At 39.1% G+C, this 115,343-nt stretch carries 98 protein-coding genes and 9 pseudogenes (1 of these 107 running past the window's edge); 23 read left to right on the forward strand and 84 right to left on the reverse strand.

What is annotated here, in order from left to right; all coding sequences use genetic code 11:
* Positions 1-515: 515 nt before the first annotated feature.
* The 10 genes and pseudogenes from AC1DIV_RS14535 to AC1DIV_RS14580 form a co-directional block, all read right to left on the reverse strand.
* A complete protein-coding gene (locus AC1DIV_RS14535; RefSeq protein ID WP_477576692.1) occupies positions 516-1,130 on the reverse strand; it encodes a HutD/Ves family protein in 615 nt (204 codons plus the stop codon).
* Positions 1,131-1,516: 386 nt separating this feature from the next.
* Complete coding sequence (gene gltS, locus AC1DIV_RS14540; RefSeq protein WP_034312856.1) at positions 1,517-2,710, reverse strand: sodium/glutamate symporter; 1,194 nt, start codon at positions 2,708-2,710, stop codon at positions 1,517-1,519.
* 5 nt (positions 2,711-2,715) lie between these two features.
* The gene (hutG, locus tag AC1DIV_RS14545; protein WP_048687676.1) at positions 2,716-3,660 is read right to left on the reverse strand and encodes a formimidoylglutamase; all 945 of its coding nucleotides are present in this window, start codon (positions 3,658-3,660) and stop codon (positions 2,716-2,718) included.
* 363 nt (positions 3,661-4,023) lie between these two features.
* Positions 4,024-5,379: a sigma-54-dependent transcriptional regulator gene (locus tag AC1DIV_RS14550; RefSeq protein ID WP_477576694.1), complete on the reverse strand. Its 1,356-nt coding sequence runs from the start codon at positions 5,377-5,379 to the stop codon at positions 4,024-4,026.
* A 19-nt stretch (positions 5,380-5,398) separates the two neighbouring features.
* Positions 5,399-7,372, reverse strand: a complete 1,974-nt coding sequence (locus AC1DIV_RS14555) for a transporter substrate-binding domain-containing protein (RefSeq protein WP_477576696.1) — start codon at positions 7,370-7,372, stop codon at positions 5,399-5,401.
* A 238-nt stretch (positions 7,373-7,610) separates the two neighbouring features.
* Positions 7,611-8,747, reverse strand: coding sequence for an o-succinylbenzoate synthase (gene menC, locus AC1DIV_RS14560; RefSeq protein ID WP_477576697.1), 1,137 nt, complete (start codon positions 8,745-8,747; stop codon positions 7,611-7,613).
* 110 nt (positions 8,748-8,857) lie between these two features.
* Entirely contained in the window at positions 8,858-9,688 is an 831-nt protein-coding gene (locus AC1DIV_RS14565; RefSeq protein ID WP_340876020.1) for a GNAT family N-acetyltransferase, read from the reverse strand.
* Between the two features lie 150 nt (positions 9,689-9,838).
* Positions 9,839-11,322, reverse strand: a pseudogene (locus AC1DIV_RS14570) (amino acid permease).
* Between the two features lie 36 nt (positions 11,323-11,358).
* Positions 11,359-12,489: an amidohydrolase gene (locus AC1DIV_RS14575; protein WP_477576699.1), complete on the reverse strand. Its 1,131-nt coding sequence runs from the start codon at positions 12,487-12,489 to the stop codon at positions 11,359-11,361.
* 46 nt (positions 12,490-12,535) lie between these two features.
* Positions 12,536-13,393, reverse strand: coding sequence for a MurR/RpiR family transcriptional regulator (locus AC1DIV_RS14580; protein ID WP_251542149.1), 858 nt, complete (start codon positions 13,391-13,393; stop codon positions 12,536-12,538).
* Between the two features lie 1,062 nt (positions 13,394-14,455).
* Between AC1DIV_RS14580 and AC1DIV_RS14585 the strand changes: the two genes are divergently transcribed.
* Positions 14,456-14,872: a PaaI family thioesterase gene (locus AC1DIV_RS14585; protein WP_034312878.1), complete on the forward strand. Its 417-nt coding sequence runs from the start codon at positions 14,456-14,458 to the stop codon at positions 14,870-14,872.
* A gap of 154 nt (positions 14,873-15,026) precedes the next feature.
* Here AC1DIV_RS14585 and AC1DIV_RS14590 read toward each other — a convergent pair whose 3' ends face one another.
* On the reverse strand, positions 15,027-15,602 hold the full coding sequence (locus tag AC1DIV_RS14590; protein ID WP_477576700.1) for a hypothetical protein: 576 nt from the start codon (positions 15,600-15,602) through the stop codon (positions 15,027-15,029).
* Positions 15,603-15,920: 318 nt separating this feature from the next.
* Here AC1DIV_RS14590 and AC1DIV_RS14595 point away from each other — a divergent pair, with 318 nt between their 5' ends.
* A complete protein-coding gene (locus AC1DIV_RS14595) occupies positions 15,921-16,685 on the forward strand; it encodes a hypothetical protein (protein WP_477576702.1) in 765 nt (254 codons plus the stop codon).
* A 95-nt stretch (positions 16,686-16,780) separates the two neighbouring features.
* Here AC1DIV_RS14595 and AC1DIV_RS14600 read toward each other — a convergent pair whose 3' ends face one another.
* The 18 genes and pseudogenes from AC1DIV_RS14600 to AC1DIV_RS14685 form a co-directional block, all read right to left on the reverse strand.
* Positions 16,781-18,385, reverse strand: a complete 1,605-nt coding sequence (locus AC1DIV_RS14600) for a long-chain-fatty-acid--CoA ligase (RefSeq protein WP_477576704.1) — start codon at positions 18,383-18,385, stop codon at positions 16,781-16,783.
* 63 nt (positions 18,386-18,448) lie between these two features.
* On the reverse strand, positions 18,449-18,853 hold the full coding sequence (locus tag AC1DIV_RS14605; RefSeq protein ID WP_477576706.1) for a PaaI family thioesterase: 405 nt from the start codon (positions 18,851-18,853) through the stop codon (positions 18,449-18,451).
* Between the two features lie 84 nt (positions 18,854-18,937).
* Positions 18,938-20,122: a thiolase family protein gene (locus AC1DIV_RS14610; protein ID WP_477576708.1), complete on the reverse strand. Its 1,185-nt coding sequence runs from the start codon at positions 20,120-20,122 to the stop codon at positions 18,938-18,940.
* A gap of 70 nt (positions 20,123-20,192) precedes the next feature.
* Positions 20,193-21,341: an acyl-CoA dehydrogenase family protein gene (locus tag AC1DIV_RS14615; protein WP_072272816.1), complete on the reverse strand. Its 1,149-nt coding sequence runs from the start codon at positions 21,339-21,341 to the stop codon at positions 20,193-20,195.
* Between the two features lie 112 nt (positions 21,342-21,453).
* Positions 21,454-22,626, reverse strand: a complete 1,173-nt coding sequence (locus AC1DIV_RS14620; protein WP_477576710.1) for a thiolase family protein — start codon at positions 22,624-22,626, stop codon at positions 21,454-21,456.
* A 95-nt stretch (positions 22,627-22,721) separates the two neighbouring features.
* Positions 22,722-23,990: an MFS transporter gene (locus AC1DIV_RS14625; RefSeq protein ID WP_477576712.1), complete on the reverse strand. Its 1,269-nt coding sequence runs from the start codon at positions 23,988-23,990 to the stop codon at positions 22,722-22,724.
* Positions 23,991-24,080: 90 nt separating this feature from the next.
* Complete coding sequence (locus tag AC1DIV_RS14630; protein ID WP_340876006.1) at positions 24,081-25,679, reverse strand: long-chain-fatty-acid--CoA ligase; 1,599 nt, start codon at positions 25,677-25,679, stop codon at positions 24,081-24,083.
* A gap of 510 nt (positions 25,680-26,189) precedes the next feature.
* Positions 26,190-26,294: pseudogene (locus AC1DIV_RS14635) on the reverse strand (recombinase family protein); the annotation flags it as partial.
* A 941-nt stretch (positions 26,295-27,235) separates the two neighbouring features.
* Positions 27,236-28,180, reverse strand: a complete 945-nt coding sequence (locus tag AC1DIV_RS14640) for a sugar kinase (RefSeq protein ID WP_477576713.1) — start codon at positions 28,178-28,180, stop codon at positions 27,236-27,238.
* A 10-nt stretch (positions 28,181-28,190) separates the two neighbouring features.
* The gene (locus tag AC1DIV_RS14645) at positions 28,191-29,663 is read right to left on the reverse strand and encodes a tagaturonate reductase (RefSeq protein ID WP_477576715.1); all 1,473 of its coding nucleotides are present in this window, start codon (positions 29,661-29,663) and stop codon (positions 28,191-28,193) included.
* 32 nt (positions 29,664-29,695) lie between these two features.
* Positions 29,696-31,198, reverse strand: a complete 1,503-nt coding sequence (locus tag AC1DIV_RS14650; RefSeq protein WP_477576717.1) for a UxaA family hydrolase — start codon at positions 31,196-31,198, stop codon at positions 29,696-29,698.
* An 86-nt stretch (positions 31,199-31,284) separates the two neighbouring features.
* A complete protein-coding gene (gene iolB, locus AC1DIV_RS14655; RefSeq protein WP_191929932.1) occupies positions 31,285-32,088 on the reverse strand; it encodes a 5-deoxy-glucuronate isomerase in 804 nt (267 codons plus the stop codon).
* 85 nt (positions 32,089-32,173) lie between these two features.
* A complete protein-coding gene (locus AC1DIV_RS14660) occupies positions 32,174-33,388 on the reverse strand; it encodes an iron-containing alcohol dehydrogenase (RefSeq protein WP_477576719.1) in 1,215 nt (404 codons plus the stop codon).
* Between the two features lie 51 nt (positions 33,389-33,439).
* Positions 33,440-34,930: an aldehyde dehydrogenase family protein gene (locus tag AC1DIV_RS14665; RefSeq protein ID WP_477576721.1), complete on the reverse strand. Its 1,491-nt coding sequence runs from the start codon at positions 34,928-34,930 to the stop codon at positions 33,440-33,442.
* Positions 34,931-34,973: 43 nt separating this feature from the next.
* Positions 34,974-36,056: a substrate-binding domain-containing protein gene (locus AC1DIV_RS14670; RefSeq protein ID WP_477576723.1), complete on the reverse strand. Its 1,083-nt coding sequence runs from the start codon at positions 36,054-36,056 to the stop codon at positions 34,974-34,976.
* A gap of 103 nt (positions 36,057-36,159) precedes the next feature.
* On the reverse strand, positions 36,160-37,158 hold the full coding sequence (locus AC1DIV_RS14675) for an ABC transporter permease (protein ID WP_191929935.1): 999 nt from the start codon (positions 37,156-37,158) through the stop codon (positions 36,160-36,162).
* 11 nt (positions 37,159-37,169) lie between these two features.
* A complete protein-coding gene (locus AC1DIV_RS14680) occupies positions 37,170-38,654 on the reverse strand; it encodes a sugar ABC transporter ATP-binding protein (protein WP_477576725.1) in 1,485 nt (494 codons plus the stop codon).
* Positions 38,655-38,665: 11 nt separating this feature from the next.
* The gene (locus tag AC1DIV_RS14685) at positions 38,666-39,700 is read right to left on the reverse strand and encodes a LacI family DNA-binding transcriptional regulator (RefSeq protein WP_191929937.1); all 1,035 of its coding nucleotides are present in this window, start codon (positions 39,698-39,700) and stop codon (positions 38,666-38,668) included.
* Positions 39,701-39,970: 270 nt separating this feature from the next.
* On the opposite strand from AC1DIV_RS14685, the gene AC1DIV_RS14690 reads away from it, so the two are divergent.
* Positions 39,971-41,143, forward strand: a complete 1,173-nt coding sequence (locus AC1DIV_RS14690; RefSeq protein WP_477576726.1) for a M24 family metallopeptidase — start codon at positions 39,971-39,973, stop codon at positions 41,141-41,143.
* Positions 41,144-41,428: 285 nt separating this feature from the next.
* On the opposite strand, the pseudogene AC1DIV_RS14695 reads toward AC1DIV_RS14690, so the two are convergent.
* Positions 41,429-41,644, reverse strand: a pseudogene (locus AC1DIV_RS14695) (helix-turn-helix domain-containing protein); the annotation flags it as partial.
* Between the two features lie 32 nt (positions 41,645-41,676).
* Here AC1DIV_RS14695 and AC1DIV_RS14700 point away from each other — a divergent pair.
* Positions 41,677-41,964, forward strand: a pseudogene (locus AC1DIV_RS14700) (tyrosine-type recombinase/integrase); the annotation flags it as partial.
* 15 nt (positions 41,965-41,979) lie between these two features.
* Here AC1DIV_RS14700 and AC1DIV_RS14705 read toward each other — a convergent pair.
* Together AC1DIV_RS14705 and AC1DIV_RS14710 are read right to left on the reverse strand one after the other, a co-directional pair.
* Positions 41,980-42,429, reverse strand: a pseudogene (locus AC1DIV_RS14705) (Rossmann-fold NAD(P)-binding domain-containing protein); the annotation flags it as partial.
* A 529-nt stretch (positions 42,430-42,958) separates the two neighbouring features.
* Positions 42,959-43,348, reverse strand: coding sequence for a nucleotidyltransferase family protein (locus tag AC1DIV_RS14710; RefSeq protein WP_477576728.1), 390 nt, complete (start codon positions 43,346-43,348; stop codon positions 42,959-42,961).
* 360 nt (positions 43,349-43,708) lie between these two features.
* Between AC1DIV_RS14710 and AC1DIV_RS14715 the strand changes: the two genes are divergently transcribed.
* The gene (locus AC1DIV_RS14715) at positions 43,709-44,116 is read left to right on the forward strand and encodes an Hsp20/alpha crystallin family protein (protein WP_034312897.1); all 408 of its coding nucleotides are present in this window, start codon (positions 43,709-43,711) and stop codon (positions 44,114-44,116) included.
* 66 nt (positions 44,117-44,182) lie between these two features.
* Here AC1DIV_RS14715 and AC1DIV_RS14720 read toward each other — a convergent pair whose 3' ends face one another.
* On the reverse strand, positions 44,183-47,314 hold the full coding sequence (locus tag AC1DIV_RS14720) for an SbcC/MukB-like Walker B domain-containing protein (RefSeq protein WP_477576730.1): 3,132 nt from the start codon (positions 47,312-47,314) through the stop codon (positions 44,183-44,185).
* A complete protein-coding gene (locus AC1DIV_RS14725; protein WP_340876001.1) occupies positions 47,311-48,456 on the reverse strand; it encodes an exonuclease SbcCD subunit D in 1,146 nt (381 codons plus the stop codon). Before AC1DIV_RS14725 ends, AC1DIV_RS14720 begins: the two co-directional genes overlap by 4 nt.
* A 431-nt stretch (positions 48,457-48,887) precedes the next feature.
* Here AC1DIV_RS14725 and AC1DIV_RS14730 point away from each other — a divergent pair.
* Positions 48,888-49,121: pseudogene (locus AC1DIV_RS14730) on the forward strand (transposase); the annotation flags it as partial.
* Positions 49,118-49,279 (forward strand): annotated as a pseudogene (locus AC1DIV_RS14735) (transposase); the annotation flags it as partial. The pseudogenes AC1DIV_RS14730 and AC1DIV_RS14735, both read left to right, overlap by 4 nt.
* A gap of 144 nt (positions 49,280-49,423) precedes the next feature.
* Here the strand turns inward: AC1DIV_RS14735 and AC1DIV_RS14740 are convergent.
* The 6 genes from AC1DIV_RS14740 to AC1DIV_RS14765 all read right to left on the reverse strand — a co-directional run bounded on the left by AC1DIV_RS14740 (position 49,424) and on the right by AC1DIV_RS14765 (position 53,470).
* The gene (locus AC1DIV_RS14740) at positions 49,424-49,852 is read right to left on the reverse strand and encodes a DUF2621 domain-containing protein (RefSeq protein ID WP_034312903.1); all 429 of its coding nucleotides are present in this window, start codon (positions 49,850-49,852) and stop codon (positions 49,424-49,426) included.
* Positions 49,853-49,932: 80 nt separating this feature from the next.
* A complete protein-coding gene (locus AC1DIV_RS14745; protein ID WP_048685982.1) occupies positions 49,933-50,238 on the reverse strand; it encodes a DUF3219 family protein in 306 nt (101 codons plus the stop codon).
* Between the two features lie 128 nt (positions 50,239-50,366).
* Positions 50,367-50,594 (reverse strand): sulfurtransferase TusA family protein, encoded by a 228-nt coding sequence (locus tag AC1DIV_RS14750; RefSeq protein WP_048685981.1) that lies wholly within the window; start codon positions 50,592-50,594, stop codon positions 50,367-50,369.
* 42 nt (positions 50,595-50,636) lie between these two features.
* Complete coding sequence (locus tag AC1DIV_RS14755) at positions 50,637-51,692, reverse strand: YeeE/YedE thiosulfate transporter family protein (RefSeq protein ID WP_477576732.1); 1,056 nt, start codon at positions 51,690-51,692, stop codon at positions 50,637-50,639.
* Between the two features lie 167 nt (positions 51,693-51,859).
* Positions 51,860-52,336, reverse strand: a complete 477-nt coding sequence (locus AC1DIV_RS14760; protein WP_034312912.1) for a CcdC family protein — start codon at positions 52,334-52,336, stop codon at positions 51,860-51,862.
* A gap of 426 nt (positions 52,337-52,762) precedes the next feature.
* The gene (locus AC1DIV_RS14765; protein ID WP_034312916.1) at positions 52,763-53,470 is read right to left on the reverse strand and encodes a cytochrome c biogenesis protein CcdA; all 708 of its coding nucleotides are present in this window, start codon (positions 53,468-53,470) and stop codon (positions 52,763-52,765) included.
* A 246-nt stretch (positions 53,471-53,716) separates the two neighbouring features.
* On the opposite strand from AC1DIV_RS14765, the gene AC1DIV_RS14770 reads away from it, so the two are divergent.
* From AC1DIV_RS14770 to AC1DIV_RS14785, 4 genes are all read left to right on the forward strand, one after another.
* A complete protein-coding gene (locus AC1DIV_RS14770; RefSeq protein ID WP_072272814.1) occupies positions 53,717-53,890 on the forward strand; it encodes an aspartyl-phosphate phosphatase Spo0E family protein in 174 nt (57 codons plus the stop codon).
* A 943-nt stretch (positions 53,891-54,833) separates the two neighbouring features.
* Positions 54,834-55,232, forward strand: coding sequence for a DoxX family protein (locus AC1DIV_RS14775; protein WP_034312918.1), 399 nt, complete (start codon positions 54,834-54,836; stop codon positions 55,230-55,232).
* 560 nt (positions 55,233-55,792) lie between these two features.
* Positions 55,793-56,158: a hypothetical protein gene (locus tag AC1DIV_RS14780; RefSeq protein ID WP_477576734.1), complete on the forward strand. Its 366-nt coding sequence runs from the start codon at positions 55,793-55,795 to the stop codon at positions 56,156-56,158.
* Complete coding sequence (locus tag AC1DIV_RS14785; RefSeq protein WP_477576736.1) at positions 56,140-56,388, forward strand: hypothetical protein; 249 nt, start codon at positions 56,140-56,142, stop codon at positions 56,386-56,388. Before AC1DIV_RS14780 ends, AC1DIV_RS14785 begins: the two co-directional genes overlap by 19 nt.
* A gap of 591 nt (positions 56,389-56,979) precedes the next feature.
* Here the strand turns inward: AC1DIV_RS14785 and AC1DIV_RS14790 are convergent.
* The 10 genes from AC1DIV_RS14790 to yneA all read right to left on the reverse strand — a co-directional run bounded on the left by AC1DIV_RS14790 (position 56,980) and on the right by yneA (position 64,831).
* Positions 56,980-58,101 carry an NADH-dependent flavin oxidoreductase gene (locus AC1DIV_RS14790; RefSeq protein WP_340875998.1) on the reverse strand — a complete coding sequence of 374 codons (1,122 nt, stop codon included), beginning with the start codon at positions 58,099-58,101 and terminating at the stop codon, positions 56,980-56,982.
* Between the two features lie 84 nt (positions 58,102-58,185).
* Complete coding sequence (trxA, locus tag AC1DIV_RS14795; RefSeq protein WP_034312928.1) at positions 58,186-58,500, reverse strand: thioredoxin; 315 nt, start codon at positions 58,498-58,500, stop codon at positions 58,186-58,188.
* A gap of 50 nt (positions 58,501-58,550) precedes the next feature.
* Positions 58,551-58,934, reverse strand: coding sequence for an IDEAL domain-containing protein (locus AC1DIV_RS14800; protein WP_053534614.1), 384 nt, complete (start codon positions 58,932-58,934; stop codon positions 58,551-58,553).
* A 100-nt stretch (positions 58,935-59,034) separates the two neighbouring features.
* Positions 59,035-59,454 (reverse strand): RrF2 family transcriptional regulator, encoded by a 420-nt coding sequence (locus AC1DIV_RS14805; RefSeq protein WP_034312932.1) that lies wholly within the window; start codon positions 59,452-59,454, stop codon positions 59,035-59,037.
* An 817-nt stretch (positions 59,455-60,271) separates the two neighbouring features.
* Complete coding sequence (locus AC1DIV_RS14810; protein WP_034312934.1) at positions 60,272-60,487, reverse strand: YneF family protein; 216 nt, start codon at positions 60,485-60,487, stop codon at positions 60,272-60,274.
* A gap of 84 nt (positions 60,488-60,571) precedes the next feature.
* Positions 60,572-61,012, reverse strand: coding sequence for a sporulation inhibitor of replication protein SirA (gene sirA, locus AC1DIV_RS14815; protein ID WP_053534613.1), 441 nt, complete (start codon positions 61,010-61,012; stop codon positions 60,572-60,574).
* A 298-nt stretch (positions 61,013-61,310) separates the two neighbouring features.
* Positions 61,311-63,314 carry a transketolase gene (tkt, locus tag AC1DIV_RS14820; protein ID WP_318290806.1) on the reverse strand — a complete coding sequence of 668 codons (2,004 nt, stop codon included), beginning with the start codon at positions 63,312-63,314 and terminating at the stop codon, positions 61,311-61,313.
* 230 nt (positions 63,315-63,544) lie between these two features.
* The gene (locus tag AC1DIV_RS14825; RefSeq protein ID WP_214773833.1) at positions 63,545-63,778 is read right to left on the reverse strand and encodes a DUF896 domain-containing protein; all 234 of its coding nucleotides are present in this window, start codon (positions 63,776-63,778) and stop codon (positions 63,545-63,547) included.
* A gap of 65 nt (positions 63,779-63,843) precedes the next feature.
* Positions 63,844-64,500, reverse strand: a complete 657-nt coding sequence (locus AC1DIV_RS14830; protein ID WP_048685962.1) for a YneB family resolvase-like protein — start codon at positions 64,498-64,500, stop codon at positions 63,844-63,846.
* A 19-nt stretch (positions 64,501-64,519) separates the two neighbouring features.
* Positions 64,520-64,831, reverse strand: coding sequence for a cell division suppressor protein YneA (gene yneA / locus AC1DIV_RS14835; RefSeq protein ID WP_477576737.1), 312 nt, complete (start codon positions 64,829-64,831; stop codon positions 64,520-64,522).
* A 155-nt stretch (positions 64,832-64,986) separates the two neighbouring features.
* On the opposite strand from yneA, the gene lexA reads away from it, so the two are divergent.
* Entirely contained in the window at positions 64,987-65,610 is a 624-nt protein-coding gene (lexA, locus tag AC1DIV_RS14840) for a transcriptional repressor LexA (RefSeq protein WP_048685959.1), read from the forward strand.
* A gap of 564 nt (positions 65,611-66,174) precedes the next feature.
* Here lexA and AC1DIV_RS14845 read toward each other — a convergent pair.
* Together AC1DIV_RS14845 and AC1DIV_RS14850 are read right to left on the reverse strand one after the other, a co-directional pair.
* The gene (locus AC1DIV_RS14845; RefSeq protein WP_340878499.1) at positions 66,175-67,707 is read right to left on the reverse strand and encodes an esterase/lipase family protein; all 1,533 of its coding nucleotides are present in this window, start codon (positions 67,705-67,707) and stop codon (positions 66,175-66,177) included.
* Positions 67,708-68,451: 744 nt separating this feature from the next.
* A complete protein-coding gene (locus AC1DIV_RS14850) occupies positions 68,452-68,676 on the reverse strand; it encodes a helix-turn-helix transcriptional regulator (protein ID WP_034312951.1) in 225 nt (74 codons plus the stop codon).
* Positions 68,677-68,810: 134 nt separating this feature from the next.
* Between AC1DIV_RS14850 and AC1DIV_RS14855 the strand changes: the two genes are divergently transcribed.
* The gene (locus AC1DIV_RS14855) at positions 68,811-69,449 is read left to right on the forward strand and encodes a LexA family protein (RefSeq protein ID WP_340875992.1); all 639 of its coding nucleotides are present in this window, start codon (positions 68,811-68,813) and stop codon (positions 69,447-69,449) included.
* A gap of 242 nt (positions 69,450-69,691) precedes the next feature.
* Positions 69,692-69,985, forward strand: coding sequence for a DUF2642 domain-containing protein (locus tag AC1DIV_RS14860; RefSeq protein WP_340875991.1), 294 nt, complete (start codon positions 69,692-69,694; stop codon positions 69,983-69,985).
* Positions 69,986-70,590: 605 nt separating this feature from the next.
* On the opposite strand, the gene AC1DIV_RS14865 is transcribed toward AC1DIV_RS14860, so the two are convergent.
* Complete coding sequence (locus tag AC1DIV_RS14865; RefSeq protein ID WP_072272809.1) at positions 70,591-71,280, reverse strand: N-acetylmuramoyl-L-alanine amidase; 690 nt, start codon at positions 71,278-71,280, stop codon at positions 70,591-70,593.
* Between the two features lie 686 nt (positions 71,281-71,966).
* Here AC1DIV_RS14865 and AC1DIV_RS14870 point away from each other — a divergent pair.
* Both AC1DIV_RS14870 and AC1DIV_RS14875 read left to right on the forward strand, forming a co-directional pair.
* The gene (locus AC1DIV_RS14870) at positions 71,967-72,881 is read left to right on the forward strand and encodes an aminoglycoside phosphotransferase family protein (RefSeq protein ID WP_477576739.1); all 915 of its coding nucleotides are present in this window, start codon (positions 71,967-71,969) and stop codon (positions 72,879-72,881) included.
* Between the two features lie 213 nt (positions 72,882-73,094).
* A complete protein-coding gene (locus AC1DIV_RS14875; RefSeq protein ID WP_223255940.1) occupies positions 73,095-73,328 on the forward strand; it encodes a CotD family spore coat protein in 234 nt (77 codons plus the stop codon).
* 66 nt (positions 73,329-73,394) lie between these two features.
* Here AC1DIV_RS14875 and AC1DIV_RS14880 read toward each other — a convergent pair whose 3' ends face one another.
* Together AC1DIV_RS14880 and dnaN are read right to left on the reverse strand one after the other, a co-directional pair.
* Positions 73,395-73,856, reverse strand: a complete 462-nt coding sequence (locus AC1DIV_RS14880; protein WP_063592965.1) for a GNAT family N-acetyltransferase — start codon at positions 73,854-73,856, stop codon at positions 73,395-73,397.
* Between the two features lie 1,564 nt (positions 73,857-75,420).
* Positions 75,421-76,552 (reverse strand): annotated as a pseudogene (gene dnaN / locus AC1DIV_RS14885) (DNA polymerase III subunit beta).
* 267 nt (positions 76,553-76,819) lie between these two features.
* Between dnaN and AC1DIV_RS14890 the strand changes: the two are divergent.
* On the forward strand, positions 76,820-77,149 hold the full coding sequence (locus AC1DIV_RS14890; protein ID WP_054396540.1) for a DMT family transporter: 330 nt from the start codon (positions 76,820-76,822) through the stop codon (positions 77,147-77,149).
* A 25-nt stretch (positions 77,150-77,174) separates the two neighbouring features.
* On the forward strand, positions 77,175-77,522 hold the full coding sequence (locus tag AC1DIV_RS14895) for a DMT family transporter (RefSeq protein ID WP_048685943.1): 348 nt from the start codon (positions 77,175-77,177) through the stop codon (positions 77,520-77,522).
* A gap of 47 nt (positions 77,523-77,569) precedes the next feature.
* Here the strand turns inward: AC1DIV_RS14895 and treR are convergent, their stop codons facing one another.
* The 3 genes from treR to treP form a co-directional block, all read right to left on the reverse strand.
* Positions 77,570-78,283, reverse strand: coding sequence for a trehalose operon repressor (treR, locus tag AC1DIV_RS14900; protein WP_477576740.1), 714 nt, complete (start codon positions 78,281-78,283; stop codon positions 77,570-77,572).
* Positions 78,284-78,314: 31 nt separating this feature from the next.
* Entirely contained in the window at positions 78,315-79,985 is a 1,671-nt protein-coding gene (gene treC, locus AC1DIV_RS14905; protein ID WP_477576742.1) for an alpha,alpha-phosphotrehalase, read from the reverse strand.
* A gap of 81 nt (positions 79,986-80,066) precedes the next feature.
* The gene (gene treP, locus AC1DIV_RS14910) at positions 80,067-81,518 is read right to left on the reverse strand and encodes a PTS system trehalose-specific EIIBC component (protein ID WP_477576743.1); all 1,452 of its coding nucleotides are present in this window, start codon (positions 81,516-81,518) and stop codon (positions 80,067-80,069) included.
* 314 nt (positions 81,519-81,832) lie between these two features.
* Between treP and AC1DIV_RS14915 the strand changes: the two genes are divergently transcribed.
* Positions 81,833-82,417, forward strand: a complete 585-nt coding sequence (locus tag AC1DIV_RS14915) for a CGNR zinc finger domain-containing protein (RefSeq protein ID WP_477576745.1) — start codon at positions 81,833-81,835, stop codon at positions 82,415-82,417.
* Between the two features lie 364 nt (positions 82,418-82,781).
* On the forward strand, positions 82,782-83,336 hold the full coding sequence (locus tag AC1DIV_RS14920) for an HPP family protein (RefSeq protein WP_340875982.1): 555 nt from the start codon (positions 82,782-82,784) through the stop codon (positions 83,334-83,336).
* A gap of 125 nt (positions 83,337-83,461) precedes the next feature.
* Here the strand turns inward: AC1DIV_RS14920 and AC1DIV_RS14925 are convergent, their stop codons facing one another.
* The gene (locus tag AC1DIV_RS14925; RefSeq protein ID WP_340875981.1) at positions 83,462-84,571 is read right to left on the reverse strand and encodes a DNA alkylation repair protein; all 1,110 of its coding nucleotides are present in this window, start codon (positions 84,569-84,571) and stop codon (positions 83,462-83,464) included.
* 91 nt (positions 84,572-84,662) lie between these two features.
* Here AC1DIV_RS14925 and AC1DIV_RS14930 point away from each other — a divergent pair.
* A pseudogene (locus tag AC1DIV_RS14930) lies at positions 84,663-84,751 on the forward strand (IS6 family transposase); the annotation flags it as partial.
* A gap of 339 nt (positions 84,752-85,090) precedes the next feature.
* Here the strand turns inward: AC1DIV_RS14930 and AC1DIV_RS14935 are convergent.
* From AC1DIV_RS14935 to AC1DIV_RS15020, 18 genes are all read right to left on the reverse strand, one after another.
* The gene (locus AC1DIV_RS14935; RefSeq protein ID WP_063592958.1) at positions 85,091-85,885 is read right to left on the reverse strand and encodes an XdhC family protein; all 795 of its coding nucleotides are present in this window, start codon (positions 85,883-85,885) and stop codon (positions 85,091-85,093) included.
* A 26-nt stretch (positions 85,886-85,911) separates the two neighbouring features.
* Positions 85,912-86,778, reverse strand: coding sequence for an FAD binding domain-containing protein (locus AC1DIV_RS14940; RefSeq protein WP_477576747.1), 867 nt, complete (start codon positions 86,776-86,778; stop codon positions 85,912-85,914).
* Positions 86,775-87,239 (reverse strand): (2Fe-2S)-binding protein, encoded by a 465-nt coding sequence (locus AC1DIV_RS14945; protein WP_477576748.1) that lies wholly within the window; start codon positions 87,237-87,239, stop codon positions 86,775-86,777. The genes AC1DIV_RS14940 and AC1DIV_RS14945 overlap by 4 nt, the downstream gene beginning before the upstream one ends.
* Positions 87,236-89,395, reverse strand: coding sequence for a xanthine dehydrogenase family protein molybdopterin-binding subunit (locus AC1DIV_RS14950; RefSeq protein ID WP_477576749.1), 2,160 nt, complete (start codon positions 89,393-89,395; stop codon positions 87,236-87,238). Before AC1DIV_RS14950 ends, AC1DIV_RS14945 begins: the two co-directional genes overlap by 4 nt.
* 135 nt (positions 89,396-89,530) lie before the next feature.
* On the reverse strand, positions 89,531-90,130 hold the full coding sequence (locus tag AC1DIV_RS14955; RefSeq protein ID WP_340875975.1) for a nucleotidyltransferase family protein: 600 nt from the start codon (positions 90,128-90,130) through the stop codon (positions 89,531-89,533).
* Positions 90,131-91,613: 1,483 nt separating this feature from the next.
* Entirely contained in the window at positions 91,614-91,799 is a 186-nt protein-coding gene (locus AC1DIV_RS14960) for a hypothetical protein (RefSeq protein ID WP_445670115.1), read from the reverse strand.
* A 57-nt stretch (positions 91,800-91,856) separates the two neighbouring features.
* Positions 91,857-92,276, reverse strand: coding sequence for a HEAT repeat domain-containing protein (locus tag AC1DIV_RS14965; RefSeq protein ID WP_477576750.1), 420 nt, complete (start codon positions 92,274-92,276; stop codon positions 91,857-91,859).
* A gap of 436 nt (positions 92,277-92,712) precedes the next feature.
* Positions 92,713-92,976: a hypothetical protein gene (locus tag AC1DIV_RS14970; RefSeq protein WP_340875972.1), complete on the reverse strand. Its 264-nt coding sequence runs from the start codon at positions 92,974-92,976 to the stop codon at positions 92,713-92,715.
* Positions 92,977-92,992: 16 nt separating this feature from the next.
* A complete protein-coding gene (locus tag AC1DIV_RS14975; protein WP_340875971.1) occupies positions 92,993-94,408 on the reverse strand; it encodes an RHS repeat domain-containing protein in 1,416 nt (471 codons plus the stop codon).
* Entirely contained in the window at positions 94,405-96,414 is a 2,010-nt protein-coding gene (locus tag AC1DIV_RS14980; protein WP_340875970.1) for a hypothetical protein, read from the reverse strand. The genes AC1DIV_RS14975 and AC1DIV_RS14980 overlap by 4 nt, the downstream gene beginning before the upstream one ends.
* A complete protein-coding gene (locus tag AC1DIV_RS14985) occupies positions 96,380-96,922 on the reverse strand; it encodes an RHS repeat domain-containing protein (RefSeq protein ID WP_340875969.1) in 543 nt (180 codons plus the stop codon). The genes AC1DIV_RS14980 and AC1DIV_RS14985 overlap by 35 nt, the downstream gene beginning before the upstream one ends.
* A complete protein-coding gene (locus tag AC1DIV_RS14990; protein ID WP_340875968.1) occupies positions 96,915-97,856 on the reverse strand; it encodes a DNRLRE domain-containing protein in 942 nt (313 codons plus the stop codon). Before AC1DIV_RS14990 ends, AC1DIV_RS14985 begins: the two co-directional genes overlap by 8 nt.
* A gap of 11 nt (positions 97,857-97,867) precedes the next feature.
* Positions 97,868-98,542 carry a hypothetical protein gene (locus AC1DIV_RS14995; RefSeq protein WP_340875966.1) on the reverse strand — a complete coding sequence of 225 codons (675 nt, stop codon included), beginning with the start codon at positions 98,540-98,542 and terminating at the stop codon, positions 97,868-97,870.
* A 1,275-nt stretch (positions 98,543-99,817) separates the two neighbouring features.
* Positions 99,818-100,720, reverse strand: coding sequence for an aldo/keto reductase (locus AC1DIV_RS15000; protein WP_340875965.1), 903 nt, complete (start codon positions 100,718-100,720; stop codon positions 99,818-99,820).
* Between the two features lie 272 nt (positions 100,721-100,992).
* Positions 100,993-101,319 (reverse strand): PTS sugar transporter subunit IIA, encoded by a 327-nt coding sequence (locus tag AC1DIV_RS15005; protein WP_340875964.1) that lies wholly within the window; start codon positions 101,317-101,319, stop codon positions 100,993-100,995.
* Positions 101,320-101,715: 396 nt separating this feature from the next.
* Complete coding sequence (locus AC1DIV_RS15010) at positions 101,716-103,359, reverse strand: amidohydrolase (protein WP_340875963.1); 1,644 nt, start codon at positions 103,357-103,359, stop codon at positions 101,716-101,718.
* A gap of 95 nt (positions 103,360-103,454) precedes the next feature.
* Positions 103,455-104,669, reverse strand: coding sequence for a M20 family metallopeptidase (locus tag AC1DIV_RS15015; protein WP_340875962.1), 1,215 nt, complete (start codon positions 104,667-104,669; stop codon positions 103,455-103,457).
* A gap of 119 nt (positions 104,670-104,788) precedes the next feature.
* Entirely contained in the window at positions 104,789-106,021 is a 1,233-nt protein-coding gene (locus tag AC1DIV_RS15020) for an MFS transporter (protein ID WP_340878497.1), read from the reverse strand.
* A 414-nt stretch (positions 106,022-106,435) separates the two neighbouring features.
* On the opposite strand from AC1DIV_RS15020, the gene AC1DIV_RS15025 reads away from it, so the two are divergent.
* On the forward strand, positions 106,436-107,848 hold the full coding sequence (locus AC1DIV_RS15025; RefSeq protein ID WP_340875961.1) for a sigma-54 interaction domain-containing protein: 1,413 nt from the start codon (positions 106,436-106,438) through the stop codon (positions 107,846-107,848).
* 197 nt (positions 107,849-108,045) lie between these two features.
* Here AC1DIV_RS15025 and AC1DIV_RS15030 read toward each other — a convergent pair whose 3' ends face one another.
* The gene (locus tag AC1DIV_RS15030; RefSeq protein ID WP_340875960.1) at positions 108,046-108,468 is read right to left on the reverse strand and encodes a VOC family protein; all 423 of its coding nucleotides are present in this window, start codon (positions 108,466-108,468) and stop codon (positions 108,046-108,048) included.
* A gap of 203 nt (positions 108,469-108,671) precedes the next feature.
* Between AC1DIV_RS15030 and AC1DIV_RS15035 the strand changes: the two genes are divergently transcribed.
* Positions 108,672-109,082 (forward strand): potassium channel family protein, encoded by a 411-nt coding sequence (locus tag AC1DIV_RS15035; RefSeq protein ID WP_340875959.1) that lies wholly within the window; start codon positions 108,672-108,674, stop codon positions 109,080-109,082.
* Between the two features lie 193 nt (positions 109,083-109,275).
* Here the strand turns inward: AC1DIV_RS15035 and abc-f are convergent, their stop codons facing one another.
* The 6 genes from abc-f to AC1DIV_RS15065 form a co-directional block, all read right to left on the reverse strand.
* A complete protein-coding gene (abc-f, locus tag AC1DIV_RS15040; RefSeq protein WP_340875958.1) occupies positions 109,276-110,904 on the reverse strand; it encodes a ribosomal protection-like ABC-F family protein in 1,629 nt (542 codons plus the stop codon).
* A gap of 445 nt (positions 110,905-111,349) precedes the next feature.
* Complete coding sequence (locus AC1DIV_RS15045; protein ID WP_340875957.1) at positions 111,350-112,219, reverse strand: cation diffusion facilitator family transporter; 870 nt, start codon at positions 112,217-112,219, stop codon at positions 111,350-111,352.
* 191 nt (positions 112,220-112,410) lie between these two features.
* Complete coding sequence (locus tag AC1DIV_RS15050) at positions 112,411-113,424, reverse strand: sensor histidine kinase (RefSeq protein WP_340875956.1); 1,014 nt, start codon at positions 113,422-113,424, stop codon at positions 112,411-112,413.
* Positions 113,421-114,092, reverse strand: coding sequence for a response regulator transcription factor (locus tag AC1DIV_RS15055; protein WP_340875955.1), 672 nt, complete (start codon positions 114,090-114,092; stop codon positions 113,421-113,423). The genes AC1DIV_RS15050 and AC1DIV_RS15055 overlap by 4 nt, the downstream gene beginning before the upstream one ends.
* An 18-nt stretch (positions 114,093-114,110) precedes the next feature.
* Positions 114,111-115,076: an alpha/beta fold hydrolase gene (locus AC1DIV_RS15060; protein WP_340875954.1), complete on the reverse strand. Its 966-nt coding sequence runs from the start codon at positions 115,074-115,076 to the stop codon at positions 114,111-114,113.
* A 181-nt stretch (positions 115,077-115,257) separates the two neighbouring features.
* A protein-coding gene (locus AC1DIV_RS15065) for a dihydrofolate reductase family protein (protein WP_340875953.1) crosses the window boundary here: on the reverse strand, positions 115,258-115,343 show its end. It continues 466 nt past the right edge of the window; 86 of the gene's 552 nt are visible here — the last part of the coding sequence; its start codon lies beyond the right edge, outside the window; it ends in the stop codon at positions 115,258-115,260.

The following is a 115,343-nucleotide window of genomic DNA, read 5'->3' on the forward strand; positions in this document are numbered from 1 at the left end:
TTTTCGTCGAGCCAAGATTTTATTCCACGCTTCCTCCAGCCCTTACCTCACGATAAGTACCTTGCGCTTCCTTAGTGGTTGGTCGATGTGTACCCCCACAGTGGACTTTCACCACCTAGATAGATGCCATGCCTGGCACACAAGAAAAAGCCGTCTATAGACGGCTCAGACTGTAGACAAACTCTCGATGAAAATCGAGTTTGTCTACAGTTTTTTTTGGCTTGTACAAATTTGGACGTTGATTGGAACGTAGGGTACTCGCTTTCCGAGAGCGATCCGCCCGCGGCGCACTTGCGCCTGTGGGGTCTCCCTTGGACTCGCTATTCCCGCAGGAGTCTCGCACACCCGCTCCAATCAACTATGTTTAAAGCTTCAGACGGAACCCTTTTTGATACAAACTTAGCCGACAAAGGACATTCCTGTTAATTAATAAAAAATATCATTAAGTAAATTGCGGCGCAATGAACTCGGATTTATATAGGAGAAGGATGCTTTGGGGCCCCAGAATTTCTCTATCAATAAAAAATACTTACCTTAATAATTGTTGCAGTAGAGTCGTCATCGTGATTTGATAACTTTATATTTAAATTGTCGGAGGTATGATCTCTGTTTAAGGTTATTAAGTCACCTTGCTCTAAAACAATTGTCTCTTTTTCATCGATATTCATTCTACTCCTGCCTTTGAAACAATAGAAGGCGTCGGTTCTTTTCGAAGAATCCCGATTATGCAACACTTCCGCATGGGTTCCATCATTCATATGAATCGAGCTGATGGCACCTTCGCAGCCTTCCGCTAACATCAAATTAAAGTCAGTGACCTTCCCAATACTGCGGGTTGTCCAGCCTCCATCAAACCGATCCTGTTCAAATGGGCTTAAATGCATACAGTGCTTTCCCTGATGTTGCAGCGACATTTCACCATCAAGAATCATGATGATTCTCTGAATGCCTGGAAGGTGAGTAAATAAGGATTCGTCCACCTCGACTTCTGCTGTGCTTATCCGCCATTTGAAATCACGCTTCGAGTAATCAGCTTCTTCAGGATAAATGGCTAGTTGAGTTGTTTTACCACCTGACCAAAGACTGGTTATTTGTTCACTTTTCCTTATTAGTTTTAGTGAAAATGACAACGAATTTCCCCCCTTTAATACATTTTTTCAGTACAATCCAATTTAGGCCAGGATGGATATCATTAACAAAGATGCATAACAGAGCTTAATTCTACTGACCTCTTAACACCGCAGCAGCATTCTTACCTAAATCAGGCTCTGATACGATACACCTATGGTTGCTGAAGTCTACTTGAAATTGATAGGTTTCCGTGCATTACGTAATCATACAGAAAAACCATTGTGAATTACCTACTATATGGGCAATTTCGGAATAAAAAAAAATCAATACCGAATGTTTTGGGATTCCCAAAAACATTCGGTAACACTTTATTTCAATTCATTTTTTGACCAAGTCGGGATTTATGGTAAAGCCACTTTTTGATGCCTTAATTAATAACAAATCATCATTTAAATAGATTAATACTTATAATGATGATTGGCATGGCAAAAACATCAATAAGAAATGCACCGACTATTGGAACGATTAAATATGCTTTACTTGAAGGTCCATATTTCGCAGTGATTGTTGACATATTTGCCATAGCATTTGGTGTAGCCCCTATACCATGTCCAATGAAACCTCCAACCATAACTGCCGCATCGTAGTTTTTGCCAAGAAAACGAAACATGATGAATATACTTAAAAGGATAATGAAAATTACTTGTATAACCACAATTAAAATAATTGGTAAAGCAAGGTCAGCAACTTCCCATAATTTTATACTCATTAATGCCATAGATAAGAAAATACCTAAAGTGATATCTCCAATAAAATTAATACTAGGCATTTCGATAATTTTCCCGTTTATTTTATCTAAAATATTCCGAACTATTACAGCCACTATCATTGCTCCAACATAGTTCGGTAAAACATAACCTGTCTTTGCCGAAAATAACTCTCCTAGATATGAACCTAAAGCCATACAAAATGTCAGTATTAACACTTGTTTCATAAATGAAGCTACATTTAATTCTATTTTGTCTTCCATTTCTTTCTTTTCTTGAATTTCAATATCCTCTTTACTTGGTGTTAATTTGTGTTTATTAATTAAATACTTTACAGTGGGACCTCCAACTAATCCACCAAACACTAATCCTAATGTAGCTGCTGCTATTCCAATTGCTTGGGCTGATTGAATGCCCAGCGATTCAATCGTACCGCCAAATGCTGTAGCTGCACCTATGCCGCCTTCCATGGAAATTGCTCCTGCCATCATGCCAATCAATGGATCAATCCCAAAAACGGGTGCTAAAGAAATTCCGATTAAATTTTGAGCAAATGCAAGAAACCCACATAACAACCAATATATTAATAATAATTTACCGCCGACTTTTACTAATTGGAAACTGGCACCCAATCCAACGGACGTAAAAAATGTTAACATGAATAATCCCTGGAGTGTTGTATCCAATGAAATGGTTATGTTTAAAAAGGTTTTAAGACTTGTAGCGACGATTGCAAAAAGTAATCCCCCAACAACGGGTGCAGGGATACAAAAGTGTCTAAATAATTTGACATTCTTAACGATAATCCCGCCTAGTGCTAAAAGCAGTATCGCTAAAAAAATAGTGATCGTTTGATTAATCTCGATGTTCATATTGCTTATCTCCTCTCCACACACATGAATACTTCATTTATTAGGTTTGCAGCTAGTTTGACAGTGCGATTATCACAATCTAAAGATGGATTCACTTCACAGATATCAAATGAAATAGTTTTCGTATGTGAAGTAATCTTACGAATTAATTGTCTAACCATTTTTCCAGAAAGACCAAATGAGGAAGGGGCACTAACACCCGGTGCTTCAGAAGCGTTTATAACATCCATACAAAGTGTTAATATAATATAATCATGCTGATTTATAAAATTCAGAATTTTATTTTCGTTTTCTTCAGAATTTTCATCTACTAATTCTTCTTCCAATATCCAAGAGCAACCAAGTGTAGTTGCAGTGTCAAATAATTTTTTAGTATTTCCATAACGTTGAATGCCAATTGGCAAATAACTAGCTTGATGATCATTATCTAATATTTGTTTAAACATCGTTCCAGAAGAAGTTATATCTTCATAAGAGCGTAAGTCAAAATGAGCATCAATGTTAAGAATGCCTATTTTGGCATTGGGGCCAACACTCGACCTAATTCCTAGATAATGACCATAAAAGGTTTCATGTCCGCCCCCCAAAATAACAGGAAACAAATTTTTAGATAATATTTTCTCTACGTGGCTTCCCAATTCAGCCTGAGCTGCTTCTAACTTTTGATTTTCACAAATGATATTTCCGAAATCAACTAGGCTATCTGCTGATTGGCCGTGCCAAGATAGAGATGATAAGGATTTACGTATTTCATTGGGAGCTTCTTTGCTTCCAAGTCTTCCTTTATTCCTGCGTACGCCTTCTTCACAAGAGAACCCTATTATTCCACATGTATTATTTACTGATGTTGTTTGATTATCTTTAACTATTTGATGAATTCTAAATTCATCTTTATCTATTAGACTATCTGTTCTGCCTTTCCATAAATCCATATTTGGTAACGCATACATTTATTTTTCCTCCCCATAAATAAAAATACTTCATATTTGCAATCGCCAATAAATTTCGGGTTGTACTGTTATAAAAGATGTGGTGCGATGGCTTGTCCTTTTGTTTTCGGTAAATTTGGATAGGCCATTGAATTATCCTGCCTGATGCATTTTGCACATCCCAGCTTTCGCCGCACTGTAACTTCCAGTCCAGCTCTGTAGACCATTATGTTGTATATCTACGTTCCCTCCATTCTGCTTAATGGTTTTACTACAATTTTATTAAGCAAGTTTCATGCCAGGTCCATTTCCATAAAAACAGTGGAAAATTCAGATATATTCAAAATAAAAAGTAGGCGAAAATTGCCGCTCGGCAATTTCCGCCTACTTTTCTTCCCGATATTTCTTCAACTTGTCCCGCAATGTCCTCTCCCCGATGCCAATTGTTTGCGCTGTCTTCCTTTGATGACCGTTAAAAGCGGCAAGGTTATGAAGAATCACTCTTTTTTCGATTTCTTCAAGCGGTTCGCCGACATATACGGGGATTAGGGTATTGCCGAAAAATGGGCGCGGGCTTTTTTGGATGTCGGAAGGTAAATCGGCTTTCTGTATGTAAGAATCATTCGTAAGCGCTATTGCTCTTTCAATCACGTTCTGCAGTTCACGAATATTTCCTGGAAAGTCATATTGCTGTAAAAGCTGCAGTGCTTCATGGGAAATTCCTTCTACAGGTTTTCCCATTCGATCACCGATTTTTGCAATAAAAAATTCCAACAGCAAAGGAATATCCTCTTTTCGTTCACGTAAAGCCGGAAGGTGAATCGGAATCACATTTAATCTGTAATATAAATCTTCACGAAATCGATTCTCTTTTACTTCTTTAATCAAGTCTCTGTTTGTCGCTGCAATGATCCGGACATCGATGCTGACTTCTTCTATCCCGCCAACGGGCATTACCTTTCTCTCTTGTAGAACGCGCAAAATTTTCCCCTGCAGTGCCAAATCCATCTCACCGATTTCGTCAAGAAAAATCGTTCCTCCTTCCGCCAGCACAAAAAGTCCATATTTTCGCTGTGTCGCCCCTGTAAATGCGCCCTTTTCGTATCCAAATAATTCTGATTCCAACAGGTGAGTCGGAATGGCGGCACAATTAATAGCCTGAAACTTTTTGTTTCTGCGCTTGCTTTGATTATGGATGGTTCTGGCGACGACTTCTTTACCGGTTCCACTTTCCCCTTCTATGAGAATGTTGGAATCGATATCCTTCACTTTTTCGATGAGGGAGAATATTTTGCGCATAGCCAAGCTTTCACCGATGAGGCCGTTCACACCTGCCACCTTATTCAATTCTTCACTCAGCCATTTCACTTTGGACTGAAGGGTGTACACTTCTTCTGCCTTTTGCATCAGCACTTCCAATTCATCAATATGAAGCGGCTTTGTCGCATATGAAAACGCCCCCTTACGCATTGCTTCCACGGAAGAAGGAATGGTGCCGTAGGCCGTCATCATAATGACAACAGTCGAGGGGGAGAGGCGTTTGATTTCTTCTAACACTTCCATCCCATTATATCCCCCGATTTTTAAATCCAGCAAAACGATGGCGATTTCTGCCCTTTCGAAAAGCGGAAGCGCTTCACGTGGGTCTGTAAACGAATAAACGTGATACTGGTCTTCCAATGCAAACGTAAGTGACTGACATATGGTTGGCTCATCATCAATAATCATGATATCGTGCATCGTTTTCACCCTTTCAGTATTAATGCTGTAAACAAATGGTCACTACTGTTCCCTTTCCTACTTCACTTCTTGTCTCGATAATGCCATCGTTTTCTTTGACAAGCTGATACGTAATAGAAAGCCCTAGCCCGACCCCGTTGGGTTTCCTGGTGTAAAACGGTTCAAAGATCTTATCAATGTCTTCTTCCGAAATCCCAATTCCTTCATCCTCGATTTCAACGACAGTGAACACATCCCGATAGTATGCCCGAAAAATAAGTGTTCCCCCTGTATTGGACGCCTGTATGGCATTGAGAATGACGTTCACCAGTACTTGTTTGATCTGCTGTGTATCTGCAGTTGCCTGAATGTCTCCAGCGAACTCGCGAACAATGCTCAAGTTTTTTTCTTTGATTTTCGGCTTAAGCAATAGCTCAATCCCTGCCATGGCCTCATTCAGCGAAAATGTGACAGGCTCTGATTTTTTAGGGCGGGCATAATCGAGCAAATCGTTAATCAAAGTATTAAGTCGGGTAATTTCACTAGTGACCTGTTCGGAAAAGAACGTTCGGAAATCTGCGCTTGCAAATTTTTTCGGCAGCAATTGCGTATAGGTAAGGATGGATGTTAACGGGTTTCTTATTTCATGAGCAATACCCGCCACGAGTTGACCCAATGAACGCAATCGGTCATCCTGAGCCACTTTTCTCTCCAGTTGTTTTTGTTCCGTACTATCGAAAAAATTCAACACCGCACCTACACTTTCTCCCCCAATAGTCTGAATTGGATACATGCTGTAAGTTATATGTCTTTTTTTGCCCGCATAATGAGACCACACCGTTTCCTTTTGCAAGAAAACTCTCTTTTTTTCTAATGAAGCCTTAATCTCCTTTTCCGGGATGAAACGGGCAGTTGGCAGATCCTGAAAACGTTTTCCAACAACATTACCGTCCACCCCTAAATATTCCATGGCCCTAACATTAATCATTGATACAAGACCTTGCTGATTCAGTGTAATAAGCGAACTGTAGGCACTGTTTAATACTTGCTGCTGAAAGTTGATGTTTTCCTCAAGAAGCAACATCTTCTCTTCCAAGTCTTTATTCACGTGCTCAATTTGCTCGGTTCGCTTAGCCACTTCTCGTTTAAGGCTGAGATTCCACCATAAGATGAGAGAAATCACAATGAAAGTAAGAATAAGACCAATTTCCAAATACAACAGCGTTTTACGGAGCCGTTGAGTATTTGGCAGGATATATTCGCCGAACCACTTTTTCTCTATCTTTTCATACGTTCCATCTTTCTTGATTTGAGAAATGGCCTGATTGAATAGTGTCAGCAACTCTTTGTTTTTCGGCATAACGGCTACAGCATAATTTGTGGTGTCAAGTGGCTCACCGACAATCTTAATGAGTGATTGCTGCTCATTTTTCTGTAGAAAATATTGACCCGTAATCCGATTTCCAATGAAAGCATCCACTTTACCGTCGATAAGCGACTGAACGGCTTCTTGTTGATTATTAGTTTCCACCAATTGCAAACGATCGACTTTACTTAATAGACCGCTTGCAACATCTCCTTTTTGTACAGCTACTTTCCGGCCTTTAAGATCTTCGATTTTTCGGATATACATATTATCTTTCAACACAAAAATTCCTTGTGAACTTGTGAAATACGGAGCTGAAAAATCATAAAACTCTTCACGTTCTTGATTGTACTTCATGCCTTGAATCGCATCCACTTTTCCAGAGCGCATAGCTTGTACTGCCTCGTTCCATGGCATGGGATAGTATTCGAACCTAATGCCAGTCTCGATAGAAATGGCGTTCATTATGTCCACATTAAAACCGGTATAAACACCCGAATCGCTCAAGTATTCAAAAGGTGGAAAGTTATTATCCCCTGCAACCCGTATCACTTTTTGGGCTTCCGAATGGACTGCTGAAGGAAAGAAACAGCAAAAAAAGAAAAGGTAGACGGTTATTACGGCACAGATAGCATGTAAATTTCGCATCGCCTCACCCCTTTTTTCTATACATGCAGTTTTGTATCATAAATGTGTATATATACATTGTACAAAGACTCTATTATGATAACTTTTTAAAGGATATAAGAAAAGCTAATCTGCATTTCATAACACCATACATGGCAGATAGTCGAATTACAATATATTTTGAATGGAAAATGGATTATATATAAAAAAGGCATGCTCCCTTTTTCGGGAATCATGCCTTATGCAATGTTGTAGCAGCCTAGGCGTTTCTAGCAACATTCTCACTTAAATGATAGGTTTGACTGTGTATAGTATACTTTTTGATTTTTTCCATGCTTGGTTCATAGCCGATTCCAGGCAATTCTGGAACACTGATCATTCCGTTTTCCACTGTAACTTCGGGATCAGTGATATCTTCTGCCCAATAGAGGGAGGAAGCTGCGGTGTCACCGGGAAGAGTGAAGTTCGGCAGTGAAGTGATTGCAATATTATGAGCTCTTCCAATGCCTGATTCCAGCATACCTCCACACCATAGCGGAATGCCATGTTCTAGGCATAAATCATGGATTTTCTTAGATTCAGTCAAACCTCCGACACGGCCAATCTTAATATTAATAATTTTACAGCTGCCCAATTTAATAGCTTTCCTGGCATCCTCTAATGAGTGTATGCTTTCATCCAGGCAAATAGGTGTTTTTAACCTTGACTGTAAATCTGCATGGTCAATGATATCATTATAGGCAAGCGGCTGCTCAATCATCATTAAATTAAAATCATCCAAGGCGGATAACCGGTCTATATCTTTTAAGGTATAAGCTGAATTTGCATCGGCCATGAGCGGGATTTCAGGATATACTTTTCGTACCTTGTCTATTAATTCAACATCCCAGCCCGGTTTGATTTTTAGTTTAAAACGTTTATAGCCTTCACCGAGACGAGCTTCAATTATATCCAGGGTCGAATCGATCGAATCCTTTATTCCGATGCTTACCCCCACTTCAATTTTCTTTTTTGTTCCACCTAACACATTTGAAAGAGAAGCACCTTGCTTTTTAGCATACAAATCCCAAACGGCACCCTCTAAAGCGGCCTTTGCCATATAATTCCCGCGAATATGGGTGAAATATTTTTCGGAAATTTCATCAGGATGCTTGATTTCATTATTTAGGATTATTGGAATTAGATAGTCTTCCATTATATGCCAGTTTGTTTTTAAGGTCTCTTCATTATACAGGGGGTCGAGCATCGCAACCGATTCAGCCCAACCGGAAATGCCATCATCGCTTATGGCTTCCACAAGGATAAAATCCCTATCGTATTCCGTCCCAAAGCTAGTTGTAAAAGGTTCAAGCAAGTCTAGCTTAAGATGCCTTAGAATAACTTGTTTAATTTTCACTTAGAAATTCTCCTTCTGTGATAAAACTGTTAATGGACACAGTCTTACAAATTTTTTATTAATAGCTTACACAGCCTGAAATTACTAAACACTATATATATTCTTCTAGTTCATTTCCTTGATAGCACATAAAACTGAACGGGAATTTCCGTCATGGAATTCTTCATAAAACCTGTTACCTGCCATCCTTGCTGAAATAATCCGGTAAAAATGTCCCTGGTTTTCATCCGCCATTCTTTGGCCGCTTGAATATTTGTGACTCTTATTGTTCGGAAGTCCTTTGGAAGGGCCACAAAAGCTGTTTCACATTCTTGTTCAGGCAGCGGACGAGTGAAAGTTGGAACAGGTAATCCCTTTTCAATGGTATCCCATTGAATAAGCGAGTTTTCCATCACAAAGTCCAGCGGCATTCCCCCTCCGCTAGAATCCGTTGTCTCTTTTTTATCAATATGCCATTCGACAAGAAAGCGGTCAGAAGGAATTCCGCTGTTTAAAAGATCTTCCATTTCACCATAGCAGTTTGCTATATATGTGGAGCATACCCCACCGAGCTTGGCTATATTTAAATACCCATTAACACTTTCCAAAGGATCGTATGTCCAGGTAATAAGGGAATAGCCAAGCTTTAGCGCTTCCTCACGTTGTGCTAACTTTAACTTCTCGCCTATACCTTTGTTGCGAAATTGCTCATCTATGCCTAGTATATGTGAACAAAGATAGGCTGATTGCCCATTGAATCCCGGAAAGCTGTATTGAAATCCAATCAGCTTTCCTTCGCAATAAGCTCCTATAACCAAACCGCCGTTTTTCACGGCTGTTAAGGTTTGGTGTGTGGGGATTGAGTCGGTCTCTCCCCAAATGCTGGACTCTAGCTTTCTTACGTCCTCCAGCTCTTCAATTCCATGAATGGAACGAATTACAATTTCCTGTGATTTCGTCATGGTCAACCTCCTTGGTATAGCACAAGTGTCCTTATTGACAACATAAGATGACAAGGCAGTCCACAGCTGACGGCATGTCGTTACGGGGCACTGGGCTATCATGTAAATGGTCTTTCTTAATAATACTTTCCTGCTTTTTTACAAAAGAGGTTATTCCACTTTACTGAAATCGGCCTCTTGCAATGGAGTCATTTTTGTTCTCTTTACGATTTTATAACCTAGAAAAGCCAGGAAAAATAAAGGAAGCCCGATATAGGAAATTAAAATTCCATACCAATCAATCTCAGGACCGAAAAATGCAGAGTAATTTTGTCCCAGGATTGCCGTAACACATAAAAGTGTGGCTAATACCGGACCGAATGGATACCATTTTGATACATAAGGCAAATCTTTCAAATCTCTACCTTGTGCAATATATGCCTTCCGGAAACGATAATGTGTAATCGAAATTCCTAACCAGGATAAAAAACCGGATAATCCTGCAGCATTCAATAACCAAGTATAAATCGTGCCTTCACCGAAAAGAGAGGTCAGGAAAGCTGCCATCCCAACGATGGTAGAAAAGTACACAGCGTTCACTGGAATGCCGCCTGAATTCACTTTTTTTAGAAACGAAGGGGCTTTGCCTTCTTTAGCCAGCACCCAAAGCACGCGAGAAGCTCCGTACATGGCCGAATTGCCTGCAGAAAGAACGGAAGTAAGAATGACCACATTCATAACGGAGGCAGCGATGGCAAGCCCAGCGTTTTGAAAAACTAGAGTGAAGGGACTTACCGCAATATCTTCAATATCCGAGCTTAACAAACGCGGATCATTATAGCTTATTAAAAATCCAATCACAATTATCGCCAATACATAAAACAAGAGCAGTCTCCAGAAGATTTGCTTAATGGCTTTTGGTATATTTTTTCTTGGGTTTTCACTCTCGCCGGCCGCAATTCCTACTAACTCGGTACCTTGAAAGGCAAATCCTACCACCATAAAGACACTTATAATAGATAAAAAGCCTCCTTTAAACGGTGCCTCCCCTTTGGTGATATTTTCAAAACCTACGGCATCCCCTCCCATGATTCCAACAATCATTAATAAACCTACTGCAATAAAAATGATAATCGTCAAAACCTTTATAATGGCAAACCAGAATTCTGATTCTCCATATCCTTTTACCGATAAAATATTAAGGCCAAATATGAGTGCAAGAAATAATGCGCTCCAAATGATGCCTGGAACAGAAGGCAGCCAATATTTCATATCAGGGAGGAAGCTGCTAATTCCAGTGCGACTACGATTGCATTGTTATACCAATAGTTCCATCCGACCGCAAATCCTAATGCAGGATCGACAAACCTTGATGTATAGGTACTAAAAGAGCCTGTAATAGGAATAAGGGCAGCCATTTCGGCTAAGCTTGTCATCAAAAAGTAAACCATGATCCCGGCAATTATATAAGCAGCCACAGCTCCTCCAGGACCCGCAGTATGAATAATGGAACCGCTTGCTAAAAATAGCCCCGTTCCAATGGTGCCGCCGATTGCAATCATCGATAGATGCCTTGGTTTGAGTTTTCGCTCCAGTTGTTTTTCATCAGCAGCTGTTTGGTCCCCGGTTTGTGATGTTTGTGCCGTATTTTCCATAAAACACCCCTTCATTAATTTTTTAAGTGAAAAATTTTACTCTTCTGCCGCCATCATGACTGTGTTAATTAAAATTTTCGTTCCATAAATAAGTGCTTGTAAATTAAACTTCATATCCGGATGGTGCAGACCAGGCGTTAGATCGCAGCCTAACCCTATCATGGTTGCAGTTATATCAGGATTTTCGGCTGTATAAAAATGAAAATCCTCTCCTCCTTGAGAAACACAGACTGAAACGACATTTTCCATCCCAAGGATATCTGCAATTGCGGCCTCAGCCAGCTTTATCGCCTTTTCATGCAAGGTCGCAGCTGGGACAAATTCTTCCGCAGACCAGGAGATCGATGTTTCAGTTTGTTCCATTGTCTGTTCAAAAGCTACCTTTGTTAAGCGATTTAGTTCATTCATTACATCATTTGACTGCGCTCTGGCATCAATAGCAAAGACAGCTGTTTCCGGGATAACGTTTGATGCTTTATTGTTTGTTTCAAATTGAGTCATTTTGATGGAATAAGGAATTTCGGTTTCCAGATTAATCTGCTGTAATTTTTGGACAAGCAAAGCTGCTGCTTCAATTACATTTATTCCATCTTGCGGACGGGATGCATGAGCCTGAAGGCCTTTGATTGTACCCCTTATTGTTTCGGCTGAACCATGGACAATGACGGGGGAAGCCTTCATATAAGGAACCTCCGTACTGGGTCTTACATGTACCCCGAATAAATATGTAACATTCTCCAACGCGCCATCATTGATCATTTGAAGAGCGCCTTCCCCTTTTTCTTCTGCAGGCTGAAATATAAATCGGAGAGTGTGTTTAGGCCGGATTCCGCTGGAGGCAATGGCCAACGCTGTATATAAAACCATTGTGCTATGTGCGTCGTGTCCACATGAATGATTGGCCTTAACAACTCCATCTACTTCCTGAACAAGCGCATCCATATCAGCCCTTAATGCCACAACCTTTTTTGAAATGCCTGGAACCTCGGCAATAATTCCATAATGGCCCTGAAATGTTTTTACGGTGATGCCCGCTTCCCTAAGACATTTTAAAATATAGCAAGACGTTCTTTCTTCCTGCCAGCTTGGCTCTGCCAAAGAATGCAAATCATGGTAGGACTTCATCAATGTTTCTTGATGGTGATCAATATATTGAATCGGGTCCATAATGATGCCCCTCCTCCTTTACATGAATTTTAACTTTATTAAAAACTCATTCATTAAACACCTCATAACTTGAATATAGTCTTTCTAATTTTTGCTGATGGGTATATATCCGTTTTGCGTCTTTTTGATGGATGCCAGCAATGACTAAGTCCAACAAGCTAATAACGGAAGCGATTGAATTGGTTCCGGTTTCTGCGTTTTCTTCAGTTGTCAGTGAAATATCAGAGATGCGTCCGACTGGTGACAGAAGGCGGTCTGTAACTGAAATTAAACAAACTCCTTGTTCTTTGGCACACTCAGCAACTTTTAATGTTTCATTTGCATATCTTGGAAAGGAAAAAACAACTAATGCAGACTTATTTGTGAGATTACAAAACTTTTCATAGAAGTCTCCTGTAGGTGAACATAAACTTACATTTTCCCTTAATGAACTTAGCGTATAGGAGAACCAATAGGCGGCGGCATGGGAAATTCGATGCCCTGCAATCAATATTTGGTCAGCCTGGATCAGAACATCGACTGCTTTCCATATGTCCTGAACGTTCGTATGATCTAATAGATGTCTTAAAATATGAACTTCGTTTTCTATCACTTTTGTAAAGGGATCTTGCTTGTCATCAATGCGGAGAATGGAATCAGTATTGGATAAGTCTATTTGATTTTGGTGCAGCAGCTGTTTTTGAATCCTCGACTGCATTTTACTAAACCCTTCAAATCCCAATGAATAGGAAAACCGAATGACCGTTGTTTCACTAACCTCTGCTTCCCGACCAATTTGAAATGCCGTTTTAAAGGCGGCTTCATCCAAATTTTCAATCAGATAAGCGGCAACTTTTTTTTGACCTGCCGATAGATGATCAAATTTTTCTTTTACTAATAATTTAAATGGAAGATGTTCCACCATATCACTCCTTTCTGATGAATTAAATACTTCTTTTTGAAATTATGATGAAGGTAATACTTCTCTTTTTTTTATACACTATCACAATTTAATTAGAAAAAGAAGAAGTTTTTGATTTTTTTGATAATTATTAACTTCAAACTTCCCTATGTTTTTTATAAAATAACATGCCCGTTGATTACTAAATCCGCTCCCTTTCCGCCGACTGCCTGCCAAGACTCCTCGACGCTAGCGTCTGTGGGGTCTAGGCTAGCCAGTTTTTCGGCAGGAGTATCGCAAATTTCTTCAATCTATTATTTATTACAGTAAAAAAACTTGAAGGATCATCCAGTCTTAAAATAATTCGGGATGAGACTATCCATCATTTTTGTCTTAATGGTCGTTCCCGGTGATTTCTGAAATCCGCTCCCTTTCGCCGACTGCCTGCCAAGACTCCTTGACGCAAGCGCTTGTGGGATCTAGGCTAGCCAGTTTTTCGACAGGAGTGTCGTAAATTTCTTCCATCCAATGAGGATTACACCTGAAAAACTTAAAGTATAAACTAGACTAAAGCTTGGTTCCGAATAGAGCAGCCTACAGTTTTTTCTTTTAAAACACAAAGTTGATTGGAGCGGGTGTACGAGACTCCTGCGGGAAAAGCGTGGCATGGGAGACCCCGCAGGCGCGCCGAGGAGGCTCCCGCCCGCCCGCGGAAAGCGAGTGCCTGAAGTGAAAATCAACGTTCCCATTTATAAAAACACAAAAAAAGACTGTCGGCAAACAAAAATTTTCTAGTTTGTAGACAAAAGTATTCTATCTAAATAAAACAAAGTTGATTCGAACGGAAGGTGCGAGACTCCTGCGGGACAAACGTGTCTAGGGGAGACCCCGCAGGCGGAAGCCAAGGAGGCTCCCCAGACCGCCCGCGGAAAGCGAGTACCTGGAGTGGATATCAAATCCACCACCAAATTACATTTCTTGGTCCGGGTCTCTAATTACTTTATTTGTAAAATCAATAACTTCATTGACACCAAGATATATGTTAGAATATTCTGTAGTTTCAACTTATTCAAGGGGGGCATTTTAATGGGGGAACCATCTAAAGGAAACGAGCTTTTACAAGTTATTACAGAGGGGAAACAACCTCCGAATTGTGATCTAACGTTACAGATTGAAGCAAATTATGCCCAGGATGGAATTGCGAGAGGTGTATGGAAAGTAGATGAAAAGTTTATTAACGGAATTGGTGTAGCAATGGGTGGATTTGTCACTTCTGCAGCAGATATTATGATGGCTTATGCGATATCATCTAAATTAAGCATCGGACAATCCTTTGCATCCATTGATTTACATACTACCTTTCATCGGCCAGTAAGATTAGGAGACGTACAAGTTGAAGCAAAAGTAGACCGAATCGGAAAAAAAACAGCTTATGTACTTGCAGATTTATTTCAAAATGATAAAAAGGTGGCTAGCGTTGTGTCATCAGTTATGATCCTTTAAACCATAAAAAAAGCATGTTGCACAAAAAAGCCCTTTCGTAACATGCTTCTTTCATTTAGACCATTCGATAAAATCAAGATAGCACAAGATTCACCGCTTCGCCTAATCACCTCATTGTAAATCAATTTTATATTTTCTTTGGATAGACATCTCATCAAACAAGCCATCGCAGCACGGGGCTTTTGAGATCCATGGTGAATAGACCGTAATCAATGACGACCATTTCATCATTCTCGTTATATCCGACATTATCTAAACGCAAATCTATTGGGATAATACCGTGCCTCAGGAATTTTAATTCCAACTTGAACAGTTTCGTATATTCCTTGATTGCAAACGGCACTTTCGTGTCCACCTTCTTCATGATTATCCAGCCCGTCCCATACTCCTTAACTGGACATAAATACTTTTTGACTTCCTCATTACAGTTATTATATATATAGGCTTCATTTGCATTGCTTATTAGTCCTACTTGTGACAATGCAATTTTTAAAATATAGCCATTATTTAAATCATAGACGACCCGGTTAAAACCATGCCCGATTATTTTATACTTGAACTTGAGCGTTTTTCTGGCGGTGGATACTAATTGTCCAGCGGTTATATATATTTGGAATATCCCTATTTGAGATATCCAGGACTCAATGGCTTTCATCTCTTGCATGGACAGCATTGCACTTTTATTTGGCTGATGTAACCTTTCCTTACCATTGTTAATTGGCCACAACATATCCTAAACGTCTCCTTTTTTTTAAATTTGTTACTGCAGAGGTCTCCAGGGATAAGAAAACTATAAAAGAATAAAAGCATGTTCTCAGTTTTTCAAGATTTCCCCTTCGTTATAAATATGATATGAATCTTTTATAAAACGGCTTGTACTGTAGCTGAGAAATCATTATCATGGACAGGGAACTTCGAATCATTTGGATGAACATGTTCTAGGCACTCCCCTTTCCTTCTTTTGCAAAAAAATGGTATATTATTCTTTGACATCATGGTTTAAGACAAGGAGTGATGAAGTATTCGTAAAAGTTGGATCATTTCAGCAATGGTTGGATTATTGCTTATTTGTTTAAGTGTGATTGCCTTAAATTATTTCAAGAGCGATAAAACTGAAAAAGGGGAAAATGCGGAAGCCAAGGAATCCAAAATTCCTGAGGTTGAGGAATATGGCGGGATCCATCTTGAAAAAGTCGGGGATAAGGTTCGCCAAAAAAATTGGGGAACCTTCAGATTACTAGAAACGAAGTCTATTAATGAGGCTTTTGAATTGGCACCGATGGTCATCACAGTCAAGGATATCCGCAGGATTCAATTATCTTCACTCACAGATAAAGTAAAAGAGGAACTCAAGTCCTATACGGGATTGAGTTTTGAAGAGGCCTATTCGATATATTATAAAGAGAATTTATCCATGGAGGAAATCGATCAACAGGCGGCGTTGTCTAAAACGGATATCGTTGAAGAGGTTTCTTATCTAGAGATAACTTATTCTGTTGAAAATAAAGATTCGAAGGAACTTCAGTTCTTCAGCATGGAAAATGTTACTTTCAATGATGATCTTACATATGATGTGCCTTCTAAAAATTTCATCCATTCCGGGGATACTTTTATGGGGACAAAAAAAGTAAGTCGATCCGATTACCAACCAGGAGAATTGAGAAAAGGCACAATTGGTTTATTGGTTGATCCAGAGGCAAAATTAGATCGGCTCGATTCCTTTTCATTCACTACCGATGATATAGCGGATGGTGAGTCTCATGAATTATTGGTGGATGGGACTTCATTTGAAATTCCCCTAAAAGGAAAGTAGATTTTTAGTCTATAAACCCTAAACAAGGGGAACCTTGAATAAAGGTTCCCCTTGTTTAGGGTTTCATCTGAGCTCCCTTACGATAACTGATATGCTTATCTCCCTCCGGCAGTAGGGCTCTGTGCTTCCTCCATTAATATTCTGCGCAAGATTTTACCGACAGCTGATTTTGGCAATTGCTCCCTGAACTCAAAACTTCGCGGCACTTTATATCTGGCCAATCGCTGCATGCAAAACTCCCTTATTTCCTGCTCCGAGACTGACTTGCCTTTCTTTAAAACTATGGCCGCTTTTATCGTTTCCCCACGGTATGAATCCGGTACTCCATACACACAAGTCTCTTTTACGGCTGGATGCTGATAAATAATATCCTCGACTTCAATTGGATAAACATTATAACCGCTTGCAATGATCATATCTTTCTTTCTGCCTACGATATAAAAATATCCCTCTTCATCCATCGTCGCGATATCCCCAGTGTAAAGCCATCCATCCCGCAAAGCTGTTGCCGTTTCCTCTGGATTTTCCCAATATCCCTTCATTACTTGCGGACCTTTAATGATCAGTTCGCCTCTTTCTCCTGCTGGCAATTCATCAACGCCTGTTTTCAAATCGACGATTTTAGCATCGGTATTTGGGTATGGAATTCCGATACTTCCTTGTTTTTTCTGTCCTATGACTGGATTACGGTGTGTAGTGGGGGAAGTTTCCGACATCCCAAATCCTTCTAATATTGTAACCCGTAATTTTTTTTCGAACTGTTGAGTGATTTCTATCGGAAGCGGCGCAGAACCACAGCTGCAGTACTTAAAGCAGCATAAATCGTCCGCCGTCAAATCCGGGTGATTCAATAAAGCAATATACATGGTCGGGACACCAGGAAAAATGGTTGGCCGATGTGTTCGAATCAAATCTACCACCTTATCTATTTCAAATTTCTCTAATGTGATATAAGTTGATCCGGCATATATGGCACTATTCAATCGTCCATTACCAAAGACATGGAATAATGGGGTCAATCCAAGCATCCGTTCGCCATGACTTTGGAGTTGAAGGGCATTAGCCGTGAAAGCAAAATCTTGAAATACATTCGAGATCAAATTAAAATGCGTGAGCATGACCCCTTTTGATTTCCCTGTAGTTCCCCCTGTATATTGAAGAACAGCCACAGCTTCCTTTGGATCGATGTCCAGAACAGGAAGTTCCTTATCTTTCCTTGATAAATCCGTTCCAGTTTCCATTAATTGCTCGGCAGATATGAACGTTAACCTTTCAGAAAAACTTGTTAGCGCTAATATTTCCCGTTGTATCTCCCGCCCAATGAACCAATTTGCTCCGGAATCCCGTAATATATAGTCCAATTCACTCGACTTATACAGTGGGTTCACTTGAACGACCATACCTCCCAAACGATGGGTGGCATAATAGGCAATGATATATTCTAGACAATTTGGCAGCATGATTGCTATACGATCGTCTTTTTGAAATCCACGGTTGTCTAAATTCACAGCAAAACGATCTGCGCCATCCTTTAATTCCATATATGTCATTTCCCGATCCCCATCTATTACGGCCTTGCAGGTTGGGTAAAGTCGGGCTGAACGTTCAAGGAGTCCATATAAGGACAATACTGGAATGTCAATTTCTGCTGGGGTTTCTTTCGGATAAAATCGATGCCAAGCTCTAGTCAATTTTTTCACACCTCATTTTTCACTATTAAAATGGAGCATACTCACTTGTCAGCCAATTTGATCACCCTTACCTCATTTATCGCGAATGATTTTAAAAATTCCTGTGCCCTTAGCAATGATGTTGCCTTCAGCATCTTTTATTTCTCCTTCAGTAAAGGCAATTTTGTATCCTTTTTGCAGGACTTTTGCTTCCGCAAATAGTTCCCCGCTTGATATGCTGGCTAAATAATGTACTGTTAAACTTGTCGTCACGACTTTAGATTTGGTGACGGAACGAGTCACCATTCCTTGGATGGTATCCAGCATGGTGGCATGAATGCCTCCGTGCAGTGTTCCATTGACATTAAGTAAATGTTCTTCAATGTTTAGCTTTATTGTTACATTCCCTTCTTCAAACCGGATGATTTCAAACCCAATATGTGAAAAGAATGCACTACTTTCGAATTGATTCCGAATATCCTCCACTTCAACAGGCAATCTTCCTCCCCCTCACTTATGCAATTCAACTTATATACGGAAAGGAGCAGAAACGTATGGGGTTTCCGCTCCTTTATCGTTGGACTATATCGTTTCAATCATGATCGCCATTCCCTGGCCGCCGCCTACACAAAGTGTAGCAACTCCATATTTTTCTTTTCTGCGAATCAGTTCATATATTAGTGTTGTCACGATCCTTGCGCCCGTTGAACCGACTGGGTGCCCAAGTGCAATGGCGCCTCCGTTTACATTCACCTTGTTTTCATCTAACGATAAATCCCTGATTACTGCCAATGCCTGTGAAGCGAACGCTTCATTTAATTCGAAAAGCCCAATTTCTTCTACTTTTTTCCCGGTGCGCTCCATAAGTTTTCCAACGGCTGGTACTGGACCAATTCCCATCACTTCAGGAGAAACTCCGGCAGTCGCCCAATCGACGATCTTTGCGATTGGCTGTACTTGCAACCGTTCCGCTTCACTGGCCTTCATTAACACCAATGCAGCTGCCCCGTCATTTCGGCCACAAGCATTCCCTGCAGTGACGGTTCCGTTTTCCCTGAATGCCGGTTTTAAGCTTGCAAGCTTTTCCATTGTGGTATCCGGGCGTGGATATTCATCCGTTTCAACGGTAACCGTACTCTTCCTGTCAGAGACCTGGACAGGAACGATCTCATCCTTGAACTTTCCTTCTTTTAACGCTTGCGCCGCTCTTCGTTGACTTTCCACTGAAAAGGCATCTTGTTCTTCCCTGGAAATGTTGTATCGCTGTGCGACATTTTCAGCGGTGATTCCCATCCCCAAACTTTTTCCATAAATTTCTTGAGGCTGCTGCCCAGCTTCAGTATTAGAATCAACTAGTTGGGTCCGGTCTCCCCCAAAACGGGCACTTCTTAAATAAAGCGGTGCCCGGCTCATGCTTTCCGTACCCCCGGCAACGACTATATTTGCTTGACCTGAGCTTATCTGCTGTGCTGCTGAGGTGATGGCTTGCATTCCAGATGCACATAAGCGGTTTACCGTAAAGGCCGGTGCAGAATCGGGAATCCCTGATCGCAATGCTGCCACCCTCGCGACATTCGAGGATTCGGTCGTTTGCCTAACCTCCCCGAAAATGACTTCATCCACTTGTTCCGCTGCAATATTTGCCCGCTTGATCGCTTCTTTAATGGCAATGCTAGCCAAATGACCGGAACTAATCTCTTTAAATGCTCCACCGTACCTACCAATTGGTGTTCGTACAGCACTCACGATCACGATATCTTCTCCCATTTCGTTCCTCCCCCTTGAAATTCCGCATACTTGGGCAAAAGACTACCTGCCCGAATAAAACAGAAAACATTCAGCACTCTTCCAAGACATTTCTTGCAATGATTAAACGTTGGATTTCATTCGTTCCTTCATAGATCTTCGTTATGCGGGCATCCCGATAAAAACGTTCTACTGGATATTCAGCCATATATCCCATCCCGCCATGAATTTGTACCGCTTTATCCGCCACCCGATTAAAAACGTCAGAAGCGAACAGTTTTGCCATTGAAGCTTCCTTGATCACTTTTTTTCCTTCATCAATCTTTTGTGCCGCCATCATCGTCAATGCTCTTGCGGCTTCCGTTTCGGTTGCCATATCAGCAAGCATCCATTGAATCGCTTGGTTGTCAGCGATCGGTTTACCGAATTGGATGCGCTCTTTGGCATATTTGGCTGATAATTCAATTAATTTTCCACTTGAACCCACTGCTCTTGCGGCCAATCCTACTCGCCCTTCACCTAAAATTTTAAGTGCAGAAATATATCCCATTCCAACTTCGCCGATTACATTTTCTTCAGGTATGATACAATCTTCAAAAATGACCTGTGAGGTATATGATCCTCTTAATCCCATTTTTTTGTCCTTTTTGCCGACAGTCAAACCAGGAAAGTCTCTTTCCACTAAAAAAGCGGTAATCCCTCCCTTTGCCCCTTTATCTTTATCCGTTAAAGCGAATACGGTATAAACATCAGCTATCGGCCCATTCGTGATGAAATGTTTCGTACCGTTCATCACCCAGTAATCACCCTTCTTTTCTGCACTCGTTGCCAAATTGGTTGCATCCGATCCCGCTCCGGGTTCAGATAAAGCAAAGGCGCCAATTTTCGTGCCTGCTGCCATTTCAGGCAAGTATTTATTTTTCAAATGTTCGGATGCCAGCTTAACCAGACCTGTACTGCCAATCCCGGTGTGAGCGCTTATTAATGAAACGAAACCATTATGGGTCCTTCCTAACTGCTCTAAAACGGTAGCCTTTCCCACCGCATTTAAGCCAATTCCACCGTATTGCTCGGGAATGCTTATCCCGAATAAGCCAAGGTCTTTCGCTTTTTCCACCAAATGCCCCGGGATGGCATCTTCTTCTTCAATTTGTATGGCGAAGGGCTCCACTTCCCTTTCAACAAAATTACGGATCATTTCCTTCATTTGCTGCATTTCCTTGGTTAAAGTGATTGTCATGAGTTTATTCCTCCTTAGTACTGTTCATGTATAGTAGCCATCGACAAGTAGGGCATTTAGGTCTGAATGCTGTGCTAAATTCATTGTTTTTTTTGTAAACACACATGTAAAATCAGGCTTCACGTTCAATTATCGTAGCAATTCCCTGTCCGCCTCCAATGCAAGCTGTAATAAGGGCGAACCTTCCGGCAGAACGCTTCAATTCATGAACCGCTTTCGTAATGAGGATGGCACCCGTCGCACCTAGTGGGTGTCCATGTGCAATGGCTCCCCCGTTCACATTCACTTTTGCTAGATTCATATCAAGCTCCCGATTACAAGCAATGACCTGAGCGGCGAATGCTTCATTAAACTCAATGATGTCCATTTCATTTAAGGAAAGTCCTGATTTCTCCATTATCTTTCTTATAGCGGGAACAGGTCCTATTCCCATATAATTTGGATCTACCCCTGCAACTGCCTGTGCCCTGATCGTCGCTAAAGGCTTAATCCCTAATTCCACCGCTTTTTCCCTCGACATGATGACCAATGCTGATGCAGCATCATTCAATCCCGAACTATTGCCTGCAGTCACGGACCCGCCTTCCAGAAATGCAGGCGATAATTTGGCTAGCCCTTCTTTCGTTATTTGCGGTCGTGGATGTTCATCCAATTTAAATTCGATATCGTCACCTTTTCTGACGGGAATGTGGATAGGCACAATTTGTTCATTGAAGCGGCCCTCTTCCACGGCTCTGGCCATATTTTTTTGGCTTTGTAGAGCAAAGGCATCTTGTTCTTCCCTGCTGACCTCATATTTTCCCGCTAAGTTTTCAGCCGTGATTCCCATCGGGGGATCGCCAATCTCTTTAGGGGACAACCTGGACTTTCTGAACTGCGGCGGCTTTGCACTGTATGGTTTTTCCGGTCGGTCCATCAAGTATGGCGCCCTGCTCATGCTCTCGACCCCACCGGAGATATAGACATCGCCTTCGCCAGCCCGGATCGCTTGTGCAGCCAAGTTGACAGCATTTATTCCCGAGCCGCATTGACGGTCGACAGTCAGTCCCGGAAGATGAATCGAGAGGCCCGTTTCCAGTGCAGTTAACCTGGCAATGTTTCCACCCCCGCTTAACACATTCCCCATGATTACATCATCTACCATACGAGGTTCTACATTCGCTCGTTTCAAGGCTTCTTTCATCACTTCTGCTCCAAATACGTGGGCAGGAACAGATGCAAGTGCACCTCCCTGTTTTCCAATTGCTGTTCGAACTGCTGAAACTATGACGGCATCTCTATTCATTTCACATCCGCTCCTTTTCATTTTATTCACACCATTATTTGATGGCATTCCTTCTCTTCACTAGTTTCATTGAATGTAAGCAGGTTCGCCCCTGCTTATGAGGACTTAAGGTCAAAGTTATCCGAACTTTTATTTTTAAGTTTCCCGGCCGGTTTAACGAATATCGCAAACAGGATGCCAAAAGCCAGGACAAGGATGGCCATGAACAATATCGATAGGTTATAACCCAATAGTTGATTTCCTCCAGCTAGACTTATGATATAGCCAGTTAATAGAGGTGCAACAATGCCCGCTAGATTTCCTGATGATGTTAAGATGCTTGTCATCAATCCCCCCCGCTCCTGCATTTCATTGATCATGATCGTTGGTCCGATTGGTAAAATGGCGTATGTAAGACCCTTTGCTAAACACATGGCGACTATCACCCAGATTGGATTTTGAAATATCATGATTGAGGAAAAGAACAATGCACCTAGAATCATGGCGCCCGCAACGACGAATACTCTTGATGATCGCCAATTCTGATTCTTCTTGAATAAATGATCGGACGCCATCGAAACCCCCATATAAATAAATACGGAAACGACTCCGATTATCGCAACGCTGGTTCCCATTTGACCTGGAGTCATTTTAACGGCTTCCACTAAATAAATCGGGAGCCAAACAGAAAACCAAACAACTAAAATATACGTTGAAAAATAAGCTAGTGTAGTAAACAAAGCAGTAGGTGAGGCCAGTAGCAGCAAAAAGTCTTTCACTTTTATTTTTTCCAGTTTTTGTTTCTTTTTCTTTTGGACGTTTTCATATACTTCAACTGGATTTTCCTTTGTTAAAAATTGAAAGAGGAAGAACCAAACAAGGCTTGCTGCACCAAGTGCTGCAAAGGCAACCTTCCAGCCGAATATCGTAATTAAGGAAACGAGGATCGGTGCCACGATCATCGCACCAACGGTCCCTCCGCCAACAACAACCGAATTTGCAAAGCCTTTCAGTTTCGGCGGAAACCACTTATCGGCATGGCTGTAAGCAATTGGGCTATAAGGCCCTTCGAATGCGCCAAGTAAAATCCTGTATAGAATTAATAACGGAAGAGCGGTGATGGCTAAAACGCCGAATTGCAAAACGGTCCATGTCAGCATGATGAACCCCAGCACTTTTTTAGCCCCCAGCCGATCAGCCCATGCTGCCCCAAAAATCCCTGTTACTGGGTAAAGCCAATAATAACTGCTTCCAACAAGACCCCACTCTGCATAGGTAAGATTGAATTCCTTCATGATGGGAACAGCTGCGAGGCCCACGATCGATTTATCTGCAAAATTGATGACGGCTCCAAAGAATAATAGAATGAGAACAACCCAACGCATATGAATCCCTCCTCTTCTTTATTTGTTTACAATGGCATACCAACCAACGTAAGGTTCAACTTAGATGGTTGAAATCACATTCCTCCTCTTTCAATCCTTCTCTAATTCCTCTTTAACTAACAATCTTTTTAATAGTTTACCCACTGTATTACGCGGAAGTTCTTTTCTTAATTCAAATACTTTTGGTACTTTATAAGGCGTCAATTGGGAATAGCAATATCCTTCTATTTCTTCAAGATCCACGGAAGCGCTTTCTTTAGGTACGATGAATGCTTTCACTATTTCTCCTTTTTCTTTATGGGGGATGCCAACCACAGCTGCCTCTTTAATGGACGGATGTTCATACAGAACCCCTTCTACCTCCTGCGGGTAAATATTGAATCCGCCGACGATGATCATTTCTTTTTTCCTGCCGACGATATAGAAATATCCTTCGTCATCCATCACAGCAAGATCGCCAGTATATAGCCAATCATTCTGTAAGGCCTTTTTGGTTTCGGCTTCGTTATTCCAATAACCCTTCATGATTTGCGGGCCTTTTATGAGCAACTCCCCGACGGATGTGTTAGGCACTTCATTATTTTCATCGTCAATGATCATACAGTCCGTGCCTGGAAAAGGGATGCCAATGCTTCCTATTTTCCTTTTTCCGAAAGGCGGATTACGATGAGTGGAAGGTGAAGCCTCAGACAAACCGAAACCCTCTCCGATTTTGGCACCGGTCAGCCCCTCAAATCGCTTTATTACTTCAACCGGCAGGGGGGCCGATCCACAAGAACAACTTTTTAAACAATTCAGTCCATAGTTTTCAATTCCTGGATGATTGACGAAAGCGTTGTACATCTTTGGAACTCCTGGAAAGAAAGTCGGACGGTACTTTTTTATTTTTGCAAGTACATCTTCAAGTTCGAATTTAGGAAATAAGAGGATGGCAGCTCCAATATAGATACCTAGATTCATTGCACTCGTCATGGCATAAACATGGTAAAGAGGCGTAGCTGCCAAAACGATTTCTTCTCCAGGTTTCAGGGAATCTCCATACATTTCAAAGCTCTGCACGACATTGGAGGTTAAATTATGGTGAGTAAGCATGACACCCTTCATCTTTCCAGTGGTGCCGCCAGTATATTGGATGACTGCCGTATCTTCATGCGGGATTATCACTACTGGCTTCTTAATCGCATCCCCGGTTTCAATCATCGTTTTAAGGGAATAGGAGCCATTTTGATCATTTTCCGTATCAATGCATACATCAAATTCATATATCGCTTTCGTTTCTTCGATTGTATTTGCGGCCGTTTGGTCAAATACAATTTTCTTGGTATCCGAGTCTATTAATATTTGCAATAGTTCCCGCGGTTTATACAAGGGATTAATTTGTACAACCAACAGACCCAGTGCCTGGGCAGCATAATAACTGATTATGAAATAAGGGTGGTTGGCCATCATCAGTCCAATCCGTTCACCTTTAACAAAGCCCATTTCTCTCCATTTACCTGCAAGTTTGTCTACCTGCATTTTTAGATTCTTATAATCCATTGACTGGTCTTCATAAATGATGGCTGTATGGTGTGGAAACTTACTTGCTGTTATATCAAGCAGTGAATAGACGGATATTTCCGGTAGCTTCATAGATTTCATACTTTCAACATACCATTGCTCCCATGGTTTATTTATCGTTTTTCGCACCATTTATCCCTCCGCACATAAACGAATTTCATATCGTGCATGTTTGATTTATAACTATTATTATGCAACTTGCATGCCAAGTCCCCATTTAATGTAAAGTCGCTTATTATTAACATCAGTCAATTCATTAATGAATTTTATTCGCAAATAATGCCTTTCTATTGGGGATTCATCGAAATGCCCATAATTCATTTTTGAATTTAAACAAACTCAGCTCTTTTCTAACCATATTGAAAAGTTGGTTTTTAACCATATTATAGATTATACCTACTCACAAATCGTAATATAGACTTTCTCCATGGTTGATTATAAAATTCGAAAAGCCCATCCAGCTAAGGATGGGCTTTTCGAATTTTATTGACTTACGGTTAAATAAAAAATCTATAGCTCCCTTTCCATTCCTGGTTTTAGATTTTGCGCGTTCGTAGACTGATTTTGCCACCGCTGAATCCAAGAATCATCAAAGCCACACAACTGGTTCAATCGATCGGACCATCCTGTAAAGATCTAGATATCACGTTCTTTAAGAACATTATCCAACATGGCCTGAAGTTGTCGTCCTTCATTTTGATCTTTGCTACTCACTCTTATGTATCCAAATTTACGGACATCCATTTTTTTACTCCTTCATCTACTTTTCTCTCACTTATTCTATCAAAAGCGTTCGTAAAAGTGCATGCAAAATAAAGAACGTTCGTAAATGTTTTTCTAACTTTTACGAGCGTTAAAACGAGAGATTTATATAGAAAAAATACCCGTTCGTAAAAGTGTACTTTTACGAACGTTAGCAACAATGCAATACCGACCATTTCGGAAATTTTATACACTAAGAGAATTCCAACCTAAAAGGTTGATCTCAGACACCTTGAAACCTTTCAAAACAATAAACTAAACTATTTATAGTTCTATAACTTTGTCGTGTACTTGTAAAGTTCAACCGCGCTTTTCATCGCTCACTATAAGATGAAACACATAAAAACAAAGCGATTTATAAGCGGTTGGCCTTTCCGTAACTACCGCTGTTTTACCAGCCGCATGAGCCTATCGGGCGACCCCTCGAGAAGAACACTTCCAGTGGAAATAATCAGGTCATGAGAAAAAGGGCTATTTACATTTTTAATATATTGTCCCCTAATCCTGTTGCCGGGAACACTTTGACAAGATCCGCTCCCGATTGATGGCCATAATCATTTCAGTCGGTGTAATGACCCCAGGTATTGCAATTTTTCCATATCTTTATTTCGTACGGACGACATCTTGATGAAACTCGGACTTAGGATAAATTCCACTCCACTGTCAATGGATAGTCGTGCTCCCTCACTATCTAGCACTGTCCCTGCACCAATGATGACCAGGTCTTTAAAAAGATTGGATAGTCTGTTAATGGAACTGAAGGATCCTGAAATGTCAATTGTCACTTCAAGTGCTATAACCCACCTTCAATTAGATTTTCTGCGACTTTAATAAATTTCTCTTCTGGGATACCACGAATGGCTATAACACCACGATCCACTAATTTTTCTATTAATCTTACTTTTGGTAGCATGGAAGGCCTCCTATCGTAAAATTTCCTGTGTGATTTTTTCCGGTGAAATTTGGGACCAGAATGGATACCCTTCCACATCACCGGTCACTGTTAGGGCATACGCTCCAACACGATTTCCTAGTTTAACGGCATCGGCATATGACCAACCACGGATCATGCCTGATAAAAATCCTGCGGCAAAACCGTCACCTGCCCCTACCGTATCAACGACTTGTTGAACCGGAAAGCCTTCAATATATTCTGCTTTTTCTGACGTCGCATAAAAGGCTCCCCGTTCTCCAAGTTTGACTACAACCGCTCTGACACCATTTTTCAGAAAGCGGGCCGCTATTCCTTCTGGTGTTGTTTCCCCTGTCAGAATTTCTCCTTCTTGAATCCCCGGCATGAATATATCACATTTACTCGCAATGTCCATCAGTTCTTCCCGTGCTTCTTGCTTGCTCCAAAGCTTCAAACGAATATTTGGATCAAAGACAACGGTCACTTTGTTTTTTTTCGCTAATGTAATTGCATGATGTACTGTTTCCATACATGAATGGCTTAATGCGGGTGTAATGCCAGTAAGATGCATGAATTTCGCTTGAGAAATAACCTCTTCATCCAGATCATCAGGAGTCATATAGCTGGCTGCAGAATCCTTTCGATAGTAATATATTTTGGGATCTTGCATAACCTGCCTTTCTTTAAAAAAGACAGCGGTATGGTTATGATCATCGAATTTCACCTGTGAGGTATCTACTCCTTCCCCACGGATAAAGTTATGGACAAATAAACCAAATTCATCGTTACCAAGACGGCTCATCCAACTAACCTGATGGCCTAGTCTTGCTAAAGAAATTGCTACGTTTGCTTCTGCCCCGCCAATCGTTTTTTCAAATTGATTCGTAAACCGGAGCGGACCGACCTTTGTTGGTACGAACAACACCATTGTTTCCCCAAATGTAACGACATCCATATCTAATCTCCTATTCCTTTTTTAATATTATAGCTATGGCATTTTCCATTCCTGACTCCAAAATCTCCGACAGATAATGACATACAGATTCGGGTAAATCATTAATTTCATTTAAGTCTCTTTCCCAAAGTGATTTTGTCGATAAGATTGTCTTTACCATATTTTCTAATTGTACATTTCCATTGTTTAGGTTATTCCAGCTATGCTTGAAAAATTGCATTACTTCCGGCTGATCCCGGATGACCGGTATGTTCCCTTGCATTCGTACTGGCTGATAATAAGCAAATAGTGCCGCAAGTGAGAATGATACGATTTCAGGTAGTTTATTTTTTTGATTCGTCCAATCTTCCAGTGTAGGAAGAAGTCTACTCTTGTATTTATATATAGCATTTAAACCAATATCACTGAGAAAATGATGGTTATACGGGTTAGAAAAACGTTCGATAACCGAATCTGCAAACGCTTTTGCTTGAGGAGCATCCAACTTGATTACTGAAAGAATTTCTGAATAAATCCCACGTCTAACAAATTCTCCCAATAATTCATCCTTCATTGTCTCGAGCACCGTCTTTTTTCCAGAAAGATATCCTGCCGCAAACATCATCGTGTGTGCACCATTTAAGATCCTAACCTTGATATCACGGAAGGACTTCACATCTGACCAGAACACATTCAATCCAGCCTGGTGAAAAGGAATGGCTTCAGCAGTCTTTTCATCTGCTTCGATTGCAAACAAATGATAAGGCTCCCCTACCGTGATCAATTCATCTTCATATCCTAATCTAGTTCGATATTCATCAATTTCATTTTTTGGATAACCCGTTACAATGCGGTCGACAAGTGTATTGCAAAATTTATTACTTGTTTGAACCCATTCAATGAATGAATCCGGCAGTTTCCAGTCCTTCGCTATCCGCAGGACAATTTCCCTTAAAATATCTCCATTATCCTCCAGTAATTCACAAGGAATTATCACCAATCCTGCCTCTACTGCACCGTTCATCACCTGGTAACGATGGTAGAGAAAAGCTGTCAATTTTCCTGGAAACGAGAGCGGTGATTCCTCCGGATTGTATTCTTCTGCCAAATAGCTTAAGCCTGCTTCAGTGGTATTGGAAAAGACGAAATGGATATCCTTATTTTCCGCTATTTTTAATACCTCCTGCCAATCGTTATAGGGATTGATCCCTCTACTAATAGAAGAAACAATTTCAACTTCATCAATAACTTCGCCTTTTTCCATTCCCCTGAGTGCTACCGTATACAAACCATTTTGAGCATTCAGCTTCGGAACTACTTTCCCGTGTGGAGTTGGTTGAATGGCAACTATTCTCCCGTTAAACAAACCTTGTTTGTTCATTTGGTGGACCATCCAGTCGATAAAGCCACGCAAGAAATTCCCTTCCCCGAACTGAATGATGCGTTCTGGGTATTCATCCACGTGTTTATGTTCTGTAAACCATTGTTTACTTAGTCTCTTCATTATAATTACACTCTCCCCCTGAGTCTTTTACGTTAGAGAATGACACCATCCTTAAAGATAGCAATCTCTTTAAACCCAAACTGCTCATTTTTGGTTCGAGTTTCACCAGAAGCCAGCTTAACGATATATTCAAAGAAATCATCTTTCAGACTATTCATATCCATTCCCTCAATAAGCTGCCCTGCATTATAGTCAATCCAATTTTTCTTTTTCTTGTAAAGTTGTGTATTGGTAGAAATCTTTACGGTGGGAACCGGACCTCCAAAAGGAGTCCCTCTGCCTGTAGTAAACAAAACGATGTGAGCCCCAGATGCTGCTAATGCGGTAACAGAAACCAAATCATTTCCAGGACCTTCCACTAAATTTAATCCTGTTTTGGTAACACGCTCTCCATAAGGCAAAACATCCACTACTTCACTATATCCGCCTTTTTGAACGCAGCCTAGCGATTTTTCTTCCAAGGTGGTAATACCGCCTGCTTTATTTCCTGGTGATGGGTTTTCGTAAATCACCTGGTTATGGCGGATGAAATATTCCTTAAAGTCATTAACTAAGTTGACTGTTTTCGAAAATACCTCTTTATTAGTAGCCCGGTTCATGAGTATTGTTTCTGCCCCAAACATCTCAGGGACTTCCGTCATTATCGTCGTTCCTCCTTGTTCCACTAACAGATCAGAAAAAGCCCCAACAAGCGGATTACCGGTTATCCCTGATAAACCGTCTGACCCTCCGCACTTTAGACCGACCTTTAGCTTCGAAATTGGAACTGACTGGTGTTTAAACCTTTCAGCGTAATCAACCAATTCACTAATAAGAGTCAAACCTTCTTCCAACTCATCGTCCGCTTTTTGGACTTCTAAAAACTTCACACGTTCGCTCTCATATTCATCAATGGACTGTTTAAATAGTTCCACATAATTGTTCTCACAACCAAGGCCCAATACGAGAACTCCCGCAGCATTCGGATGATTTACAAGATTCGCCAGTATTGTTTGTGTATTGGTCAAGTCATCTCCAAGCTGGGAACAGCCGAATGGATGAGGAAAATGAAAAACTCCGTCCATGTCCCGGTCTTTATGTTCTTCCGTACCCATTTTCGCAAGAAGCTCAGCTGTTTTGTTTATGCAGCCCACTGTATTGATTATCCAAATCTCATTGCGGATGCCTATATCACCATTATTTCGCACATATCCCTGAAAGGTGCGGTCAGAAGCCCTCACATTAACTACATCGTTTGATCTCTGATCGTATTGATAATCTAATTTCTTTCCTAAATTGGTCTGAACATTATGCGTATGAACCCATTCGCCTTCCCCAATATCAATTTTGGCAGATCCAATGGGATATCCAAACTTAAGGATATTTTCTGTTATTGGGATTTTTTTGATAGCAATCTTATGACCAAAAGAAACATCTGTTTTCAGGATAATTTTTTTACCATTGATTAAAATTACTTCCCCGGCAGGTAAATCACCCAAAGCGACACAAACCGAATCATTTGGATGAATAAGCAGGTAAGAATCTTTATCTCTCATGATTACACCCTTTTCGATAGAATTTGGACAAACAATAGACATAGCCGGATATGTCTAGCTATGTCTATTGTCTGATTCCTAAATATTCAATTTAGAGAATGAACCCATTTGTGATCTGGGTCATCATATGGCTTCAAGGTTCTTCCTTCTTCACCAGCCATGAACCACAAATAATAAACCTGGTAGCCTCCTGCAGCATTTACGGGGTGATAACCCTTATCGATCGCGAAGCTGTCACCATTACGAATGATATAAGCATCATCAATGCTTCCATCTTTAGTGTAATGAAGCTGGACGCCAAATCCTTGCTCAGGATTCGCCTGATAATGGTAGATTTCCTCCAGGTTGGGCTCTTCAGGATAATGCTCGCCATCATGCTTGTGAGGTGGATAACTGGACCACTCTCCTGCATGATTGAACGTTTCCCCTAAAATCATCCTTTGGACTCTACCATCCGCATTAACAGCGATAATGTCGTGAACTTCGCGTTTCCAATTACTTTTTCCACGCTGATGGATAATGACTTCGTCGGGTCTGACGACAAAAGGTTCAAATTTTTCTTCTGCCTTAACTTTACAAACAGCCACATCCAAATCCGTTTCTGCCTTGATTACATACTCTGAAAGACATGGGATATAGGCAGTTGTTGCTTTTCCGCTGAAGACGTTCTCGCGTTCCCCCAACTGCTCCCATGTCTGATCTTCACAAGATATGGTGGCAGTTCCCTTTAAAAGAACAAGGGCTGTTTCAAATTCGTTCGTTCCACTGGTATATTCCTGCCCTGCTTTTAACGATATTTTCCCGAAGGCTAAATACTTTAAAAGCGGGCTATCTTCCTGGAAAATTTCTTGATATCCTTCAATTTCCTTCGCTTTAGAAAAACGTTCCACCAATAAATCCCCCTTTTGACTACTCTATTTGTTAGCATACTGCATTAGCTTTCGAGTAATTGACCAAGCCGTATTTGGTATATTATTACACAGTTTGAGCGACAGGATTTTTCTGTCCTTCAGTAATCTCGGCATTATTCGCCTCATGGAACAGGTTAAGAAGATCTTGATACCCTGTTTTTCTCGGATTAGTTTGACTGTTCATATCTTTTAATGCATCCTCAGTTAAAATTCTCCAGTCAGAATCTTTAATATTAAATGATCTTAATGATGGAATATTTGTATCCTTCACCAATCTTTTTACCGCTTCAACTGCTTTATCAGCAGCTTCCATTATGGATAAACCTTCAATGTTTTCACCCATAGCAACCGCGATCTCCGCGAAACGACCTGGGCAAGCAATTAAATTAAATTTCATGACATACGGCAACAAAATCGCATTGGCAACACCATGAGGGATATCATAATGCCCACCAAGGGGATGTGCCAGCGCATGTGCATTACCTAAACCTACTTGTGGGAATCCTACGCCAGCCATCGTGCTGCCTAACATTACTTTTTCTCTAGCCTCATAGTTTTCCCCACGAGCATAAGCTTCACGAAGGTTCGCACCAATTAAACGTACTGCCTCAAGATTAAGAACATCAGCGAGTGGGGATGCACCATTAAGAGCATCTCTAGTCGTATAGGCTTCGATAGCGTGTGTTAGAGCATCTACCCCTGTAGCCGCAGTAATAGCAGGTGGTAAACCGAGTGTCAAAACTGGATCAACCAAAGCTACAACTGGAGCCATTAAAGGACTGCCTATACTAGACTTCCAATGTTTGCTTTCATTTGTAATAACAGCCCATTGAGTAACTTCACTTCCAGTACCAGATGTAGTAGGAATAGTAATGACATCTGGGCCTTTTTTAGTGAACTCTTTTCCGCCGATATCATATTCGTTGATATCACCATCGTTAACCGTCATCATACTGATTGTTTTACAAGCGTCCATTGCACTGCCTCCACCAACAGCAATGAAGGAGTCACATGCGTTAGCTTGGAAAACCTTCACACCTTTTACCACGGTTGCAGATGGTGGGTTCGGTGGAACTTCGTCAAAGATGATGTATTCGACATTATAATTAGTTAAGGACTCTAGAATCCCTTTTAATAAGCCAGCATTAATGATTCCCTTATCTGTAACGATCATGGCTTTTTTATGATTTCTTGAAGCTAACACTTCACCAGCCTGCAGTGATGCATTTTTACCAAAAACAATTTTAGTAGCGCAAAGAAATTGAGAATTTTCTAACATTATAATCCACTCTCCCATAATAAATTTTTGTTTTTTAATAGTTCGTTTACATTACCATTTATAGAAATTATTTCTTTTACCTACATGAATTTGTACTGTTTTAACTTCAGAGAATCCATCTAATCCTAGTGTGCCAAGCTCTTTTCCGAAACCACTTTGCTTGAAACCGCCAAACGGTAATTCGGAGTGAGCTTCCATGTAGTGGTTCACCCATAGCGTCCCCGCTTTAATCGTTTGTGCTGCAAGTAATGCTTTATCGATATCCTTTGTCCAAACAGCTCCAGCTAGACCAAAGATTGTATCGTTCGCAATTTCAATTGCCTCATCAAATTCCTTAAAGCGAATGACTGACAACACCGGACCAAAGATTTCTTCTTTTGAAATCGTCATATCAGGGGATACATCTCCAAATATGGTTGGTTCCATGAAGAACCCTTGGTCATAAATACCACCAGTCAAACGTTTACCTCCAGTTAGGAGCTTAGCTCCTTCGGCAATTCCTTTTTCAACATAGTCAAGGACAGTGTTTAAATGGGATTCTGTTATTAAAGCTCCCATTTCGGTACCGGCATCCAACGGATTCCCAACTTTAATTTGACTTGCTCTAGCAACTAATCTTCCAACAAACTCATCATAAATTTCATCCTGCACCAATAAGCGAGATCCAGAGGTACAAACCTCTCCTTGATTGAAGAAACTGCCAAACAGTGCACCATCCAGCGCATCGTCTAGATCAGCATCTGCAAAAACGATATTAGGTGACTTTCCTCCTAATTCCATGGACAGTTTTTTCAAGGTATGAGACGACAATTTCATTAGTTCTTGCCCGATTTCAGTGGAACCTGTAAACGCAATTTTATCAACATCCGGATTGGTGGCAAGCTCTTGGCCTGCTGCTCCACCGGGTCCAGTGATAACGTTCACAACACCCTTAGGGAAACCAACTTCATCAAAGATTTTTGCGAACTCTATAGTCGTAATAGGTGTCGCACTTGCAGGCTTAATGATTACTGTGCAGCCAGCAGCTAGTGCAGCAGGTAGTTTTTGCATCATAGTGCCTAAAGGGAAATTCCATGGTGTAATGATTCCTACAACACCAACCGGAATCCGTAGAGTCAGACCAAGCAGGCCGTCTTGAACTTGATTAGAAGTTTGGCCATAAATAGATCTGGCCAATCCTGCATAGTAGTTTAAGATATTTGCAGCAGCACCAACCTCCCCTTTAGCTTCGGATAATGGTTTACCCATTTCTTTACTCAGCAGTTCAGCGATTTCGTCCTTTTTTTCTACGATTTTTAAGTAAGCGCGATATAGAAGAGCCGATCGCTCGCTGCCTGACATCTTCGGCCATTCGCCTTTGTCGAATGCCTGGCGTGCAGCTGAAATCGCCAATTTTGCATCCTCAACTCCAGCTTTTGCTAGTTCAGCTACAATCTCTCCATTTGCCGGGTTCCTTCTTACGAAAGTCTCTCCGTTAGCAGAATTTGACCATTCTCCATTAATAAATAGCTTATAGTTTCGCACTAATTGTTTTGTTGTCATAATATCACCCTTTATCACCCTCAATTAATGAAGGTTTAATTTTTTAGTATGAGGAATTCGGATCATACATTTCTTTAGCGTTTTTCTTTGTGATGATTGGATTAGCAATATAATGAATTGAAGGAACTTGTTCACCTTGTACAACCTTTATGGCCATTTTCACTGCGTCTGCGCCTTGTACCCTAGGGTCGTTACTAACAGTTACTACTAATCCTGAATTAGGATCTTGAACTTTCTTAATAGCTTCCTTTGTTCCATCGATAGATCCAATTATTGTGTCTTTACTTAGGCCTGTATTCTTCAGAGCTGTAGAAATACCCGGAAGCATAACGTCACTCATACAAAATACTACTTGCAGGTCTGGATAGGCTGTAGCGATATCCTGCATTTCAGGAAGGGCCTTATCTGGAACCCAGTTTCCAAAACGTTCTGCAACTAAATCTAGATTTGACTTACCATACTTCTCTAACATAAAATCAGTCCATCCTGAAACCATACCGTTACGACGATATTGAGATACCAATTCTTTAGGATATCCGCTAATCATAGCTGCTTTAATCACCTTGTTACCAAACTTTTCCGAAGCCGCTTTTGCTAATTCCCATCCGGCTTTGTAGCCCGTGTCTCTCGGATCATCGGAAACAAAGCTGATAGCATTTGCTTTTGGATCAAGATTACTATTGACTCCGATTAACGGGATGTTTCTTTGATTCAATCTGTTGGTTGCAGGTATAACCCCTGAAGGGTCTTGTGGATTCATGATGACTGCATCAACACTTTGCGCGATCAAATCCTCTACACCAGATACTTGTTTGGCTACATCACCCTGGGCATCTAATACGACTAACTTTACATCCTGTCTTTTTGCTTCCTCTTCGGCGCCGCGAATTAGGTTGGTATACCAGTCACTTCCGGCTACCCTTCTTTGTGAGAAACCAATTACAATTTCCTTGCCATCTTTCTTTCTTGCTGGTTCTGTTGATTTAGAGGTTGATTCTTCATCATTCTTTGAAGTGGCTTGCTCTTTAGAAGTTGGTTGATTTGCAGGGGCACAACCCGTTAATAACATCGCAAAACAGAGTAAAAACAATCCAATGGTTTTTTTAAACCTTTTGTTGCCCTCCATAAATTCTCCCCCAGTTAAAAATATTTAATATTTCAATTCAATCTGGTACTCTAGCTTTCTATTAAGTAGAATCGTAGAGTACTGAGTACCCAATTGAAGGTTTTTATGCTTTTTTGCGTGCAGCCATCGTTGTGAGAAGAACAGCTACTAAAATAATTAATCCCTGGATGACCATCTGTGGGTAAGAGGCTACCCCGGTTAGGTTCAGAATATTTCGAATAATACCGATTAAGAAAGCTCCAAGTACGGCGTTTAAAGCGAAGCCTTTTCCACCGATTAAAGCTGCACCGCCAACTACAACTGCAGCGATAGCATCTAGTTCATACCCCTGTCCATATAGAGCACTACCAGTACTTAAACGAGCAGTTGTCATTAATCCGCCAAGCCCGGCAAGTGCACCACTTATCGCATATGCGATAATGATGTCCCGATTCACTGGTGCGCCAGCTAGCCTTGCTGCTTCTGGATTTCCACCTACAGCATAAAGTCTTCTACCAAATGTGGTCATCCTGAGTATGAAAATGAAAATACCGAGTGTTACAAACATAATGATGATCGGAGTGTAAATTCCTCCAATAGCCAGCTTACCTGCAAGAATAGATAAAAAGGTTGTATCCTCTATTGTAACTAATGAACCTACCTGGAAGATGTAAGCTAATCCTCGATAGATGGTTAATGTGGCCAATGTTACGACGAAGGGGGTAATTTTTCCGTAAGTGACAGCAACTCCATTTCCTAACCCAGCGATTGCCATTAGTATAATAACCAAAATGATGGTTAAGATTGGATCGAGCCCCATACCTAGCATTGAAGCAGATAAAACACTAGCTAATGCTGCAATTGAACCAACTGAGAGGTCAATCCCTCCCGTAATGACAACCATTAATTGTCCCAATGCAAGGATGGAAATCACGGAGTTCTGGAGAAGGATGTTGCTCATATTATCAATTGTTAGGAATTTATCTGATAAGAATGAACAAAAAACGACTAGTAAACATAGAAAAATAAATAAATAATTTTTTACCAGAATTTTCAAACCGGAGTACCTTGAAGCGACAGTCTGTGGTGGTCTAGTACTTAATGTCTCTTGGTTTACTTTCATAACTTTCACCCCTATAACATATATTGGATAACATTTTCTTCTGAGGAATCCTCATGTGCAATTTCCTTTACGATTTTTCCTCCTGACATAACTAGCACTCGATCACACATTAACACTTCAGGAAGCTCAGATGATATAACGATAACCGAACCTCCTTCCTTAACGAACTCATTGATTAAATTATAAATTTCCGCCTTGGCACCGACATCTATTCCACGGGTTGGCTCATCGAAAATTAACACTTTCACGTTCTTATAAAGCCAGCGCGCAATAATTAACTTTTGCTGATTTCCGCCACTCAGTGTTCTTGTTTCCTGGGATAAACCGCTTACACGTACTTGGAGTTTTTTTACTAACATATTTCCATCATCTTGCTCTTTTCTTCTATTAACAACCCCGAATTTAGAAAAATTGTCCAAACCGGAAATCGTCATATTTTCCAGGGCTGTCATCCCTAGCACCAACCCCTGGTGTTTGCGGTCTTCAGGCAATAATGCAATTCCTTTCCTGATTGCATCCCGAGGGGACTTAACAGCAAACGGTTTACCAAATAAATTCATTTTTGCAGAACAAGGGTCTGCGCCAAAAATGGCCCTGACCAATTCAGTCCTTCCACTACCGACCAGCCCTGCAATCCCTAAAACCTCGCCTTCAAATAAATCAAAATTTATATCCTTTAGTAGCGTCGGAGTACATAAATCACTAACCGATAAAACTTTTCTTTCCTTGTTTGCGATTGAACCCATCCGCATTTTTAAAACATCACGGCCCACCATTAATTTGATTAATTGGTCACGATCTAAATTATTAGTATCTCTCGTTGCAACAACCTGACCATCCTTGAGAATCGTTACCCGGTCTGAAATTTGAAAAACTTCCGGAAGTCGATGTGATATGTATACAATCCCTAGACCTTCCCTACGCAATTTAAGTACTAAGTCAATTAGTTGATCAACATCCTGATTGGCAAGTGGTGCCGTTGGTTCATCCAGAATTACAACTTTTGCTTTCTTATGAAGGGCCTTGGCTATTTCCACGATTTGTTGTTTAGCTATTCCAAGATCTCCTACGCGCTGGTCTACATCCATTTTAAAACCCATTTCTTCCAAAACGGCCTGAGCGTTCCTCCTCATTTTTCGCCAATCAACTACACCAGGAAACTTTTGAGGATAATCTCCGATATAGATATTTTCAGCAACCGTTAATTCAGGGACTAAACTCAACTCCTGGTGAATGATTGCAATGCCCAGTTTTTGAGCTACATCTGGTTTAGTAATGTGAACAGCTTTACCTTCAAAGAGAATTTCTCCCTCATCCGGCTTATAAATACCCGATAGGATCTTCATCATCGTAGATTTACCGGCACCATTTTCCCCACAAAGAGCGATTATTTCACTTTTGCGAATCGAAAAATCTACATTACTGAGTGCCTTAACGCCTGGAAAGTTCTTTCCTATACCACGCATTTCTAAAAGCACTTCATGAGAGTCTATCATGCCAATCCCCCTTATCGTCTTACTCCATGTTTTTTTTCAAGAGCATTAATGGATGTTATAGATCTACCTTCCTTTAAGATCGGATATACGGTCGTGATTTTATCGTACGTTTCATCCCCTTTAATCATCTTGATTAAAATATTCGCAATTGTATTGCCAATTTCAAATAACGGTAAAGACATGGTGGTTAAGGAAGGGTTCATAAACTGCGTAAACTCAATACCATCAAACCCAATCACGGATATATCATCAGGAACGCTTAGCTTTAAATCGGTGCAAGCTTGGATCACATGTGCAGCAGCCAGGTCATTATAGGTTGTAATGGCAGTCACCTGTTGCTTGACCAGCCGCTCTGTAATTTTATAGACACCTTTGTTATCAGACTCAACTTGCATGATCAAATCACTTTCTAATGGGATATTAAAGTCTTGCAAAGCCTTCTTATAACCTTCTAATCTCTGGATATTACTGTAAGCACGCGGGGGCCCCACAATAATTCCGATTTTAGTATGTCCCTTTTCTATCAAATACTTAGTAGCTGCATAGCCGCCATAATTTGCATCAACAACGACGCAAGCAGCTCCATCTGTTTCAACATTACGGTTCAAAAGTACAACAGGCGATATTTTGGGGATTAACTTCCTCAGGTTCGCTTCATCAAGTCTCGGGCTGCAGAGGATCATACCATCCACATTGTAGGTTTGTGATAGATGAAGGAACGAGTTTTCTAATGCTACATCCTCTTCTGTCGTCATGAGGAAAACATTCAGTTCATTTGCCCGAAGTGTCCGTTCAATGCCACGTACTATTTCACTGAAGAATGGATTCGCAATATCAGGCAACAAAACAGCGACCATATTTGTTTGTCTTGTTACCATGCTTCTTGCTTGGAGGTTGGGTTGAAAACCATGTTTCTCTATAATACGTTGCACATGGTTTCGGGTGGCTTCGTTCACCTCCGGTTTATTGTTTAAAACCCTGGAAATCGTTTGACGGGAAACACCAGCCAGCTCTGCAATGTCATTAATCGTTAATTTCTTTCCCATAGTATCAATTCCTTTTTTTGTGAACGCTATCATTTTTAACTAAACCAATTTCAACCGAATCATGATTGACCAATAATTGTGAGCGCTCACAATTACTGGGTATGAACATAAATTAACACTATACCTTCACAAATGTCAATACTCGTCATCAAAATTATTTTATTTTAAAGAATTTTCAGAAAATATCTTGACTTCACCCATTATATCCCATAATGTTTAATTTGTGAACGCTCACATTAAGTAATTAAAAAATGGATGGGGGAATTAATAATGACAGTTGGAGTATTATCCACAGAATTTGAAAGAAGGTTAAAACGGACAAGGGAACAAATGAGAAAGCAGGGTATAGACGTTCTTTTCGTATATAGCGATGAGTACCATCCTGGATATTCTTTCTATTACACAAATTTCCGTACGATCAACTGTATTGAAGAATCTGCACATGCCCTTTTCATACCTTTAGAAGGTGAAATCCAAGCATTCTTAGGAAACCTAAATCGTTTCGCTGCAAAACGTTTCTCTTGGATTAAGAATGTTAATAACATTTATGAAATGGAAGCGCTTTTACCACAGTATGTGAGTGAGCTTCCTTATGAAGTAAAAACAGTTGGTGTAGTTGGTGAAGAATTATTCCCGATCTCTTTATACCGGGAAATGGAAAAAGCGTTTGTAAGAGATGGCATTAACATAGTAGATGCTGGACATATTGTCGTACAAGAAAGGTTATATAAGAGCAAAGCTGAATTAGATTTAATCCGTAAGGCAGGGAAATTGGCTGACGACAGTATTCTAGCTGCGCTCAAGAAACTAGAAATCGGAAAAACAGAAATCGAATTATCGGCAATCGGTGAATATGTAACACGTTCACAAGGCGGTGAAATCGGGTCCGCTTACTTAGTAGTTTCAGGTCCTGACCATACGAATCTACCTACTTGGAGACCAATGGAACGTAAAATTGAACGTGGAGATTATGTGTGGTTGGATTTTAACCCTATGGTAGAGGGATACTGTTCCGATACCGGTATTACAGTCGCCATGGAGGGTGCTACAGAAGAACAAATCAGAATCATGGATTTTGCCTATGATACAAACCAACGTATGGTTGAATTCATAAAGCCGGGTATGACAGGTAAACAATTGTTCCAGGAAACCCTACGCATCTGTGAAAATGCAGGTTTAGAAGACTACTTCCTTCCCTATACAAAAGGAATGAGAGCAATTGGCCATGGAGTTGGTCTAGAAGTGGTAGAAACACCTGACTTAGGACCTAATAGTGAATTCATTTTCGAACCAAATATGTGTTTTGGGATTAAATTTGACCTTCATGGATTTCCATTTGGCGGTGTTCGAGTTGAACCTACAGTGATCATTACTGAAAATGGCGCAGAGCCAGTGAACGACCTTAGAGGAATGAGAGCTAAATATGAATCTAACTTTAAATAAGTTAATCATTTTAAACAAAGAATAGACTTCTATTGGTGGCTACATAAACTCTTCACCGCGGGTATTGTTTAAGTTTATCCGCATACAGTAGATATGTTTCCATTGGTGAGCAATCCTTCTGCCACAAGTGGATCGCAATTACCTATCAATATTAAACGGGTCTTTGTCAATAGTTGGGGTGGGGGTAAAATTCTCACCCCTTACCCTATTGTCTTCAGAAATGGATTCATTAACTCCCTTTGCCAACTTATTATTCATTGGCCTTTCAAGTTTTTTCACAGGTGTAGGAGTATGTTTCCATAAATCATTGGGAGTACCTTCTAGTGCAGTACATAGTGCATCCATTGTTTGAGTCTTTACTTGCTTAGGCTCACCAGTTAATAATGCGCTAATTGATGGTGGAGATAGTTTATACTCTGCTTTATACTCCAATAGCCTACCCAACTCGGCACCGGACCATATTCCACTATCAGCCATGACTTTTCTTAATCTCCATTCAATCGCCAATTTTAATAAAAAGGGGGAATGAGGATTTTATATTCGCCAGGGATGATGGGTATCCACAATTAAGAAAGGTTTTCGAAACAAGGCTAAAGAGGTTGCTTAAGAAGGCGGAAATTGAAAAGAATATTACACCACACTCTTTTCGGCATATTCATACCTCACTACTCATTGAGGCCGGTGTGTGTATTAAAGAAATTCAACAGCGTTTAGACCACACTGACATAAACACCACCTTGAACATTTACGCACATATGACTTTTAATATGGAAGAAAAGGCGTCTCAACAGTTCAGTAAACTGATGAAAGACCCAAACTAAGTTTAATTATGCTGTTTAAGAGATACCTTTAATGATTTGAGTTAAGCCCTCACTAATTGGTGTAGCTGACCGTCCAAGAAGTTTTTCGAAATCATTGCTTTCTACTTCAAGGGTGCCTTCTCGAACGCCTTTTTGGATATCAATGAGCATAGGAATAAGGAAATCAGATAAGCCAACATTTTTCATAATATCAGCATAAGTAGCATCATCAACCTGTTGAACAGGTACTTCTTTACCCAATACATTACCAACTGCAGATGCAAGTTCTTCCTGAGTCAATAACTTGCCAGAAAGCTCATAGATTGTATTTTCGTGTCCGTTACCAGATAGTACCGATGCCGCAGCTTCTGCATAATCTTGTTGTAGTGCCCATCCTACCTTGCCATTTCCTGCTGATGTCACCCAAGGAGCTCCTGCTTGAACACCTTGAATACTTGTAATTTCATTCTCCAAATACCATGTTGAAAGATATTAATAATAAAGGTAATAATATTAAAAATATTTTATCATCAATGATTTTAAAATTAGTTAATGCCCAGTAGAGAAGGTTGTCTAGAGATGGTTTTTAATTCCTTATTCAAATAATCGATGCAGAAGATAGAAAGTACAGGGCCTTCTTAATGTACGATTATTCCAGATTATTAGTTCCGTTTGCACGCAAAAAACCCCTCTTTACAGGGGGGATATGCCAACACTTTATGATTTTTTACCTCAGACAAAGATTATACATATGCCTCTATATCTTTAATAAGAAGGATGGATTTTAAATCTCTGTTAGTTCTTCGAAGGGTTTAATGTCTTTTGCTCCGAAAATTCCAATGTCAGCCATCGGCATTATGTCTTTGATATACAAATAAGCATCTTTGACTGCATCTGGAGTGGGCTTCAAGAATTAATGTGTTTTTTGAATTTATAGAATAAATAAACGTCCTACTTCTTCTCATTGTCACTCACCTCTTCGTTAAATTGAAAGATAAAAAACATCCCCGTTTTATTATTTGTCTTCTTCGAATTCATCTTCTAAACCATCATATTCACTATTGAAGGCCATTTCATATATAAAATCAACATATGATTGAACCGAAATACCGTCACTTTCGGGTATAGTTGGAACAGCTTCCAGCCAGCCCCTTACATCTAATGCATACTGATTTAAATCAGTATTATCTATTTTGTATATATTAGCATGCAAGTATTCGTTTAACAGCGAATGAGGTCTTGTCCAAAATTGAATTTCTATTGGTATCATAGTATTATTTGGCCGAATATTCACATGTACTCCTTTATAACCATCATCTTTTTTTTTGCCATTGCTTTGATCTATAATGGTACATGCTTCTTCGCCAAATGGACAAAAGGAAACAAATTCTTCAACTACATTCATTAGGTTAACTTTGTTTTAAACTTTTGGATTGAACCCTTTTGCCTAATATCCTTAGAATTTTTTGAACTTACGGTAATGAGGATGTAAGGGAATTTCAAAATGTAATTGGATTTTAATTCCGAACATATTCTGTCTACAAACCGAGGTCAAATCATATAGAAATGACCCTTTCTTTTATAACTTGTTCTGCTTTTTAATACCTGCATACCAATCGTTTCTTTGCTTTAGTTGCTTTAGTTGCTTTTTACATTTTTCGAACCAATTTCACGGAATCTTTTATCATCTTCAATTTCACTTTTTCAATCACCATTCTTCATGCTCCAACATATAATACCTCAAAGGAAAACCGGGGGTATCAACATGCAAGACAATCAACATGGATCGCAAATGACTGAGGTTGAAAAGTTTGATGAATGGGTAAAAAGTTTTTTTCTGGATCCGGAAACTTGTGCGTTGGATCATCAACTTTTTTCAATTGATATATACGAAAGTGACGATGAGTATATGGTGGAAGCGGTTTTGGAAGATCATGATGTGAAAGATATTAAAGTATGCCTAAGTGATAATGAGCTATCGATCATCGTTGACGATACTCATAAGCCATTTCTTGAAAAAAAAGAAGATAAGCTCCCCACACAGAGAAAGATCCCTTTCCCTTTTTCGATTTGCTCACGAAGAATTACCGCTGAATTCTCGAATCCGATATTGGTGATTCGCATCCATAAGTTTTCCCCCGGAAAAACAGCTGAAGATATTAACATTGAGTAGTTCGTTCATAAAAATAAAAAGAATGGCCTAGGGACCACTTCCCCCTTAGCCATTCTTTTTTCTTGATTAACCAGCAAAATAAAAGGACGTCCGACTTCCTTTTTGTGTCGAAATGACTTGAAGCTGGGCATCGATTCTTTCTTTCAATTCCGGGACATGGGATATTATCCCGACCAATCTCCCGGTGCTTTGTATATCCATTAATGCTTCAATTGCATGATCAAGAGATTCAGGGTCGAGCGTACCGAAACCTTCATCGATGAACATCGTTTCAAGTGAAATTCCGCCAGCATTCTGCTGGACAACATCCGCAAGACCCAAGGCAAGTGCAAGGGAAGCCTTAAAGCTCTCTCCTCCCGAAAGGGTTTTGACATGCCTCTCTTGTCCTGTATATTGATCATACACAGATAACTCCAGACCGCTCTGGATATTCCTTCGTGTAGGATCAAGCTTTCGCAATAACTGATATCTTCCGCTTGTCATTTTCAGCAGCCTTGAATTGGCTTCTTTTAAGATATCATCTAAAAAGGCTGCCAGTACATAACGTTCAAAAGTTATTTTGAAGGAGTTTTGACCTTTGGAAATCTCAGACAGATGACCGACGATACTGTACCTTTCATCCAAACTTTTCTGTTCTTCCCTAATTTGCGCCAATTTCCTTTGGATTTCTTCGTTAGTCCGTTTTTCAGCCTGCAACTCATTCTGTTTTTGGCGTAACGACTCCAATTCTTCATCTATGAAATCGAATGTCTTTTTCAATCCTTCAAGATCCGGTTTGGTCACATCTTTTAATTTCATTTCCAAATCATGAAACAGACTTAAAACACTTTGCCAATTTTGATTATACTGCTGAACTTGGTCCTCCAAATTTCCAAGAGCTGCTTCCGATATTTTTGCTGCCGTATATTCTTTATAATTGGAAAAACCTTGATTGGTCATATCCGCAATTAACTTTTCCCGCTCCTCTTTCAATTCTGTATTTAAAGCCTCGATATTTCCACTTAGGGATTCTTTTTTTGCACGGATGGCCGATTCTCTTTCCTTCACCAGTTGAAGGTTTTTTTGTGCAACTTCCAAGGCCGATTGTAAGCGTTTCTGCGTATTTACAGCCATTAGATAAGCTGCATTATATTCTTCCTCTGTCCGTATTCCGTCTGGCAGGGAATCGGTTAATCCTGTTAGTTTTGTAGAGTTTTCAATATACCTGGTTTTCCCTTGGTCCTCTTTTCTCTCTAAAGAGATCAGATTTTCCTTTAGCTCGGATGCTTTCTCTTTTAAATCCAGCAACCTTTTTTCCAGATCATTTAATACTGACTTTTTCCGCATCAATTCTTTTAGCTGTTCTTGCAGCACTTTTCCTTTTTGTACAAACTGCAGCAAATGCTCATTAATATCTTCATTCCTAAACTCCGGCATGTCATTTTGTAAGTCACTTAGCTTCTCTTGTGAAGACTCTAACAGTGCGTCATATTTGGATTTCGCTTGATAATATTCACTTTCAGCTTGGCTTTTTTGTTGTTCCGCCGTTTTCAGCTTGTTTTCTTGCTCTTTCAGTTCCAAATCCGTCGGCATATGCTCATGTATCTGTGCTGGTTTTGGATGACTTTGTGAACCGCACACAGGACAATTTTCTCCAGAGTGCAACATGGAAGCAAGCATACCCGCTTGGCCTGATCGCCAGTTTCGGTTCAGGGTTTCCAGTTTTTCCTTCTCCTGAATTTGTATTCTTTGTAACTCCTGGAACCGATTATTCTTTTCATCCAGCACCCGTTTCGTATTCTGGATTTCATAAAGAACTTCTTGAAGCTTTTTAATTTTCGATAAAGCTGAATGATTTCTTTCTGCTTCAATTTCCTGATCACGATAAAGAACAGCCGCTTTTTCCGCTTCTGTTTTTTCTTGAGCGACTTTCTCAGCTTCCGCTTCGACCGACATATGTTCCGAAACAGTTTTTTCACGAAGTCGTTTACAGGTTTGCCACTCTTTTTCATCTAAGGTAACCTGTGCTTTTAAGCTTGCAAAAGTCATGACAGCCTCTTTTACCTGCTCAAGCTGATGAACAGCTCGGACTGCCTGCTCTCTTTCATTTTCCTTCAACATTTCCTTATCATAGCAATCCTGCTTCTCAATGCGCTCAGTACGTAACTTCTCGGACTGCTCACTTAACTTTTGAAGTTCGGCATTCGCATCTTGCACTTGTTTGCCAATTCGCAAATAGTATTGTTCCTGCTTTTCAAGTGAAGCCGCTTTGTGTGCCATTTTCATTTGGACTTTCACTAGTTCCATTTCTGGCAGCTTTGCTTCAAGGGCCTCTTTTTCTTTTCGAAGTTTTTCTTTTTCCGAAAATCGATTTAATAAATCGACAGCTTTTGAAAGCTCTTGATTTACTTGATCACGAGCTTTTTGCTTTTCCTGTATTTGGTTATTAATATATTCATTTTTTTCTGTTGCTTGCACAATGACTTCCTGTAACAACGGTAAAACCTGCTGTTCATTAGGCTCTTCACCTTGCAATTGCGCCTGCAGCTCTTCATGATTTCCAGGATGGATGCCTTTCATCAATTCAATTCGCCGCTGAGCACTTTTTTCGCTTTGTTTTCTTAGGATGGAAGCCTCTTCTTTTAATTTTTCTTCTATTCGTTTATAAAGTTCAGTATGAAATAATTTCTGGAGAATCTGTTCTTTATCCTTGCTGTCGGAAGTTAACAGTTTTCGGAATTCATTTTGTGGAATCATCAGGATTTGCCGGAATTGGTTCGCATCAAGTCCAATGAGTACTTTTATTTTTTCTTCAACTTCCCGTACATTCGCACCCAGCAATTTTTTTCCTTCAGGCAATACCTCATATAATTCAGCCTTTGCTCCAACCGTAGTTGTTCCTTCACCTGCTTTTTTCTTCCGTTCCTGCTGTGGCGACCGGGTCACCAAATACGTTTTTCCACGCAGGATAAATTGTAATGATACTTCAGTCAACAGGTCATCTTCGGCAAACTGACTTCGTAAATCTTGCCCGCTCCGATCTTCACCGCTGGCTTTTCCATATATCGCAAAACTAATCCCATCAAATATCGTTGTTTTCCCTGCGCCTGTCTTTCCAGAGATGACAAACATGGTCCGTTCCCCAAGGGAATTAAAGTCAATGGTTTCCCTTCCTGCATATGGTCCGAAAGCCTGCATCGTTAAAATATCCGGTCTCATTTCAAAGCCTCCTCTTTCTTAACAGCTTCAATTACCGAAACCATCAAATCCTGCTTTTGTGTATCAAAGTCCCTATCTGTCATTTCTTGATAAAACGTTTCAAACAGGTCCAATTCTGATTTCTTTTCATCTTTTACAGAAGTGAAGGAATTTTTCCTCCTAAGGTCGGTCAAATCCCATTTTCGCTCCAGATGAAGTACGTTCGGATAAATCTGACGCAAGCGGTTAATAGGATCGATGAGTGCACCCTCATCATTTAGTGTTATTTTCAAATAGTCATCCCTTTTTTGCGATTGATAGAAAGCGGGATCAAGCAACTCTTCCATAACCCCGGATATTTCCCTCATATCGAATTTGGGTGTCAAAGAACGATAGCGTATATTAAAACTTCCATCTTCTTGCATATCGACGATGGAAAGCGATTTATTCTGCTTGGCCTCGGAAAAAGAATATTTTAATAGTGATCCAGAGTAAAACACCTTAGGATGACGTATCGCGTCTGGACTATGTAAATGCCCAAGTGCCGTATAATCGAACGCATCGAATAAGTCGGATGAGACACAGCCAGAACCACCTACCGACAAGACCCTTTCCGAATCGCTCGTTTTTCCGCCTAATACAAAAGCATGTCCTACAAAGACATTCGGCTCATCCATATTGAAATTCTCGGCTATCGTTCCGGTTATCCGCTTCATTGCTTCTTGATGGGAATGGATACTATCATCTTCAAAAAGATGGCGGACCGTCCCAGGTTCTGCATAAGGAACACAATAAAAGTTCACGCCCTTGATGCGAACCGGCTCACATGTTTTTGTCAATTTCCCATGAATGTATAACTGACTATGACGATACCATGATGAACCGAATGCGAGTCTTTCCGCAGAATCATGGTTTCCCGAGATCGCAACGATCGGTGTATTCATTTTCACATTAATCGTATAAAGGATTTCATCAAGAAGCTCCACCGCTTCAGTCGGCGGAACGGAACGATCATATAAATCACCGGCAATCACCACGGCATCCGGTTTTTCCTCTTCGACAATTTCTATGAATTGCAAGAGTGCATGCCTTTGGTCATCTGTCATATGTACCCCGTGAACGATTTTACCTAAATGCCAATCAGCCGTATGGATAAATTTCATAGTTTCACTCCGTCCTAAATTTTACTTACTATTATTATATCAAAAATTTAACGAATAGCATGGTTTGGGTACAAACGTTCTAATTTTTACCACACAGCTCCATTCTTTTCCTTATTCAAATGCAAAAAGCAAACTCCAAATGAGTCTGCTTCTGAATTTAGACAAACGCGATGAAAATCGAGTTTGTCTACATTTTTTTTGCTTGTACAAATTTTGACGTTGATTTCCACTTCAGGCACTCGCTTTCCGCGGGCGGTCCGGGAGCCTTCTCGGCGCACTCGCGCCTGTGGGGTCTCCCTTAGACTCGCTATTCCCACAGGAGTCTCGCACACCTGCTCCAATCAACTATGTTTAAAAATTTGGATAGAACTCCTTTTGCCTACAGTCTTTTTTGTTTTAAAATAAATCTATTAAAACTTGAGGTGATGAGGATGCTTTCGAAACATCATTCTATTCAACGAGAACAACTTGAAATGATTACTTTTGATCAACTGGTGCCGCCGAACCATTTGGTTCGTAAAATGGAGGCTTCCATTGACTTCACTTTCATTTATGACTTGGTGAAAGATATGTATTCAGAGGTAGGACGCCGAAGTAATGATCCAGTTATTTTAGTTAAACTGACATTCATTCAATATACCTTCGCTATTCGTTCCATACGACGATTAAGTGTGTATTCGCGGATGCAAAAGAAAAGCAAGGTATGCGTTGGACTACTTTAAGGGGACTTAAAAAATTGTCGATGCAAGCGATGCTTACTTTAACTGCCATTAATTTAAAGAAGATGGCCATGTGGACATGGCAAGGTCCTAAAATAGCATAACCTAGTGGCTCGAAGAGCCCAAATCTCTTAATCTTTGGTCAAAATTTCAAAGGGAATTTTAAAAGGGGTTCGAAATTTTTTTATTCTGAACCCCTTTTGTCTACAAACTGAAGCAGACTCCAAATGAGTCTGCTTTTTTCATCATTAGCTGAATAAGTGTTCATATGGACCCATATTCACCTTTCTTTCAGCTAATTTTTTTTGCAAAAATTTATGGTCCCGCTTTGGTGTGGCAATGATATAGCCGCGTATCACTAAATCTTCCGTTATATCGCCCGCTTTTTCCTTTAGCGCCAACTCCCCGATTTTTCCCGCAATCTTATGACGTGCAACATCACGAAAAAGTTCTGGCACAGGACTCACTAAATCTTCCAGTAATTCCTTTTGCTGCTTTGACCATAAGTGCTTTGTTTGATCCAAATAGTATTCTTCCCAATCCATATCGGATTTCCCATCTTCTTTTGGAAATCTTTTCAGGAACTTTCGAAACATGAAAAAGCCACCTATGCTCATCAATATAATTAAAAGGGCTACCCAAAATAGAATGAACCATAAAAACCATCCGCTAAGCAAAGTACCACCTCATATGTATAGAATGATCGTCACTATTATTATAGACAGTAACCCATATCTTTACAAGACTGGCAATGCAATCATTCTTGACCGTTCACTTCCAGCAAGACGAGTGAAAAATCCCCTACCGCATTTTCTTCATATAGATTCGTGACCGAAGTTGCATAGTTAAAAATCTCTGCACGAAACTCCTCGTTTGACTGTGGAATCTTTAAATCAAAAACCATCTGATAAAGAAGTGTAGTAATATCATGATATTCACTATGTGTGACCTTGAAATTGAAACTGACTTTTCTGATTTCCTTACCTTCAGAATCCTTTACAGTTTCAGAAAGAAAATCCGTAACTTGCAGTGGAACATCATTTAAAATGACCTCGTCAACCATTATCAACATCTCCTTAATAAAGTGGTTAAAGACATGTTATCACTAGAAACATTCAGCGCCAATTATTCAACCTTGAAAAAATGAAAAAACGTGCACAGGAAACCTGAGCACGTTTTCTTCAAATCAATTTACTTTCCTTTTTTAACGATTATACGCCATTTAGCGTCATCGATTTGCTCGAACTCAGTGATTTCATGACCTTCTGTAGCAGCCCAACGCGGAATGCTCTCCGTTGCTTGTGTGCAATCGAAATTAATGATCAATTCCTCACCTTTTGCCATGTCCACGATCGCTTCTTTTGCTTCCACTAAAGGAAATGGACATACCATTCCAGTCGTTTCCAATACTTTTGCCATTTAATATTCCACTCCTTGATTAAAAAGTTTTTGACTTGTATCTTAAGCCGCTTTGGAAGCAGCGGCCGCCTTCTTTTGCTTACGGATAATCGTGAAATATGTTGCTACCCATGTACCCAGTAAGAAAAAGACAATCGCAATCCAACCTTGCCAAGCAAATAACGCCGAGTTCACCAGGCCATTTCCGATTGTGCATCCCCCGGCAACACTTGCACCAAATCCCATGGTTATACCGCCAATTGCATTATTACGTAACGTTTTCATATCAGGCAAACGCCAACGGAATTCCCCGCTCCCTTTGGCAGCGATGAAAGAACCTAGGAAAATTCCTACTACTAAAAACGTGCCCCAATCGATTAACGCATCATCTCCAGTGATAAGGAAAGTTAAAATGTTCGCGGAAGGCGCTGTAATTCCAAGTCCGAACATTCTCCCTGTCATTGCACTTAGCGGCCAAGCCATGATTGCAATAAGGCCGACCAATAATGCTGTCACAAAAGGATGCCAGCGTTTCTCGAATAAGATGTGGGCCAATCCCGTTTTTTTCGGTTTCATTTTAAAGATTGGAAGTTTCGGTTTTCTCAATTCACGAATCACCAATATGCCAACCAAGAGTGACACAATAATCACAAGCACCCAAGGCGAAACATTTAACGTTTCATGAATATACGTATCATTAGTACGATAAGATAACAGATTATCCCCTGCCACTTTCCATACACCATATTTCGTCATTGCTGCCCCTAGCATATATCCAAATAGGGCAACCCAACTTCCGATCATGCCCTCTCCGGCACGATACCATGTTCCAGTGGCGCAACCTCCTGCCAGAACCATACCAATACCAAAAATAAAGCCACCCACAATGGTTCCCAGCCATGGAAAACCATCATTTCCAAACTGAATGACCCCTGTATCATTCAATGCATAAACTCCAATACTTTGTATCGCTATAACAACAAATGTAGCCAAAAACATCCTTCCATCTTTAGCTAAAATTAAATCACGATATGCACCAACAACACAGAAACGGCCTCTTTGAAGCACAAATCCCAGCAGTAAACCACAAATAATCCCTAACACAATCATTTGTAACATGTACCGTTTCCTCCTTAAGTAAAATAATAATAATACTAATATAATATAATCCGGATGAAATTACTAGGTTTTTGGCATGATTTTTTTCTAATGAAGTACCCATGGAAATGAAAAACCCGAGTCATCATGAATAACGACTCAGGTTTTGTAGATTATTCCTTTGATTATCAAACCATACTGCCTCCGCCGAAACTGGCTGCTTTAACTTTCTTATATTGATAAAGCATGGCAATTCTCCACGGAACGATCATCGCAAAAGCAAGTAAGAAAAACATTCCGCTCAATACACCGATTTCAATCGTGCTTCCCAGCATCAGCTTTGCCACCAGTCGAATCACCATGAGACCAATCAATATGAATATGAACGCTTTAGAGCGCAGAATATAAATTTTTTCATCTCTTACTTCAAATTTAGATGTTTTGATCAATAAGATGGAAAATAACATCCCTGCAACAAGAGCCTCCAACAATTCGTATCGAGTGACCCTGAACATCGGGAAAATAAACATCAAGGCACCGGTACTCATAAACAGCGGCGGTAAAATGATTTTCTTTTCATTCACTGGTTTTTTCGTTTCCTTCATCCGTAATATGAAAACACCTATAGCCATCACAATCGCTATACCTGTTGATATATATATCATCTCTTAACCATCCCTTTTAACTAATAATAGGTAAGTACCATTAAAAATTATATAAGACTTCAATTTATAAACAAAGTATATATTACCTATTTAAGATAAACAAGGAGGTGTTTATTAATTAAGCTCGCTTTTGATGATGCTTCCAATACCCGCCCTCGATTAAAGGCTTGACGATAAAACCTTGCGCCCCGGCTTCTATAGCCTTCGTCAACCATTTTTGCATTATGACCTTTGCGGCCTGAAATTCCTTCTTAATATCTTAGATCAGGATTTAATTTCTATATAATATTCAATGCTTACCGCCCAATCCCGCCTTCATCAACCACTTAGTGACTGACCTTAGACCCAAAATCAACGAAATGGACACCATAAGAACTAATAGCAGGCCTCAACTAGAATAATATTGAAAAAATAACTTATTATGGACTAAAAACCTGTAAAGCCACCGAATAGTCTAGACAGGACTGCAATTATTTTGGTCATCCAATCAAAAAATAAAACCACACCCATTATAATCATTAAATATCCGCCAATCTTCATGATGTATTGGCTGTACTTTTTGATCCATTTCAACTTTCCGACAAAGAAGGATAATATGAAGAACGGGATGGCAAATCCTAAAATATAGGCTGTCATATAGCTCATGGCAGCACTTGGATTCGTTGCACCCAGTGAAATGACAGCACCTAAAAGCGGACCTGCACAAGGGGTCCATCCAGCGGCGAAGGCCAGTCCGATAAGAATGGAACCTATATATCCGCTAGGTCGATTCTTGAATTCAAAACGACTGTCTTTCATCAAAGATTTCGGCTGAAAGATTCCTACAATGAATAAACCAAAAATGATAATCAGGATGGCACCAATCTGACGAATTAATTCTTTGTAATCCGAGAAAAAAGAACCTAAGTATGAAGTGCTAAAACCAATTGCAATAAAAACCAGGGAAAACCCAAGAAGGAAGAATAAAGTATGCAGCATGCTTCTTCTTTGAAGCATGGCGTTCTCGGATTTGATTTCACCTACACTCATACCAGTGATATAAGATAAAAAGGCCGGATATAGCGGTAAGCAGCACGGCGAAATAAAACTCAGGAATCCCGCCCCAAAAGCTAAAAACATATTAATATCATTCAAATAAGCTCACTCCTATGTATGTCAACCTATAAACATTGTAACAAATAAGATAAAAAAATACATTTATGGAACTGTGAATATTTCATGACAACCAATAGCTTATAACTGGATGGGCGACGGGCTAAGTTAACTTATTTGAATTCATTAGTCCAAGCCGATATAATTGTTATATTCATACAGATTTTACAACGAACACATAAATTAAGGGTACCTTGAAATAAATGTTGGGGCCAGAAAGGAAATATAATGGCTAAAAAGAATGAATTTCTCGAACAGATTGAAATAAAGAGAAATGAACTTATCAAAATTGTCGCTAAAGATGGTTTAAACTCGCATGTTGCCGTTGAATATAGCCAGCAACTTGATCAGTTACTAAATAAATATAATGAACTTTTTTATAAAACCGGTACAAATTTTTAATCCGGTACATCTCCCATTGATAACCACATAAGTTATTATATGATTTATTTTGCTGTCAATCTCCCCTTTTTCATTCTTTCACAATTTGAATACATAGGCATGACATTTGCTATATTAAAAAACAGGCAAGCACTATGTGCGCTGCCTGTTTTCCTGTTTTTCCATTTAAAATAATGCATATGAATCATTTTGCAATATCAACATCGGGATGTCGGAGCATAGTTTGTCACAACTATAACAGCAGAAGATCCAGCTAAGATGGAAGAACCGTCCGGACCACTTCCTACCCCAGTGTGACACCCGGTTGTGTACGTTATTTAATCCTCGTTGCAGCACCCTACCCACCACATATGAAGTATTTTCGATTATCTAAACACCTTAAGTAATGGCGGCCGGTTCTTAAACAATTCCTTAACTTTACTTCCAAGTCGGCGGCCACAATTGATTTCCATATATATTGATCACGAGTAAATCAGCTAAACTGACGAGTAAATAGAGCGAATTCACGAGTAAACGCAATATTTACGAGGGAAACAGCTAAATTCATTAGTACTGTGACAAAACTCACGAGTAACAGTGTGAAATCATGTGTAAGATGTATGTAGCAGGAGGGCATTCGTTTAAAGACCATAATTGCAAAACTATCAATGGACTATGGAGCTATTCGTTTAATAGATATCCCTTACAAATAAAAGGAGTGGTTTTTTCTACCTAAATGTATTTATTTTTAAATTCAACCTGGAAACCTCACCTATCCTCGTTCCTTTTTCTAAAGCAATCATTATAAATTTAAATGATAAAAATTGTGTTTGACAAATCGATCAAAAAATATTATCTTTAATTAAAGATAAATTAACTCGAGATAATATCACTGTGTTTTTTTAAACATAAATCTCGAATTAAAGATATCTAAATTCGAAATAAATTCCAGGAGGAATCATAAATGATTGGTATTGGTTTATTAGTTATACGTATAGTAATAGGGTTATCGTTTGTTGGACATGGAGCTCAAAAATTATTTGGGTGGTTTGGCGGTCATGGCTTGAAAGGTACAGGAGGCTGGTTTGATTCAATTGGGATGAAGCCAGGAATTACCATGGCCCTATTTGCCGGTCTATCTGAACTTATTGGCGGAGCGTTATTTGCTTTAGGTCTCCTTACACCCTTTGCAGGTATATTAATTGCACTTACAATGCTCGTTGCGATCGTTAAAGTCCATGGAGCAAATGGCTACTGGGCAACTCAAAACGGTTATGAATATAATCTTGCCATTCTTGCAGTGGCGATTGGCGTTGCGCTAACCGGAGCTGGACCTTACTCTCTTGATTCCTTTCTATTTTAAGGAAGCTTGGGTTTTATAATCCCTATATTATGAAAAACACGGAGTTGGCATTAACCACTCCGTGTTTTTACTTTTTCCTTAGAAAGAACCAGAGCATATTTTCTCCAGATTCTAATCTTTGGTACGAATGCATTAGGATCAGACTTCCAACAAGTGATTTTCCATTTAAGATTCCCCTTAAAATCAAGTACATTTACTATTGTCCCTAGGTACTAGTCTAAAAGTTCATATCAATTATTATCAGAGTCTTCTCATACAGTTTCTTGTCTTCTATCCATTATTGAAATTTATCCAGATTGGAAAAATGAAGATCTACCGGATATTTTACAACATTCCCGCATAGGGAAACCCCTCTTCAATGAAAATAGGCCTGAAGGCTATACAAATTCCTTCAATAAACGAAAGTAGATTGTTAGGCTGTCGCTGGACCTAACAAATTAATAGTGTTTCATTTTCAAAATAACCCATTTTATTTTAGAAATTTATTATAATTCTCTTTTGTTTATTGTTAAGAGGAAGGTTATTCCAAACCTTTCAAACAATTAACGGAGGAGAAACCATTGAAAAAAATTGTTGCAAAAGTCTTATTATGCAGTTTGGCACTCACCCTCTTTGTCTCAATGTTGCCTACGAAGCAGCCAAAAGCAGAAGTAAACAAGTCTATGATTGATTTAGCTGTCTTTGAAGATTCACTAAGGAAACCTGTGTCTGCACCAAAACCCGCACCTAATATTATTGAACGTAGAACTATTAATACAAAATACGAACGCATGGAATCGCCTTTTGTTGAAGCAATCCCTTACGATGATGGCACCGGTACAGGTTATCTAGATGTATCGTGGGAGCCTGTAGCAAATGCTCAAAAATATCAAAAACAGTTGCTGTTGGTATTAATGTGGCTTTGGACATGGCAGTGTTTGGAGTAGCTGCTGGTTCTGTGAAAGCATTTATTGTTAAGAAAGGGAAGAAAGAAGCAGCAAGAGTTTTTACTAAAACAGTTAAAAGTCGATTAATTGCATGGGGAGCACCTGCTCTTGCTGTTAGTGCTGTTTATGCAATAAACTATGCTATTGTATATTTTGATATTGGAGCTAGGGTAGCTATATACCTTGACGGAATCGATTATAAACCTAGAAATGGAAGGATAAACTTTTAATTGTTTAAAATTAAATTTTATCATTTAGAAATAATAAACTTCGTTTTACTTGGATTAGTATACTTTTTTATTAGATTCTATGTAGTGTTTTCCGGATGGCAATATACATTATTTTTTTTAATATACTTCTACTTTGGTTACCATTTTGTATTTAATCTGCCCTCTAAAATACGAGAGAAAAAGACAAAAAAATAAACTTACAGATAAAGCCCTCGTCGTATAGATGAACTGTGCCCCTATTTACGGGCAATAAAAAAAGTGCCTAAGCAGCTAATAAGTGGTCCCGGTATTGTACCAGGGCCTTTTCTTTAGCCCTATTGATAACGATGATTATTATATTCTTCTATAACTCGAATTGGGTGCTCTTTTTTATATTGCCTTTAGAAATAAACAGTTGGAAAAAACACTCAATTATTCTTTCTTTTCAAGGATTCAATCTAAAAATAACTATATAGATTCTTTACTCTTTTCAATGACTCTTCTATAAACATAAATAACCCTGGATAAGGAACATTTTTATATGAGTTCCTTATCCGGGGTTATATGAAAACCATTATGCATTTTTTATTTCACTAATATAAGAACGTTTATTTATTCAATCCCCGGAAACCATCCTGAAGAGTGGATGATCGCTTGCCATAATGGGTCTGGAATATCAAGTTGCTGCTGATTTTCTTTGTTTATTTTGGTCACGATTTCAGCTTCCCTGCCTTGTTCCACTTTTTGTACCCATTCCGGATCAATTATTATTTCACGCCCTAATGCGATTAACGGAACCCCCGACTGCAATGCTTTGATCGCATCATCTGCTGTATAGATGGAACCCACACCAATTAATGGAACTTGATCTCCGATACGTTCTTTAATGATCTCTATCCGAGGTCGGTCAACGTCGGTTCCCCGTCTTGCTTTCGACCAGAAATCCATTAATGAAACATGAAGATAATCCAGATCCTTTGTTACAAGCCCATCAATTAATGCAAGTGTATCATCCATGGTGATTCCTGGTGTTTCCGGTTCTTCCGGTGAAAAACGGTAACCTACGATGAACGGATCCTTCGCATGTTTGGCAACCGCCTTTTTCACTTCATCCACAACCGCTAATGGAAAAGTCAGGCGCTTTTCAAGAGAACCGCCCCACTTGTCTTCACGACGGTTCGAATGCGGCGAAAAGAATTGCTGTAGCAAGTAACCATTTGCACCGTGAATCTCGACACCGTCAAATCCCGCTTCAATGGCACGTCTGGTGGTTTCACCAAAGTCGAGAATGATCGATTCTATTTCCATTTCAGAAAGTGGACGTGGAACTGCTTTCCCTTCACCTTCCGATGGGATATTGCTTGCACTGACAACATCACCATTTACCAATTCGGGTGGAACCTCTCGGCCGCCATGAAAAATCTGGAGAATTGCCTTTGCCCCTTTCGCTTTAATCGCTGATGCCAAACGACTTAGACTAGGTATCAATTCATCCTGATCTCCGCCAAATTCCCCGTGGAAACCTTTGCCATTAGCCGTCACGTAAGTACATGCCGTTATAACCATACCGACCCCGCTTGACCGACGTTCATAATAGTTAACTTCCGCGTCGGTTACAGTCCCGTCAGGATTAGAAGAGAAATTTGTCATAGGTGCCATCACCAATCGATTTTTCACTTCTAATTTCTTTCCTAAATTGAACGATTCAAATAATGGTGTATATTTAGAATTCATTTAGTAATCCTCCATTTAGTTACCCACCATGTTGGTTGGTATAAGTCCTTAATTCACAATATCATCCGCGTATTATGATTATAATCATGCATATTTTGCGATTAATGCCGAAATGGCTTCTTTTGGCTGGAAGCCAATAGCTTGATCTACCTTTTCTCCATCTTTGAATAGAATAAGGGCTGGAATTCCCATCACTCCATATTCGCTCGTCGTATCTGAATTTTCATCCACATTAAGTTTAACGATCTTAACCTGATTACCCATTTCCTCATCGATTTCATTAAGAACTGGGGCAATCATTTTACACGGACCGCACCATGGTGCCCAAAAATCAACCAATACTAAGCCTTCCTTGATTTCACTAGCAAAATTATCATCTGTAACATGTTCTATTGTCATGATCATTTCCTCCTTGTATTATCCGAAATATTTATGATCTTTACTCACATCTATTTAAAATCAAGTTTTGCGATTCTATTTCCCGGGATTTGAACCTCTGATTTCCGGGCAGTTATTTTCGGGTGGATTTTGATGGATTCCAATTTACCGGATAACTCCATAAACCATGTTTCATCTTTAGAAAGTAAAGCCAAATCAATTAAGGCCAAAAGATGAGCTTCGTTACTTATTTCTAGATCCGGCAGTTTTTCAGTCCATTTACTCGGAATCCAAATCGATTTCCCAACCGCTTTTTCATTGTCACTTTCAACTACATTCACTTTAATGATTTCTCGATTATCGCTTACGGTTTCAACGAAACCATGGATTAGTTCCCCATCTCTTGATTTTCCCTGTACCCAATCCCCATTTTTGAACAGATTATTTTCAACCATTTCCTTAGCACCCCTTTTATGTTCATTTATTATTGAAACTATAGTTATTAACTGTATTAATAAAATATACATTTTGTGCAAAGAAAAAACTAAATCAATATCACGGACATTGTTTAATTTTTTCCAAAAATGTGCTGAGAGTTATATCTTCTAAATATTTTTCGAAATATAATTCAGCTTCATCAAATATTTGATCCATGACTACCTGGGTATTTGAAGATATGACACATTTTTTCTCCGGATCACCTGTACACCACTTTGGTTTCAGGGTTCCATGTGAGACCGCTATATAAATATCCGCCAAACTTACCTCTTCAGGGTTACAGTCTAGAATATAGCCTCCGCCCACACCTTCTTTAGTCTTAACAAATCCCTTTTTTCTTAAGCTGCTCATCATTTTCCGAATCCTAGCCGAGTTTGTACAAACGTTTTCTGCAATGGACTCACTGCTTGCCATATGATCTGGTAGATAAGCTAAATAGACCAAACTATGCACAGCTATTGTAAAATCACTATTCACTTTGCGTATCCTCCTCAAGGGGATTACTGTAATATTAATATTTACAGTTAGAAAAGTCAACTCAAAAACCTCAACAGCTTCCTCCACTATAGTTGAGCGATTTAGTATTGCAGTGAAATCCCCACTTTACGCTTTTATTATTGCCCATGTTAAAGATCCTTAAAGTAAGACTCGGTGATATTATTTAAACCTTAATTATAGATACACTAAATTGACAACAAATCCATTCTTTCTTCATGAATGGTTTTTCTATTTACAAACATTCAAATAAAAAACACCCGATTACTCGGATAATTACTTTAATCAATTTTATATTCACTAACTCATTATTGTATAGTGCTTAAATAAAAAGATTAATAGAAAAGATTTATTATTTTTTACATTTAGATTTCAATTTGAATTTTGATTCCCATTTGTTGTCTTTAAATTTACATTTGTGTTCAAATTTAAGTTCACATATGGGAAAACACACCTTACATTTTTTTACAAGGTCTTTTATCATTCTAACCACCCTCCTTAATACTGTATATGCATCTTTTGATAGAAAGTGTGGACAAGTATAATTTTTTGGCGTTTTAACTTTCCAAATAAAAAAGCCCTCACATAGATTGAGGACTTACCTTACCCTTCCAAAACAAAAACCACCTTTTCTGAAACATTCATTCAGAAAAAAGTGGCTTAAGAAACAAAAATGAAAGATAAACCAAAATTTTATATAAAATCGGTGGAAGGATTCAGACTAAATCCATTTCGATATTATATAAAATTTTGCATCCAATCTTCCAAGAACATTGATATATCAAGGTTTCATGCTATCTTATTTTGTTTGTTGTTTATTCATGGCGCTCATCATTTGATTAATTTTCTTTTGGGATGGTTTCATACCCATTTGCATCATCATCATTTTCAACATTTGTTCGTTAATTGGCGGATTTTTCTTTAAGTAATCCATCATGTATTTACGAGCGATGAAAAATCCCAGCACTACTCCAGCAATCAATGCCAGTACGCCAACTAGAATGTAAACCCACATACTATTTCCTCCTTCATGTTGTCTAACATCAGTGTACTAGACCAAAGGTTATTATACAATACCCGCTACCGAAAAGTCCCCCATTTAGACAAATTTTCTTTCTTTTATCGGTTTTAACCAACCGTATTTTTCATGTTCAAAATCAATGGCCAGAAAACTCGCTTCATATTTTCGAATACTTTCAAAGAAAGCCGTCTCCGCTTCATAGTCTCCTTCAGCTTCAAGAGTAATGGAATCATTCTGAATGATTAAAACGGCTTTACTTGATCCGTTTGTTTTTTCTAAATAGTATTTTCCATTTTGAGTCCAATAATTCATCTTTTTTTGCAAACGTTGTTCAATAGCAAACTGCAACTGGATAATCGGGACTTTTTTGGTGACATATTCGATTTGTTTTTGCAAAATACTCTTCAGTCTGCCCCTTGCTTGAATATATTCCAAAAACAAATTGAAAAATAGCTTTTCTCTTCCATAATAATGATGGGCAAATTCATCTTCGATTAAATAAATTTGATAGGTTCTCATCAGCCAATGCCTCCTAGCTTTCCTATTTTGGTCACGAAAACATCTAACTACCAGCAACCTGTCCACTATTTTCCACTATTGATGACTTTCCCCTTTAACTGACACATTTAAACGAAATTTATTTATTCTCATTATATATTGACAAACTAAAAAGATATGTTGTTTGCTGGAGAAATTTTCTTCTTTTTTTGTCGAATGGAAGATTTCCTTTAGTATAGAAGCACATTCAATATGTATAATAGGATTTTTTGATAAAAAAACTGACACCAATCTAGTTGGTGTCAGTTCCGCATTACTGTTATTTAAGCATTTCTTTCACACGGGCAACTACATTTTCTACAGTGAAACCGAATTCCTCCATGATTTTACCGCCTGGTGCAGAAGCTCCAAAATGATTGATGGCCAATATTTCACCCTCATCACCTGCATAACGATCCCAGCCAAACGGTGAAGCCACTTCGATAGCTAAACGTTTTTTCACTGCCGGATTGATTACGCTTTGTTTATATTCTTTTGATTGAGTTTCAAATCGATCCCATGATGGCATGCTGATTACCGCAACATCAATTCCTTCGTTCGCTAAAGCATTCTGTGCTTCCACAGCCAAGTTCACTTCGGAACCAGTCGCAAGAAGTAATGCATCGGCTACTTCTTTCTTAGAAGCAGAGATGATGTAAGCACCTTTTGAAACACCTTCATACGCAGTTTCGGAAGTGCCCTTTATTGTTGGCAATCCTTGACGAGTCAGAACAAGAGCAGTTGGTTTATTTGTAGACTCCATAGCCACTTTCCAGGCTGCTGCCGTTTCATTGCCATCAGCTGGACGGATTACCCCTAGGTTAGGCATAGCGCGCAATGATGCTAATTGTTCGATTGGCTCATGAGTCGGTCCGTCTTCCCCTACAGCAATGCTGTCATGAGTGAATACATAGTTTACAGGCAGTCCCATTAGTGCTGCCATTCTTATGGCAGGACGTAGATAATCAGAGAATACGAAGAATGTTCCTCCGTATACTTTTAAGCCACCATGAAGTGCCATTCCATTTAAAGCCGCACCCATAGCGAATTCACGTACACCGAACCATATATTACGGCCGCTGTAATTACCAGGTAATAGATCTGTCTCACCTTTGATGGCAGTATTATTAGATCCGGCTAAATCCGCAGAACCCCCAATGAAGCTAGGGACCTTTTTGGCGATCGCATTCAGTACTTCCCCACTTGAAGCACGGGAAGCTAATGTTTTACCTTCTTCATAGACTGGAATTTCCTGATCCCAATCAGCAGGCAGTTCACCTTTGATGGCAAGCTCCAATTGCTGTGCTAACTCAGGATGTGCTTCTTTGTAATTTTTGAACAATTCATTCCAAGCTTCTTCTTTTTGAGCACCTGCATCAACAACAGCTTCATTGAAATGTGAATACACTTCTTCAGGTACATGGAAGTCCTCTTCGAATGTCCATTTATATGCTTCTTTTGTCAATTTAAGCTCATCTGCACCAAGCGGAGCGCCGTGAACGGCAGATTTACCTGAACGGTTTGGTGAACCGTAACCAATAACCGTTTTCACTTCGATTAATGTTGGGCGTGCATCGTCGGTTTTCGCTTCTTCAATCGCTTTAGCAATTTCCTGAAGATCATTGCCATCCTCAACGCGGATATATTGCCATCCATAAGATTTGAACCGGTCTGCTACGCTTTCACTAAATGATTGACTTAAGTCGCCGTCAAGGGAAATATCATTAGAATCATATAAAACAACAAGTCTTCCCAGTTGTAGATGTCCAGCTAATGAAGCGGCTTCTGCAGAAACACCTTCCATTAAATCTCCATCTCCACAAATGCTATATGTATAATGATCGACCACATTATAAGAATCGCGGTTATAGCTTTCAGCCAAGTGACGTTCAGCCATTGCCATTCCGACTGCCATTGCAATACCTTGTCCAAGCGGCCCGGTAGTTGCATCTACACCAGCCGTATGTCCGAATTCAGGATGTCCTGGAGTTTTACTGCCCCATTGACGGAAGCTTTTCAAATCATCGATAGATAAGCCATAGCCCGATAAATGAAGAAGGCTGTATAACAGCATAGAACCATGTCCAGCTGAAAGAACAAAGCGATCTCTATTAAACCAATCTGGATTTTTCGGGTTATGGTTCATATATTCGGTCCATAGTTTATACGCCATTGGCGCTGCCCCCATTGGCATACCTGGATGGCCGGAATTAGCCTTTTCAATTGCATCAATTGATAATGTACGAATCGTATTGATAGAAAGTGCATCTAATTTATCTAACATATTGTAAAAACATCCCTTCCTGTAATGTACCTCTTTATATTATAGTGACAAGCATAATATCACAACTAAAATCACTATTTACTGCCTCAATATTAAAATTTTCTAGAAATAAGAGAAGCCCCTATTTAGATTAAACTAAATAGGAGAATACATACATGAATGCACTCTCTTTTTACTCCAAAATGCCAAAGAATCCTCAAATGGAATGTTCCATCAGAGGAATCCAAGCATTAATGTAAATTTCGTTTTTCTTTTATATTTTTTATCTTTTGAGGAGTGACGTCATTACCCTCTGGATCCACGACTTTCACATGCTCCAACGTGTCGGACATGGATTTTCTGAATGTTTCCAAATATTCACTTCTCAATTGGGTTTGCTCTTTCGCTTCAACTTCCGTCAAGCCTTCAGCCTTTGCCTTTTTAGAAAGTACATTTATACGGGCTATTTTTTCTTTTGATAACATAATTTCGCTCCTTCATAATCTGCGGATATTGTCATGGTATTAAAAAAAAAGCGAAATTACAAGTTCTATGATTTACTTTCCTTTGTATTCATTTGATGTTCGAGAAAACGCCTGTTCACAGTAGCCTTAGATACATTGTATCCAAAGCCCCTTAATGTGGCTGCGATTTCTGAGAATGTCAACCCATTGGCACGCAGTTTAATAATTTCTTCAATAGGAATCTCCATACGGTCCCTTCCAGTGGAATTCCTTTGGTTGTGAAGATTTTTTTGAGGACGGTACCCTTTTTCAACGGCTCTCATCATTCCGCGCTTTATTTTAAGATTATGTAGTTTCCTTTGATATTCTTCTACAATGCCCACTATCTGGATGACCATGGCATCCGAATCCGATAACTCCAGCTCCCCATCGTGTGAGAGCGTATAAATTTTCACATCTTCTTTAAGGATGACATGGAAAAGGGCTATTTTGGCATTCCCTCTTCCCAGTCTTGTTTCGTCCTGGATTAAAAGGACTTCAGCTTCTTTGGTTTTAAATAGTTCGAGCATGTCAAAAATGCCATCCCGATTCAACTCATAACCACTTGCCTGTTCTTTTATAATGGAGACAACTTCCACATCCATCTTTTCAGCCAATTTGACTAATTCATCTTCCTGCCTTGCCAATGATGTTTCCTGTGACTCTTTTTCGGTGCTGACCCTACAATAGATTACCGCCTTCATAATACCCTACCTTTACTACTTACTGCTCACTGGCCAAATTCTGGACAAGTTCTTCCCCTTTAACCGGTATGACAATGATTTGTCCAGGTTTTATCGAATCCGCACTGACTCCATTATTCTCTTCTATCCAACCAATGAATTCTTTTTTTGTCAAATTTGTTTCTTCATATTCTTCGGCAATTCCCCATAGGGTGTCACCTTCGCTTACTTCTATAGAAAGGAAATCCTTTTTTTGATCATTGTTCAATGTACAAGAGAATAAAATTGAAAAGATGAATACTGATCCCGCTAATAGAATCGTATAAATATAATTTTTGTATAATTTTTTCATAATAATCCCTCCAAAGCGAATGTTCGTTCGTATGTTATGATCAAATTATAATACGAACGTTTGTTTCAGTCAACAACAAAATTCGAACTTATGTTTGTATAGAGATGGGGGCCATGCTATAATGTAGCAAAGAACATTGGGGAAGAGGTGCACAAATGACAAAACTATCAAAACGGCAGCAAGATATTCTTGATTTCATTAAAGAAGAGGTTCGCCAAAAAGGGTATCCGCCTTCCGTACGGGAGATTGGCGAAGCAGTGGGACTTGCATCAAGTTCAACAGTACACGGACATTTATCCCGCCTGGAAAGTAAAGGCCTTATTAGACGTGACCCAACCAAGCCAAGGGCCATTGAAATAATGAATTTGGAGGAAGCGAACAATATTCCCAAAGCCAATGTCGTGAACGTGCCGTTACTTGGAAAAGTAACAGCGGGCATGCCGATAACAGCTATTGAGAACATTGAAGAATACTTTCCGCTTCCCGAAAGCATGGTTCCACATGATGACCATGTATTCATGCTGGAAATCATGGGTGAAAGTATGATTGAAGCAGGAATTCATGATGGAGATTATGTCATCGTGAAACAACAAAGCAGTGCCAATAATGGAGATATCGTCGTGGCGATGACGGAAGATGATGAAGCCACTGTAAAACGATTCTTTAAGGAACCGGATTACATAAGGCTTCAGCCTGAGAACTCAAATATGGAACCAATTATTTTACGAGATGTTTCGATACTTGGAAAAGTAATAGGCTTATATAGACAAATACACTAAAAGCGCTTCCCGCGCTTTTTTTGTTTGTTTAATTTATGTCCAGAATTCTCTCAATATGCATTTGGAAGAGTAGATATTGAAATATTTTTTAATAGAATCTAGTTTCATGGGAAATTAAACATCCTTTATAACGGATGAAAGTTAGACCATCGCCTTTCTGGTAATATGTACTTTGGAAGAAAGCTCATTGAAATAAAAAAAAGAGGGTTTAAAATCCCCCCTTTACAATTAATTTCACTTTTAACCTTTGGTTCACTTTAATAAGGTTAGATCGACCAAGTCATTCCACCAATATGTCCTGTTTAATTTTCTGGCCATAAGGAGCAATTTGCTTAATGAATGTTTCCTTGCTCATTAGATCTTTCATTACCAAGCATAAATCTTTATTTCCAGGGAACTCACTCCTAAATATATCCACCTAACACCCGTTGAATTAATACTTTTATATAGGAGTACGGCTGTTTACATTGGCGGAATTACCATCTCCCTAGTTACCCGTACCATTTCGCACCTACCTCATATTTCATCAAAAAAATGCCTCCTCAACTAAGAGAAGGCATTTCGCTATTTCTCAATATAGACCGAACGAATCAGCGTCCGGGTTCTTTCGGTACCATCCACATTTTTTTCCTTAACATCTATTGTTACATTATAAACACCTGACTTAGGTACTTCTGGAAGGGTGCCAGTAAAATTTTCAGTATCCATTGCCTTAATTGAGTTTTTTTCACTAATTTCATTACCGGTTTCATCTATCAGATGAACCAAAAATGTTGTACTGATTGGTCTTTTTTTATCATTCATTGGATTCTTTATTAAAAATTTTGCATCTTTTTGCTTAACTTTACCGGCCATACTTAATGTAATGGGATTCTTTTCGTTAAATTGGGCTGTGAACAGGAAGGCGTCTTTTGGCGATTTAGTCTTCATTCGTACTTTCCAGTCACCAATTTCAAGGTTATTTCTGTAGAATGATTGGATGGTTGCACCATTAAAAAAGGAAGTTTCATTTTTGGCTGAATGGACCTTTAAGGAAGGTGAATACTTTTTATTGGATGGAGAAATCAATTCAACCTCGACATCATTTGAGGCTGTATATATGCTTATATTACCTGGGGCCGCTTCATTTACATGGAAGCTTTGTTCGACCCAGACATTTTGTTTCAGGACATCACCCAGAACGGTTTGAGCGAGTGCGGTTGTAATGACATCATCTTCAACTCGTTCTTTATAATTGACATGATATGCAGGAATCCCAGTGGTGGATGTGCTTTTTAAATAGGGTTCAATTCTTGAAAATACAGCTGAGCCAACTCGAATATTGTCGTGATCAAAGTTGGGATCCGTAAATAAATGTGTTGCATAGGGTATTTTTGTACTCCATACATTCACCAGTCCATCATTTTCCCCATATGATGATAAATATTGTCCCCCCATTGATAAGGCTGATAGTACCGGGCCTCTGTTCATACCTGCCACAGTGAAATACAAGTTTTTACGAGAGTTAACATGGTTATCCGTGACAGAACGAAATTCAGCCATTTTACCAACTTGTAAAGAATAAGTTCCCTCATCTTTTTGACCTAATAAGGAACCAAGCCAGCCCGCATACCAGCTATAAGCCAAATCAGCTAGGTGAGAACCATGATGTGGGGAAGCTAAAGTGATCACCCTTCCAACATATTGGTGTGCTCCATAGTGGACTAGAGCCGCTTGGGTGTCTGGGCCCCCTTTGCTGTGAGCTATAATATTTACTTTTTCGCCCCCGAAATGGTTACTGATTTCTGAAAGCATTTGAGCTAATAGCCTTCCATTGGCATATTGGCTCACTGATCCATTTCCAGCTGAATCATGAAGCTGAACAAAAACCGTTTGGTAGCCTGCTTCATACGCTTTGGTATACATATCATTGACGCCATGATATTCCGTTTCACCATACCAGCTGGTTGAACTGCCGTTTTTCCCTTGTACAAACACGATTGGTGGTTTGTTTGTATCAAGATTGGGAGGAATACCTCCAAGAAACCAATCCCCTGGACTGAAAGTTTCGGAGGGCGGTTTCAATTTTCCTGCTGAGGAAATGTCTGGCTTTGCCATAATTAATAGAGTTAGAATGAGGACAAGAAAAACGACATAATTGATTACATTCCTTTTCAAGGGTTATCTCCTCCAATATCATCTGGAATTTTTTTGAACTCATCCAATTATCAATGCCCTCCTTCCATAGCCTTCTTTAGCCTTCATTAATATATAATTGTACTTTTGCATACCATTACCTGCTATCTTCATAAAGATGGGAGAAAAAAACTAGAAGAAGTTTTATTGATAATGGAGAAAAAGTATGAAGATTTGCCTTCCATTCATTTAGGTATGGGGTCTTTTTCATTTTATGAAGACGTGCTTTGAGAGGAAAACATGCTGCCAATTCACGAAAATAGAGTACAAGCCCTTATCCTGCAAAGGATAAGGGCTTGTTCATCCAGATTAACTTTTCCTTCGAATTTGCCATTGTCCATTTGCTCCTATTCATGGTGTTTAGAAGTCCGCCCTATACATTAAGTAAATAATTTTCTTTCACAGCAATTGGCTGACATTTTTGGAATCACTGTATCAATCGTATATTTTCACAAGAAGTTTGGATTTGTACACCTTTTACTACATACAGGTATTTTACAAATGTTCTAATGTCAGCAGCTCCTATGCAACTTCAAAAGAATTAATTTCCCTTTCCTCTTTGTTCCCCTTCTTTCCATCGTTACTTGAATCTTGTCCTATGGAAGTCAGGATTTTATGGATTCAAATGGCCAATCTGTTGAGGAAATGCTTGGTACAATTGAACTTTCAACTACATTTGAAGTGTAGGTCAGGGTCAAAAAAAATGATATCGTCAATCGAGAACCCTACACATTCAGCAAATAAATAAGCCTTATCGATTCGCAAAGGAATCTTATATTGCTCATAGTCAATGTAAGTCCTCTTGGCCATCTTCAGCACTTTAGCCATTTCATCTTGAGTTAATCCTTTATACTTCCTGGCTTGTTTAAGTGTGAACTTAACGCTTGTCATATCTTGTCACCACCTATCTAAAAAAATAATATCACACTTGAAGTATAGTTACCAACAATTTTTCGCAAAATTCACGCACTTTACGTTTACTCACTTTCACTCATAGTGTATATTCAAGTAAGAGGTGAAGAAATATGCACATTGGTGAACGGATTAAAATGTTAAGAAAAGAAAGAAAAATGACACAAGAAGATTTGGCAAATGTATTAAAAGTAGCTCCTACGGCAGTATCAGCTTGGGAATCCGGACGGAATAAACCTTTAATGGATAAATTGAGCATGATGTCCACTTGTTTTGAAATACCGCTATCCCACCTCATTGAAGGAGCGCCTATCGTTAGAAATAATCCTGGAATGGAATTCCTAAATGAAAAGAATGTAAGATTAATTGGTGTCTACGGAAATATCCCTGCTGGAGAGCCTAATTTCACCAACGAATATATAGAAGCCTATATGCCGACATTAAATTCGATGCTTAAATCGGATAAAGAATATTTTTTCCTTAGAGTGAATGGCAATAGCATGAATAAAGAATTCAGAGACGGATCATTGATTCTCGTTGAAAAAACAACCTACCTTGATAACGGGAAAATTGGAGTGGTCTTGATAAATGGACACGATGCTACGGTCAAAAAAGTGAGAATCAATGAAGAAAACATCATACTCACTCCCTGCAGCACGGATCCTTTTTATGAAGAAAAAACCTACAACATAAAAAATGATAGAGTCCGTATTTTAGGAAAAGTGGTTCAAGCCATTAAAATATACGATTAATATCCAACTCGAGGGTTTCATACGGAAAGAAAGTAAAATAAATGAATAATGAGCAGCCATACATAGATTCAATTCATACAGTTTTTATCAACTTAATTGCTGTTGCATTTTAGGTACAAGCCATCATGGTTTGTGCTTTTTAGTATTGTTCTTTTATTTGTCTTTACATAAAATCCTTTTAATTTGTGTCAGCCCATAAAAAAAAAGGCATACCTTACATTAATAAAGGAGTGGAATAATTCATGCGAAATTATCCATATGGAAGCCAAGATAACGTATTTATGCCAGGTCATTATGCGTGTACGAGCAACTTTCCGCAAACGATGAAAACTTTATCACCGACTTATACAATTCCCACAGAACCTGTTCTCTTTGACCATCTAATGATGAATTTAGGTAAAACGATCACTATCGTAACAATGAAGGAATCATTAAAGGGCAAACTTACCGGCGTCGCTATTGATCACCTGCAATTATCAATCGGCGATTTAAAATATCATATCCGTTATCCCCAGATTACTTATTTCATTGAGTGAATGTATTTGGAAACTTTAGTAGGGGCCATTTTTAGTATATTTTCCTTTCATGCAAAAGAATAAAATTGTTTATATCGGGTAATAAAATCATCATATTTTTATAATGCGGTTCACAACCCCCTATAAGAATCTTATAATTGAAGATAAGCATTTGCCTCTGTAGCTCTAGAAGGGAAGAGCGCCGGAAAACATTGTAGCCACCGGGTCGCAAGGTAAGGGTTTCAGAAGCACCGAAAAGCAATTACGCTGAGGCAGGTGGAATTCCTGCCGGTGAAAATCCGTAGGGAAGCGTGTTCTCCCCTAGCCTATGCTTACGAAAGGAGTGCGGGTTCGAATCCCGTCAGAGGCTTACTTCCTGAATAATGCGATTATATATACTCACAGAAAGTGACTCCAAATTGCACAAGTCCACTTTGGCCTTCTGTGTAAATTATTTTCCCCTTGCATTCCTCCCGCTTTTATCGAAGGACCGAATCAGGATGGCAGAATGTACAGTTTTTCATTACATGCATATTCCTGAATCAAAAAGGCCCCTCTCTTTTTGAGAAGGGCTTACTGCGTGGTGTGCTTCTGGAAATTATAAATAATTATTAATTATTAATTATTCATTTCACCCGCAATTTCTGGTTAACCGTAATGGTGTACTGACTGTCAAGACCGTTCCAATCTTTAATTTGCTGAACCGTACTGCCATAAGAATTGCTTAAGGAATATACTGTATCCCCACTAACGACAGTGTGGTATACAGCTGTACTTTTCTTAGTTAGATTGAAGCATTTAACTAAACCGTTTACATGTCCGCGAGCCAGTGATTCGATAAAGGATGACGTTTTCAACTTTGCTGCGTCATTTACATTATCGATAAATCCATTTTCAGTCAGGAGTGCAGGCATGTCCGTTTCACGGAGTACATATAAATCTCCTGTTTTTTGTCCTCTGTCCTGGATGTTGATAAGCTTCATGACCTCTGAATGAATATGATCTTGATACGTTTTCGTTATCTGGTTAGTGGACGTATAAATGTAATCCTCGTACCCAGTTCCGCCGCCGGCATTAATGTGGATGGAGAGAAAAAAGTCAGCTCCCCACGCGTTCGCTGCATTCGTACGATCGTTTAAGGAGGGGTAGGTATCTTGGGTCCTGCTCATTTTCACAGAAACGTTATTATATTCTATCAATAAGATGTCTTTGATTCGAGTTGCAATGGATAAAGTTAAATCCTTCTCTCTCAATCCATTCCCGACCGAGCCTGGATCCGTACCGCCATGGCCGGGATCAATAAATACTTTCACCATTTCTATCACCTCTATTAATCTTATGTTACGTATTAACAAATGCTTGTACACGTAACTATCGGATTAAAGAAATTCTGCCGTTCTCAAAAAAAATACACCCCCTAAAGGTGTAGTGGCATTATTTGATGATATTCGCCCAATGGACGGGAATTCTTTGAAAAAGACTTTTTCTATTTTTTTACTTTCGCATCAGGAATTTTTGGAGAATAAGCAATCTATAATCAAAGGAACAAGAAGATTGAGAAATATTAAGAAAAGTCAACATTAACACAAATTTATCGGTTTTTGGTTTGTTTTATTTATCGCTTCTGCGCACTCTTTAATTGAGTCAATCACTATAGTCGGTTCTGATAATTGCGGAAAATGTCCACTCTTTTCAGCGACACTGTGTTTGCTGTTTCTTGTCAATGAAAGTAATGCCATTAATCAAAACTATATTGGGTTTGCCGTTTCCACTAATATTATATTGTAGCGTCCCTTTCGCAGTTTCCACCTTATATTTTTCTATTTTCAATGTCAGCACCACACCTCACTTTGTTTAGATTAATTCACGTGTGTAACAAGCTATTGGTTTCATTTATATAATTGCTAAATGGATTCTTTGAATTTTTTACGAAAGCTATAGAAAATGATAATGTGAACTTTCATTCCTAAACATTGTACAGGATTTTAAAAGGAGAGATCGTATGATAAATGAATATGATAAGTTTGAACAATTAGTTAAAAAGTTGGATCAAGGAAACAAGCTAATTCGCGCATGGGAATTAATGGGCGGAATTTCTGCAAATGTGACAGGACTGGAAATATTACAATCGTCAGGGCGTATCGTAAAAATGATCGTTCGTCAGCATGGTGATAATGACTTGAAACGGAATCCAAATATTGCTTCATATGAACACAAGCTCTTAGGGATATTGAAAGCTGCCGGTTTGCCTGTACCAATGCCATATTACTTTGAGCAATCCTGCGAGATATTTTCCAAGCCATGCATACTTATCGAGTTTATTGAGGGTAAGTCAGAATTCACCCCCTCAAATCTTAATGATTATATCTTGCAATTGGCAATCAATCTAGCAAAAATCCATCGTGTTAATTGTGCAGATTTATCTTTATCATTCATGCCTAAACTGGAAAATACATATGTAGAGATGTTAAATAATAAAGATAGGGTAATCCTGGACGAAACATTAAATTTGAGCTTGATTAGAGATCTGCTGAAATCCTCCATGCCCCTACCCTCCATGAATAAGGAAGTGATCCTTCATGGTGATTATTGGCCAGGAAATATATTATGGAAAGAGGATAAACTAGTTTCCATAATTGATTGGGAAGACTCAGGTTTAGGGGACCCTTTGACTGACCTTGCCAATAGTCAACTCGAAATTTTATATCATTTTGGAATGCAAGCGATGAATGACTTCACCAATCAATATAAATTCATGATGCCGGAGGTGAATTTTACTAACCTACCCTTCTGGCAATTATTTGCCGCATTACGGTTATCTACATTTCCCGAATGGGGCTTGGAAAAAAGCAAGGAAAATAACTGGCGGAAAAGACACAAGTCATTTGTTCGTGAAGCGATTAACCGAATTCGGTAAATTAATGTTTATTCATTTTTTTTGAAAATGATTGAAGGATCTGATATGCCCGTAATTTTTGATAAAGGCATTTATACCAGTCCCTTTATCATTTATTTTCATAAACTAATAATGACTTTCAAAAAAATCCCAGGAGGTGTTTACATGTATAATAAGCTCTGGGGGCATCCGAAAGGYGGTCAATGTCCACAACAATATTGCCCACCTCACAGAATGCCCACTCAATATAATCCATCTCAAACCTCCCCGACCAAGCAATATGTTAAAACCAATGTCATTAACACTGTTATTCCGGTTTTTCACCCGACACATACAACAACCGTGAATAAACACTTCAACACCTATATACCGCATACCCGAAGTATCGTAAAAGAGTGTTATTCACAAAGTTTTGTTTGTGGAGTACCTCAACCCCCCAGTTATTCGAGGAGAATGTTAAGATATTAATTAAAAAAACCCCGAATCGGGGTTTTTATTAATTCCTTCAACCTCTTGAATTGAGTTACAAAGGATTTACAACTGTCTGAATGCAAACTCCCTATACTTTTTAAAATTTTGTTTCTTATAAAACTCTTTTGCTGCCATGTTTTCAAACCAATAATCCAGTTCAATTAAATCTATATCATTCTTTTTAGCAATATCATAGACCTCATTCATTAGTTTTTTACCGTAACCTTTATGGGTTTGACCTTCAACGATACTAAGCTGATGCACATATACTGATTTATACTCATTTTTAAAAGCACTTTCAGGATAGTTTTTAATTTCAATCCATGCGTAACCAATTGGCACTTCATGTTCTTTTAAAACTAGAAAAACAAAATTATCATTTTCAACCAAATTTTTAAAAGTTTCTTTCATTGCATTATAATTATATTCCTTAAAATACTTAGGATATAGTTTTGCATGCAGATTGTGAACATTTCGATTTAATTTTGCAATTACTTCATGATCCCTGGATTGACTTACATACATAATTATCCCCCCTGCCTATACTATATTACAATCAAGCAACGTCCATATTCCAAATGTACAACAATCCTAGCCACTATCTGATAAATTCATTCCAAAACATCAGTTCCACCAAACCTACTTTAGTTACTTCAAACGCTTCGCCACCACAAGCTGCTGGCAATGGATCACAGACAACTTGCCTAAATGAAGGAACATTAATCTTATAAAAGCAGATGGAGCTTCTGATGAAACGCTTACGGCTTATTCGAAAGCCAAACTTGTCTGCCGCTGGCTTTCTTAACGCAACCTATGAATTGTACTTATTATAAGGAATCCCATTTTCATAGGATAACGTCAGCCAAGTGAAAAAGGTATCGGAAACAGTTAATGAGCGAAAAAAATATTACGGAGAGAATCTTCTTAATGTCCTTGCATATGTAATAGTTGAATATGTGAGTTCAAGCACGATAAAACACGATCCTTCCTTCTTGAAAGCGGATAAGGGTCATGAGCTTTACAACTTAAAAGCGTGACCCTTTCCTTCCTGCACGGTTTGATTTTGTACATTCGAAATACGTGTTATGAAGGGTTGCTAGTACACTCTAAAAGTGGTTACCTATTTCGCACTAGAGAACATTGTTTAAACGCCAATATGGATGATATTGCGTTGATTTTTTTACAGTTGGGTATACCTTAAAACGGAGCCATATAATCATGCCCGATTAACCAAAAACTTTTGTTAAGCTTTGATTTAAGGGTCTTTAGTTGAATAAGTAGTAAAAAGGGGGCTTCATACAGAAGATCCCTTCAGATTGTGGACAAACTCGATGAAAATCGAGTTTGTCTATTTTTATGGCTTGTACAATTTGGACGTTGATTGGAACGTAGGGCACTCGCTTTCCGCGGGCGGTCGGGGAGCCTCCTCGGCTCTCGCCTGCGGGGTCTCCCCTAGACGCGCTTTTCCCGCAGGAGTCTCGAACACCCGCTCCAATCAACTTTGTCTTACCTTTTAGATAGAACACTTTTGCCTAGATTCATTTTTGTTTTAAAATAGAAGTATTAATGAGGATGCTTTCTATACATGATTCTATTCAGCGAGATCAACTTGAAATGATTACTTTAGATCAACTGGGGACACTGAAAAAAACACGTGAAGCGCAACTACTTCCGGGAAAACTTCAGCTTGATCCCTTTGCGTTTAGTAGTTGAGCTTCCTCTTAAAGGAGTATTTTACCCATAGTATATGAAATTTTAGCAGTTGGATCACATGAATATTATATATTCTATCGAGGTATATCTTAAAATAAACTATGTCTTTACAAAGGTTCTTCAAACTGTCGACAGGTTTTTCCATTCAATTGATGGACGGATGTATTTGGCTAGATGAAAGGTTCTACCTTTACCTTCGAAATCAAGTTGCCGGCCTTACACCAAGAATGAAGACCCTTTTTCCTATCACTATGAATATAATGGGTCCAGATTTTACAGGATCTCTTTTTCTTGGTGATTGACCGTTACCATATCTTCGACCTGAAGTAATAGGCATTTGCCGTTCCCCCGTTATTCGTTTCTTAGGCTTTGTTCCTCAGTATGTTCTCACTGGTGATATAAGATGACGATAGGAGGAATTATCGCTTGGCTCGATTAAGACAGGTCTCATTGGACCGCCAAAACTTAGCTTTACCTCGTTTTCTTTTATCGCTTTTAAGGCATCCAATAAAAAGCTTCCATCCAGTGATACACTTAACCCCGCCTCACCTCTGATTGACTTGATGCTTTGCGTTTCTTCTATTTTCCCTAATTCCGATGAATTAGAAGATATCCCTTAACTTACTTTTATCTAGGATTTCTATAAGTACATTGTTATTTCTCCATTCACTTGCAAAAAGGCAGGCCCTATCAATACCCTTTAATAGTGTTTTGGTATCCACGGTGATGATCGTTTTCAAATCTTTTGGCAGCAATTCTGATACATTCGGATAATTACCTTCAATCAGCCTTGAAAAAAGTGATATATGATTTGTTTGAAAGACGATATTGCTTTCTGTGATGAAAATATGTATGGTATCCGCTTCATTATTAAATAACTTGGTTAACTCATTAAGGCTTTTACTTGGAATGATGAAAGACCCAGTCACCTTCGATTCCAACGGAAGTTCTCTTAACGCTAACCGATGGGAATTCGTTGCAACACAAGTAAGCTTGTTTTCCTTGATAGACAAATTGACTCCTGTAAGTAGAGGTCTGGTCTCGTTTTTAGACACGGCAAACGCAGTCTGTTTTATGATTTCCAATAATTCAACACTTGGGATATTAAAATAACCAGCTCCATCTATTTGAGGAATATTTGGGTATTCCCCGGAATGTAGTCCATTTAGGTTCATGACTATTTCATTTGATTTAATAGTAACTGATTGATTTCCGTTCAGCTTTACATGGATGACATCAGGTAATTTTTTGACGATTTCACTTAAATATTTGGCTGATAAAACAACCGTACCCTTTTCAAAAACCTCCAATCCTGATACACCATCAATCGTTAAAGGAATAGTTTTTTCAATGACAATATCGGAATTACTACCAAGAAGGGATAAGCAACCGTCATTAGCCACTATCTTTATTCCTGATAAAATGGGTATTGCCGTTTTTATGGAAACGGCATGGCTGACATCTGAAATCGCCTTATTGAAACATTCTTTGTTTATTATAAATTCCATGAAATTCGTCACTCCTATATAATCGTTAAAGGAATCTTTCGACAAAATCCCTGTTCAACCCTCTTTTTATGTTGCTATCAGGTTGGAGGAAGCGGCTTATTTTATCACTTTCAGTCTAATATTGAGCGTAACTGGATGTTTTTCTGCCATTACAGAAAATATGTAACTGAATAAAGGTGGTATGGGTTTAATATGAGACCTTTAGATGTTAAGATTCTTGGGGGAAGAGATTGAAAAATAGTAATCAATATTTAGGAGGAGTTCATCTTGAATCCTTATGCATTTTTGGCAATTGCCATCCTAAGTGAAGTGTTTGGCAGTTCGATGTTAAAAGTATCAAACGGGTTTAAAAGGTTATTCCCTTCCATTGGTGTGGTTATTGGGATGGGTTTGGCTTTTTATTGCCTATCGTTATCTCTAATAACCATCCCTCTTGGAACGGCTTATGCCATTTGGTCGGGAATAGGCACAGCTTTAACTGCTTTAGTGGGAGTTATCGTTTATAAAGAAAGCTTTAACCTGAAAAAATTTTTAGGTTTAGTCCTGATCATTGGCGGGGTGGTTGTATTGAAACTCTCTAGTGAAGGCACTTCTTAATAAATTAGTAATCGGAGGTAACAATATGAAGGGATACATAGCTTTAGGAATTTCAATCATAAGCGAAGTATTTGGTACGACCATGCTTAAGCTGTCTGAAGGCTTCACTCATTTATTCGCTACATTTGGGGTTATGATAGGATTTGGTATAGCATTTTATAGTTTATCTGTATGTCTTAAAACAATTCCGTTAAGCTTAGCATACGCCATTTGGTCAGGAATAGGCACAGCTTTAACAGCATTGATTGGCGTGCTTTTATGGAATGAGCCATTTAGTATCACAACATTAGGCGGCTTAGTATTAATAATTGGCGGAGTGGTTTTATTAAATGCTTCCCATACCTCCAAACAAGCGGAAGGAGAATCAAACTAAGTTTGACTCTCCTCCTCTCCCCGCTCATTCAAAAATATTAGTAGACTTCACCACGTTCTCCGTGCAAAGTCCGTGAACTTGAATTTATCGGGTCTATGCCTGGATTCGCTATACTGAAACAAGCTTCCATCGATTAAATGGACTGTACTTTTCACAACTGCCACCATATCGAAGTCTTCAATGTCCAATAATTGTTTATCTTCTTCACTGCATGGCTCCACGGTAATTTCCTTATTTGAAAAACCAATCTGGAGCCCAAGTTCCTTTTCGATATATCCATAAATCGAATCCTCACAAATTTCCTTTGTCAGGTTGTTTACGAACTCGCTTTTGAAATAGTCTTTGTCCAGTATGATTTTCTTCCCATTGATTTGCCGTATCCGGAAAACCTTCCATACTTTACCCCCATCAGTTAAGTCTAGAAGCTTGGCCATATTGGAGTCGGGGGTCTCAAGCTCCAACTTATGAATAATCGTTTTGGAATGCAAATTCAACTTTTCCACCATTTCTTTATAGGAAATCAACCCTGCTACAGGAAAATTAAATTTGCTGAAGTCCAAGACAAATGAACCCTTGCCTTTGATTTTATGGATATATCCATTTTGTTCAAGCAACTGTAAGGACTTTCTTACAGTATCCCTGGATATGTCATACTCTTCCATGAAGCTGCTTTCGGAAGGAAGCTTTGAATTTGTCGGAAAGATTCCTTCTTCAATTTTTGAAACGATATCACCATATAGCGATAGATATTTGCTGTTCATTTCATCACCACAATATATTTTTCTTAGTCTGCTACTCGTCTTTTTTCAACAAATAGACAACCGATTCATAGGGACGGAGGATAAAATCACCTGCAAGTTCTTTCGAATCGATATAGTTTGAGAGCAGGAGCTCTGAGTTGTACCCGGATAGGTCAATATCCTTTGGAATTTCGAAGGACGCTTCTTTTGCATAAAAGTTATTGATGACCAAAAGTTTCTCGTTTTCATAACTGCGTATATAAGCGAACAAAGCATCATGGTCGCCAAGAATTTCCTGATAGTCCCCATATGCAATGATATCATGTTTCTTGCGTAAGAATATAAGTTTTTGGTAATGATGAAAAATGGATTCCTGATCCATCAGTGCGTGTTCAGCGTTGATGTTCTTAGCATGATCAGGCACCGCAATCCATGGCGTCCCTTTTGTAAAGCCTGCATGCTCCGTATTTTCCCACTGCATGGGAGTTCGCGAGTTATCACGGGATTTAGCTTGAAGGATTTCAATAATTTCCTTTTCATCCTTGCCTGCCTCTTTTAAAATATTATAATAATTAATCGATTCCACATCCCGGTATTGTCCAATATCATTGAACCTCGGGTTGGTCATCCCTATTTCCTCCCCTTGATAAATATAAGGGGTTCCCCTAAGCATATGAATGGCTGTTGCCAGCATCTTGGCAGATTCGTTATGATACTCTTGATCATTCCCGAACCTGGATACAATCCTCGGCTGGTCATGATTGCACCAGAACAGGGCATTCCACCCATTTCCTTCTTGCATCCCATATTGCCAGCTGCTTAAGATTTCCTTTAACTGCCTGAAGTCAAAATCTGCAAGTGACCACTTTTCCCCGTCCTTATAATCCACCTTTAAATGATGGAAACTGAATACCATGGACAGCTCCTTTTCAACAGGAGATGAATATTTGATGCAATGGTCAATGGTCGTCGATGACATTTCCCCTACTGTCAGCACCTCATCATCCTTCCCGAAAGTTTCTTCATTCATCTCTTTGAGGAATTGGTGAATCTTGGGACCGTCTGTATAAAAACATCGTCCATCTCCATCTTTGTCATTTTCATAGATGTCAGGTTTCGAAATAAGATTGATGACATCCAAACGGAATCCTTTGACACCTTTATCCATCCAGAAGTTAACTACATTGAAAATCTCCTGCCTTACTCTGGGATTTTCCCAGTTTAGATCAGCTTGTGTCCGATCGAACAAGTGAAGGAAGTATTCATCATGTTCCGCTACATATTCCCATGCAGGGCCCCCGAATTTCGAAATCCAATTGGTAGGGGGCTCTCCATCCTTCGATTTCTTGAAAATATAATAGTCCTTATATTCTTTATCTCCAGCCAATGCTTTTTGGAACCATTCATGCTCTGTTGATGTATGGTTGAATACCATATCAAGCATGATTTGGATATCCCGCGAATTCGCTTCTTTCACCAGTCTTTCGAAATCATCCATCGTCCCAAAAACAGGATCAATGGATGTATAATCGGCTACATCATATCCATTATCATTTTGCGGTGAACGATAAAAAGGGGTGAGCCAAATATAATCCACTCCCAGTTTATTCAGATAATCAAGTTTTTCAATAACACCATTTATGTCCCCGATGCCGTCACCGTTCGAATCCTTAAATGATTTAGGATAAATTTGATAGATGGTACTTTTTTTAAAATCCTTCATTGTAATTCCTCCTCTTCGATCCCCGATGTTTCTTTCGTAAGTATCGTAAAAAAGAGGGAGAATGCTTCTCCCTCCGCGTTATCAAGCATTTAATTTCGTTGTTTTCGTTCTAGTTTTCAAGTTCATTTTAGGACGTTTGGAGAATGCTATAGTCAAAATGAACGGCACAACGAAAGCAACCAACATCGCGAGTGCAAACATCCCCATATGCTGCGGCTGGATGGATAGGATACCTGGGATCCCTCCAACACCGATTGAGTTTGCCATTACTCCAGACCCGACTGAAACGATGCCTGCAAAAAGTGAACCGATCATACCGGCTAAGAAAGGAAAGCCGTATTTCAAGTTAATGCCGAACATGGCTGGCTCGGTAACACCGAGATAACAAGAAATCGTGGCAGGTATGGAAACTTGCCTTTCCTCCTGGTCCTTTCTGTTAATGTAAATCATCGCAAGCACTGCTGTACCTTGTGCAATATTGGATAACGCGATCATCGGCCATAGGTTCGTACCGCCAAGTTCACTCATAAGCTGAAGATCGATTGCGTTTGTCATGTGATGCAGGCCTGTAATGACAAGCGGTGCATAGGCAAAGCCGAAAACGGCAGCAAATAGCCAGCCAACTGATGAAGTCAATCCGGAATATACAATCGTAGAAATGACAGAACCGATTTTCCAGCCTATAGGCCCCAGAATGGTATGGGCAATGATTACAGTTGGAAGTAAAGCGAAAAATGGAACGACGATCATGGAGATGGAATTATGCACTTTATCTCTCAAGAACCGTTCTAAATACGCCAAGACAAACCCTGCAAGTATCGCTGGGATGACTTGGGCCTGGTAGCCGATCATATCGACCTGGGCAAAGCCGAAATCCCAAAAAGGAATATCACTTGCCTTTGTATTTGCCACTGCATATGCATTAAGAAGCTGTGGGGAAACCAAGGTCAAACCAAGGACGATGCCGAGAATCTGAGTAGTGCCCATTTTCTTCGAGATCGACCATGTAATCCCAACAGGAAGAAAATGAAAAATTGCTTCACCTATCAGCCAAAGGAAGGCGTGTACCCCTCCCCAAAATTGTGAAATATCCACAAGGGTCTTTGTGCTGTCATCGAACATTTTAATATCGCCAATGATATTGCGGAATCCAAGAATGAGTCCGCCAACGACTATGGCAGGAATCAGCGGGGTGAAAATATCCGCAAGATGTGCAATCATACGCTGCAGCCAGCTCATATTCTGTTTTGCTGCATTTTTCACATCTTCTTTTGACGCTTCCTGAAGTCCAGCTATGGAAACGAATTCATTATAAAACGATGATACTTCGTTCCCGATTATGACCTGGAACTGACCAGCTTGTGTAAATGTTCCTTTTACAAGCTTAATCGTTTCGATATTCGTTACATCCGCCTTGGCGGGATCTTTCAACGCAAAACGCATCCTTGTTGCACAATGCGTAACCGTCGCAATATTTTCTTTCCCTCCGACATGTTGGAGCAAATCCGTTGCTGGTTCTGTGTATTTACCCATTCCAATACTTCCTTTCCCTAGAAAGCAAAATATAATTGTTTTTATAACCTGTACGTATAGGTTCTGTATACGCTTTCATATTATCCTGTACGTACAGGTTATGTCAAGAACTTTTTCCCTGACTTTAAAAGAATTGATTATCATGGACTTTCATTTACGATTCTGTTCTTGCTCATTTGGATTTTGATAGCATTCATATTATCCGTAATTTAAGACGAGTAGCTGAAAAATTCAGAAATAAGGTATAATGTAGATATAACCACTCAATTAATATTTTAATGGTTAGAATTTAGCAGGGTATGGGAGATGAACTTATGTCTGAAACTAATAAATTTCCACTTATATCAGGTAATCTTTCTCTGGATATAGTGAATACGGAACTGGTCAGTCGTGGCCAGCGGCAAGACTTATTATTATCAGAACGGGATGTGCTGGACTGGCTTACTGTAATAAAGGGGAATAACTCATATTTGGATAATCAGTTTTCATCAAAAATTAAAGAGAGAATTCAACGAGTATTTGCAAGCATTTTAGAAATGCGTACTATTTTAAGAAAACAATTTGAATTAATAGCAGATGGGAATCCGATTCCTGATGAGTTTATCGCCTATTTAGAAAAAAAAATCGAAAAATCGCCTTTCACATATAAATTAATTGATCAAAAACTGGTTCCCATACCTGTTGGAGAAGCGGATGATATCCTGCAATCTTATATTGCCTTCGACTCATTAACTTTAATTGAAAAAAATAAGCTGTCATCATTAAAGCGATGCTCGAATGATGCTTGCGTCCTGTTATTTATCGATGAAAGCGGAAGACGTAAATGGTGTTCAATGAAAATATGCGGGAATAGGAAAAAGGTAGCCAGATTTCAACACCGGAAATCTGATGATGAATGAAGATCTACCTTATTAAGTTTGTCAGAATGCAAACAAATTTGAAGTAAGCTGGTTGCCTGCAATTTATTCATTATAAAACGGTTCCAGTTGATTTAAGAAATCCGCTCCCTCTCCGCCGACTGTCTGCCAAGCCTCCTCAAAGCGAGCGACTGTGGGGTCTTATCTAGTCAGTCATTCGGCAGGAGTGTCGTAAATTTCTTCTTAGGATTTCATAAAACAGTAAATTGATTCGAGATCTGAACCTCCTCTTGTCAACACACTTAGTTGGCTTTTTTTATGGATTTTTAAACTAACCACTAAAATTATTTTGACGGGTTAGTTTATTTCATGTAAAGTCTAATTATATAAAAAAGGAGGGTTCACTTTGGACCGTATTTCAGCTGCGAGACATAAAGAAAAACGCTATTTTCATATTCATTATTTATCGAAGATGAAGGGAAAAGGAAGAAGCCCTTTACAAATAAATGTAAAGGACGCAATAACGGGGTTGATTGGGGGATTTTTAACTATATTCGCCTTAATTCTCTTAACAAAAATAACATCAGCAGTGTGGTTAATGGCTCCATTTGGTGCCAGCTGTGTGCTGGCGTTCGGCCTGTGGAACGCACCATTATCACAACCGCGGAATATTATAGGCGGTCATTTTGTTTCAACATTCGTAGGTTTAGCTTCCTATCATGTTTTTGGCGATGAACCTTGGGCAATCGGCTTGGCTGTCGGATTAGCAATTGCGGTGATGATGCTGACAAAAACGACCCACCCGCCAGCTGGGGCAGACCCGCTAGTAGTCATGCTTGGCCAGTATGGCTGGAGTTATTTATTTACACCTGTTTTAACTGGTGCCGTGATAATCGTTTTACTGGCATTGTTAATTAATAATTTGCGCAGCAATCGGAGCTATCCAACTTTTTGGATTTGATTGCTTTTTAATGTGTTATTTGCAATGTTTCACTATCATGAAATAATAAACGAGGAACGCTCAGGCTCCTCGTTTTTGTCAGCCATAATTGCTGGTATTCCTGTTAACTTTTCAATAACCCTTTATCATCCATCATTTAGTTTGACTTGCGTTTCTGCAACTTCCACTCCGTTCACAAGGAGTGATATTCGATGGATCCCCATATAATGTCGACGTGTCGCCAGGTCTTTCCAATTGTGAATCCTCACTCTTTCAACTCCTTCACCATCTGAGAAATCCCTATCTGCCAATAGGAAAATTTTACGGGAAGTTTTCTGATTTGCTTTCACAAAATCGATGGCATACTCGATGCGAAGTTTCACAGAGTTCTTTTCTTGAACTTGAAAACCGAAATGAAGTTCACTCGTTTCCCCAATACAGATCGAGTCTGGTTCATTTCTAATAAATGCGTTTGTAATGATATTCGGATTATTCAATATATCCGTGTATCCAAATAAAGAAAGGACTTCTGGATCTGCTTGACGAACTAAGGTCCTGCATCCACGTCGAATAATCCAAATCGTGTTGGGTTCTCCGCTTTCATGCCAGCGCTTGGCTGTTTCTATTACGGTTTTCGGATGGTCTTTGGCAATATCATTCAAGTTATTGGCCACACTTTTGCGAACATATAGGGACGGATCGTTTTTCAGGTTCTCAAGTAATTCCAAGACGGGTGCCGGATCGGATTTGAACATCGGTAAAGATTGGCCCCAAGGTAACCTGGGCCTGCATCCCTCACTAGCCAGCCTACGGACATGCTCATCATCATGATTGGTCCATTCCTTCATCTTCTCGATCATTAAAACGGGATCAAGCAAGATAAAAGCACGGATTGCAAACTCGGAGGATGACCTTGCTGTAAAACGCTCCAACGCATCTAGCGATAACGGCCAATCTTTCTTATTCAATCCATGTACCTCTACAAAATCCGGGAAAAATAAATATCTAAACCCTTCACAATCCTTATCAAGCCGATACAAAATATCCAAAGCCTCTTGATAATCACTTGGAAGATGCTTTCCAAGAGTAATGGAAATGTGCCTTATCCGTTCTTTTAACTTCCTCTCGTCCCAATGCTCATCAATTACTTCCCCTATAAACGATTCAGTAGAGAAGGACGGATGGACACCCTTTACTTTTTCACCGAATTCACGAATGAACGTTTCATTATATAAATCCTTTAAAGGCTCAGCCATTTCATTCACTTCTTTTCTTCAGGTTAAATTTGCTTTTGGGTACTTGCACTGCCTATCAGCTATCATTTCAAACTATGTTATGCACGATACAATCATTAAAAAAGGACAGCTTACTTTACAGAACAAGTCTGTCCAAAATCAAGTGAAGTTCATTCATCACTATTTGGAATGGCTGCATAATAGCTGATTCTATAGGAATCTATATACCTCTTTCCAATGGATGTAATCTTTGCACCAGAACCCGTTTCCATAAGTCCATCTAATATCCCCATACAAAATCCCTCCAGGAGTTTTCCTTTGTGTATAGTATGATAGTAGTAGCATATAAAGTAAAATATTCCTACCATATTAATGAATTAATCAAAACGACAAAAAGCCCACTCTGAAGAGCAAGGGCCTGCTTCTAGCTTTTATCAAAGAAAAACGGTCAGTCCCCACTGAGTTAATACTTTAACACAGTGGGGACTGACCTAATTGTCTGTTAGAAATTTTGATTTTAGCTTTATCTGACCTTTCTACTTATCTATTTAATTGTTTCACTTTTACAGGCTTTTTTTCCTTGCTTAATTTGATGATTTGACCGATAATACTGATGGCAATTTCTTCTGATGTTTCCGAGTCAATTTCCAATCCGATTGGAGAATGGACCTGCTCCAACTGTTCTTGCGTGACCCCTTCACTTTTTAACTTTTCAAATATGCTTATGACCTTGCGTTTACTGGCTACCATCCCAACATATGCAATCGGAAATTGCAGTGCCGTTTTTAATACAATATCATCACAATCTTTTGTAACAATTACCACATATGATTTTTCATTTAGGTTGGCTGCGAGCAAAGCCTTTCCAATATCCTCGTTCACAAAAAGGTTTGTCGCATTCGGAAAGCGTTCCTTTGTACAATAACCAACGCGATCATCGACAATGCAATAAGGATATTCAAGGAAATCAGCGAGCTTTGCCAACGCATGGCCTAAATGACCGGCCCCAGCCAGAATGAGTTCAGGCCTGCTTGTATAGACTTCAATAAAGACACGTAACGTGCCGCCACAATTCATCTGAATTCCGTCTTTTGCATGTTTATTCAATTTATATTCAACGATTTTCGATTGGCCATCTTGGATCGCCTTTACACTATCTTCGATCACATAGTGTTCAGCCAAGCCCCCTCCGACAGTCCCTTCAATGGTACCATCCCGGTAGACAATCATTTTTCCAACATGCCTGGGAGTCGAGCCCTTTGATTCAATAATCATGGCTAAAGCAAAGGTTTCGTTTTGACGCGTCAGCATGGCCACTTTTTCCATCAGCTGCATGAAAAGCTCCCCCCTATCTTTAAACATTAATTCGGTTGATATTGCTTCATGCTAAGAAAATAACGTAAAAGATGTAAAGCAACGGTTTTTCTGTATGCCGCAGTGGAGCGTTGATCGTCGATTGGTCTAATGATCTTATCGAAGGCTGCCACAATTTCAGCGATGTCTGCATCGGCTAATGGTATCGTTTTTCCAACCAGCTTCTTCTCAATATCAACGGAACGAACCATCGTAGGTCCGACCGCCCCGAAGGCAAATCGAATGTCATCGATTCGATCTTTGCTTATCCGGACGAAACCCGCAAACGATACTTTTGCAATGGCATCCGCGTTGCGGTTGCCGACTTTCTCGAAAACGACATGTGAATCTCCTAATACGAATGGCAGAATAATCTCCGTTACTATTTCATTGTGAAAGCGTTGAACCTGTCGTGGACCTTGAATGAAATCGCTAATCGCAACCATGCGATCACCATTTACGGAGCGCAACAGAAGCTTTGCATTGTATACATATAATAAAGGAAGCATGTCACCGGCTGGAGAGGCGTTGCAAATATTACCGCCTAATGTTCCCCGGTTTCTAATTGCCGGGGCAGCAATTGTTTTAATTGCATTCTTTAAAGCAAAAGGAATCAACGGATTTTCAAGTAATTCACTATAGGTACAGCAGGCCCCGATGTGGAGATCCTTGTGATGTTGATACACCTGCTTTAATTCGGTAAGATGATCAATAAAAACAATCGGTTTAGGGATTTTTGGAGGTACTCCCCTTCTACTTTTGTGAAGAACCATAACATCGGTGCCCCCGGCTATGATTGCACAATCTTCTCTATTCAATTGGCTCAAAGTTTCGTCTAAACGCTCGAAGCGATACGCTGTTATTTTCTCTATCATAAGCCATCACCTTTTTTAGCTGCTAGGTTAATCGCCTCAACAATCATATTGTAGCCCGTACACCGGCACAAATTTCCGGAGATGCCCTCACGAATTTCAACCTCTGAAGGATGAGGATTTTCAGATAACAAAGCTGCACTTGCCATAATCATTCCCGGTATGCAATAGCCGCATTGCACTCCCCCGGCTATAGAATAGCTTTCATCTAAAATTTTAAATTGTTCCGTTTCAATGATGCCTTCGATCGTTTGAATATCGGCACCAGCAATCGAGCCAATTGGAATAAGGCAGCTGTTTTGCAGGAGGTTATTCACAAAAACACTGCAGGCTCCGCACTCCCCTTCACCACAGCCCTCCTTTGTACCGATTAACTCAAACTCATCTCTTAATAAATCTAGTAATCTTGCTGTAGCAGGGGCGTCAGTTTCTACCGTTCTTCCATTTAGTGTGAATTTAATCAACCCTCTTCACCTTCTTTCATCCAAAGACTTTCAATAATGACTTCCGGTGTAATCGGAATTTGCTGAAAAGAAGTGTGCAGGGCATCCTCAATCGCAGCTTGGACTGCTGGAGCGCCTCCGATTAAAGTCAATTCACCTGCGCCCTTCGCCCCGTATGGACCATTAGCATAGGGGTTATCAAAGACCTTGCTTTCAATTGAAACAATATCCAATGAAGTCGGCGGTCCATAATCCGATATGCTTTTTTGTTGGATTCTACCTTGTTTTGACGTCATCTTTTCTAGATAACCGTATGCTAGCCCTTGAGCCAAACCACCGTCAATTTGGCCTTTCATAATCCGTTCATCGATGACCTTCCCAACTTCATAATTGCCGTATACTTTTTCTAACTTTAAATTACCTGTTAACGTATCAACTTCTACTTCAACGATATTAACGCCCCATGAATAAGCCGGGTACGCATCTCCAGTGAAGGTTTTCTCGTCCCAAGGAATCATTTCACGGTGAACATAGTGCTCAACCACTTCCTGTTCCACCCCTGTTTGCCACTGATTCTTAAGTTTTTTTGCGGCCCGTTCAAGCAATTTCCCGACAATCATCGTCGTCCTGGAAGCTACGGTCGGACCCGAGTCGGGAACCTCTTTTGTGTCGGGATAAGGGTACAAAATTTCTTCGAACGGGAGGTTAAGTTCTTTGGCGACAATTTTACACAACGTCGTCAAAATACCTTGTCCCATATCAGAGTTTGAGATTTTTAGTGATACCTGATCGTCCTTTGATTTAACCAGTTTCACCGTTGCTTTAATATGATCTCTTTCGCCACTGCCAGTAAATCCACAGCCGTGGAGGAACAGCGAAGTTCCTATGCCTTTTTTATAGCGCTGATTTTGTTGATTTAAGCGCTGAAAGTCTTCTTTTTTCTTGTTATATTCTGACACGTTGAGTACGTCCTCAATCATATCTTCCACTAATATCGGGTCGCGGAATTTACCTTTGGTGATGGTGGGGTCTCCTTGTTTGACGAGGTATTTTCGTTTATATTCAAGCGGGTCGATTTTTGCCAGTTTACTAAGATGTCCAATATGACTTTCGATTCCGGCAAAGCTTTGAGGAGCACCAAAGCCTCTGAAGGCGCCGTTCGGAACGGTATTGGTTTTTAAGACATAGCCTTTTGCATGAAAATGCGGAATTTTATAAACACCAGCACTGTTTAATAATGCGCGCTGCAGCACGACAGAGCTCAATCCAACATTTGCCCCTCCATCGAGAAAGATGTCAACACACATGCTTAAAATATTTCCTTCCTTATCAAGGGCCGTCCTATATTTGAGTTTGGCCGGATGCCTTTTCGTCGTTACCAGCATATCCTCAGAACGGTCGAACACGAGCATTACCGATTTTTTGACTGCTCTTGCGGCAACGGCTACGTGACAAGCCATCATAGAAGGATAATCTTCTTTGCCGCCAAAACCTCCGCCGGTAGGACTTTGAACAACCCTGACTTCTTCGTCACCACAGGCTAATGCGCTTAGCAATGCATTTTTTATATAATAAAGACATTGCATCGATCCCTGGACGACAATTTCATCATCCTTATAAACGGCGAGCATTCCTTGCGGCTCAAGATAGACATGCTCCTGATAACCCGTATCATATTCTTCTTCGATGATTTGATGGGCTCCCTGCTCGATAGCTGAAATGTTTTCTAAGCTTTCCCCAAATTCATAGCTTGCCAAAACTGAGGATACTGATTTTTGCTTGATCGCTTCGTCCAATGTATAGATAGCCTGATGTTCTTCAAATTCAACCTTCACTTCATTTAACAAACTGTACAGGATATCCAGATCTTTGCCCGTGAGCATGAGAATTGGCTCACCAATATAATTGACCCACTCATTGGCAAAAATGGGCTGATCTTCTTTGATAATTTTGACATAATTCGGTCCGGGGATATGCTCTGCTCCAACAGCTTCATACCCTTCCGGAAGATTAGGTAATTGAATGGATATTATTTTCCCATAAGCAATTGGCGATCGATACAAAACACCATAAACCATATTTTCCACTTTTACGTCACTAATATAGGGCAACTGGCCCGATACTTTACCTTTATGGTCCTTTTTGGGCACTGAGGTGCTTATGTCTTTGAGATTCATTGCAACAACACCCTTCGACTCATTTTTTTATTGGGACATATTCTGAATAGAAACCTCTTCCAATGATTTTATCAATGAGAATGATCTTTTATGATTCATTTCTATTCAAGATTTTCGTAGTTTTTATTTTTATTTTCACTTCGAGAAATTTAAAGCATTATCATAATCAATGGCTTTTTGGTAATCCTCCGGTGTATCAACATCCATTAATACTCCCGCGTCATCTACATTCATGTATTGCTTTTCGTAACCGCCCAGGACCACACGCAAATTACCTTCTGGATTGGTTTCGAGAATTTTCTGTTTCACTACGCTTGATAATTTAATGGGATGGCCGCCTTTATAGTCAAAGCTGGGAATAACCACGTTTCCTTTGTGTTTTGCTAGTAGCTGAACAGTCTCTTTTTTTACAAGCGGACAATCGCCGGGTGTTATAAAGAAGGTTGGGGCATTCACTTCGTTGCAGCCCTTTTGAATGGAATGAAACATTCCCTGGTTAAAGTTTTCATTATAAACAAACTTGATCTGAAATGAATAGGCATTTTCACTGATGATTTTGACAATTTCCTCTTGGATGATTTCCGCTTGAAATCCAGCTACGACGATGACCCTGCTGCATATACCTTCAAATTTAGAGATCGTTTGCTCCAACACGCTCATTTGCCCTATCGGCAAAGTCATTTTAAATGCATTCGCTCGGCTGGAATATCCAGCAGCTAGGACGATTGCTTCCATATTTGTCACCTTCTACCTATCATTTTTCTTAAATCTCACAATAAAATCACAAGCGGAGGAAGGCTCTATGGACTAATAAGAGAACATTGATTGTTTATGTTTTGAATTTTAATTAAAGAATCTGGATAGTGTTTTTTCTTTATATGCGTAAAAACCTCATTATATTACTTATTAACACACTTGATACTATTTTTAAATTATCAAAAGATATAAAGAGATAATACATAGTCCTAGGCGCAACGCCCTTTTCTTGACATAAGTTCACATTTACTTCTGTTCAACAAGATTGACAGAGTTTTGTCCGCATATACGAAACCCTAAAAATATATAAGAATTCAATAGTTGTCCAGAGGCTTCAGGGATTTTGCTTTTAACCAAGACAGGAATTTCGAGGAATCGCATCGCCAAATAGAAAAAACGTTCGCAAAAGTGACTCTTACGAACGTTCATGTACGCCTATCCTCTTTTAATCAGAGGAATCGTCCAAATTTTCTTCAATATCTTTTTTTGCGCTATAAAAACCACAAAAAAAGATAGTCAGGATAGAAATTATATAAAAAGAAATACTTACAGCCAAATTGGGGATGAAGTCTAGAATATCTGTAAGGGAGAAAATAATTAAACACAACCCTGGTATAAAGGTAATGAACCATATATACATTTTATTTCTAATAATGAAAATAGAAGTTATGACCAAAAATGCTGCACCATACATTATATAAAACAACTGAATCACCTATTCATTATTTTTTGCTCTTCTTAAGATGTACCATTTAAATAAGGTAATGACATATTATTTATCAAAAGGAATCAGCAAATCCATCTAATAATCCTTCATCCACTTCTTCCTCATTAAATTCCCTGTTCTCTAACCATTGTTGGTAATGAATTATTTCATGAGCAAAACTTCCTAAAATAGCCCAAAGAGCATCTATTTCCCCTCTTTTAGAACATAATTCTTCAAAATCCCCAATAGCTATTCTAATATAACGCTATACGGTTTTTTAATATGGCGCAAAGAAAGAAGCGCTTGCCGTTTTTTTTGTATCTTTGGTTATAATTTGATAACCTTTCTTTAAATACACAACGACTCTTATTGGAAACTGGCTATTCACACGTATCCAAATTGCAAAATTCAGACATGATTTTTCTTACTTCTTACTTTTTGATTTACTCCTTCCTCACCTCTAACTCTTAGCCCATATCTAGGTGGGGGATAAGACTCTTCAGCCATGAGTATTCTTCCTTTCAAACATTATGTGTTTTATAATCCGGAATTAGAATTCATATCATTGCCATGTCATATATGAAAAAGAAACAAATTTACGAACCAAATGATCACTTGCACCAGTTTATCTACAAGTTGCTCTCGCAAAATATTATGTTTAGAAAGAATTCTCCCCAGTTTGATGATCCTTCCCTTCCATTCGTGTACTTCATCTTGCACATAGTGTCTAGATCGTTCACTTTTACAGCTACTCATTTATGAGTTTATTTCTCCAAGAGCTCCTTGTAAGGAAGAACGTGCTGCATCTGTCTGTTCGTTCTTTAGTGCGGATAGTAAGCTTTGTTTGATTAGATTTACATTCTCTTGATTTAATAAATCCACAACGCTATTGGCAACAGCGCATCTTACTCTATAAGAGGGGTCCTTAAGTAAATCTAACATTAATTTTAAATATTTCTTTTCACCTAATAGGTATAATCCTACAAAAAAACCTCGTTTTTACAAGCTGCTTGTTTCATATTTAAGATATTTTTCTAAGATCGGTATAGATGCAGCTTTTCCGATCTTACCAATCCCTTCTGCCGCATACCCCCTTACAATTTCTTCTTTATCCGTTAATGCTTCGTAAAGATGTTCTAGTCCTTTTATTTCATTTAGATCACCTATGGCTTCTACCACTGAAATACGTACCAATTCATCACTATCTTTTAACTTTCTCACTATTGCTTCGAATACATCTTCTCCATCATATCCCTTAAGTGATTCCAGAGCATAATAACGAATTTCCTCATCAGAATATTCAGTTAATTTAATCAAGATGGACTTAATACAGTCGCTATTAGGGAACTCCCCCAATGCTTCGATAGCCGTCAATTTAACAGCTAAATCATCATCTTCTAGAAATTTTACAATTTTCAAAATCGAACTCCGTTCCTGATGTTGTTGTAACTTTTTAATTATGTTTATTTTTTGTTCAGTATTCATGGGATAAGTTCACCTCTTCCTTTAACTTGAGACACAAGTTTTACCCAAAAAAAGCCCCAACTATGTTCTAAGCCGGGGCATTTGTTTAATGTCAAAATTTAAATGGTTTTCTATTATTTCAGCATACTCATCGACAAGTTTCCTCAGCTTCTTCATCATTTCTTTCCTTCTAATTGTATACCTGGACCCTCTTTCGGGCCCGTAGCACCTTAAGCAGTTCTATTGGTATTTCGTCTAATAAGCTAAATTAAACATCTGTGTTGAAAAAATTAAACAGTTGCTACTAATATTAAGACCTAAATAACAGTTTTCACTGTTAAATCTACTGACCTGGTCAACCAACTAATGAAATTAAAATTTATAGTTATAATTAGTTAAGCTTGTATAACCTTTTCAAGTCCTTTTTCAAGCTTTTATAGTGCCAATTGATGTGGTCTAGTTCAATCTCTATTTCGATTAATTTGTTTATCATTGCCTGTTTATCTTCAATAGATTCTATATCTTCCATTAATTTCCCTAAGTTGTTACTACTTTCATAAATATCATGTAAATCAACGTCTGTTACAACCGGTTCTTTTGGTTGTGATAATAGAGACAGTTTTTTTTTTATTTGCTCTAATTTAATATCTTCCATGTTGTTCCTCACCTCCTCATTTTAAACGTTTCTTCAGCCTTGCTATCTCCTTTTCCCAAGCCCTAATTTCCTTTTCCCAATGTTTCCTATCTCTAGAACGTGGGTTTTTAGATATCTTATCTTTGTGTTTTCGTACTTGTTTTTGTAAACCCTCAATTCTCTTTTTTGTTTGTTTATTATTCTGAGCTTTTATATAGTAATCCTTTGCCTTTTTACCGATCCAGGTCCCTGCTTTATATGCTATTCCGCCTAATACGACAGAACCTGTAGCCATTAGCGCTACTTGACCGATACCTGGAACAAAATAAACTGCTAAAACAGCTGCATTCCCAGATGGATCATAGTACATCACCGGGTTATTATTAGCATAATTATATCCATTATTAGTAATCGGATATTCTTTCTCTCCTAACATAGGATCTAATGTTAAGAACCTCCCAATATCTGGGTTATAATAACGTTGTTGTAAATAATAATACTTCGTTTCATTATCATATCGATATCCCGCGTAACGGAATGGTACCTGTGAGGCAAAGGTGCCTAATTCTTTTAGATGGTTGCCCCATGCGTCGTATTCAAAGCTTGCAACTATCGTTCCTGCTTCATCTGTTACCGAAGTGATATCATCATGGGCATTTGCATGGAAGGTGTAGGTCTTTCCGCCCTTTGTCATCGTTAATGGGCGGTTGGCGTTGTCATAGACGTAAGATGCGAGAACTGCACCACTTTGATTGGTTTCTAATACCACATTATCATTTTCATCATAGGTGTAATAAGTGGTTGTCGAGCCAATGGTTTTGCTGGTTCTTAGGCCTTCAGAGTTGTATTGGTATTTTCCTAGACTCGTTGCCCCTTCTTTTACTTCTATTAAACGATCTTGCGCATCATATACGAATGTTCTTTTTCCGTCGTTTGTCAGATTTCCATTTTTATCGTGGGAAATGGAAGCTCCATTATTCGTGGCAAGCTGATTGGCCGCATCGTAAGTATACGTATGGGTCGTCATGTTCGAGCCCTTTGTTACTTTTTTCATCAGACGATTTCCTACTGCATCATACGTGTAATCAATTGTATCCCCATTTGGACGGACTTCCTTGGTGAGCTGTCCACTCTTATCGTACGTGAATTGGCTTGTGCCGTCTTTCGTCTTTTCTGATGAACGGTTTCCTTTTGCATCATACGTATAGTCAAAAGATTCAAGGATCGTGCCGCTTACATTAGTTGTTAACAAGCGGGTCAGTTGATCAGCGCCATTATAATTATATAAAGTGAACGTCCCGTTTTTATTTTTCAATCCTGCAAGTTGATCATTTTCTGTAAACGTAAAGGACGCGGATGTATTCCCGCTAGAAATATTAGTGATCTGATCGTTTTTATCTACCTTACGATTAACCGTTATTTCCGTTGATCTAGAGGAAAATGAGCTCGTCAACGAATTGCCATTTTTATCGTACGTATACGTGTTTTTCCTTCCGTTTGAGTAATCTTCTCTTTTAGCTTGTCATCGGCATCGTAGACGAAGTTGGTCGTTACTTCTGTTACGAGGTCCTTTTCACTTAGCTGGTTACCATTTGCATCATACGTAAACTCATAGCGCTTTATCCCATTATAGGAGGTGGATGTTTTACGATTTACATTATTAAACGTATTGTCTATGAAATTCCCATTTGGAGAGGTAACCTTCGTTTCATTTCCTATTAAATCGTAGGTGTAAGAAATACTCCTGCCTAAGCCATCTGTTAAAGTTGCAATATCATTTCTTTCGTTATAGGTTGAAGTCGTTTTATTACCTTTAGCATTCGTTGTCGCCGTGTGATTTCCTGCTTTGTCATACTCATAAGTAGTTGTTCTACCATTCTCATCAATAACCTTCGTTAAATTATCATTCGAATTGTTTTCGTATTTCCTGGTATCCCCGCCAATTGTTTCTCCTGTTACATTTCCAATGGAATCATAAGTTTTCCATAACGTGTTCCCTTCAGGGTCGGTACTATTCACGACATAGTTTCCTTTTGTATCATAAGCTTGTTTGGTTCGAATAGAACCTATTTGCACTTTAGCTGTATCAAACCAGGCCGTTCCCGTCTGATCCTTATATTGGTAGTACACAGTCAATGATTTGAAATCTTTCGCTGTTACGAATCTTAATGAAGTATGCTGCCAATCATGTGTTTTACTACTGTCGAAATTTCCGTTTACCCATTGTGTCGTGCCATCTTTATGATTAATCGCTACGTTCATTTGATAAGGTCCTGCAGAAGCGGTTGAAGAAGTGGCCTTTGAAAACCCTGAAACCGTAAGCTCTTGTCCCGCTTTTCCGTTTACGGAAACCTCCTGGCGAACAAACTTGTCCACCCCGCGCTTACCCGTTAATTTTATTGACTTTTTCCCGGTATACGCTGTTGTTGCATCTACTCCATCCGAAGATGTTAAGGTACCCGGAAAATACCAGCCATCTGCAACTCCGTTCTTATCCGTCATTTCAAAATTACTATTATTTATTAAATTGAAGGCTCCATAATATTCCTCTTCAACTTGTAAACCATCAAAATAAAAGTCTCCCTTACCAGCATTGACATAGGCCTTGAGCGTGAAGGATTCAGTATCACTTGATAGGTCACCAGGGTTAATGACAAGCTGCGTCCGCTCTACATTGCTTGTCCCAGAAAACATCGGACTACTAATGGTTTGAGTCATTTTACCACTTGCGTTTCCGCCGGTAATCACTAATTTAGCATTGGAATTGGCATTGGTCGTTTTCATGTACCCACTGATTACATACTTTTTTTGAGCATTATAGGGGATACGTCCACTTTCGACTGCTGCCGCTGTGGTTGGATTGGAAATTTTAAGTTGCTTTACGCCAAGGTTAGATTTTTGAATCGATATGCCAGTTGAATCGTAGGTGAATGTAGCTGTACCGATTTTTGTCCAATGATCTGGCCATTTATCATTGTTGGCATCTGTTTCAAAACTGCCATTTTTCAAGAGATTTTCACCGATACTTAAAGATGATGTTTCCTCTATGGTATTCCCGTTCGAATCATACTTTACAGCAGAAGATTTCGTTGCTGCATCCGTTGACGCCACATTGTTATTGTTACTGTCATATTCCTCGGTTGATACATTACCTTTCGCATCAATAAATTCGATGGGATTATTGTTTTCATCGTACTTAATTTTTTCTTGCTCATTTAATGTATTGCTGAATGATGTTACATTCCCTGCCTCATCATAGCTATAATCATATGTTGCATTGGAACCCGATTTATTTGCATTTTCATCTTTTTCTTGAATGATGTTATTTTGATCATCATAGTTAAATGTTCGCGTATAATTAAGACCACCGACATCTGAAACAGACTTTATCACGTTTCCGTAAGCATTATGGGTGTATGCTGTTTTAACACCTCTTGATGGTGACTCCAGTTGACTCATTATAGGACAATGTATAATAATCTTTTTGGAGAGCTCCGGCAATTGTAACGGGCTGTTCATATTTTATGAGCTGTTTTTCAGTATTGTAGGTCATGAATAATTTTTTGCCTTTTTCATCCGTATAAGACGTCATTTGATGCTTTGCGTCATAACCATAGCCGGTATTTTGGGTAACGGTTCGTTTGGAATCCGTTTCAGAATATCCAGTCAGGTTGCTGGCTGCATCATACGTATATTTATATTCCCGGTTTGCCGGATCTACAATCGAACTTACCTTGCCGTTGGAACCATAACTGATCGTCATTTTTCTTCCGGATGGATCGGTTACAGATACGAGTTTATTCCCTGAATAGGTGTAAGTCGTTTTATTATTATTCGCATCCATTGCGTTCACTATTTTCCCTGAGGCATCAAACGTTGTATAAGATTCATCCTTTTCTATGAGCTTAAATGTTCCATTTGTGTTTTTCTCAAGTTGTACATAAAAGCCTCCAGGTGAATCACTCACCAAATGCATTCCTTGAAAAAATATGATTCGTGCCATCCTCATCGCGATAAAGGACAAGGTCATCACTTGCAAAAATCAGTTTTTGATCAAGATTCGAACTCCAGCCAAATCCAAACATGCCTGATTCAGCGGAACGGCTATTATACGTACGATTCACGGTTAAAGGCAGGCCGCGTCCATCAATTGTAAAGTCCGTTTCCTCTGTATAAAAGTTACCGTTATACGTATTGACATTGGAGCCCGCTGAGGTCCAAAAACTTTCTAGGCCAATGGGTTCAATCGTATAAACGACAGTTAATTTAGGCTTTTTCAATGGATCTGTAGAGTAATCACTAGAACGAAACATTTTACGATTTACGGTTTCATTTGCATTTATCAGCATGATGCCATGGTTCGCTTTTTTTCCGCTATACCATTCTTTAACAAGATTTGTCATGAAGAATGTATACTCGTTATCTTTTGTCACATTCAAGTTTGATACTTGCGATTCAATTGATGGCTGGTTACTCCAGGTTGCTGAATCGGAAGCCCATGGCTTTGAAATGGGATAAACCCCAACACTTGCTGTATGATCGAATCCATTTAAGTTAGAATGTGAGCTTAATTTTAAATTTGCAGATGTAATCTTTGCACCGCTTAATAAATTTTTCAAATTAAATTTAACTAAAGATCGAGTTGTTCCGTAATATATTTGTTTTCCTGTGATAAGAGAAGGATCCAGCCAGTAATTCACTTTCGGATATGCGGATGAAATGAATGTGTCGGAAGTGGTGTGATCTTGGATTCCAACTGTTGGATCAATGACAATGGGGTATTTCCGTTCTTTTGAATTTAGCCAGCCTTCATCAGCGACTACATCGACATAGGTCTTCCCTTTCTCATGACGAAGCTTCATGGAAAGATCGTGTGAAATATTTTCAGCCGCATCATACATAAAAGGCTTCGTTAAAACGAAAAATTCATTTTTGTCTTTATCTTCAAAATGATATCTCCATTATCGCCTTCTTTTGCTTGTAGACTTTTCAAATTAAACTCATAGGAGAACTTATTTTTTTCAGGCTTGCTCTCAAAAACCAATTCTTCTTTTACGGCATTATTATCGACATGAAAAACTAAATCAGCGTTTGAAAAAACACGAGGATATGTCATACGATTTTCTTCAGCTACACCTTTTACCTTCTTTGCACCGACTAAACCAAATTCAAGCTGCTTATCTTGCTTTTTTAATCGTATCGTTCGATTCTTCTTACTTTTCTTAGAGAACTTTACCTTATAATCATTCGCTTTATTTCCAACAGATAAGTCCCCATCGTCTGATTCAGCTTTTTCAGCGACAATATCATTGTTAATATCCTCCCATTTATTGTCTTTTTCAAAGTGGATGGGTTCTGTATATTCCTCTAGCACATATTCCCGTGTCTTAGTATCAAGGTACGTCTTAGAATTTTCCGTTCTTAGTTCATCCATCTCTTGTAATTCATGTACATCTTTGATTGGTTCGTTCTTCTCTGCAACAGTGACACTTCCCTGAAAAGGCGGAATAATTGATACAATCAGTGCAAGAATCAATGTCCATACTACCAATTTATATTTATTTAGCTTTCTTTTATTAAACTTCATGTAATTTCCCCCCCATTAATTTATGGTCGTGCTGCATAAGTATCGTAAGTGATGTCGTAATTTGTTATTTAATTGAATACTATTGGTACCGGGAATTCAATCAATGAATTCCCTCTTTCACCGGTATATGTTGTCGGGTTTGATGATCTCCAAAAGCACTAGAGACTGATAAATAACCTTTTGTAGGTTTATCTTTTTTGGGTACAGTTGTTGTTTTTAATTGGTGTCATTGTAAACGATGACATGAAGTGGAATCATTTGTTTGGAGGAATAATCAAGTATACATGGGTATATACCGACTTTGTAAACAGGAATCCTTATCCCTTTCTGTTTATAGGAACTTCGAATAAAAAGCACTCCCTAACAACTATTGGAGTAAAAGAAAATACTTGAGCTTGTTTTTTATACCATGGAGCATGACTATGCATATTGGTTAATATTTTTTTTGAGGTACATTCGGAAAAGTATGAGGTTTTTCAGTGGGATTAGCCGGATTGTCGTTCGAATACAAATTATGTGGTTTGTGTTCCCTTGAAGAAATTGAACAACAACACCCTGATTGGCAGCTGCATGTACCAGTCTTCGGTGATTAACTACTAACAAATGAATAATCAACTTACATGGGAGCACCTTCCTGTCAAAGATATGGTTGCTTCTGTATCCTTCATTAGCCCCTCCTATATTTCTACAATTTTCCTCAAATGGAATTAAGGAAAGTATAATTGACCCATGAAAAATAGGAATAGGGCAAAAGGTTAGTAGGTATAATGAACTATAATTTTTAACATATATTAAAAAAACATCATCATAATAGGTATAATTATTCCCACTAACAATTTTACTTTATAAAACATGTTTACACATGAAGTTTTTCGAATGGAGAAATTGAATGACTCGTAGAGTAGACTTTACCCCTGATTTTGGAGTTCGGACAGTTACAAGATACATTTCATTTAATTACTTTCAATGATTTTTGAGAGGATGTGTTCGTTTAATAATATTTCAGTAGAACATTTTTGTTCATTATCACTTGGGGAATTCGGTCAAAAAAAAGAGGAGTATTTGAAGCTTTATTCATAAAAGGGGTAAAGATTGATGTTCCAGTCGTTCACTTGATTTGATAGGTCGGTCTTTGCGGAAGTTTTGGAGAAATGTCATGAGAGGTTTGTTTAAACGATACCCTGTGTACAACTGAGTGATTCCCAATGATTTTTTACACAAAAAGAAAAGACTCCTTCTTGGAAGTCCCATTCTTTTTGTTCATAGGTCTGTTTATTACGGAATATCATGTCCCATCGAGCTTGTTAATATGTTAAACCATTGCTCTTTTTCCATGCTTAAGTTTAGTGAATCAATGGCGCTGTCCAACCGTTCTTTCTTACCGGATCCAATGATTGGAATGATTTTTGCGGGATGCCTCAACAGCCAGGCATACATCACTTCATCGATTCCATTGGCACCGATCTCTTCTTTCACGGTTTCTAACGTTTTTCTTAAACGGACAGCCTTTTCGTTCGATTCCTCAAAGATGCTGCCTCCTGCAAGCGGTGACCATGCCATAGGCGCAACGCCCTTTTCCTGACATAAGTTCAAGGTTCCGTCTTCGAAGTTTTCAAGATTGTATGCCGAAAGCTCCAGCTGATTCGTCACAAGCGGATAGTCTAGATATGATTGGAGCATATCCCATTGCGGTTTTTTGAAGTTCGATACTCCAAAGTTCCGGACCTTTCCTGATTCCTTTAATTGATTAAACGCCTCAGCCGTTTCCGCCGGGTCCATCAGGGGATCCGGACGATGGATAAGTAATAAATCAATATAATCCGTTTTAAGATTCATAAGGGATTGTTCAACAGACTTTATGATATGGGTTTTACTAGTATCGTAATGGTGACTTTTATGGGAAGGACGGTTTTCTGATTGAAGAACGATGCCACATTTCGTAACGATCTCCACTTTATCGCGTAATGAAGGCTTTAATGAAAGTGCGTTCCCAAAAATCTCCTCACACGTATAGCTTCCATATATATCGGCGTGATCATATGTAGTGACGCCCCGATCCATTCCGTGTTCAATAAGAGATAGGATATCCTCGGCAGGAAATCTCCAATCTGCCAATCTCCACATACCGTGTACAATGCGTGAAAGACTAAGATCTTCAGTTAGATTGACTCTTTGCATGTTTTTCTCCCCTTTTATAAAATGATTGCGCTTGCTAATTAGTTGTTTGTTTTTCTATCATGACTACCCTACGTTAATCAGTGACAGTATCTATTGCTGCTGTCATGAACCTAGTATAATTTAAATTTTCGGAGAATCCTAATCTTGAGTGACCCTTATCTGCCATATTCATTTAACTTAGGTTCATGAAGGAGGATATCTCCGCCTTCTCGTTGAAGTTCACACGTTATAAACATAAGAAAAAGGCTGCCGCAGCAACCTCCTGAATATTGTTAGTTCTTTTGTGTTTTCTTGTGTAATTCCACGATTTCTATCGCTAAATCTTTTGTTGTCATGGAAGTCATCAAGTGATCTTGAGCATGGATCAAGAGCATTGGAATATCGAATTTCTCACCATTCACTTCTTGTTGAATCAATGCGGTTTGGATTTTATGTGCCGCAACAAACTCTTGTTCCGCTTCCTTTAATTTATCCTGGGCATCGCTTGATTTACCTTGTTTTTGCAAGGCGATGGCCTCCATTGCACAACTGCGGGCATTCCCGCTATGGAGAATTAATTGAAATGATAATTCTGATAGATCCTCTTTCGTTATCGTCATATTAACACTCCTTATGTTGTTTTGAAATTAATTGGAGGGCCGTACGCAATACTTCCTTGCCATTACATGATCCATTATTTATTGGATTTTAATATTTTTCTTTCTTTTAAAGCCTTCAATCTTTCTTCTAGCATTTTCTGCATTTCAGTTATTCAATTTAATCTTTAAAGAATTAAAATTTTTCTCTTTTCCTATTTAAATTAAAGATAACTGCCATCATTAAAAAATTTCACCTAATTTTTGAAACATATTTATTAAAACAGTAAATTTTTATGACAAACTGCAGCCCTAGACTAGCCTAGTCTAGAGCTCATTTTTTTCTTTTCCTAGTATCAAATTCATTTATTTTCTTTACACTTTTCATTAAAAATAGAATGATATAGCGTAGTTGAATATTTACATAATGAAATTAATGGTTTCTTCCAACGCATCATTTGCATCCGGAGATTTCCCTAGCTCGTAAACGATTTCCCCGTCAATCATCGTCATTTCAACCCGTAATTGATCAATACCGTCGATTGTTACATCCAATATTCGGTCGTTTAGCACAATCAAATCTGCTAATTTCCCTACCTCGATGCTTCCTTTTTGGTCTTCCTCGAAGCTTGCGTAGGCTCCGTTCCAGGTGTACAACCTAATCGCTTCCATGACGGAGATTTTCTGCTCTTCCCCAATGACCGCGCCGGAAGGTGTCAGTCGGTTGACCGCCCCATGAATGCCGATAAGCGGATTGCAGTTCGAGACGGGGCTATCCGAGGCTCCTGCTACGACAATACCAGCTTTTAAACAGGCTCCAATTGGGTAAAAATAGTCGCTGCGAGCGCCTAAGTGCTTAATGTATATATCTCCAAATTCAGTGAAAAAGTTCGGGTTAGGAACGGTCACTATACCCAATTTAGCCATTCGCTCGATGAGATCGGGCATCGCCAAACCGGCATGCTCGATTCGATGTCTGTGATTGTGCCGCGGATATTGTCTAAGCGCTTCTTCGAATGTATTCAACAACATCTCGATTGCAAGATCGCCCTGTGCGTGAGCCGTAATTTGATAACCATCGCGATGGGCTGAGATGAGCGCGTCGTTCATATTCTCTTGCGTGTAATACAGAATGCCGCTGTCTTCCGGATTCGTCTCATATGGCTGACGCGTCGCAAGCGTCGGCGCGGTGCTGGCTCCGTCTATAAAGATTTTCGCCGGACCGATACGAAATCGATCGTCGCCGAACCCAGTGGACAGGCTCGTCTCTCTCATTCGGTTAAAGTTAGGCTCGTGAACGACCATTGCATACACCCGAACCTTTAAGCGACCAGAACGAACCGCTTGCTGTAGGATGCGAAGATTGACCGGCTCGTACCCTCCGGCATCATGAATTGTCGTAATGCCTAACGATACGAAATCGCGCGAAGCGATTTCCGCCGCTCTGGCCAAGACCTCTTCTGTCGGATTCATGACACGTTTTACCGGATCCATTGCTGCTTCCACTAGTAGCCCGTTTAATCTCCCGGACTTGTCCCGACCGAACACTGCACCTTCCGAATCGCCCGATTGGTCGTTTACACCTGCCAATTCCAACACTTTACTGTTCGCAATCATAATGTGGCCGCATTGTCGCACAATTAGAATCGGGTGTACCGTCGACACTTCATCCAGTTCATGTCGGGTTAGGTACCGCCCTTCCAACATAAACATTTCGTTGTAGCCTACTGCTATGATCCACCCTCCTATAGGGATAGATTCCGCCTTCCGTTTCAATTCACAGATAATATCTGCATTGGATTGAATCGATGCGTCTTTGCAATTAATCGCTAGCCTTGTAAGTCCATAACCGAGCAAGTGCAAATGCGAATCTATAAATCCTGGCAGTAGAGTCCTACCTCGCAAATCCATCACTTTGGTGCTCTCTCCGATCCAACGTTTGATATTCTCATTCGTCCCGACTGCTTCAATTCGGTTACGTTTAACGGCAACTGCTTCTGCGATCAGATTGTTCGAATCGACGGTAATGACTTGTCCGTTTACAAATACTACATCAGCAAACATACGATCACCTCTTATTTTTTCTGTAAACAATGACTATACTTTGTTGTGTTCTAGTTTTTCAGCCAATTCAGCCTACAAAACATAATTGATTTCTACTAAGCTTCTACTTGATTCATTGAATCGGCATCTCTGTTTGAGAGATAATTAAAAACCAATGTAATAAACATCTTTCCGATATACAACATTGATTTTTCATCTACATCAAATTTCGGATGATGATGCGGGTATATCGCATTCTTCGTAGGATTCGCACCTCCCACGTAGAAAAACGTTCCAGGAACCTTCTCTAGATATAAGGAGAAATCTTCCATTCCTGTTAACGTATACGGCGGGATTTGTATTACTTTTTCCTCTCCCAGAAGATTTTTTGCTAACTTGTCCGCTTTTATTGTTTCCTCCGGATGATTCCACAAAGCGGGATATCCTCTCTCGTACTTAAATTTCACAGTGGCTCCTGCACCTTCGCAGTTAGATGTTGCGATTTGGCCAATGGCTTCTTCTATCAAAACCTGCACGCTTTCCTCGAAGGTTCGTACCGTTCCAGTAATTTTGGCTGTGTCGGGAATGACATTAAAAGCCTGTCCGCTTTGAAAAGAACCAATCGAGACAACCGCTGTTTTAGACGGATCAACGCGGCGGCTGACGATTTGCTGCAAATTGAGCACCAGTTGGCTGCCCACCACAATTGGGTCTACCGTCAAATGAGGAGTCGCTCCATGCCCTCCTTTCCCATAAACCTCAATTTCAAATGTATCTCCTGCCGCCATTATATATCCCTCTCCAACAGCAACCATACCAAGCGGAAGAATGGAAGATACATGGGCTCCATAAATGACATCGACTCCATCCAGACAGCCATCTTCAATCATGGGCTTTGCTCCTCCTGGAATTACCTCTTCCGCAAACTGATGGATAAAGACAACATTTCCTTCGAGCTCATCCTTCACTTCGCTTAATACTTTGGCTACTCCAATCAAAGCTGCTGTATGAATATCATGGCCGCAGGCATGCATCACCCCAGGTATACGGGACTTGTACTCCACGTTTTTCTCGTCTGATATCGGCAATGCATCGAAATCCGCGCGCAGCGCTACTGTCTTGCCCGGTTTCCCTCCTCTCAAGAGTCCAACTACTCCTCTTCCGCCAACTTCTGTTCTTACTTCCAATCCCAAGTTGGTTAAAAAATCAGCGATCATTTTTGGGGTATTGATCTCCTGGAAGGATAATTCAGGATACATATGAAGATCTCTGCGAAATTTAACCAACTCCGGATATAACTCTTGAAGTCTACTAAATAAGTTTTTTAGCATCATTACCACCCCGATATTTGTTCTAGCATTAATCCACCGGATTGCTTATATACATGATCAACATTTCAGTTCCACCTTACTAAATTTGTTTTCCCATTAGCCAAACACCACTATTTTACTTAGACATTCGACTGTATTTGATCACTCACGTCCCCGTGAGAAACAAGATTGCTGTTTCGAATGGTTAGTCCGAACAGCGCGGAGGACAAACCAGCCGCAATTAAGAACCAGAAAGCGCCGTCGTAAGAACCTTTTAATTCTGAGATGAGTACACCCATCATGATCGGTGCAATGAATCCACCAATCATCGATCCCAGATTCATAATTCCAATCGCGGAACCAATCACACTCTTGTCAAACAATTTGTGAGGGAGTGCGTATACTGCACTAAACACAAAACCATAAAAGATTGATGACAGTGTCAAATAAGTAAAGACCATTCCAACATTAGGTGCGAAGAGTGCTAAAAATAAAAATACTGTGTAAAAAAGTCCATTCATTAAAAAGTACATTTTCTCCCTACCGGAAAATTTGACTAGCAACCAACCACCCGCTGCCGTTCCCAGAGTTGCGGCCGTAGTCGGAAGGAGTCCCAACACCCCTGCAGAAACCAAATCTAAATGGCGTACTGTTACCATATACATGGGCAACCATGAAGACGTGCCCCACGAAGCAATGCTGATTGAAAACCACGTTAGGACCAATGCCCATGTCTGACGAGTTTTCAATAAAGAGAGCATGGAATCCTTGTTTACTGGTTGTTGTTCTTTTGCTTCTTCCAATTGAATCGGAATACGAATGTATTTCCAAAGCAGTACTCCGATGATGACACCTGCTGCTCCAAGAGCAAAGAACACGTTCCTCCAGCCTAACCAGATTAGGAGTGTTGGCACAAGAACACCCGTAATTAGACCGCCAAACGAATTCGATGACATTAAGATGGACTGTGCCTTACCTTTTTCTTTCTGAGGGAAATACTCAGCGATGGCTTTTGCACATGCAGCAGGATATCCCCCCTCCATAATTCCGAACAAAAAACGAATCACGATTAAAGCGGTAAACGACCAAGCGAAACCGGTGAAGACTGTAAAAAGCGACCAGAGGACAATAGAAAAAATAATCACCCTTCGGTAACCCAACTGATCTGTCAGCCAGCCGGCCGGAATTTGCATGATGGCGTAAGCCAAGAAGAAGGCGCTGATTACTGTTCCCGTGGCAGCCGGACTAAGATTGAATTCTTGACCAATTGGCACAACAGCTAGATTCATAACTAACCGGTCCATATAAGAAACCATATAACCCACAAATAGGAGAGACAAAATGAACTTCCTGTTGTCCCCTTGAACAGCCATACCCTTCACAAATCATAACCTCCCCTTAATGATGCCCAGCAAATAATGGATGGCAGCTTGCACCAAGTTTCTGTAAAAAGGCAACTTCCTCTTACGACAGTTCTTCAATTTAGTTCATTACGAATTTACTAACTCAAGTGCATTATTTTTTGTTTTCTTATGGATCTCTTTACCTCCTTTACACCAATTTGTTTATGCAAATTTTATGCCAAGAAAAAGATCACTTTACAATGAAAAAAGGACGTAAACGGGTTTATTTATTTTAATATTCTGAATATTTACGGTATAATTTTTATTAATCGATTCAATTGAATCGAAATTGAATCAACGCTACTCAAAATAATGATGAACTTTGAATTATTTTCGATTCAAAATAAACGGTGGATCCACCCGTTATCAAAGGAGAGACAAGTGATGAATCAGAATATGTCAACCATCGAACCGGAATATTTATTCAAAATCATGAACTTCATGAATAAACCTATTTATATAACCGATAAGAACGGTATGATTCTTTTTGTTAGCGACATGAGCTGTAAGCTGATTGGGAAAAAGAAAGAGGAGCTAATCGGAAAAAACGTCTCACAATTGGAAAAAGAGGGGTTCTTCAAGCCGTCTGTTGCAAAAATAGTTTTAGATAAGAAACAAAATGTCAGCGTCATTCAACAAGGTGGAGAAGGAACAGGGGTAATTACAGGACATCTCATATTGGACAAGAATGATGAACCAAAATATGCAGTCACATTGGGTTATGATATTCCAGATTTCGTCGGTTACAGTTCTCAAATTAAAATTGAAGAATTGGATTCTGCTTTTCGGTATTATTTACAAGAATTACAAAAACTCAAAGCGAAACTTGTACGGACCAAAGAAGTACCTTTTTTTATCGGACAAAGCCGGGTCTATGATATGCTCAAGGAAACAATTGAAAAAGTTGCCTGTGTGGAAACGACCGTTCTTATTACAGGGGAAACAGGTGTTGGAAAAACGCTTATAGCTGAACGTATTCATCATCTGAGTGACCGGAAAGATCGTCCGTTTATCCATCTTAATTGCGCAGCGATTCCGGAATTGCTCCTGGAATCCGAATTGTTCGGCTATCAAAAAGGAGCGTTTACCGGGGCAAATGCGAACGGCAAAACCGGACTTGTCAAACTTGCGGAGAAAGGCACCCTTTTCTTAGACGAGATTGGCGAACTCTCACATTCTTTACAGCCCAAACTCCTTCAATTGCTGCAAAATAAAACATACATGCCGATTGGAGCTTCCCAAACGGTACAAGCCGATGTGCGTATCATTGCAGCTACCAACAGTAATTTGGAGGATATGGTCAAAGAAGGGAAATTCCGGGCTGATTTATATTATCGCCTCCATATTTTACCGATCCGCATACCCTCGCTTCGAGAGCGGAAGGAAGACATCTTTTGTCTCCTTCAGTATAATTTGGAGAAGTTTAATTACTTGCATAACCATAAACGAGTGCTTTCTACAAAAGTGGTCGAAGTGCTTCAAAACTATCATTGGCCTGGAAATGTACGGGAATTGGAAAATATAATTGAGCAGCTTGTCATTATGGCAAAAGAGGATGAAGTTGCAATTCAGGATTTGCCAAAACGCTTGATCGGTTCAGTCTCCGAAGAGGTTTCTATCTCTTTAAATGCAGGAAATTCTTTACATGAAGTTTTGGAATGCGTCGAAAAAAGAATGATCACACAAGCATTCCATCATCATAAAACAACCCGCGATGCGGCAAAAGCACTGGGCGTTACTCAGTCATTATTTATGCGAAGGTTGGCGAAATATGAGATTACAAAAGAAGAAAAATAAGCTGGAACGGTGGATGCCGCCGTAACTGATAAAAATGTTAGGAAACCTTGACAGTGTGAGGGGCCAACCAAAAGTCATGCTTTTTTGTAAAAAAAAAAGCACTTAACCCCTTGGTAAAGTGCTTTTTTCAATTTTTCACCTCATTCGCTTTCTGCATTCTCCTTATTCTGGAGATGACGCTGCCAACCAGGCTTTCATTATTCTTTAATATCCCACTGCGGATTCCAAACGACTTCCCAAAGGTGTCCATCAGGATCTTGAAAGTGTGCAGAGTATCCTCCCCAGAAAGTGTCATGTGCCGGATCGGTTATGATCGCGCCAGCTCTTTTTGCTTTTTCCAACACAATATCCACTTCCTCTTTACTGCCTACATTGTGACCAAGGGTAAATTCAGTAGGACTTGCCGGAGACAAAGGAACCTTGGCCTCATGAGCTATATCCCTTCGATTCCATATGGCAAGCTTTAGGCCTTCTTGCAAGTCCAAAAAGGCAACGGCTCCATGCTCAAATTCTTTGCCCACTATTCCTTCTGTTTGAAATCCCAGGCCATCCCGATAGAATTCCAGCGATTTTTCCAAATCATCCACACCTAATGTAATGACAGTAATACGTGGCTTCATGATTGTCCCCCTTCTTACTTAGTTTCTCCTTCTATTGTTTACCAACGCTTCTAGTTCAAACCAAATCAAAATAAACAGGTTTTTTTGTCAATCTAAACTGAATTCCTGTATAGTAGAATGATTAACTGATCCAGCTCGAATATCAGGATTTACTCATTCACTTTACTTAAAATGTAATGATCCGCAAGGAAAAGCGATTATCAATGATTTCATTTATCCTCACCTTGAAACGTTTTCTAAAAGCGCTCTGGTCCGCTTTTAAACTGAAGAACTTCCAGGTTCTTTTCGTCTTGGTCCTCGTTATGTTATTTTCCGGCACGATTTTCTATGTTAAGCAGAAAGGTCTTACTGTGATTGATTCCCTTTACTTCTGTGTTGTTACTCTTAGCACGGTTGGGCATCCCAGCTTTGAACCGCAGACAACATTAGGAAAAGTGTTTACAATGATTTATATTGTAGGCGGCACCGGATTATTTATGGGCTTAATAGGATACCTAGCATACGCAATCATAAAGAAACCGGAAAACGAGAGCAACAGCAACAAAATCTTAATGCATAGGAATGCTTATAATAATTGGCATTCCTTTTTGATTGGTGTAAATAATCGCTTCTAATCAAATCCCCATCTAAATGAGTCCCTTCTGCATAAACTTGGTTAATTTTAACATTACCTATCTTTTTTTTCATTATTTTTCACTAATCCAATTCATTGGTTGGTATTGAAAGTGTAAAATTTCTCTCCACTTTAACCGCTCTTTATCCAAGAAAAGGCCCCTCTTGTTTGAGTGGGGCCTTAATATGTTGCATTTAACCTTCAAGCTCTTTTTTCTTGTTCAAGAGTTGGAAGTATTCCCTATCCAATTCCTCTTTTTCCTCTTCCTTCATAACATTGGATAGTTTACCAAGTGTCTCGATGATTTGCACTTCAATCATAAGAAGCTCAGCCTGTTTATCTTCAAGGCCATCCTTGCGAGTGGCCGATTTTGTTGATTCCTTATTTATAACACTTACTCTCGGAGGTTCATTTTCAAATGAAAGTGAATGTGTTGCAAGAGATTGGATCAATGAACGATCATGAGTCACAAAAACGATCGTTCCTGGATATGCTTTTAACACTTCGGTTAAAGCCTCTTTAGTATGAATATCCAGGTAATTTGTAGGTTCATCCAAAACCAGTACATTATAGTTTCCCAAAAAAACTTTTGCTAGGGAAGCCCTGACTCTTTCCCCACCGCTTAAAAGTGAAACTTGTTTGTGAACGTCATTTCCTTTAAAAGCTAATCGTGATAATAGTGTACGAATGAAGGCTTGATTGTAGGGACTGTCCTCCAATATATTTTCGAGAACCGTTTTACTTTCACTCAAATTTTCTTGTTGTTGGGCAAAAAATCCAATCTTTGCTGGCATCGCGACATATAAATCTGGGTGCCTTTCCACTATCTTTTTCAATAATGTCGTTTTTCCTGAACCATTTTGACCATTGATGGCGAGTCTGCAAGCTAAGGGGACATCTCCAAAAATATGTTGTTTCAGCACCCGTGACCCGACTTTCAGGGAACAGCCATTAAATCGAATGACCCTTTTGCTATGCAAAGATGGAAATTCTGAAATATCAAAGATGATGGGGGGATCTTCCCTCGGTTTTTCTTTTTTTGCTAATTTTTCGATTCGAGTTTCGATCGCTTCAGCAGAACGGTTCAATTTCGCCTTCTGTTTCCCGGAGCTCCGTTTATGCAGCCTTGCTTCTGAATTACCCATTCGTTTAGGGGCTTTCCTAATTGAATCGGATTTGGCTTGAAGGTTTTGTGCAGCCTGTTTCAACCGGTTCTTTTCACGGCTATACTCTTCATATTGCTTATTTTCCTTTTCTGTTTTTGCCTGCTTTTGTTTGATATACGCTTCGTAATTCCCTTCATATACCGTTACCTTGCCTTGCTCAACTTCCCATATTGTTGTACATAGATGATTCAAGAATGCTTTATCATGTGAAGTAAGCAAAATAGCGCCATTAAAAGATTTTAAATCCTTTTCCAATTGTTCAATTCCGGATATATCCAAATGGCTGGCAGGTTCATCCGCGATCAATACATCCGCATTGGAAGAAAGGGCTGCAGCGATTTTTCTTCGAGTTCGTTCACCGCCGCTTATGATTTCTTGATCCTCATCGGGCAGTTTCCATATGCTCGTTAATACCCCGCTTATTTCTTGTTCAGTTTCTTCCATCTGCGGGATATAGCTGACTGTTCCATAGCTCTCGATATGACCGGAATCGGCTTCCCTCACTCCCGCTAGTATAGAAAGCAGGGTCGTTTTACCTTCTCCATTCCTGCCAACCAAACCAACACGGTCATGACTGTAAAGATGAAGTGTATCGACGGAAAGAACTTCACGGCTTCCGTAGCTTTTCTTTAAATCATTCGCTTTTAAAAATAACATAAAAAAATCCCCCTCCATTTTTCTAGAGAGAGATCGCCTGTTACTAAATTAATATACATAAACCAAATATACCTCTTCTGATTGGATATCAGAAAAAGTAATTGTATATGAATTAGTACCTATAAACGAACAGACGAATCCCATCTCTAAACATAATCATTAAAAATCTCACATGGGTATCCAAAAAGATTCTTGTTCAAATGAAAAAATGAATTCACTTTACTTACCGATAAAGCAAACAAAGTGACACGTATTTGCATTGAACATATCTAACCGATTGCACCCATTGAAATTGATTCAGATTTACTGTTTATTAGATAAGATTACTGCTTCATTGTATAAGGTACCTTTTCCTTCCAATGTAATGAATTAATGATTGCATATTATTCATATGTTTGTAAAGCAGATTTATACCTTTTTTGTTAATTCATATTGAAAGAGACAGTTAATTGGGCTCTACATGGACATGAACGTCATACACTCCATGATCTTTCATCATCACTTTTTCTACATGTGTCGCTATATCATGTGCTTCTTTAATATCCAAGGTGGAATTGACAAGGATCACAACATCAATCACTTCATTGTTCCCGTAATTTCTTCCTTTAATTTCTTTTATCCCCTTGACTCCATCCACATTTGTAATTACATCCTTATATAGATGAATTTTATTTTCATCAAAACCGTCAGAAAGTTCATGCGAGGCTTGACTGAATATATCCCAGGCTGTTTTGCATATTAATAATCCAACAATGATGGCAGTAAGGGGATCAAGCCAAGGCATGTTTAATTGGGAGCCGAAAATCCCTATAGCTGTTCCTATACTTACCCAAGCATCGGAAATATTATCTTTCGAAGCTGCCATAACTGCTTTACTGTTAATTTTCATAGCAAGCTTTTTATTATATCGGTATACAAAATACATGGCTATTGCTGATAAAACACCTACATATCCGGCAATAATGTCAGGTGATTCCTTTCCACCTTTAAGCATGGAAGCAACAGCATCTATCAATACTTGTACACCAACAGCAAACATGATAAACGAAGCTACCATTGATGCAATCGTTTCACTCTTCCAATGGCCATAACCATGATCTTTATCGGGGGGTCTTTGTGCTAGCCTTAAACCGATCAGTACGGCAAGTGACGCGATAATATCAGTCGTGTTGTTCAGCCCATCCGCTTTTAAAGCCGCTGAGTCGCTTATGTATCCGATAGCTAGCTTCATGACTGATAGACAAATATAAGCAATAATACTGATGATTGCACCACGTTCGCCTAATTTGAGGTCATTATATTTTTGTTCTTCCATTCAACTTCCCCCCACAATTAAGTACCTGAATATCATATCAACTTAAAAATGGGTGGGTCTATAGCAACCTTTTTGTATCTCTTTATATAAGTAAGTGATATATAACTATGTTGCATGAGGCAAACTATCTGAAAAGAATGATATTGATGAATCCCTGACGAAATCCCCGGATGTCATCCCCGCAAAATATCCTAATTCAACTGAGATTCATATGTATTTTCGACTGTAAAACTAAATAAAGTTCCGCTTTCATTAGATTCCAAATTATATTTTATATATAGTGTCTTAGCTATATCCTCAATTATTTTTAAGCCAAGTCCCTTACTTTTACTTTCGATATTAAAACCAATTCCATTATCCTTGATACTGACCACATTATTTTCAATGGTTATCACAAGTTTATCAGCCTTCGAATGGTTTAATACATTTTGAAAGACGTTATCGAATAACCTTTGCAGCCACAAGTCATTACTCATCCATTCCAGCTCTCCATTTAAAGGATGATATATTAATTCAATACCATGCATGTTATACAAATAGCCCCATTTTTTAACCATCATTTCTAATAAAGCGTGCATATTCACTTTATCATTCAAGATATAAGAATTATCTAATTCAGCTGTGGATTGAATATTATATTCATTTGTTAATTCAGAAATATAATTTATTTGTTGATATAGTGATTGTAATAGTGGAGCTTGTTCCTTATATTGGCCTTCTAAATAAAATAATTGTAACCTTACTGCTGTTAAAGGTGTATTGATGTCATGCCTTAATTTATTTAAGAGTTCCTTTTTCATTTCCTCTTGTTGCTTTAATTCCAATTCCCGATAGGTCGTTCTTTCAATTAGTAAGTTTACCGATTTAGTTAATTTCCCGATTTCATCATTGTTATTAACCTCTAATTTATTCGGAATTTCCTCATCACTAGCTAAATTCCTGATAGTTTCATTCAATATATTTATTTTATTTAATAGTGAGTTAATAGATTTGGAAAATAAGAAGGCTAACAATAATAATGATAAAATGAAAACTCCCAGCATTGTAGGATATGCAAAAGATTCATGAAAAGGAATGTCACCATTTTTAGTTTTAAAGGCCCAATCATAAATTAGTGACATAAGGATACTGATCATCAGTAAAATACATGGCACGCTAATAACGGCACTGAATAACAATAGCTGGTATTTTTCCTTTAATTTCATTTCTTTATATAGGTATTCAATCTATACCCTTCTCCATATATATTTTGGATGATTTCACCGGTGTTATCATTGATTTTAGTTCTAACTTTTTTTATATGTACATTCATAATATTTTGATTCCTATCTTCGAGCTGCCATAAATATTCAAAGAAATGTTCTTTCGTTAAAATCCGATCCCTATTTTCATATAAATAGAAAAAAATTTTACGCTCTATCGCAGTAAAAACCACTTCATTATGCAAGTCATTATTGAATACCCTCTTATGTTCGGCATCAATATATAAATGTTTAATTTGTGCGAAAGTACCATATTGACTTTCCAGCAACTTCTCCATTCTTAGTAATAGCTCCTTGGGATCAAAAGGCTTAGTCATATAATCCTCACCAATTCTCAAACCTTGAAGTTTGCTATCCATATCATTTCGGGCAGATAGAAAAATAACTGGAATATTCAATCCTAGACTTTTTAGTTTCTTTGTAATTTGATAGCCATCATCTCCTGGCAGCATAACGTCCATAATGACTAAATCGATTTCATTGATGATATCATTAATATCTTTTCCTTCTTTTATCCAACATACATTGTACTCTTCGCGTTGCAAAATTTTTTTCAGTAAATCACCAATCATCCAATCATCTTCAACAATTAAAATATTATATCTTTTCATCACAAAGCCTTTCTTTATTCATTTGATAAATTTCATGGAAAGATCATATATCACATCAGGCGCATACAAATAAATGCTGTGCGTCCCTTTCAGTTTTATTACATCCGCTTTTAATAGTTTCTCTGCAAAATCCTCATAATCTTCGTTTTTTTGTTTTGTATATTTTGAATTTTTATTTTCATCGGCTATCGCATCTAAAAATAAAATGGGTGTATCTTTTGGTATTGGCAAGTTAACTGATTTTGTACCATTATTGTAACTCTGTAAAAGTTCTTGCTCCATATCATCATTAAAAAACTGTTTATAAGATAGTGTTTTATACATTTCCTTTTCATGGTCAGTCAAAAATGATTGCCGGATCACTTCGGGATTATAAACAGCAGAAGGTACAAGACGGTGCAAACCCATTTTCGTTAAAAGATTCACTCCTCTTACTGTCAATGAATCAACCATGCCCATTTTATGAGTCACATATTGGTGCGGTAAACCAATATCCAAAGCAATAATTCCCTTTACTTCACTCGGGTATTTTTGTGCCCAGTAAATAGCCTCAATACCTGATACCGAGTGTGGAACCAAAATATAAGGAGGTTTATTTCCACTTTCCATTAACGATTTCCTGCTTTGTTCCAATATTGTATCGATATCCCTATCATCATGAAAAACATCACTGTATCCATATCCAGCTCTTTCAATGACTGCAATCTTATTTTCTTTTGCAAACTTACTATATAATCCTTTCAATTCATAAACAGGAGCAGCAATTCCGGAACCGGACATAAAAACGTATGTATCCTCACCGCTGCCTTCCGTATATACATTAATTTCTTTGTTATTAAAATCAACGGGTGTCCCTTCACTAGTTAATGATGATTCCTTTCCCTTTTGATAATTATGGTAGATAAAAACAGCTATCGCTACAAATAAGATCATAGCAAAGAAGGTAAAAAATATATTCTTTGATACTTTTACTATTTTTCTCATATAGAAAACTCCTTTCAAGTTATACTGAAAGGGTATATGTTAAAAATAAATTTCTAATAAATTTTCTTTGTATATTTTCACTAAGAAAAGTTTAACTTTTAATGACCAGTGAATTTCATTAGAAAAAGGCTGCGCCAAAGCAGCCCTAACTATTGAAGGAAAGAAACCCTCTACCCTATTCCTACGTATAAATAATATTATATGTAGGTTTAAGCACCCCGTTTGGATATTGTTTCATTTCAACTAAATCCAATTTTAGACTTGGCT

The organism is Peribacillus sp. 05N428, assembly GCF_056397085.1.

What these genes read in the sequence shown, in the direction of transcription:
- gltS (WP_034312856.1), bottom strand. Translation starts at nt 2,710, where the DNA reads ATGAACATCGAGATTAATCAAACGATCACTATTTTTTTAGCGATACTG.
- hutG (WP_048687676.1), bottom strand. Translation starts at nt 3,660, where the DNA reads ATGTATGCGTTACCAAATATGGATTTATGGAAAGGCAGAACAGATAGT.
- AC1DIV_RS14550 (WP_477576694.1), bottom strand. Translation starts at nt 5,379, where the DNA reads ATGCACGATATCATGATTATTGATGATGAGCCAACCATATGTCAGTCA.
- AC1DIV_RS14555 (WP_477576696.1), bottom strand. Translation starts at nt 7,372, where the DNA reads ATGCGAAATTTACATGCTATCTGTGCCGTAATAACCGTCTACCTTTTC.
- AC1DIV_RS14565 (WP_340876020.1), bottom strand. Translation starts at nt 9,688, where the DNA reads ATGACGAAATCACAGGAAATTGTAATTCGTTCCATTCATGGAATTGAA.
- AC1DIV_RS14575 (WP_477576699.1), bottom strand. Translation starts at nt 12,489, where the DNA reads ATGGACCCGATTCAATATATTGATCACCATCAAGAAACATTGATGAAG.
- AC1DIV_RS14580 (WP_251542149.1), bottom strand. Translation starts at nt 13,393, where the DNA reads ATGGTGGAACATCTTCCATTTAAATTATTAGTAAAAGAAAAATTTGAT.
- AC1DIV_RS14585 (WP_034312878.1), top strand. Translation starts at nt 14,456, where the DNA reads ATGGGGGAACCATCTAAAGGAAACGAGCTTTTACAAGTTATTACAGAG.
- AC1DIV_RS14590 (WP_477576700.1), bottom strand. Translation starts at nt 15,602, where the DNA reads ATGTTGTGGCCAATTAACAATGGTAAGGAAAGGTTACATCAGCCAAAT.
- AC1DIV_RS14595 (WP_477576702.1), top strand. Translation starts at nt 15,921, where the DNA reads ATGGTTGGATTATTGCTTATTTGTTTAAGTGTGATTGCCTTAAATTAT.
- AC1DIV_RS14610 (WP_477576708.1), bottom strand. Translation starts at nt 20,122, where the DNA reads ATGGGAGAAGATATCGTGATCGTGAGTGCTGTACGAACACCAATTGGT.
- AC1DIV_RS14615 (WP_072272816.1), bottom strand. Translation starts at nt 21,341, where the DNA reads ATGACAATCACTTTAACCAAGGAAATGCAGCAAATGAAGGAAATGATC.
- AC1DIV_RS14620 (WP_477576710.1), bottom strand. Translation starts at nt 22,626, where the DNA reads ATGAATAGAGATGCCGTCATAGTTTCAGCAGTTCGAACAGCAATTGGA.
- AC1DIV_RS14625 (WP_477576712.1), bottom strand. Translation starts at nt 23,990, where the DNA reads ATGCGTTGGGTTGTTCTCATTCTATTATTCTTTGGAGCCGTCATCAAT.
- AC1DIV_RS14640 (WP_477576713.1), bottom strand. Translation starts at nt 28,180, where the DNA reads ATGGATGTCGTTACATTTGGGGAAACAATGGTGTTGTTCGTACCAACA.
- AC1DIV_RS14645 (WP_477576715.1), bottom strand. Translation starts at nt 29,663, where the DNA reads ATGAAGAGACTAAGTAAACAATGGTTTACAGAACATAAACACGTGGAT.
- AC1DIV_RS14650 (WP_477576717.1), bottom strand. Translation starts at nt 31,198, where the DNA reads ATGAGAGATAAAGATTCTTACCTGCTTATTCATCCAAATGATTCGGTT.
- AC1DIV_RS14660 (WP_477576719.1), bottom strand. Translation starts at nt 33,388, where the DNA reads ATGTTAGAAAATTCTCAATTTCTTTGCGCTACTAAAATTGTTTTTGGT.
- AC1DIV_RS14665 (WP_477576721.1), bottom strand. Translation starts at nt 34,930, where the DNA reads ATGACAACAAAACAATTAGTGCGAAACTATAAGCTATTTATTAATGGA.
- AC1DIV_RS14670 (WP_477576723.1), bottom strand. Translation starts at nt 36,056, where the DNA reads ATGGAGGGCAACAAAAGGTTTAAAAAAACCATTGGATTGTTTTTACTC.
- AC1DIV_RS14675 (WP_191929935.1), bottom strand. Translation starts at nt 37,158, where the DNA reads ATGAAAGTAAACCAAGAGACATTAAGTACTAGACCACCACAGACTGTC.
- AC1DIV_RS14680 (WP_477576725.1), bottom strand. Translation starts at nt 38,654, where the DNA reads ATGATAGACTCTCATGAAGTGCTTTTAGAAATGCGTGGTATAGGAAAG.
- AC1DIV_RS14685 (WP_191929937.1), bottom strand. Translation starts at nt 39,700, where the DNA reads ATGGGAAAGAAATTAACGATTAATGACATTGCAGAGCTGGCTGGTGTT.
- AC1DIV_RS14690 (WP_477576726.1), top strand. Translation starts at nt 39,971, where the DNA reads ATGACAGTTGGAGTATTATCCACAGAATTTGAAAGAAGGTTAAAACGG.
- AC1DIV_RS14710 (WP_477576728.1), bottom strand. Translation starts at nt 43,348, where the DNA reads ATGAATGTAGTTGAAGAATTTGTTTCCTTTTGTCCATTTGGCGAAGAA.
- AC1DIV_RS14715 (WP_034312897.1), top strand. Translation starts at nt 43,709, where the DNA reads ATGCAAGACAATCAACATGGATCGCAAATGACTGAGGTTGAAAAGTTT.
- AC1DIV_RS14720 (WP_477576730.1), bottom strand. Translation starts at nt 47,314, where the DNA reads ATGAGACCGGATATTTTAACGATGCAGGCTTTCGGACCATATGCAGGA.
- AC1DIV_RS14725 (WP_340876001.1), bottom strand. Translation starts at nt 48,456, where the DNA reads ATGAAATTTATCCATACGGCTGATTGGCATTTAGGTAAAATCGTTCAC.
- AC1DIV_RS14745 (WP_048685982.1), bottom strand. Translation starts at nt 50,238, where the DNA reads ATGGTTGACGAGGTCATTTTAAATGATGTTCCACTGCAAGTTACGGAT.
- AC1DIV_RS14750 (WP_048685981.1), bottom strand. Translation starts at nt 50,594, where the DNA reads ATGGCAAAAGTATTGGAAACGACTGGAATGGTATGTCCATTTCCTTTA.
- AC1DIV_RS14755 (WP_477576732.1), bottom strand. Translation starts at nt 51,692, where the DNA reads ATGTTACAAATGATTGTGTTAGGGATTATTTGTGGTTTACTGCTGGGA.
- AC1DIV_RS14760 (WP_034312912.1), bottom strand. Translation starts at nt 52,336, where the DNA reads ATGATATATATATCAACAGGTATAGCGATTGTGATGGCTATAGGTGTT.
- AC1DIV_RS14770 (WP_072272814.1), top strand. Translation starts at nt 53,717, where the DNA reads ATGGCTAAAAAGAATGAATTTCTCGAACAGATTGAAATAAAGAGAAAT.
- AC1DIV_RS14775 (WP_034312918.1), top strand. Translation starts at nt 54,834, where the DNA reads ATGATTGGTATTGGTTTATTAGTTATACGTATAGTAATAGGGTTATCG.
- AC1DIV_RS14785 (WP_477576736.1), top strand. Translation starts at nt 56,140, where the DNA reads ATGGCAGTGTTTGGAGTAGCTGCTGGTTCTGTGAAAGCATTTATTGTT.
- AC1DIV_RS14790 (WP_340875998.1), bottom strand. Translation starts at nt 58,101, where the DNA reads ATGAATTCTAAATATACACCATTATTTGAATCGTTCAATTTAGGAAAG.
- trxA (WP_034312928.1), bottom strand. Translation starts at nt 58,500, where the DNA reads ATGACAATAGAACATGTTACAGATGATAATTTTGCTAGTGAAATCAAG.
- AC1DIV_RS14800 (WP_053534614.1), bottom strand. Translation starts at nt 58,934, where the DNA reads ATGGTTGAAAATAATCTGTTCAAAAATGGGGATTGGGTACAGGGAAAA.
- AC1DIV_RS14810 (WP_034312934.1), bottom strand. Translation starts at nt 60,487, where the DNA reads ATGTGGGTTTACATTCTAGTTGGCGTACTGGCATTGATTGCTGGAGTA.
- sirA (WP_053534613.1), bottom strand. Translation starts at nt 61,012, where the DNA reads ATGAGAACCTATCAAATTTATTTAATCGAAGATGAATTTGCCCATCAT.
- tkt (WP_318290806.1), bottom strand. Translation starts at nt 63,314, where the DNA reads ATGTTAGATAAATTAGATGCACTTTCTATCAATACGATTCGTACATTA.
- AC1DIV_RS14825 (WP_214773833.1), bottom strand. Translation starts at nt 63,778, where the DNA reads ATGTTATCAAAAGAAAAAATAGCCCGTATAAATGTACTTTCTAAAAAG.
- AC1DIV_RS14830 (WP_048685962.1), bottom strand. Translation starts at nt 64,500, where the DNA reads ATGAAGGCGGTAATCTATTGTAGGGTCAGCACCGAAAAAGAGTCACAG.
- yneA (WP_477576737.1), bottom strand. Translation starts at nt 64,831, where the DNA reads ATGAAAAAATTATACAAAAATTATATTTATACGATTCTATTAGCGGGA.
- lexA (WP_048685959.1), top strand. Translation starts at nt 64,987, where the DNA reads ATGACAAAACTATCAAAACGGCAGCAAGATATTCTTGATTTCATTAAA.
- AC1DIV_RS14845 (WP_340878499.1), bottom strand. Translation starts at nt 67,707, where the DNA reads ATGGCAAAGCCAGACATTTCCTCAGCAGGAAAATTGAAACCGCCCTCC.
- AC1DIV_RS14850 (WP_034312951.1), bottom strand. Translation starts at nt 68,676, where the DNA reads ATGACAAGCGTTAAGTTCACACTTAAACAAGCCAGGAAGTATAAAGGA.
- AC1DIV_RS14855 (WP_340875992.1), top strand. Translation starts at nt 68,811, where the DNA reads ATGCACATTGGTGAACGGATTAAAATGTTAAGAAAAGAAAGAAAAATG.
- AC1DIV_RS14860 (WP_340875991.1), top strand. Translation starts at nt 69,692, where the DNA reads ATGCGAAATTATCCATATGGAAGCCAAGATAACGTATTTATGCCAGGT.
- AC1DIV_RS14865 (WP_072272809.1), bottom strand. Translation starts at nt 71,280, where the DNA reads ATGGTGAAAGTATTTATTGATCCCGGCCATGGCGGTACGGATCCAGGC.
- AC1DIV_RS14870 (WP_477576739.1), top strand. Translation starts at nt 71,967, where the DNA reads ATGATAAATGAATATGATAAGTTTGAACAATTAGTTAAAAAGTTGGAT.
- AC1DIV_RS14875 (WP_223255940.1), top strand. Translation starts at nt 73,095, where the DNA reads ATGCCCACTCAATATAATCCATCTCAAACCTCCCCGACCAAGCAATAT.
- AC1DIV_RS14880 (WP_063592965.1), bottom strand. Translation starts at nt 73,856, where the DNA reads ATGTATGTAAGTCAATCCAGGGATCATGAAGTAATTGCAAAATTAAAT.
- AC1DIV_RS14895 (WP_048685943.1), top strand. Translation starts at nt 77,175, where the DNA reads ATGAAGGGATACATAGCTTTAGGAATTTCAATCATAAGCGAAGTATTT.
- treR (WP_477576740.1), bottom strand. Translation starts at nt 78,283, where the DNA reads ATGAACAGCAAATATCTATCGCTATATGGTGATATCGTTTCAAAAATT.
- treC (WP_477576742.1), bottom strand. Translation starts at nt 79,985, where the DNA reads ATGAAGGATTTTAAAAAAAGTACCATCTATCAAATTTATCCTAAATCA.
- treP (WP_477576743.1), bottom strand. Translation starts at nt 81,518, where the DNA reads ATGGGTAAATACACAGAACCAGCAACGGATTTGCTCCAACATGTCGGA.
- AC1DIV_RS14915 (WP_477576745.1), top strand. Translation starts at nt 81,833, where the DNA reads ATGTCTGAAACTAATAAATTTCCACTTATATCAGGTAATCTTTCTCTG.
- AC1DIV_RS14925 (WP_340875981.1), bottom strand. Translation starts at nt 84,571, where the DNA reads ATGGCTGAGCCTTTAAAGGATTTATATAATGAAACGTTCATTCGTGAA.
- AC1DIV_RS14935 (WP_063592958.1), bottom strand. Translation starts at nt 85,885, where the DNA reads ATGCAGCTGATGGAAAAAGTGGCCATGCTGACGCGTCAAAACGAAACC.
- AC1DIV_RS14940 (WP_477576747.1), bottom strand. Translation starts at nt 86,778, where the DNA reads ATGATAGAGAAAATAACAGCGTATCGCTTCGAGCGTTTAGACGAAACT.
- AC1DIV_RS14950 (WP_477576749.1), bottom strand. Translation starts at nt 89,395, where the DNA reads ATGAATCTCAAAGACATAAGCACCTCAGTGCCCAAAAAGGACCATAAA.
- AC1DIV_RS14955 (WP_340875975.1), bottom strand. Translation starts at nt 90,130, where the DNA reads ATGGAAGCAATCGTCCTAGCTGCTGGATATTCCAGCCGAGCGAATGCA.
- AC1DIV_RS14960 (WP_445670115.1), bottom strand. Translation starts at nt 91,799, where the DNA reads ATGTTAGATTTACTTAAGGACCCCTCTTATAGAGTAAGATGCGCTGTT.
- AC1DIV_RS14970 (WP_340875972.1), bottom strand. Translation starts at nt 92,976, where the DNA reads ATGGAAGATATTAAATTAGAGCAAATAAAAAAAAAACTGTCTCTATTA.
- AC1DIV_RS14980 (WP_340875970.1), bottom strand. Translation starts at nt 96,414, where the DNA reads ATGAGTCAACTGGAGTCACCATCAAGAGGTGTTAAAACAGCATACACC.
- AC1DIV_RS14990 (WP_340875968.1), bottom strand. Translation starts at nt 97,856, where the DNA reads ATGTATGATGCGGCTGAAAATATTTCACACGATCTTTCCATGAAGCTT.
- AC1DIV_RS14995 (WP_340875966.1), bottom strand. Translation starts at nt 98,542, where the DNA reads ATGAAGTTTAATAAAAGAAAGCTAAATAAATATAAATTGGTAGTATGG.
- AC1DIV_RS15000 (WP_340875965.1), bottom strand. Translation starts at nt 100,720, where the DNA reads ATGCAAAGAGTCAATCTAACTGAAGATCTTAGTCTTTCACGCATTGTA.
- AC1DIV_RS15005 (WP_340875964.1), bottom strand. Translation starts at nt 101,319, where the DNA reads ATGACGATAACGAAAGAGGATCTATCAGAATTATCATTTCAATTAATT.
- AC1DIV_RS15010 (WP_340875963.1), bottom strand. Translation starts at nt 103,359, where the DNA reads ATGTTTGCTGATGTAGTATTTGTAAACGGACAAGTCATTACCGTCGAT.
- AC1DIV_RS15015 (WP_340875962.1), bottom strand. Translation starts at nt 104,669, where the DNA reads ATGCTAAAAAACTTATTTAGTAGACTTCAAGAGTTATATCCGGAGTTG.
- AC1DIV_RS15020 (WP_340878497.1), bottom strand. Translation starts at nt 106,021, where the DNA reads ATGGCTGTTCAAGGGGACAACAGGAAGTTCATTTTGTCTCTCCTATTT.
- AC1DIV_RS15025 (WP_340875961.1), top strand. Translation starts at nt 106,436, where the DNA reads ATGAATCAGAATATGTCAACCATCGAACCGGAATATTTATTCAAAATC.
- AC1DIV_RS15030 (WP_340875960.1), bottom strand. Translation starts at nt 108,468, where the DNA reads ATGAAGCCACGTATTACTGTCATTACATTAGGTGTGGATGATTTGGAA.
- AC1DIV_RS15035 (WP_340875959.1), top strand. Translation starts at nt 108,672, where the DNA reads ATGATTTCATTTATCCTCACCTTGAAACGTTTTCTAAAAGCGCTCTGG.
- abc-f (WP_340875958.1), bottom strand. Translation starts at nt 110,904, where the DNA reads ATGTTATTTTTAAAAGCGAATGATTTAAAGAAAAGCTACGGAAGCCGT.
- AC1DIV_RS15045 (WP_340875957.1), bottom strand. Translation starts at nt 112,219, where the DNA reads ATGGAAGAACAAAAATATAATGACCTCAAATTAGGCGAACGTGGTGCA.
- AC1DIV_RS15050 (WP_340875956.1), bottom strand. Translation starts at nt 113,424, where the DNA reads ATGAAATTAAAGGAAAAATACCAGCTATTGTTATTCAGTGCCGTTATT.
- AC1DIV_RS15055 (WP_340875955.1), bottom strand. Translation starts at nt 114,092, where the DNA reads ATGAAAAGATATAATATTTTAATTGTTGAAGATGATTGGATGATTGGT.
- AC1DIV_RS15060 (WP_340875954.1), bottom strand. Translation starts at nt 115,076, where the DNA reads ATGAGAAAAATAGTAAAAGTATCAAAGAATATATTTTTTACCTTCTTT.